Source organism: Clostridium sp. CM027 (assembly GCF_024730565.1).
Taxonomy (GTDB): domain Bacteria; phylum Bacillota; class Clostridia; order Clostridiales; family Clostridiaceae; genus Clostridium_AD; species Clostridium_AD estertheticum_B.
The window spans coordinates 461,374-576,716 of sequence record NZ_CP077725.1 but is presented as its reverse complement, the minus strand read 5'-3'; the positions used below and the strand labels follow the sequence as shown (position 1 = coordinate 576,716).

The 115,343-nt window shown below is 31.1% G+C and carries 118 protein-coding genes and 3 pseudogenes (2 of these 121 only partly in view); 27 read left to right on the top strand and 94 right to left on the bottom strand.

What is annotated here, in order from left to right:
• The 3 genes in view from nifU to KTC92_RS02820 are tightly spaced (at most 1 nt apart) and all read right to left on the bottom strand, a layout consistent with a single transcriptional unit that may run on beyond the window.
• On the bottom strand, window positions 1-266 hold the 5' portion of the coding sequence (gene nifU / locus KTC92_RS02830; protein ID WP_165412750.1) for a Fe-S cluster assembly scaffold protein NifU. 163 nt of this gene lie to the left of the window's left edge; only the first 266 of its 429 coding nucleotides appear in the window; its start codon is at window positions 264-266; the stop codon falls past the left edge of the window.
• Window position 267: 1 nt separating this feature from the next.
• Window positions 268-1,452: a cysteine desulfurase NifS gene (nifS, locus tag KTC92_RS02825; RefSeq protein WP_220286573.1), complete on the bottom strand. Its 1,185-nt coding sequence runs from the start codon at window positions 1,450-1,452 to the stop codon at window positions 268-270.
• Window positions 1,445-1,885, bottom strand: coding sequence for an Rrf2 family transcriptional regulator (locus KTC92_RS02820; RefSeq protein WP_165412752.1), 441 nt, complete (start codon window positions 1,883-1,885; stop codon window positions 1,445-1,447). Before KTC92_RS02820 ends, nifS begins: the two co-directional genes overlap by 8 nt.
• A gap of 340 nt (window positions 1,886-2,225) precedes the next feature.
• Between KTC92_RS02820 and hisS the strand changes: the two genes are divergently transcribed.
• Both hisS and KTC92_RS02810 read left to right on the top strand, forming a co-directional pair.
• Entirely contained in the window at window positions 2,226-3,542 is a 1,317-nt protein-coding gene (gene hisS / locus KTC92_RS02815) for a histidine--tRNA ligase (RefSeq protein WP_220286574.1), read from the top strand.
• Window positions 3,543-3,729: 187 nt separating this feature from the next.
• On the top strand, window positions 3,730-5,079 hold the full coding sequence (locus KTC92_RS02810) for an aminotransferase class V-fold PLP-dependent enzyme (RefSeq protein WP_165412754.1): 1,350 nt from the start codon (window positions 3,730-3,732) through the stop codon (window positions 5,077-5,079).
• A 118-nt stretch (window positions 5,080-5,197) separates the two neighbouring features.
• Here the strand turns inward: KTC92_RS02810 and KTC92_RS02805 are convergent, their stop codons facing one another.
• The 3 genes from KTC92_RS02805 to KTC92_RS02795 form a co-directional block, all read right to left on the bottom strand.
• On the bottom strand, window positions 5,198-6,106 hold the full coding sequence (locus tag KTC92_RS02805) for an AEC family transporter (RefSeq protein WP_216302801.1): 909 nt from the start codon (window positions 6,104-6,106) through the stop codon (window positions 5,198-5,200).
• 100 nt (window positions 6,107-6,206) lie between these two features.
• The gene (locus KTC92_RS02800; RefSeq protein ID WP_220286575.1) at window positions 6,207-6,971 is read right to left on the bottom strand and encodes a histidinol phosphate phosphatase; all 765 of its coding nucleotides are present in this window, start codon (window positions 6,969-6,971) and stop codon (window positions 6,207-6,209) included.
• A 199-nt stretch (window positions 6,972-7,170) separates the two neighbouring features.
• Window positions 7,171-7,572 carry a hypothetical protein gene (locus KTC92_RS02795; RefSeq protein WP_216302799.1) on the bottom strand — a complete coding sequence of 134 codons (402 nt, stop codon included), beginning with the start codon at window positions 7,570-7,572 and terminating at the stop codon, window positions 7,171-7,173.
• 135 nt (window positions 7,573-7,707) lie between these two features.
• Here KTC92_RS02795 and KTC92_RS02790 point away from each other — a divergent pair, with 135 nt between their 5' ends.
• On the top strand, window positions 7,708-9,003 hold the full coding sequence (locus KTC92_RS02790; RefSeq protein ID WP_220286576.1) for a TMEM198/TM7SF3 family protein: 1,296 nt from the start codon (window positions 7,708-7,710) through the stop codon (window positions 9,001-9,003).
• Window positions 9,004-9,141: 138 nt separating this feature from the next.
• Here the strand turns inward: KTC92_RS02790 and glyA are convergent, their stop codons facing one another.
• Entirely contained in the window at window positions 9,142-10,371 is a 1,230-nt protein-coding gene (gene glyA, locus KTC92_RS02785) for a serine hydroxymethyltransferase (RefSeq protein WP_220286577.1), read from the bottom strand.
• 418 nt (window positions 10,372-10,789) lie between these two features.
• Here glyA and KTC92_RS02780 point away from each other — a divergent pair, with 418 nt between their 5' ends.
• Both KTC92_RS02780 and KTC92_RS02775 read left to right on the top strand, forming a co-directional pair.
• Window positions 10,790-11,563, top strand: a complete 774-nt coding sequence (locus tag KTC92_RS02780) for a threonine/serine exporter family protein (protein ID WP_216302796.1) — start codon at window positions 10,790-10,792, stop codon at window positions 11,561-11,563.
• The gene (locus KTC92_RS02775; protein WP_216302795.1) at window positions 11,560-11,985 is read left to right on the top strand and encodes a threonine/serine exporter family protein; all 426 of its coding nucleotides are present in this window, start codon (window positions 11,560-11,562) and stop codon (window positions 11,983-11,985) included. The genes KTC92_RS02780 and KTC92_RS02775 overlap by 4 nt, the downstream gene beginning before the upstream one ends.
• A gap of 31 nt (window positions 11,986-12,016) precedes the next feature.
• On the opposite strand, the gene KTC92_RS02770 is transcribed toward KTC92_RS02775, so the two are convergent.
• From KTC92_RS02770 to KTC92_RS02680, 19 genes are all read right to left on the bottom strand, one after another.
• Window positions 12,017-12,304, bottom strand: coding sequence for a metal-sensitive transcriptional regulator (locus KTC92_RS02770; protein ID WP_216302794.1), 288 nt, complete (start codon window positions 12,302-12,304; stop codon window positions 12,017-12,019).
• Between the two features lie 73 nt (window positions 12,305-12,377).
• Window positions 12,378-14,159, bottom strand: a complete 1,782-nt coding sequence (aspS, locus tag KTC92_RS02765; protein WP_216302793.1) for an aspartate--tRNA ligase — start codon at window positions 14,157-14,159, stop codon at window positions 12,378-12,380.
• 57 nt (window positions 14,160-14,216) lie between these two features.
• Window positions 14,217-15,644, bottom strand: coding sequence for a coproporphyrinogen III oxidase (locus KTC92_RS02760; protein ID WP_216302792.1), 1,428 nt, complete (start codon window positions 15,642-15,644; stop codon window positions 14,217-14,219).
• Between the two features lie 56 nt (window positions 15,645-15,700).
• A complete protein-coding gene (locus KTC92_RS02755) occupies window positions 15,701-16,309 on the bottom strand; it encodes an MBL fold metallo-hydrolase (protein WP_220286578.1) in 609 nt (202 codons plus the stop codon).
• A gap of 10 nt (window positions 16,310-16,319) precedes the next feature.
• Entirely contained in the window at window positions 16,320-16,766 is a 447-nt protein-coding gene (dtd, locus tag KTC92_RS02750) for a D-aminoacyl-tRNA deacylase (protein WP_165412766.1), read from the bottom strand.
• Window positions 16,767-16,802: 36 nt separating this feature from the next.
• Entirely contained in the window at window positions 16,803-18,986 is a 2,184-nt protein-coding gene (locus KTC92_RS02745) for a bifunctional (p)ppGpp synthetase/guanosine-3',5'-bis(diphosphate) 3'-pyrophosphohydrolase (RefSeq protein ID WP_165412767.1), read from the bottom strand.
• 128 nt (window positions 18,987-19,114) lie between these two features.
• On the bottom strand, window positions 19,115-19,633 hold the full coding sequence (locus KTC92_RS02740; protein ID WP_165412768.1) for an adenine phosphoribosyltransferase: 519 nt from the start codon (window positions 19,631-19,633) through the stop codon (window positions 19,115-19,117).
• Window positions 19,634-19,709: 76 nt separating this feature from the next.
• A complete protein-coding gene (locus tag KTC92_RS02735) occupies window positions 19,710-20,588 on the bottom strand; it encodes a DHH family phosphoesterase (protein ID WP_216302789.1) in 879 nt (292 codons plus the stop codon).
• A 245-nt stretch (window positions 20,589-20,833) separates the two neighbouring features.
• Window positions 20,834-21,700: a protein translocase subunit SecF gene (secF, locus tag KTC92_RS02730; RefSeq protein WP_220286579.1), complete on the bottom strand. Its 867-nt coding sequence runs from the start codon at window positions 21,698-21,700 to the stop codon at window positions 20,834-20,836.
• Between the two features lie 4 nt (window positions 21,701-21,704).
• Window positions 21,705-22,943 carry a protein translocase subunit SecD gene (secD, locus tag KTC92_RS02725; RefSeq protein WP_216302787.1) on the bottom strand — a complete coding sequence of 413 codons (1,239 nt, stop codon included), beginning with the start codon at window positions 22,941-22,943 and terminating at the stop codon, window positions 21,705-21,707.
• 80 nt (window positions 22,944-23,023) lie between these two features.
• Window positions 23,024-24,388, bottom strand: a complete 1,365-nt coding sequence (gene scfB / locus KTC92_RS02720; protein ID WP_220286580.1) for a thioether cross-link-forming SCIFF peptide maturase — start codon at window positions 24,386-24,388, stop codon at window positions 23,024-23,026.
• A gap of 56 nt (window positions 24,389-24,444) precedes the next feature.
• Window positions 24,445-24,585, bottom strand: a complete 141-nt coding sequence (gene scfA / locus KTC92_RS02715) for a six-cysteine ranthipeptide SCIFF (protein ID WP_165412773.1) — start codon at window positions 24,583-24,585, stop codon at window positions 24,445-24,447.
• Window positions 24,586-24,653: 68 nt separating this feature from the next.
• Window positions 24,654-25,022, bottom strand: coding sequence for a TIGR04086 family membrane protein (locus KTC92_RS02710; protein ID WP_165412774.1), 369 nt, complete (start codon window positions 25,020-25,022; stop codon window positions 24,654-24,656).
• Between the two features lie 92 nt (window positions 25,023-25,114).
• The gene (gene yajC, locus KTC92_RS02705) at window positions 25,115-25,405 is read right to left on the bottom strand and encodes a preprotein translocase subunit YajC (RefSeq protein WP_165412775.1); all 291 of its coding nucleotides are present in this window, start codon (window positions 25,403-25,405) and stop codon (window positions 25,115-25,117) included.
• A gap of 133 nt (window positions 25,406-25,538) precedes the next feature.
• Window positions 25,539-26,663, bottom strand: a complete 1,125-nt coding sequence (gene tgt, locus KTC92_RS02700; protein ID WP_216302785.1) for a tRNA guanosine(34) transglycosylase Tgt — start codon at window positions 26,661-26,663, stop codon at window positions 25,539-25,541.
• 25 nt (window positions 26,664-26,688) lie between these two features.
• Window positions 26,689-27,714 (bottom strand): tRNA preQ1(34) S-adenosylmethionine ribosyltransferase-isomerase QueA, encoded by a 1,026-nt coding sequence (gene queA, locus KTC92_RS02695; RefSeq protein WP_220286581.1) that lies wholly within the window; start codon window positions 27,712-27,714, stop codon window positions 26,689-26,691.
• A gap of 83 nt (window positions 27,715-27,797) precedes the next feature.
• Window positions 27,798-28,796 (bottom strand): Holliday junction branch migration DNA helicase RuvB, encoded by a 999-nt coding sequence (gene ruvB, locus KTC92_RS02690; protein ID WP_216302839.1) that lies wholly within the window; start codon window positions 28,794-28,796, stop codon window positions 27,798-27,800.
• A gap of 23 nt (window positions 28,797-28,819) precedes the next feature.
• On the bottom strand, window positions 28,820-29,419 hold the full coding sequence (gene ruvA / locus KTC92_RS02685; protein WP_165412779.1) for a Holliday junction branch migration protein RuvA: 600 nt from the start codon (window positions 29,417-29,419) through the stop codon (window positions 28,820-28,822).
• Window positions 29,420-29,625: 206 nt separating this feature from the next.
• The gene (locus KTC92_RS02680) at window positions 29,626-30,402 is read right to left on the bottom strand and encodes a hypothetical protein (RefSeq protein ID WP_216302783.1); all 777 of its coding nucleotides are present in this window, start codon (window positions 30,400-30,402) and stop codon (window positions 29,626-29,628) included.
• Window positions 30,403-30,622: 220 nt separating this feature from the next.
• On the opposite strand from KTC92_RS02680, the gene aat reads away from it, so the two are divergent.
• A complete protein-coding gene (aat, locus tag KTC92_RS02675) occupies window positions 30,623-31,291 on the top strand; it encodes a leucyl/phenylalanyl-tRNA--protein transferase (protein ID WP_220286582.1) in 669 nt (222 codons plus the stop codon).
• A gap of 229 nt (window positions 31,292-31,520) precedes the next feature.
• Entirely contained in the window at window positions 31,521-32,927 is a 1,407-nt protein-coding gene (locus KTC92_RS02670) for an MATE family efflux transporter (protein WP_253198152.1), read from the top strand.
• A gap of 222 nt (window positions 32,928-33,149) precedes the next feature.
• Here KTC92_RS02670 and splB read toward each other — a convergent pair whose 3' ends face one another.
• The 5 genes from splB to KTC92_RS02645 form a co-directional block, all read right to left on the bottom strand.
• Entirely contained in the window at window positions 33,150-34,160 is a 1,011-nt protein-coding gene (gene splB / locus KTC92_RS02665; RefSeq protein WP_220286583.1) for a spore photoproduct lyase, read from the bottom strand.
• A gap of 249 nt (window positions 34,161-34,409) precedes the next feature.
• Complete coding sequence (locus KTC92_RS02660; protein ID WP_165414612.1) at window positions 34,410-34,643, bottom strand: hypothetical protein; 234 nt, start codon at window positions 34,641-34,643, stop codon at window positions 34,410-34,412.
• A 138-nt stretch (window positions 34,644-34,781) separates the two neighbouring features.
• A complete protein-coding gene (locus tag KTC92_RS02655) occupies window positions 34,782-35,261 on the bottom strand; it encodes an LURP-one-related/scramblase family protein (RefSeq protein ID WP_216302780.1) in 480 nt (159 codons plus the stop codon).
• A gap of 136 nt (window positions 35,262-35,397) precedes the next feature.
• The gene (locus KTC92_RS02650; RefSeq protein WP_216302779.1) at window positions 35,398-36,258 is read right to left on the bottom strand and encodes a methyltransferase domain-containing protein; all 861 of its coding nucleotides are present in this window, start codon (window positions 36,256-36,258) and stop codon (window positions 35,398-35,400) included.
• 17 nt (window positions 36,259-36,275) lie between these two features.
• Window positions 36,276-37,325, bottom strand: coding sequence for an AI-2E family transporter (locus KTC92_RS02645; protein WP_220286584.1), 1,050 nt, complete (start codon window positions 37,323-37,325; stop codon window positions 36,276-36,278).
• Between the two features lie 238 nt (window positions 37,326-37,563).
• Between KTC92_RS02645 and KTC92_RS02640 the strand changes: the two genes are divergently transcribed.
• Entirely contained in the window at window positions 37,564-37,824 is a 261-nt protein-coding gene (locus KTC92_RS02640) for a thioredoxin family protein (RefSeq protein ID WP_165414609.1), read from the top strand.
• 318 nt (window positions 37,825-38,142) lie between these two features.
• On the opposite strand, the gene KTC92_RS02635 is transcribed toward KTC92_RS02640, so the two are convergent.
• On the bottom strand, window positions 38,143-39,417 hold the full coding sequence (locus tag KTC92_RS02635; protein WP_220286585.1) for a DEAD/DEAH box helicase: 1,275 nt from the start codon (window positions 39,415-39,417) through the stop codon (window positions 38,143-38,145).
• A 407-nt stretch (window positions 39,418-39,824) separates the two neighbouring features.
• On the opposite strand from KTC92_RS02635, the gene KTC92_RS02630 reads away from it, so the two are divergent.
• From KTC92_RS02630 to KTC92_RS02610, 5 genes are all read left to right on the top strand, one after another.
• On the top strand, window positions 39,825-40,694 hold the full coding sequence (locus KTC92_RS02630) for an SDR family oxidoreductase (protein WP_216302776.1): 870 nt from the start codon (window positions 39,825-39,827) through the stop codon (window positions 40,692-40,694).
• 387 nt (window positions 40,695-41,081) lie between these two features.
• Window positions 41,082-41,960 (top strand): M15 family metallopeptidase, encoded by an 879-nt coding sequence (locus KTC92_RS02625; protein ID WP_220286586.1) that lies wholly within the window; start codon window positions 41,082-41,084, stop codon window positions 41,958-41,960.
• Window positions 41,961-41,975: 15 nt separating this feature from the next.
• The gene (locus KTC92_RS02620) at window positions 41,976-43,091 is read left to right on the top strand and encodes an amidase domain-containing protein (protein WP_220286587.1); all 1,116 of its coding nucleotides are present in this window, start codon (window positions 41,976-41,978) and stop codon (window positions 43,089-43,091) included.
• A 41-nt stretch (window positions 43,092-43,132) separates the two neighbouring features.
• Complete coding sequence (locus KTC92_RS02615; protein ID WP_165414604.1) at window positions 43,133-43,432, top strand: hypothetical protein; 300 nt, start codon at window positions 43,133-43,135, stop codon at window positions 43,430-43,432.
• A 135-nt stretch (window positions 43,433-43,567) separates the two neighbouring features.
• Complete coding sequence (locus KTC92_RS02610; protein WP_165414603.1) at window positions 43,568-44,014, top strand: Rrf2 family transcriptional regulator; 447 nt, start codon at window positions 43,568-43,570, stop codon at window positions 44,012-44,014.
• Between the two features lie 84 nt (window positions 44,015-44,098).
• Here the strand turns inward: KTC92_RS02610 and KTC92_RS02605 are convergent, their stop codons facing one another.
• The 21 genes and pseudogenes from KTC92_RS02605 to KTC92_RS02505 form a co-directional block, all read right to left on the bottom strand.
• A complete protein-coding gene (locus tag KTC92_RS02605; protein ID WP_220286588.1) occupies window positions 44,099-44,311 on the bottom strand; it encodes a DUF3006 domain-containing protein in 213 nt (70 codons plus the stop codon).
• Window positions 44,312-44,625: 314 nt separating this feature from the next.
• Window positions 44,626-45,687, bottom strand: a complete 1,062-nt coding sequence (locus KTC92_RS02600; protein ID WP_216302773.1) for a hypothetical protein — start codon at window positions 45,685-45,687, stop codon at window positions 44,626-44,628.
• Window positions 45,688-46,069: 382 nt separating this feature from the next.
• Window positions 46,070-46,420 (bottom strand): hypothetical protein, encoded by a 351-nt coding sequence (locus KTC92_RS02595; RefSeq protein WP_220286589.1) that lies wholly within the window; start codon window positions 46,418-46,420, stop codon window positions 46,070-46,072.
• Between the two features lie 264 nt (window positions 46,421-46,684).
• Window positions 46,685-46,831: pseudogene (locus KTC92_RS02590) on the bottom strand (YebC/PmpR family DNA-binding transcriptional regulator); the annotation flags it as partial.
• Window positions 46,832-47,094: 263 nt separating this feature from the next.
• Window positions 47,095-47,643 carry a ribosomal protein L7/L12 gene (locus KTC92_RS02585; RefSeq protein WP_220286591.1) on the bottom strand — a complete coding sequence of 183 codons (549 nt, stop codon included), beginning with the start codon at window positions 47,641-47,643 and terminating at the stop codon, window positions 47,095-47,097.
• A 413-nt stretch (window positions 47,644-48,056) separates the two neighbouring features.
• A complete protein-coding gene (locus tag KTC92_RS02580) occupies window positions 48,057-48,389 on the bottom strand; it encodes a hypothetical protein (protein ID WP_220286592.1) in 333 nt (110 codons plus the stop codon).
• A gap of 263 nt (window positions 48,390-48,652) precedes the next feature.
• The gene (locus tag KTC92_RS02575) at window positions 48,653-48,823 is read right to left on the bottom strand and encodes a hypothetical protein (protein ID WP_220286593.1); all 171 of its coding nucleotides are present in this window, start codon (window positions 48,821-48,823) and stop codon (window positions 48,653-48,655) included.
• A 314-nt stretch (window positions 48,824-49,137) separates the two neighbouring features.
• Window positions 49,138-49,626: a hypothetical protein gene (locus KTC92_RS02570; RefSeq protein ID WP_220286594.1), complete on the bottom strand. Its 489-nt coding sequence runs from the start codon at window positions 49,624-49,626 to the stop codon at window positions 49,138-49,140.
• 12 nt (window positions 49,627-49,638) lie between these two features.
• The gene (locus tag KTC92_RS02565) at window positions 49,639-50,763 is read right to left on the bottom strand and encodes a hypothetical protein (protein WP_220286595.1); all 1,125 of its coding nucleotides are present in this window, start codon (window positions 50,761-50,763) and stop codon (window positions 49,639-49,641) included.
• 140 nt (window positions 50,764-50,903) lie between these two features.
• On the bottom strand, window positions 50,904-51,278 hold the full coding sequence (locus tag KTC92_RS02560; protein WP_220287862.1) for a DUF6262 family protein: 375 nt from the start codon (window positions 51,276-51,278) through the stop codon (window positions 50,904-50,906).
• Window positions 51,278-53,248 carry a tyrosine-type recombinase/integrase gene (locus tag KTC92_RS02555; protein ID WP_220287860.1) on the bottom strand — a complete coding sequence of 657 codons (1,971 nt, stop codon included), beginning with the start codon at window positions 53,246-53,248 and terminating at the stop codon, window positions 51,278-51,280. Before KTC92_RS02555 ends, KTC92_RS02560 begins: the two co-directional genes overlap by 1 nt.
• 1 nt (window position 53,249) lies before the next feature.
• On the bottom strand, window positions 53,250-54,377 hold the full coding sequence (locus KTC92_RS02550; RefSeq protein ID WP_220287858.1) for a tyrosine-type recombinase/integrase: 1,128 nt from the start codon (window positions 54,375-54,377) through the stop codon (window positions 53,250-53,252).
• 152 nt (window positions 54,378-54,529) lie between these two features.
• Entirely contained in the window at window positions 54,530-54,820 is a 291-nt protein-coding gene (locus KTC92_RS02545) for a phage head-tail connector protein (protein WP_220287829.1), read from the bottom strand.
• The gene (locus KTC92_RS02540; protein WP_220287827.1) at window positions 54,821-55,060 is read right to left on the bottom strand and encodes a hypothetical protein; all 240 of its coding nucleotides are present in this window, start codon (window positions 55,058-55,060) and stop codon (window positions 54,821-54,823) included. It lies immediately after the preceding gene.
• A gap of 65 nt (window positions 55,061-55,125) precedes the next feature.
• Window positions 55,126-55,968, bottom strand: coding sequence for a hypothetical protein (locus tag KTC92_RS02535; RefSeq protein ID WP_220287825.1), 843 nt, complete (start codon window positions 55,966-55,968; stop codon window positions 55,126-55,128).
• Between the two features lie 89 nt (window positions 55,969-56,057).
• Window positions 56,058-56,471 (bottom strand): hypothetical protein, encoded by a 414-nt coding sequence (locus KTC92_RS02530; RefSeq protein ID WP_220287823.1) that lies wholly within the window; start codon window positions 56,469-56,471, stop codon window positions 56,058-56,060.
• 502 nt (window positions 56,472-56,973) lie between these two features.
• Window positions 56,974-57,624: a J domain-containing protein gene (locus KTC92_RS02525; RefSeq protein ID WP_220287821.1), complete on the bottom strand. Its 651-nt coding sequence runs from the start codon at window positions 57,622-57,624 to the stop codon at window positions 56,974-56,976.
• A gap of 32 nt (window positions 57,625-57,656) precedes the next feature.
• The gene (locus KTC92_RS02520) at window positions 57,657-58,178 is read right to left on the bottom strand and encodes a hypothetical protein (protein WP_220287819.1); all 522 of its coding nucleotides are present in this window, start codon (window positions 58,176-58,178) and stop codon (window positions 57,657-57,659) included.
• 621 nt (window positions 58,179-58,799) lie between these two features.
• Entirely contained in the window at window positions 58,800-59,213 is a 414-nt protein-coding gene (locus KTC92_RS02515; protein ID WP_220287817.1) for a helix-turn-helix domain-containing protein, read from the bottom strand.
• Window positions 59,214-59,215: 2 nt separating this feature from the next.
• The gene (locus KTC92_RS02510; protein ID WP_220287815.1) at window positions 59,216-60,133 is read right to left on the bottom strand and encodes a tyrosine-type recombinase/integrase; all 918 of its coding nucleotides are present in this window, start codon (window positions 60,131-60,133) and stop codon (window positions 59,216-59,218) included.
• A gap of 146 nt (window positions 60,134-60,279) precedes the next feature.
• Window positions 60,280-61,020 carry a YebC/PmpR family DNA-binding transcriptional regulator gene (locus KTC92_RS02505; protein ID WP_220287813.1) on the bottom strand — a complete coding sequence of 247 codons (741 nt, stop codon included), beginning with the start codon at window positions 61,018-61,020 and terminating at the stop codon, window positions 60,280-60,282.
• 300 nt (window positions 61,021-61,320) lie between these two features.
• On the opposite strand from KTC92_RS02505, the pseudogene KTC92_RS02500 reads away from it, so the two are divergent.
• The 3 genes and pseudogenes from KTC92_RS02500 to KTC92_RS02490 form a co-directional block, all read left to right on the top strand.
• Window positions 61,321-61,503: pseudogene (locus KTC92_RS02500) on the top strand (IS5/IS1182 family transposase); the annotation flags it as partial.
• 718 nt (window positions 61,504-62,221) lie between these two features.
• Window positions 62,222-63,988: a reverse transcriptase domain-containing protein gene (locus tag KTC92_RS02495; protein WP_220287873.1), complete on the top strand. Its 1,767-nt coding sequence runs from the start codon at window positions 62,222-62,224 to the stop codon at window positions 63,986-63,988.
• 232 nt (window positions 63,989-64,220) lie between these two features.
• Window positions 64,221-65,468: pseudogene (locus KTC92_RS02490) on the top strand (IS1182 family transposase); the annotation flags it as partial.
• Window positions 65,469-65,587: 119 nt separating this feature from the next.
• Here KTC92_RS02490 and KTC92_RS02485 read toward each other — a convergent pair.
• The 7 genes from KTC92_RS02485 to hflX all read right to left on the bottom strand — a co-directional run bounded on the left by KTC92_RS02485 (window position 65,588) and on the right by hflX (window position 72,184).
• A complete protein-coding gene (locus KTC92_RS02485; protein WP_165413409.1) occupies window positions 65,588-66,253 on the bottom strand; it encodes a YigZ family protein in 666 nt (221 codons plus the stop codon).
• Between the two features lie 59 nt (window positions 66,254-66,312).
• A complete protein-coding gene (locus KTC92_RS02480) occupies window positions 66,313-66,972 on the bottom strand; it encodes a HEAT repeat domain-containing protein (RefSeq protein ID WP_216302770.1) in 660 nt (219 codons plus the stop codon).
• A 33-nt stretch (window positions 66,973-67,005) separates the two neighbouring features.
• A complete protein-coding gene (locus KTC92_RS02475) occupies window positions 67,006-68,412 on the bottom strand; it encodes a PLP-dependent aminotransferase family protein (protein WP_165413407.1) in 1,407 nt (468 codons plus the stop codon).
• 26 nt (window positions 68,413-68,438) lie between these two features.
• Window positions 68,439-69,335, bottom strand: coding sequence for a nucleotidyltransferase domain-containing protein (locus tag KTC92_RS02470; protein ID WP_220285840.1), 897 nt, complete (start codon window positions 69,333-69,335; stop codon window positions 68,439-68,441).
• A 73-nt stretch (window positions 69,336-69,408) separates the two neighbouring features.
• Window positions 69,409-69,630 (bottom strand): hypothetical protein, encoded by a 222-nt coding sequence (locus KTC92_RS02465; protein ID WP_165413405.1) that lies wholly within the window; start codon window positions 69,628-69,630, stop codon window positions 69,409-69,411.
• 154 nt (window positions 69,631-69,784) lie between these two features.
• Window positions 69,785-70,285 carry a hypothetical protein gene (locus KTC92_RS02460; RefSeq protein WP_216302768.1) on the bottom strand — a complete coding sequence of 167 codons (501 nt, stop codon included), beginning with the start codon at window positions 70,283-70,285 and terminating at the stop codon, window positions 69,785-69,787.
• 111 nt (window positions 70,286-70,396) lie between these two features.
• Window positions 70,397-72,184: a GTPase HflX gene (hflX, locus tag KTC92_RS02455; protein WP_216302767.1), complete on the bottom strand. Its 1,788-nt coding sequence runs from the start codon at window positions 72,182-72,184 to the stop codon at window positions 70,397-70,399.
• 121 nt (window positions 72,185-72,305) lie between these two features.
• On the opposite strand from hflX, the gene hpt reads away from it, so the two are divergent.
• Window positions 72,306-72,830, top strand: coding sequence for a hypoxanthine phosphoribosyltransferase (gene hpt / locus KTC92_RS02450; RefSeq protein ID WP_165413402.1), 525 nt, complete (start codon window positions 72,306-72,308; stop codon window positions 72,828-72,830).
• A gap of 181 nt (window positions 72,831-73,011) precedes the next feature.
• Here the strand turns inward: hpt and yunB are convergent, their stop codons facing one another.
• A complete protein-coding gene (yunB, locus tag KTC92_RS02445; protein WP_220285842.1) occupies window positions 73,012-73,689 on the bottom strand; it encodes a sporulation protein YunB in 678 nt (225 codons plus the stop codon).
• Between the two features lie 218 nt (window positions 73,690-73,907).
• Between yunB and KTC92_RS02440 the strand changes: the two genes are divergently transcribed.
• Window positions 73,908-76,289: a transglycosylase domain-containing protein gene (locus KTC92_RS02440; RefSeq protein ID WP_216303693.1), complete on the top strand. Its 2,382-nt coding sequence runs from the start codon at window positions 73,908-73,910 to the stop codon at window positions 76,287-76,289.
• Window positions 76,290-76,335: 46 nt separating this feature from the next.
• Here the strand turns inward: KTC92_RS02440 and spoVAE are convergent, their stop codons facing one another.
• The 26 genes from spoVAE to KTC92_RS02305 all read right to left on the bottom strand — a co-directional run bounded on the left by spoVAE (window position 76,336) and on the right by KTC92_RS02305 (window position 102,793).
• Window positions 76,336-76,695, bottom strand: coding sequence for a stage V sporulation protein AE (spoVAE, locus tag KTC92_RS02435; RefSeq protein WP_165413399.1), 360 nt, complete (start codon window positions 76,693-76,695; stop codon window positions 76,336-76,338).
• On the bottom strand, window positions 76,696-77,712 hold the full coding sequence (gene spoVAD / locus KTC92_RS02430; protein ID WP_216303694.1) for a stage V sporulation protein AD: 1,017 nt from the start codon (window positions 77,710-77,712) through the stop codon (window positions 76,696-76,698).
• Window positions 77,713-77,718: 6 nt separating this feature from the next.
• A complete protein-coding gene (spoVAC, locus tag KTC92_RS02425; RefSeq protein ID WP_165413397.1) occupies window positions 77,719-78,171 on the bottom strand; it encodes a stage V sporulation protein AC in 453 nt (150 codons plus the stop codon).
• Window positions 78,172-78,377: 206 nt separating this feature from the next.
• Window positions 78,378-79,130 (bottom strand): RNA polymerase sporulation sigma factor SigF, encoded by a 753-nt coding sequence (gene sigF / locus KTC92_RS02420; protein ID WP_165413396.1) that lies wholly within the window; start codon window positions 79,128-79,130, stop codon window positions 78,378-78,380.
• A gap of 10 nt (window positions 79,131-79,140) precedes the next feature.
• A complete protein-coding gene (gene spoIIAB / locus KTC92_RS02415) occupies window positions 79,141-79,569 on the bottom strand; it encodes an anti-sigma F factor (protein WP_165413395.1) in 429 nt (142 codons plus the stop codon).
• A gap of 13 nt (window positions 79,570-79,582) precedes the next feature.
• Complete coding sequence (gene spoIIAA / locus KTC92_RS02410; RefSeq protein ID WP_165413394.1) at window positions 79,583-79,918, bottom strand: anti-sigma F factor antagonist; 336 nt, start codon at window positions 79,916-79,918, stop codon at window positions 79,583-79,585.
• Between the two features lie 249 nt (window positions 79,919-80,167).
• On the bottom strand, window positions 80,168-81,469 hold the full coding sequence (locus KTC92_RS02405) for an acetyl-CoA hydrolase/transferase family protein (RefSeq protein ID WP_258280666.1): 1,302 nt from the start codon (window positions 81,467-81,469) through the stop codon (window positions 80,168-80,170).
• Between the two features lie 563 nt (window positions 81,470-82,032).
• On the bottom strand, window positions 82,033-83,406 hold the full coding sequence (locus KTC92_RS02400) for a hypothetical protein (RefSeq protein WP_216303696.1): 1,374 nt from the start codon (window positions 83,404-83,406) through the stop codon (window positions 82,033-82,035).
• A 470-nt stretch (window positions 83,407-83,876) separates the two neighbouring features.
• A complete protein-coding gene (locus KTC92_RS02395) occupies window positions 83,877-84,515 on the bottom strand; it encodes a nitroreductase family protein (protein ID WP_220285843.1) in 639 nt (212 codons plus the stop codon).
• Window positions 84,516-84,587: 72 nt separating this feature from the next.
• Window positions 84,588-85,706: a 4-hydroxybutyrate dehydrogenase gene (locus tag KTC92_RS02390; protein WP_216303698.1), complete on the bottom strand. Its 1,119-nt coding sequence runs from the start codon at window positions 85,704-85,706 to the stop codon at window positions 84,588-84,590.
• A gap of 76 nt (window positions 85,707-85,782) precedes the next feature.
• Window positions 85,783-87,153 (bottom strand): aldehyde dehydrogenase family protein, encoded by a 1,371-nt coding sequence (locus tag KTC92_RS02385; RefSeq protein ID WP_216303699.1) that lies wholly within the window; start codon window positions 87,151-87,153, stop codon window positions 85,783-85,785.
• A 100-nt stretch (window positions 87,154-87,253) separates the two neighbouring features.
• On the bottom strand, window positions 87,254-88,732 hold the full coding sequence (locus KTC92_RS02380) for an acetyl-CoA hydrolase/transferase family protein (RefSeq protein ID WP_220286015.1): 1,479 nt from the start codon (window positions 88,730-88,732) through the stop codon (window positions 87,254-87,256).
• An 80-nt stretch (window positions 88,733-88,812) separates the two neighbouring features.
• Window positions 88,813-89,730, bottom strand: coding sequence for a DMT family transporter (locus KTC92_RS02375; RefSeq protein ID WP_165413388.1), 918 nt, complete (start codon window positions 89,728-89,730; stop codon window positions 88,813-88,815).
• Between the two features lie 23 nt (window positions 89,731-89,753).
• Entirely contained in the window at window positions 89,754-91,061 is a 1,308-nt protein-coding gene (locus KTC92_RS02370) for an acetyl-CoA hydrolase/transferase family protein (RefSeq protein ID WP_220285844.1), read from the bottom strand.
• An 18-nt stretch (window positions 91,062-91,079) separates the two neighbouring features.
• Window positions 91,080-91,352 (bottom strand): hypothetical protein, encoded by a 273-nt coding sequence (locus KTC92_RS02365; RefSeq protein WP_216303701.1) that lies wholly within the window; start codon window positions 91,350-91,352, stop codon window positions 91,080-91,082.
• A complete protein-coding gene (locus KTC92_RS02360) occupies window positions 91,352-91,639 on the bottom strand; it encodes a NifU family protein (RefSeq protein WP_220285845.1) in 288 nt (95 codons plus the stop codon). Before KTC92_RS02360 ends, KTC92_RS02365 begins: the two co-directional genes overlap by 1 nt.
• A 93-nt stretch (window positions 91,640-91,732) precedes the next feature.
• The gene (locus tag KTC92_RS02355) at window positions 91,733-93,187 is read right to left on the bottom strand and encodes a 4-hydroxyphenylacetate 3-hydroxylase family protein (protein ID WP_216303703.1); all 1,455 of its coding nucleotides are present in this window, start codon (window positions 93,185-93,187) and stop codon (window positions 91,733-91,735) included.
• A 330-nt stretch (window positions 93,188-93,517) separates the two neighbouring features.
• Complete coding sequence (locus KTC92_RS02350) at window positions 93,518-95,323, bottom strand: sigma 54-interacting transcriptional regulator (RefSeq protein ID WP_216303704.1); 1,806 nt, start codon at window positions 95,321-95,323, stop codon at window positions 93,518-93,520.
• Between the two features lie 157 nt (window positions 95,324-95,480).
• Complete coding sequence (locus KTC92_RS02340) at window positions 95,481-95,891, bottom strand: MaoC family dehydratase (protein ID WP_220285846.1); 411 nt, start codon at window positions 95,889-95,891, stop codon at window positions 95,481-95,483.
• Window positions 95,892-95,919: 28 nt separating this feature from the next.
• Complete coding sequence (locus tag KTC92_RS02335; RefSeq protein ID WP_220285847.1) at window positions 95,920-97,224, bottom strand: acyl-CoA reductase; 1,305 nt, start codon at window positions 97,222-97,224, stop codon at window positions 95,920-95,922.
• Window positions 97,221-98,333, bottom strand: a complete 1,113-nt coding sequence (locus tag KTC92_RS02330) for an acyl-protein synthetase (RefSeq protein WP_216303706.1) — start codon at window positions 98,331-98,333, stop codon at window positions 97,221-97,223. The genes KTC92_RS02335 and KTC92_RS02330 overlap by 4 nt, the downstream gene beginning before the upstream one ends.
• Before the next feature lie 25 nt (window positions 98,334-98,358).
• Window positions 98,359-99,678 (bottom strand): AMP-binding protein, encoded by a 1,320-nt coding sequence (locus KTC92_RS02325; protein ID WP_253198231.1) that lies wholly within the window; start codon window positions 99,676-99,678, stop codon window positions 98,359-98,361.
• 35 nt (window positions 99,679-99,713) lie between these two features.
• Window positions 99,714-99,836: a hypothetical protein gene (locus tag KTC92_RS02320; RefSeq protein ID WP_258280665.1), complete on the bottom strand. Its 123-nt coding sequence runs from the start codon at window positions 99,834-99,836 to the stop codon at window positions 99,714-99,716.
• Window positions 99,833-100,075 carry an acyl carrier protein gene (locus KTC92_RS02315; protein WP_220285848.1) on the bottom strand — a complete coding sequence of 81 codons (243 nt, stop codon included), beginning with the start codon at window positions 100,073-100,075 and terminating at the stop codon, window positions 99,833-99,835. Before KTC92_RS02315 ends, KTC92_RS02320 begins: the two co-directional genes overlap by 4 nt.
• A gap of 75 nt (window positions 100,076-100,150) precedes the next feature.
• The gene (locus tag KTC92_RS02310; RefSeq protein WP_220285849.1) at window positions 100,151-101,905 is read right to left on the bottom strand and encodes an Eco57I restriction-modification methylase domain-containing protein; all 1,755 of its coding nucleotides are present in this window, start codon (window positions 101,903-101,905) and stop codon (window positions 100,151-100,153) included.
• Window positions 101,906-101,932: 27 nt separating this feature from the next.
• Window positions 101,933-102,793, bottom strand: coding sequence for a DMT family transporter (locus KTC92_RS02305; protein WP_165413377.1), 861 nt, complete (start codon window positions 102,791-102,793; stop codon window positions 101,933-101,935).
• Between the two features lie 432 nt (window positions 102,794-103,225).
• On the opposite strand from KTC92_RS02305, the gene KTC92_RS02300 reads away from it, so the two are divergent.
• From KTC92_RS02300 to KTC92_RS02290, 3 genes are all read left to right on the top strand, one after another.
• Window positions 103,226-104,038, top strand: a complete 813-nt coding sequence (locus KTC92_RS02300; RefSeq protein WP_216303710.1) for a Ku protein — start codon at window positions 103,226-103,228, stop codon at window positions 104,036-104,038.
• Window positions 104,038-104,973, top strand: a complete 936-nt coding sequence (locus KTC92_RS02295; protein ID WP_216303711.1) for an RNA ligase family protein — start codon at window positions 104,038-104,040, stop codon at window positions 104,971-104,973. Before KTC92_RS02300 ends, KTC92_RS02295 begins: the two co-directional genes overlap by 1 nt.
• Before the next feature lie 450 nt (window positions 104,974-105,423).
• Window positions 105,424-105,714 (top strand): integrase core domain-containing protein, encoded by a 291-nt coding sequence (locus KTC92_RS02290; RefSeq protein WP_220285850.1) that lies wholly within the window; start codon window positions 105,424-105,426, stop codon window positions 105,712-105,714.
• Window positions 105,715-106,077: 363 nt separating this feature from the next.
• Here KTC92_RS02290 and KTC92_RS02285 read toward each other — a convergent pair whose 3' ends face one another.
• Entirely contained in the window at window positions 106,078-106,374 is a 297-nt protein-coding gene (locus KTC92_RS02285) for a CD3324 family protein (RefSeq protein WP_220285851.1), read from the bottom strand.
• A 727-nt stretch (window positions 106,375-107,101) separates the two neighbouring features.
• Between KTC92_RS02285 and KTC92_RS02280 the strand changes: the two genes are divergently transcribed.
• A complete protein-coding gene (locus tag KTC92_RS02280; protein ID WP_220285852.1) occupies window positions 107,102-107,755 on the top strand; it encodes a FusB/FusC family EF-G-binding protein in 654 nt (217 codons plus the stop codon).
• 144 nt (window positions 107,756-107,899) lie between these two features.
• Here KTC92_RS02280 and KTC92_RS02275 read toward each other — a convergent pair whose 3' ends face one another.
• The 5 genes from KTC92_RS02275 to KTC92_RS02255 all read right to left on the bottom strand — a co-directional run bounded on the left by KTC92_RS02275 (window position 107,900) and on the right by KTC92_RS02255 (window position 111,239).
• Window positions 107,900-108,232, bottom strand: a complete 333-nt coding sequence (locus KTC92_RS02275) for an integrase core domain-containing protein (RefSeq protein WP_220285853.1) — start codon at window positions 108,230-108,232, stop codon at window positions 107,900-107,902.
• 703 nt (window positions 108,233-108,935) lie between these two features.
• Entirely contained in the window at window positions 108,936-109,469 is a 534-nt protein-coding gene (locus KTC92_RS02270) for a MaoC family dehydratase (protein ID WP_220285854.1), read from the bottom strand.
• Between the two features lie 135 nt (window positions 109,470-109,604).
• On the bottom strand, window positions 109,605-110,138 hold the full coding sequence (locus KTC92_RS02265; protein WP_220285855.1) for a phosphoglycerate mutase family protein: 534 nt from the start codon (window positions 110,136-110,138) through the stop codon (window positions 109,605-109,607).
• A gap of 152 nt (window positions 110,139-110,290) precedes the next feature.
• Window positions 110,291-110,533 carry a hypothetical protein gene (locus tag KTC92_RS02260; RefSeq protein WP_375294749.1) on the bottom strand — a complete coding sequence of 81 codons (243 nt, stop codon included), beginning with the start codon at window positions 110,531-110,533 and terminating at the stop codon, window positions 110,291-110,293.
• Window positions 110,534-110,747: 214 nt separating this feature from the next.
• Window positions 110,748-111,239, bottom strand: a complete 492-nt coding sequence (locus tag KTC92_RS02255; protein WP_258280664.1) for a GNAT family N-acetyltransferase — start codon at window positions 111,237-111,239, stop codon at window positions 110,748-110,750.
• A 588-nt stretch (window positions 111,240-111,827) separates the two neighbouring features.
• Between KTC92_RS02255 and KTC92_RS02250 the strand changes: the two genes are divergently transcribed.
• The 5 genes from KTC92_RS02250 (at window position 111,828) to KTC92_RS02230 (ending at window position 114,716) form a co-directional block, all read left to right on the top strand.
• The gene (locus KTC92_RS02250; RefSeq protein WP_220285857.1) at window positions 111,828-112,871 is read left to right on the top strand and encodes a helix-turn-helix domain-containing protein; all 1,044 of its coding nucleotides are present in this window, start codon (window positions 111,828-111,830) and stop codon (window positions 112,869-112,871) included.
• A gap of 31 nt (window positions 112,872-112,902) precedes the next feature.
• Window positions 112,903-113,334: an alpha/beta fold hydrolase gene (locus tag KTC92_RS02245; RefSeq protein ID WP_258280663.1), complete on the top strand. Its 432-nt coding sequence runs from the start codon at window positions 112,903-112,905 to the stop codon at window positions 113,332-113,334.
• A 29-nt stretch (window positions 113,335-113,363) separates the two neighbouring features.
• Window positions 113,364-113,936: a hypothetical protein gene (locus tag KTC92_RS02240; RefSeq protein ID WP_258280662.1), complete on the top strand. Its 573-nt coding sequence runs from the start codon at window positions 113,364-113,366 to the stop codon at window positions 113,934-113,936.
• A 194-nt stretch (window positions 113,937-114,130) separates the two neighbouring features.
• Window positions 114,131-114,421, top strand: a complete 291-nt coding sequence (locus KTC92_RS02235) for a hypothetical protein (RefSeq protein WP_258280661.1) — start codon at window positions 114,131-114,133, stop codon at window positions 114,419-114,421.
• Window positions 114,369-114,716 (top strand): CPBP family intramembrane glutamic endopeptidase, encoded by a 348-nt coding sequence (locus KTC92_RS02230; protein ID WP_220286017.1) that lies wholly within the window; start codon window positions 114,369-114,371, stop codon window positions 114,714-114,716. The genes KTC92_RS02235 and KTC92_RS02230 overlap by 53 nt, the downstream gene beginning before the upstream one ends.
• Before the next feature lie 54 nt (window positions 114,717-114,770).
• Here KTC92_RS02230 and KTC92_RS02225 read toward each other — a convergent pair whose 3' ends face one another.
• A protein-coding gene (locus KTC92_RS02225; RefSeq protein WP_220285859.1) for a chloramphenicol acetyltransferase crosses the window boundary here: on the bottom strand, window positions 114,771-115,343 show its 3' portion. It continues 63 nt past the right edge of the window; 573 of the gene's 636 nt are visible here — the last part of the coding sequence; the start codon falls outside the window, past its right edge; it ends in the stop codon at window positions 114,771-114,773.

Sequence of the window (115,343 nt, the reverse complement as noted above, 5' to 3'; positions counted from 1 at the left end):
ACAGCTAAATTTGTAAGTGTCCATGCATCATCTACAGATTTACCTTTAATAAGCTCTGTTGCCATACTTGAAGATGCTATAGCTGATCCACAACCAAAAGTTTTAAACTTTGCATCTACTACTATATTTTCTTCTACTTTTAAATAAACTTTCATAATATCTCCACATCTAGCGTTACCAACCTCACCAATTCCACTAGCATTTTGAATTTCTCCTACATTTCTTGGGTTAGTAAAATGGTCCATAACTTTTTCACTGTACATCATATTAATTTTCCCCTTTCTTTAAGTAGTCATCCCATAGCGGGGACATATCTCTTAATCTTTGGATTATTTTTGGTATTGTTTCTAATGCTAAATCTACTTCTTCCTCTGTGGTAGCATCACCTAATGTTAATCTTAAGGATCCATGTGCTATCTCATGCTTAAGGCCTATTGCAAGTAACACGTGAGATGGGTCTAAGGAACCCGATGTACATGCGCTTCCACTTGACGCTGCAATGCCTTTTGCATCTAACATCAATAATATAGATTCACCTTCTATAAATCTAAAACATATATTCGAATTACCTGGGAGCCTTTTTGCTCCTATTGGTCCATTTAATCTTGTGTAAGGTACTTCTAATAATCCATTCATAAGCTTATCTCTTAAATACACTAGCTTTTTATTATTTTCTACCATGTTTTCTACAGCTAGTTCAAGAGCTTTACCAATTCCCACTATGCTAGCTACATTTTCAGTACCTGCTCTTCTATTTCTTTCTTGTCCACCACCATGTATTAAATTATCTATTTTAATTCCTTTTCTTACATATAAAGCTCCTATGCCCTTAGGTCCATAAAATTTATGACCAGCAAGGGATAATAAATCTATATTCATTTCTTTTACATCAACTGGAATATGGCCTACTGCTTGAACTGCATCCGTATGAAAAAGTATTTTTTTACTTCTACATAATGCGCCTATTTCTTTTATTGGTTCTATTGTTCCAATTTCATTGTTAGCGAACATTACAGATACTAGAATAGTTTTATCTGTAATAGCATTTTCTAAATCTTTAATGCTAATAAATCCGTATTCGTCAACTGGTAAATATGTAATTTCAAATCCATTCTTAGCTAAATATTCGCAAGTATGTAATACTGCATGATGTTCAATTGTTGTTGTTATTATATGATTTCCCTTTTGCTTATAAGCAGAAGCTATCCCCTTTATTGCCCAGTTATCTGCTTCAGAACCTCCACCAGTAAAGTAAATTTCATTTTCGCTGGCGTTTAGCGCTTTTGCCACCTTGTCTCTTGCGACATCAATAGCTTTTTTAGTTTCTCTTGACAAAGAGTAAATTGATGAAGGATTTCCAAAGTATTTTGTAAAATAAGGAATCATCGCGTCCAAAACTTCTGGTTTAGTATAAGTGGTTGCAGCGTGGTCCATGTAAATTGATTTATTCATTATCTTTCACTCCTTTAATTAATGTAATTTCATTGTAATCATCTACAATATCTTTTAAAGTTATTGATGACGTTACACTATCTATACTATTTTTTAATTTCTTCCATAATAATCTAGTAGCACAACAATCAATATTATTGCATGCTCCGTCTTCTAAACAATTTGACACCTCAATTGGACCTTCAAGTACATCAAGGACGTCTTGTATAGTTATTTCCTCTGGTTTTCTATTTAGTATGTATCCACCCTGAGCTCCCCTTATACTTTTAATAAGTTTAGCGCGCCTTAGTGATGAAAATAATTGTTCTAAATAATATTCAGAAATATTTTGTCTTTCTGATATGCTTTTTATAGATACAGGTTGTTCTCCATAATTTATTGATAAATCCACCATGGCTTTAACCCCATATCTTCCCTTAGTAGATAATTTCATTTAATCACTCCTTCAAAGTAGAGTGTTTTGCTATACTTTCTAAAATAATGATATCAAATCCTAGTAATGTTGTCAACTATAAATAACTCAATTTTTCATTATTATTCCTATTTATAAGCTAAATCATTGAATTATTCATTAATAATCCATATATATATCCATAATGCTCAAATTTATATATTATGAGACGTATTTAATCTTATAACTAAAAAAGTTCATATTCATCCTTGAAGTATTTAATTATATATAGTATAATTTAAAAAAAGCTTTGGAAGAATATCACCCACGTAGGTACATCACTTGCGTGGGGTTTTTTATATTTTTATAGGAGGTATTAAAAATGAAAAATGAAATTGTAAAACCATCAATTTTACCTGGCTTCATGGAGTTACTGCCAGCAGATCAAATTCAATTCAACAAATTAGCAGATACAATAAGGGAAACATATGAGAGCTTTGGGTTTATGCCCATAGACACACCAGTAATAGAGAAATCAGAAATACTCCTAGCAAAGGGAGGCGGAGAAACCGAAAAACAAATTTATAGATTTTTAAAGGGTAGTAATGATTTATCCCTTAGATTTGATTTAACAGTGCCACTCGCGAGATATGTGGCTCAAAATTTTAGTTCTTTAACTTTCCCATTTAGAAGATACCAAATCGGTAAGGTATATAGAGGAGAGAGAAATCAAAAAGGACGTTTCCGTGAATTTTACCAATGCGATATTGATATTGTTGGAAGCAACAGTTTAAGTATTTTGAATGATGCTGAAATACCTAGCATTATTTATTCAATATTCAACAATCTTGGATTTAAGAATTTCACAATAAAAATAAACAATAGAAAGTTATTAAATGGTTTTTTTGAATCTTTAGAAATCCAAGATAAATCTGAGGTTTTAAAGACTATTGATAAAATAGATAAAATTGGAGTAACAACCGCAACCGAGGAACTCTTAAATAGTGGTTTAAGTAAAGAAGTCGTAGAAAAAATTCTTGAATTCATTAATATCAGTGGAAGCAACGATGATATTTTATTATTATTAAAGAATTTAAACATTTCTAATTCAAACTTTAAAGACGGTGTATGTGAACTTTCAACAGTTACTAAATACATTAAATTATTTGGAGTTCCTGATGATAATTTTAAAATAGATTTAAAAATATCCAGAGGCCTCGATTATTACACAGGCACTGTTTATGAAACATTTTTAAACGAATACCCTTCTATAGGATCTGTATGCTCAGGTGGACGCTATGATGATTTAGCAGGGTATTATACAAAACAAAAACTACCAGGAGTAGGGATATCAATTGGTCTTACTAGATTATTTTATCAATTAAATGAAGTTGGATTCTTTAAAAATAGCACTATCTCTTCAATAACAAAAGCACTAGTAATACCATTAGATAATAATATCGATTATGGAATTTCTCTTGCAAATGCGTTAAGAGATAAGGGCGTAATCACAGAAATATACCTTGAGGATACTAAACTTGTAAAGAAGCTTGGTTATGCAAATAAACTAAACATCCCTTTTGTACTTTTAATCGGTGAAACGGAAGCTCAAAATAAAACTGTTACTATAAAGAATATGCTCACTGGTGAGCAAATAACTTCTGATTTTGATGGTGCTCATAAAATAGTTAATATATAAATCATTAACTCACAAAAAGTAATATATTTTCGCAAAATATATTACTTTTTTTATGAAACGATCGTAGACTTTAAATCATTACCTACAAAGCTGCAATAGCTCCTCCTGAAGTTTTCTCTTTTTTTAGTCACCTTTTCTTCGTAAGACTAATACTATATACTGTAAATAATTTTACGAGGAGGATTATATGTCTAGTAAAGATAATAGTCCAAGCTACAGGGGTTTGATACTTGGCATAAACAAAAAGGTACCCCTTATATCCGGAAAAAATGTTACTGCAATTAATTTTGATAATGCAGCAACTACACCTCCCTTTAAATCTGTCATGGAAGATATTATTGATTTTGCTCCGTGGTATTCCTCCATTCACCGTGGTGAAGGGTATAAGTCTCAACTAACTACTAGATTATATGACGATTCTAGAAATATCGTCAGCAAATTTGTTAATGCTGATTTTAATAATACAGTCATTTATGTTAAAAATTCCACAGAAGCCTTTAACAAGCTTTCCACCCTATTATACGATCCATATGAAAAAAATGTTATTCTAACAACGGATATGGAGCATCACTCAAACGACCTACCTTGGAGAGATAAATTTATTATCGATTATATATCCGTAGATGCGGATGGTCGCTTGTCCTTAGATGATTTAGAATCTAAGTTAAATAAATATAATAATCATATAAAATTAGTTACAATTACAGGTGCTTCAAATGTAACTGGATATAAAAACCCTATTTATGCTATCGCTAAATTAGTTCATAAATTTGGTTCAAAACTACTTGTGGACGGTGCACAATTAATACCCCACGCTCCTTTTATTATGAGTAATAAGAATTCAGAATATAATATAGATTTTTTAATATTCTCTGCTCATAAAATGTATGCCCCTTTTGGCACCGGTGTATTAATCGGTCCTAAAAATTTCTTAGATAAATGTGAGCCCGATTTAGTAGGCGGTGGCACAGTAGATATTGTTACTCATGATTTTATAAAATGGGATGACTCTCCTCAAAGGCATGAGGCTGGTTCCCCCAATGTTATAGGATCTATAGCTCTAGCATCTGCCATTAAAACATTGAATAAAATTGGTATGGACAACGTGGAATGTATTGAAAAAAAATTGACCGCATACGCTATTTTGAAAATGAAAAATATTCCAAACTTAAAAATCTATTGTGATACTTCTAAAGGAGTTGACCGGGTTAGCATAATCCCCTTTAATATTTGCGGAATTCACCACGCCTTAGTTGCAAAAATACTTTCCTATGAATGGGGCATTTCAGTGAGAAGTGGGTGTTTTTGTGCTCAGCCATACCTTGCTAAGCTATTGAATATTTCTAATGAGTTTACACTTAATCTCATAACAAATCCTGATTTATGCCGTCCTGGAATGGTTAGAATCAGTTTTGGACTGTATAACACTTACTCAGAAATTGATACCCTAGCTTATGCTCTAAAGAAAATTTCATTAAACAAAAATTTTTATGTTACCAAATATGAAAATATGAAAAAAACCCTTTTTGATGTATAACTTCTAAACTCATTTACCGGTAAATAAAAATAATATACTTTAGTTTTTATCTGAAATTACAAAAAGACAAGTCTCATTATGCGGAGCTTGTCTCTTCTTAATTTTGTTTTTATTTACCCTATAAAAATAATATTACTATAGGTATAGTTATCCCAGAAATTATTGTAGTTATAAATACGCACTGTGATGCTAGCAACCCATCTCCACCGTATTTTTCAGCCATTATTCCAGTTATTACCGCTGCCGGCATTGCTTGCAGTATAACACATATGTTAAGTAACAATTCATCTACCTTTGAAAATTTTAACACTACGTAAACGATCATTGGAACTATTAAAAGTCTAACTACTGTAGCATAGTATATAGAAAAATCAGAAAAGATATTCTTAAATTGCATTTCCGCAAGCATTGAGCCAATAATTATCATAGATATTGGTGTTGTGGTAACTCCAACTAGTTTTAGCGAAGCTTCAATAGGTACAGGTAATCTTATTGAAAAAGCGAATAAAATTATGCCAATAATTACTGCTATAAGAGCTGGATTTACCACTTCTTTCCTCATTGATTTAAAATCTTTTTCGCCAGTGTATAGCGTTATCCCTACTGTCCACACTAAAATGTTAAATGCAATATTGAAAATTGCTGCATAAAAAATGCCCTTTCCTCCATAAATGCTTTCAAGCACTGGATAACCCATAAACCCCGTATTAGAAAAAATTGTTATGAACCTAAATACTTGCTGTTTGTTTTTAGGAAGCTTAACGAAAAATATCTTACTAATAAATATTAAACTTATGTGTATTAAAAAAGAATATATTAAAATCTTTTGGGCATTATTAACCATCTCTGCTTCATATTTAATATTAAATGATGTAACTATCATAAATGGCAAAGTTATATTCAATAATAATTCCGATAGACCTTTATCAACTGCCTTATTAAGAAACTTCTTTTTCTTAGCATAAAAACCTACCGCCATAACAAAGAACAATGCGATAACTTGATTAATTAATTGGCTATTTTTCATTTTTGTCCTCCTTAGTTCAAAACATATCAGTAATTTACTATTAACCAAATAAAGGGGGACACTTATCAACTATTTATTAAAATAAAATACTTTTTCGCATTTAAATGTATTCCATTTTTCTTTTTTTAAAATACACCGGCTTGAGGTTACATATCTCGCATATCCTAGTAGCTTCTAAGAATCTTTTCCCAATATCCTCTGCATGATGAGCATCTGATCCTATGGTTACATATTTTCCTCCTATTTGGTTGTATGCTTTATAAATATTAAGCAAATTAATATATGCTTCCTTATTTCCTAATCTTCTAGTATTGATTTCCATTATTTTTCCATTATTTACTATAGCTTTTAAAACGTCATTTATATATTGATTAAATTCATGATAATGTATTTCCTTATCATTGAAAGTGGCATATCTAGATATATAGTCAATATGTCCTAAACTATCAATAAAGTCGTACTGTTTTATGCAATCAATCATACTTGAAAAATATTGCTCAAAAGCTTCTTTTTTAGTTTTACCTTCATAAAATTTCGGATTGAAAACATCTTCTCCTTTGGCTACATGTATAGATCCAATTATATAGTCAAAAGGATATTTACGAGCTATTTCTCTATTTTCCTCTAGGCAGATTAGTTGCATACCTATTTCAATCCCAAGCATAAACTTGCTACTTCTATACTTTTCATAATCATTAAGATATTTATTTATATCAAAAACAAAACCTGTTCCTGTTGGAAATTTCAAATCTAGATGCTCTGTAATAGTCATTCCTATTCCATTTTTCCTCGAATGCTCTAGAGCATCCTGAATCTTCATTTGGGAGTCTGAAGAAAATTCTGTATGTATATGTGAGTCAATCATAAGCCATCCTCCTAGTATTCCTATATATAATGTAAAAGCTATTATTTACTTTTATCTATTTAATTATATCATAGTTTATAAATATATAATTTTCAGTTAAATCATCTCCTGAGATTATGCACTAAAAAAAGGGATTATAAAATGTAATCCCTTCGTCTTCTTATGACTATTTAAATTTTAATAATCTACAATAAAAACTTTACCCTTTAACTCTATGATTCGTTTTTAATGTATCTCCTCCACCAGAGATTGTGGCATCATATGTTCCAGCCATAGTTCCCATGCTAACAACCCAATCAAATGTAGTAACCCCTGTACCATCAGTAGTACGCCATTGAATGACAGAGACTGTTTTATTTGCTAATTTATAAGAAGTCTTTATGTTGTATAATGTATTCGGTGTTCCTTGTATTGTTATAACACCTGTTTCTCCACGCTTAACAACTGATACCTCACTTATAATTTTTAATTGACTTTGAGATATTACAGATTGTTTTTGTGACATATTTAAATCTTCTACCATTGTTGCTACCTCAGTAGTACGATTGCACCCTATCATACACATACCTATTAATAAAACACATGCTATCTTAATTTTCATAACTCCACCTCTTCTTATATATTAAGATGCCCATATTCTTAATTATATATTTCAGTAAAATATTTTATAATTTGTAAATATATGTTATAATTTCATTTGCAGGAACAATAAAATTATAATGGGAGGATCATGTAAATGATTGAAATTTTAGATCAATTTAGCTCTACGTCTGGCCAATCTATTAAACTTATTGCTATCACATTATTTATTTTTGGAATTTTACAATGTTTCCTAGGGTATAAGATATTAAAATTTTGGATTGCTGTTTTTGGATTTTTAATATTTGGTATGCTAGGGGGATTAGTCAGCGTATTTATTATAGGAAGCTTAGGAGCGGGGATATTTTTCGGATTGCTATTCGCTATAGGAGGAGCTTTTATATCATTAAAGATATATAATGTAGGAGTTTTTACTCTTTGTGGTCTTATGGGATTTTTATTAGCTTATATGCTGACACAAAGTATTGCATTATCAATATTTACATCATTAGTGGTAGGTATTTTAAGTATATTTTTTGTAAAAACTGTAATTATTCTCTCCACCAGTGTTTCAGGTGGCTTCGCGGCTGGCATGAGTTTACTTATAATACTTAAAGCAGATAGTGATTTAGCTAATATACTTCTTAGTGTAGCCATTTCTATAGTTGGAGTATTGGTACAATTAACTTTACACAAAAACGCGACTAATTCAAATTCATGCTTCTCAAAAATTAACTCATCGCAGCCTAAAAGTCTTCCACTAGGAAATACTTTCTCTTCGAATATAAAAAACATAATAGAAATGGATAATTCCCTTGTGGCAAAAGAAGCAACTGGGGTAACTTTTGATGAAGTTTGTCAAAATCTTCTTGAAGTGCTTTATTCCTTTAAAGTCTTAAAAACTATTATGCCATTTATAGATTTCATTTTATATTTTGTAAGTTTTATATCCATTGCAATATCCATTTTCACTGACTTTATATGGATTAACAGTAGCGTAACAATATTATTGCTTGTAGGTGCCTTGTGCTTTATAAATAAACAGTACATTGCTCTTTCTCTATCATTTGTAGTTATTACTATCTCGAAATTAATCATGTTAGCTAGCTCTTTGCCAAAAATACAGCATTCCAAATATAGTACTCCTTATGAATTAATAGACACGGCAATTATAGGATATATTGCATTTGAATCAATAAAGCACCTTTTAAAATCAGACGAGGGGATTTTATTAAAGAATAAACTACAAAATTTATTTCAAAAGCGAAATCACACTAACCATAATACTAACACATCACCTCAATCTGCAAACGGAATTAAAATCATGATAAGATGCCCAAATTGCACCGCACTTAATAGTGAGACTTCTGAAATCTGTAATAGTTGTGAATCAGTATTAATAGTTAACGATACTGCTGTGAACGACGCTGAAACCCAAGATATAAATGTGTAAAACACAGAAACTAAAATATAAAAGTAATCAATAGTAATGTATAATGGAGTTAATATTTCTACTGCCATATTTTAATAAAGGGCACCTGCCAATAAGCAGATGCCCTTCTCTACACACAAATATTATGTTTCTATTCCCCTAGTATAACGGGAATTTGCTACATAATTGTACTACTTTTTCTCTAATTGGTTCTAAGTTTCCTTCTCTATTTTCTAGAGTTTCATTTATAAGTTCAGCTATTTTTTTCATTTCTTCTTCTTTAAATCCTCTTGTAGTTACAGCAGGCGTACCAATTCTTATGCCGCTTGTAACAAATGGACTTAAAGTTTCATTTGGTACAGTATTTTTATTTACAGTAATACCTACAATATCTAATAACTTTTCAGCTGCTTTTCCAGTAATATCTTTGTTTGTTAATTCAATAAGTAAAAGATGGTTATCTGTACCTCCAGATACTAATTTAAATCCATATTTTAAAAGTTCTTCTCCCAATACCTTTGCATTTTTAACTACTTGGTCAATGTAAACTTTGAATTCTGGTTTAAGAGCTTCTCCAAAGCAAACAGCTTTAGCTGCAATAGTATGCATTAATGGTCCACCTTGCATTCCTGGGAAAATAGACTTGTCTACTTGTTTTTCATATTTTTCTTTACATAAAATTGCTCCACCTCTAGGTCCTCTTAGTGTTTTATGTGTTGTAGTAGTAACAAAATCAGCATATGGCACTGGAGACTCATGTGCTCCTGTTGCAACAAGTCCTGCTATATGAGCCATATCAACAAACATATATGCGTTTACTTCATCGCAAATTTCTCTAAATGCTGCAAAATCTATAGCTCTTGGGTAAGCAGACGCCCCAATAACTATCATTTTAGGGTTATGCTCTTTAGCTAAAGCTCTCACTTTTTCATAATCTATAGTTTCTGTTTCTAAATTAACACCGTAAGGAACGAAGTTATATAAAATCCCTGAAAAATTTACTAAACTACCATGAGTTAAGTGTCCACCATGACTCAAATTCATACCTAATACTGTATCTCCTGGCTTAAGCACTGAAAAATATACAGCCATGTTAGCTTGAGAACCTGAATGAGGTTGCACGTTAGCATGTTCTGCTCCAAAAAGTTCCTTCATTCTATCACGAGCTAAATTTTCTATTTTATCAACTACTTCACAACCACCATAATATCTTTTAGCAGGATATCCCTCTGCATATTTATTAGTTAATATAGAACCATTTGCTTCAAGTACAGCTCTGCTAACAACATTTTCAGAAGCTATTAGTTCAATATGATCCTCTTGCCTCGCATTTTCCTCTTTAATAATATCGTAAACCTTCAAATCATTGTTTTTTAAATATTCCGTCATGTCATATCCTTCCTCTCATCTTTTAGATTAAACAATTCACTAAACCGGTTTCATTAATAATTTAAAATAAATAAGAATAATACTCTAAAATTATATAAATATGTATTATACTTATATTATAAAAGTTAATGGCATATTTATCAACAAGAATATGAAAATCTTCTAATTTTTTTAATAACTATAATTATTATAGGATTTTCACACTTCTAATTCCATGGTCATATTATACACGTTTATGTATACGTATCAATTTCCCTACTACAACTGCTAATAAATAATAATAATTTTTCAACTAATAATTATTTAATAGATTTATGGTATATAATAGTGTAGAAATTTTATTATATGCAATACAAAATTAAATATTTAAGCCTTATAATAGTCTACAAAAACTAATTTTATATTGAAAGGAGATAACATGCATATTGATGATATCATTCATGTAGCTACTGAAGCTGGTAAAATCATATTAGAAAATGGTGGAGAAACCTACAGGGTCGAGCAAACAATCACTATGATATGTAAATCCTATGGCATACCAATCACTGAAAGTTTTGTTACCCCTACTGGTATTATGGTTTCCATAACCAATAGTGAAAATAAAACTATATCATTAATTAGAAGAATAAATGTTAGAACAGTTAACCTTGGTAAGGTTGCCATGATTAACAATCTATCTAGAGAATTAGTTTCTAATCCATTATCTATGAGTGATATAAGAAAAAAAATTGATTATATAAATAATTTACCACCTTATTCTCCGAAGACCACCACATTTTTTTCTGCTATCTGCGCAGGATTTTTTACTTTACTTTTTGGTGGAAATTATAAGGACTTTTTTGTAGCCCTTATAATTGGGGCACTTATAAATTGTTTAAGTTTATTTTTAGAAAAATTAGATGTAAATAGCTTTCTAAAATACATGCTTGGTGGTTCTTTGGCTGCATTCATAGCCCTCTTAGCCAAGTCTTTATGTCTAGTAGGTAATATGGATACTATAATAATAGGATCTATAATGATACTAGCACCTGGCATTGCCATAACAAATGCAATAAGGGATACTATTGCTGGTGATTTAGTTTCTGGTATCTCTAGGACAATAGAAGCTTTATTTATAGCCATTGCTATAGCTGCAGGCACAAGTATAGTTTTCAAAACATGGTTCTTATTATTTGGAGGTACTCTTATATGATTGTTAATTCTTTTTATGCTTTTTTAAGTTCTCTTAGTTTTGGAATACTATTTAATATTAGAGGTAAAAACTTAGTAATCGCCGCCCTTGGTGGAGGCATAAGCTGGTTCACCTATCTTCTTGCCTCAAGACTACAAGCTTCCATAGTTTTCTCATTATTCTTTGCCTCCATGGTTGGAAGTATTTACTCAGAAATAATGGCAAGAATATATAAAAATCCTGTGACTATATTTGTAATCTGCGCAATTATACCACTTGTACCCGGTGGTGGAATGTATTATTCTACTCTTGAGGCCGTAAAGGGTAATTTTAATGCTGCTCTATCCAAAGGTGCTGAAACTTTATTTAGCGCAATTTCAATTGCAATTGGAATTGTATTCGTATCCTCCATAAGTTCAATTTTCAAAAAAATAAAGAAGTAAAATTTAGTATCAAATTTTACTTCTTTATTTTTTACTTTAAAAACATAAGGAAAGTTGAAACTAACTCTTCGATTTTTTTTTCCTCTATTGCATCCTCTTCATGTATAAGACAGTTTTTTGTATATCTCTCTAAAACAAGAGCACCAACTTTATTCATAGCAGCTCTAGCTGCAGCAACTTGCACCAATATGTTTTTGCAGCAAGCTTCGCTGGAAACCATCTTTTCAATACCTTTAACCTGACCTTCAATTTTTCTTAGTCTCACTTGGATATCTTTTACTAATTCATCATTCATTGTTTTTTCTTTTTCATTTATCATTTTACCACTCCCCTATACAATATAGTGGACAATTGACAGTTAGTCACAAACAAATAAAAAATAAGCCAGTATCCTATTTCTCCGTGGCTTTTTTGATACCAAGTTCTTTAAGCTGTTTATCATCAACCATATTTGGAGCTTCACTCATTGGACAGTAGGCATTTTGATTCTTAGGAAATGCTATTACATCTTTAATGTTTTCAGTTCCTGCTAAGAACATTATCATTCTATCTAGTCCAAAAGCAAGGCCGCCGTGTGGTGGTGGACCGTATTTGAATGATTCTAGTAAGAATCCGAATCTTTCCCATGCTTTTTCCTGCGTAAATCCCAAAACTTTAAGCATAGTTTCTTGCAGTTTAGAATTATGTATTCTAATACTTCCTCCACCTAATTCTTCTCCGTTTAAGACTATATCATAAGCTTTAGCACGAACTCTGCCTGGCTCACTTTCTAGATACTGTAAATCTTCATCCATTGGCATCGTGAAGGGATGGTGTGCAGCAACATATCTATTTTCTTCTTCGCTATAATCAAATAATGGGAACTCTGTAACCCATACAAAGTTAAATTCTTTATTATCTTTTAAAATTTCAAGATCTTTAGCTACCTGTAATCTTAATGCCCCTAAAGACTGCAATGCAACGCTATCTTTGTCTGCAACAATAAGTACTAAATCTCCAGTTTTGGCGTCTACCTTATTTATAACAGATTGCATTTCTTCATCACTTAAAAATTTAGATATTGGCGATTTAATTCCATCTTCTTTATATGCAATCCAAGCAAGTCCTTTTGCTCTATAAGTCTTAACAAATTCACCTAATTTGTCTAACTTCTTTCTTCCCATATCTGCAGCATTACTAACCTTTATAGCTCGTACGCTGCCGCCATTATCTATGGCACCTTTAAATACTACGAATTCACATTCTTTTACCTCTTGGGTAATATCTTTTATTTCCATTCCAAATCTTAAATCTGGTTTATCTGATCCATATTTATCCATAGCTTCTTTATATGTAATTCTTTTTATAGGAAGTTTAACATCCTCATTTACAACTTCTTTAAATACTTTTTTAATTAAAGCCTCATTAACAGCTATAACATCTTCTTCTTCAACAAATGACATTTCTATATCTATTTGTGTAAACTCTGGTTGTCTATTTGATCTTAAATCTTCATCTCTAAAACATCTTGCTATTTGGAAGTACTTATCATATCCAGACACCATTAATAATTGTTTAAACAATTGTGGTGATTGTGGAAGTGCATAGAACATTCCTTTATAATTTCTGCTTGGGACTAAATAGTCGCGAGCACCCTCTGGAGTACTTTTTGTGAGCATAGGTGTTTCTATTTCTAAAAAACCATTCTCATCTAAAAAATCGCGAACAACCTTAGTTGTTTTATGGCGTATCATAAATATTTTTTGCATATCTGGTCTTCTTAAATCAAGATATCTGTATTTTAGACGTACGTTTTCTGAGGCATCTAAACCTTCTTTTATATATATAGGCGGAGTTTCTGATTCAGATAATATCTTTATGTTTTCACCTTTAACCTCTACAAGTCCTGTAGGCATATTTTCATTTGGAGACTGTCTTCTAATAAGTTCCCCAGTTACAGCAATACAGTATTCTGGTTTCACTAAATCTGCCTTTTGAAAAGCCTCTTTATTTATTTCTTCTCCAAATACTAATTGTAATAAACCTGTTCTATCTCTTAAGTCTATAAAAACAAGTCCTCCTAGATTTCTTTTTCTTTGAACCCAACCCATTACTGTTATTTTATTTGATATATGCGATTCCCTAAGATCACCACACATATTGGTTCTCTTTAAACCATCTAATGCTTCTGCCATTTTACTTCCTTCCTCTCTAAATACTATTTTTATTACTTATTTGTCAACTCTCAATTATCAATTATATAAAGTATTGAGCAGTTCAATTTTTTTATCAATCATCTCATCTACTCTTTTTACGTACTCTCTAACATCTTTGATATTGGCAAACCTTTCATGTCTGTTTTCCTCTAAAAAAACAACTTTACAAACTGCATCTGCACCAAGTGCAATAACTGTCTGTTTCTCCTCAATCATTTGAATATTGTATATTCCTTCTTTTCCAGGCGTTGTATATCCAATATTTTCCATATTGCCCACCATATTTTTCTGCCTATACATATAATACGGTTTCATATGAAGTTTTTTAGATAATTCAACAGTGTGCTCATACATTTGGTTTAATTCTTCTTGAGCTGGAACTTGAAACCTATAATTATTAAGCATATTTTCATGGAGTTTTGAAGCTCTTTTTATGGACATTCCATGAATTGTAATACTATCAGGTTTCATTTGGGATATTTTATCGCAAGTTCTTATTATATGTGAAATCTTCTCTCCCGGTAGCCCTACTATTAAATCCATATTTATATTATCAAAGCCTAGTTCCCTTGCCATAGCAAATTTTTCGTTAACACTATTTACAGAATGAGTTCTCCCAATCAATTCCAAAGTATCGTCGTTCATAGTTTGAGGATTTATGCTTATCCTATGTACTCCATACTTTTTCATTGTAGTTAACTTTTCAAAGGTAATACTATCTGGTCTTCCGCATTCTACTGTAAATTCACTCACATTATCATTTTGAATAAAAGCTTCATAAATACACTTCATTATAAATTCAAATTGCTCATCATTTACGGAAGTTGGAGTACCACCTCCAAAATATACACATTCAATGTTAAGCTTCTTACCTTTAACGTAATCACTTATCTCTTTAATTTCATGCGACAATGCCTCAAGGTAAGGTTCTACTATGTTTTTGCAACTGCTTATAGGATTAGATGCAAATGAACAGTATAAACAACGTGTAGGGCAAAAAGGCATACCAATATAAACACTTATATTGTCTTTCTCTTTGTTTACAATATTTTTTTCAAACTTTGCAACATCAATACAAAGTCGCGCCTTATCTTCCCTTGTAATATGTTTTTCTTTAAATTCAGCTATGATATCCTTCTCAGAAATATCCTTTTGGAGTAGCTCAAGAGCTCTTTTAGAAGGTCTAATTCCTATTAAAGTTCCCCACGGTAGCTCACGAGTTGTATCCTTTGAAAAATATAAGAAAACAGCTTTTTTAACCTCTTCTTTAAGTTTGTATAATTTATTAATTGTGTACTCAAAACTTTCAAAACCCTTTTGTATAACTACCATATCTTCTTTTACTTCAATATTAAAATCATAATTTTCTTCAACAAATTTAATATCTGGAAATAAAAAAAATAAATTTATGATTTGATATACATCATAATTAAATTCTGCGTTATTTAATTTTACCTTAATCATCCTAACTCCTTAATGAAACATAGCTTATAAAATTCCTTGTGCTATTATCCCTTATATTAATTCTGTAAAAATGGATTGTTTAATTTTTCATTATTTATCGTGCTACATGGTCCGTGACCAGGATACACTATAGTGTTCTCTGGCAGACATAAAAGCTTTGATTTAATACTAGTAATTATAGTATTAAAATCTCCTCCTGCAAAATCTGTTCTTCCGATTGAACCTGCAAAAAGAGTATCTCCGGTGAAAGCACAGTTTTTTATTAAAAAGCTCATACCACCAGGTGTATGTCCAGGTGTATCTATACATGTAATTTCCAAATTAGAAATTCTTATTATATCCCCATTATTTAGTAACTTATCTGCTCCACCTTCAATAAGCGGCCCAAACAAATTTACGCCTTTAGTTATTAAATCATCGTCTTTTTTACTCATACACACTACTGCATTTGTGATGGTTTTAAGCTGCGCGACTCCTGATGTATGATCTAGATGTCCATGTGTCAATAGTATATACTTAACTTTTGCACCTATAGTATCTATGGCCTTAACAATATCATCCACATCTCCACCTGGGTCTAACACTATCGCTTCATTGGTGTTTTTATCCATTACAATATAACAATTTGATCCATATATTCCTGTAACAACTTTTCTAATTTCCATTTTAATCCTCCTAGAAGTCTTTTTTACTCTCTAAAAGTAAGGTTACTGGTCCATCATTCTGTATATAAACCTGCATATCTTCTCCAAAATCTCCAGTTTTAACTTTACCTAACACTTCACTACACTGCTTAACAAATTCTAAATATAATATTTCAGCTTGCTCTCCACCAAGAGCTCTCATAAAATTTGGTCTTCTACCTTTTCTGCAATCTCCATATAACGTAAATTGAGAAACTACAAGAAGTTCCCCCCCTACGTCTATTAATGACTTACTCATTTTCCCATCTTCTTCAAAAATCCTCAGGTTTAATATCTTATCCTTTAGGAATTTTATATCATCCTCCGTGTCGCCTTCGCAGATTCCAAGTAAAACATTTAATCCAAAACCTATTTCACTAACTAATTTACCACTAACTTCAACTTTTGATGATTTAACTCTTTGCACTACTGCTCTCATAAATATTCCTCTCCTAAATTAAGCAAAACAATTCTCTTAATTTTTTATTCTATAAACTTCCATTACACCCGTTAACTTAGTGATTTTCTTTTGTAGTTCTTTCAAATTCTCAATATCAGCAACTCGTAGCTTTATATTTATTAAAGCCACATTATTTTTTAAAGTTTTTGCATTGATTGAGTATAATTGTGTTTTTGTAAGCGTTATTATCTCCATAATATGAGACAATAGTCCATACGTATCATCAGCTTTAATTTGAATCTCGGTAATATAGCCTTTTCCTTCGGGCGCTCCCCAGCTTACCTCAACCACTTTATTTATTTCACTATTTATTAAAGCTTCAACATTTTTGCAATCGCGTCTATGAACAGAAACTCCTCGTCCCTTAGTGATGTACCCTACTATTTCATCACCTGGAACTGGATTACAGCACTTAGCAAACCTCACAAGTAAATTGCCCTCACCCTTAACTATTAGACCTTGGTAATCCATTATTTTTTTATCATCTTTACATTCACTCTTGGTTATCTTTTGCTCAATGTCCTCAATGGTCATATTCTCTTGCTTGTTTTTATTTTCAAAACTCTCTCTCAACCTATTAATTACAGTTGGAGGCATAATATCTCCCACTCCAACATAAGCAAATAAATCGTCTACAGTTCTAAAATTATATTTCTTATATATTTTTTCTATTGCTTCGCCCTTAGCAATTTCTCCAAAATTATATCCTTGTCTCTTAGATTCCCTTTCTAATAATTCTTTACCTTTTTCAATACTCTCATCTCTTTTAGCCTTTTTAAACCAAGCTTTTATTTTACTCTTAGCTTGATTGCTCTTTGTAATATTCAGCCAATCAATACTAGGTCCCTTAGGCGTAGATGAAGTTACAATTTCAACTATTTCTCCAGTTTTCAAGTGGTATTCTAAAGGTACCATTCTTCCATTTACTTTCGCACCCATGCACTTATGCCCTATATCTGTATGAATTCTATAAGCAAAATCAATTGGCGTTGCGTCAAGTGGTAAATTAATAACCTCACCCTTTGGCGAAAATACAAAAACTTCATCTGAAAACAAATCAGTTTTAAACCCTTCCATAAACTCTTCTGCGTCAAAAGTTTCCCCTTGCCACTCAAGAATATCCTTAAGCCATGAAAATTTAGGGTCAGAATTTTGCTCTCCACTGCCCTCTATCCCCTCTTTATACTTCCAATGAGCTGCAATGCCATATTCTGCTGTTTTATGCATCTCGTATGTTCTAATTTGTATTTCAAAAGGTTTCCCGTGCGGTCCTATCACCGTTGAATGTAATGATTGATACATGTTGGGTTTTGGCATTGCAATATAGTCTTTAAACCTTCCAGGAATTGGTTTATACACAGTATGCACTATACCTAGAGCTGCATAACAATTTCCAATATCATTTACTAAAATTCTAACTGCCGTTAAATCAAAAACTTGATCTAAAGTCTTATTTTTAGTAACCATCTTTCTATAAATGCTGTAAAAATGTTTTGGTCTTCCATCCATTTCAGCTTCTATTCCAACAATATTTAAGTTGAACTTTAATTCCATCACTATGTTATCTATATTTTCTTCTCTCTCAGCTCTTTTTTCTGCAATTTTTCTTACTAAATTATAATATTCGTTCGGATTTAAATACCTGAGTGATAAGTCCTCGAGTTCCCATTTAATCTTAGACATTCCAAGTCTGTGAGCGAGAGGTGCATAAATATCCAAAGTTTCTTTTGCCTTTTGTTTTTGCTTTGCAACAGGCATATATTTAAGCGTTCGCATATTATGAAGTCTATCTGCAAGCTTAATAAGGATAACCCTAATATCCTTTGCCATGGCTAAGAGCATTTTGCGAACATTATCAGCTTGTTCCTCTTCCTTAGTCTTATATTTTATTAGTCCAAGCTTAGTTACACCCTCCACTAAATTTGCTACTTCTATGTTAAACTCCCTGCTTACATCATCAAAAGAATATACGGTGTCTTCAATTACATCATGAAGCAAACCTGCAACAATTGTGCTAGTATCAAGTCCCATCTCTGCTAAAATGCAGGCTACTTCTAATGGGTGCACAATATAAGGCTCACCCGACTCTCTCTTTTGCTCTTTATGTGCAGCGTAAGAAAAATTAAAGGCTTTAATAATAAGATCTTTGTCTACAGCATTACAATTAGTTTCAATCTTATGTAACAATTTTTCTAACATGCTTATACACTCCTAAAATCAAAGGCTGGTTAAATAACCAGCCAATACTTTTTACTAATATTATATAATATCTTGTAGGATTTTGCAATTTTAATTTAGTAATTCACTACACTAAATTTAAATAAGAACTAAATATCATATTTTACAAGAGACTTTATATCATAACCCTGCAATTTGTCTTTTCCATTAAGCTCTGTTAATTCAATTACAAAGTTTAAGGAAACAACTTCTCCACCCATTTGCTCTATAAGTTTTGTTACTGCTACAACTGTCCCACCCGTCGCAAGTAAATCGTCGACTATCGCTACTTTTTGTCCAGGCTTTATTGCATCTTTATGAATTTCAAGTTTATCCGTGCCATATTCAAGGGCATACTCAATTTCTATTGAGTCATAAGGTAACTTACCAGGTTTTCTAACTGGTACAAATCCTGCGCCAAGAGCATAAGCCACTGGTACACCGAATAAAAACCCTCTTGCTTCTGGTCCCACTATAACATCTATTTGCTTATCTTTTAAATATGCTACCATACCATCTATAGTGTACTTAAGTGCATTACCATCTTGTAGTAACGTAGTTATGTCTTTAAAACTGATACCTTTTTTCGGAAAATTTTCTATTATTCTTATACTATTTTTTAAATCCACAGTTATTCCCCCTAAAGTAAAATCAAGGTATATACTTCCACTTATATAAGTGGGAGACTTTCCTTCTAAATTGTCGTTAAAATACGAGACTATTTTTTAGTTCATTATCTAAGTACTTTGATATCTGTAGTGCTCTATTTTTATCTGTGGTAATAAATAACTCAACAACAATTTTAGCATTATCCATTCTTCCAACAGGATTAATTGTAGGCATTACCTTTAATGCCAATTTCAATACTGTATCTTCATTAATAATCTTAATATTATGAGTTTTTAGAAGTGCACAAATTCCATAATTATTGGTGCACTTTAATTGCTTTATACCTTCCTCTGCGATTATTTTATTTTCACTTTCAAGCTTTGTTTTACTATAACTAGTACCTATCATTACCAAATCCATATATTTATTTATGGACTTCATCTTGTAGTAAGACGAAATTGCTTGCGCTAGTTTAAATGTAAGCCCTGAAGCACATAATCCCTTGAATGGATAATTGCAACCCCTCTGTTGTGGATCCACAACAATAGTGTCAGGAACGTTTTTAATAGGTTCGTGAAAATCTGTGACTATAACATCAATTCCTATGTATTTACATGATTCTATTTCACTGATAGAATTGATTCCACAGCCTAATGTTATTATAAGTCCTGGTCCTAAATATTTTATATGATTATTAATATCTTTTTCATTTAAATCACGGTTTTCACTTAGTTCACTTGGTATAAAATACTCAACATCAGCATTTACAAACTTCAGTACTAGCATCAATAAAGAAATTGCCGTAATACTATCCACATCATAAAAACCATAAAGGACAATTTTTTCTCTCTCATTTATAGCTTTGACAACTCTATATAATGCAGCTTCCATTCCTTTTAATAAAAATGGATTATACATATTGTAATCTATATAGCTATTTTTATTCATTTGCATGTTTTTAAGATAATCCAGCATAAAAGCTCCCCAAAGTTAATAAAAAACACATTGGTATAATTTAAATTAGTTTTTTTAATAAATACAAAAGTATTATATTCCAATGATTCCCTACTCAATAATTGATTTTAAATTTTCTAATTTCCTTTTATAAAAATAAAAAGCAAAGAAGTAATTAATACATCATACTTCTCTGCTTTAATTTTTAACCATTTGAAACAATCCTTAGCTTAGTTATCTGTTACATATTAGTAATCTTAAGCAGCTTAGACTGTTGCTTTCTTACTTCTTTTTTTAAGCAACACCCAAACAGGACTTGCTATAAAAATTGAAGAATAACATCCAACTAATATACCGATTATTAATGGTAAACTAAGCTCTCTTATAGATGGTACAAATATATATACCGCAATTATAGTAAATAAAGTTGTAGCAACTGTATTTATTGATCTTGCCATGGTTTGTGTAATACTGGCATTAGTAATATCTTCTATAGACGCTTTCCTCATATTCTTTTGATTTTCTCTTATTCTATCAAATACAACAATAGTATCATTAATAGAGTAACCAACTATAGTCAGAATAGCCGCTATAAACGTTGCGTTTACCGGTATTTGGACTACTGCATACACTCCAACCATAATTAGAATATCATGTAGTAATGCAACTATGGCTGCAACTCCGAATTTAAATTCAAATCTTAATCCTATATACGCTAGCATACAAATCATAGCAATAATTAAGCCCCTCATAGCTTTTGTCTGTAATTCACTACCAACAGACGCGCCTATCGTATCTTGTGCAGTTAATTCACTAGCTTTAAACTCTTTCTTAATTTCTTTTAGCATGGTTGCTGTTTCATCAGCAGAAAGAGCATCACTTTTTATGGTTATTTCCAAATCCTTACCATCATCTAATGTTTTTGATAAGTATTCACCCTTTGCGTGCTTATCAATTATTTTATCTACATCGGCTTTTTTAAATTCCTGCTTCATATTTATAGTAAGTGCTGTACCACCTTTAAAATCTATACCTAAGTTTAGCCCCTTTGTTACCATGAACCCCATTCCTATTACAATTATGAATAGAGACATAGCAAACCATAGTTTTGTTTTTTCAACTATTTTTAGCATATGCTTACCCCCTTTTCACGCCAAAATGAGATGTCTTACTTAGTAGTCCCATTTCGACAGCTAATTTTAATAAGAATTTAGTGCTAGTAAGTGCTGTAAATACACTTATACCTATACCAATCATCAATGTAAGTGCAAACCCTTTAACTGTGCCTGTTCCAACTGTATATAGAACTAAGGCGGCAATTATAGTTGTGATGTTTGAATCTAATATTGATGACAATGCTCTATGAAAACCAGCATCTACAGAGGCTTTTATTGATTTTCCGGTTTTAAGTTCCTCTCTTATTCTTTCAAATATTAACACATTAGCATCTACTGCCATACCAACTGTAAGTAAGAATCCCGCTATCCCTGCAAGTGTCAAAGTGGCATTAATGGCTGAGAATGCTCCAAGAACTAAAACCACATATAAAATTAAAGATATACCTGAAATCATACCTGGTACTCTATAATATAAAAGCATAAATATTAATATAACTAATATTCCTATAGCTCCAGCCTTCATACTTAATGGCAATGCATTTTTACCTAAAGTAGCTCCAACTGTTTTAACGGAAACAGCTTTTAAAGTTACAGGCAATGCTCCTGATTTAATAATTTGAGATTTTGTTGTAGCTTCTTCTAATGTCTTGGTTCCTGAGATCATAGCCTTACCGTCTGTTATAACTGAGTCTACTGTAGGATCTGTTAGCACCTCATCATCCATATAAATAGTAATTGACTGTCCTAAAAACTTCTTTGTAGCTACTGCAAATTTATTCTTCCCTGATTCCTTAAGTTCAAGCCCTATAGTAGGTTTATTATCTTGACCTATGTATGCAGTAGCATCTTTTACATCTTTACCAGTAAGAATTGTCACTTTATCAGGACCAACAAATTTAAGCTCTCCTGATTTTGCAACAGTATCAAGAATTTCTTTAGAATCGAATTTTCCTGGTATATCAATTCTAATTCTATTATCACCTTCTTTGGCAACTAGTGTCTCACTAACTCCCATTTTGTTGACTCTCATAGATATAAGTTCAATTGTTGTGTCCAATGTTTTTGAATCAACCTTCCCACCTTGAACTTCTTCTAAGACAGAAATTCCACCCTGTAGATCTAACCCTTTATTTATTGTTTCAGTAAATGGTTTAAACCTATAATTTCCTATTTCAAGTCCATAGAAACCTGCAAATGCCAATACCCCCACAACTAAAACACTAGTCAGAAAAAGCATCATACTTTTTTTCTTTTTCATCTTTATCACCCCTTCGCTGCATATTCATAAGTGAATTATATTATAATTAACTAATTTAGTCAATATTTGTCAAAATAATTCTACTTATTCATAGTTTTTGATTTTAAAGCTATAGCACATTCTATCCTTTTCTTTTGCATCTTGCATCCAAGTTCATAAGGAATATGCATATCTCCGTTAAAGTTAAAGTTATTTGCTTGGCATCCCCCACTACAATAAAATTTGGCCCAGCACTGCATACATGTAGGTTTGTTGTAAATATGTGCTTCTTTAAACTCTTGCACAATTTTTTTATTAGTAATTCCATTATATATATCGCCCAGTATATAATCTTTATTACCAACAAATTGATGGCAAGGATATATTTCTCCTTTAGGGGTAACTGCTATATATTCATGACCCGCTCCGCATCCAGAAATTCTCTTATAGACGCATGGTCCACCTTTTAAATCTATATTAAAATGGTAAAATTTAAATTCATTTCCATCCTTATGTCTCTGAAGCATATCCGTATATAATTTATCATATTGCTCAAAAATGACTGGTAAATCTTCTTCTCTAATTGAAAGTTCATGTTCCTTTGGTAACACTACTGGTTCTATAGATATTTCTTTAAACCCTAAATTTGCCATATGTTTTACATCTTCAAAAAAGTCAGTATTTCCTCTGGTAAAGGTTCCCCTCGCATAATAAGCTTTTGACTTATCTCTCATATCAACCATTTTTTTGATGTTAGGAAGTACTCTATCATAGGAACCGCTTCCATCAACTCTTACTCTAACCTTATCATTAACAGATTTTCTACCATCTATGCTAAGTACTATATTGCCCATATTTTCATCCATATATTTCATGATTTCATCATTAAGTAATGTAGCATTAGTTGTCATTGTAAATCTTATACTTTTTTTATATTTTTTCTCTTGCACTTTAGCATATTCCACTACTTCTTTTATCATATCAAAAGCCATGAGTGGTTCTCCACCAAATAAATCTATCTCAATGTTTTTTCTCGTTCCAGATTTTTCCAGAACAAAATCTATTGCTTTCTTTCCAACTTCCGCTGACATTACTTCTCTAGCGCCATGATACTCACCCTCATCAGCAAAACAGTATTTACATCTTAAATTACAATCGTGTATTACATTAAGACATAAAGCTTTTATGTACGACTCCGCTTGTCCACTTTCTTTTGCAATTGATTCATATAAATCTTTTGTGTATAGCATTTCTTCCTGTATTAAACTTTGAATTTCACTATACGCTTCCTCAATATCTTCTACATTATATTTATCTTTTAAACTTTCTATTAACTCTTCTTTTTCCCCAAGGGAAACCTCATCTAAAAGATCATAAACTATTTCATCGACTACATGTAGCGCTCCAGAATTTACATCTATTACGTAGTATTCTCCATTTTGGATATATTTATGAATTAATGACAATTTTATTCCTCCTAACAAATTTAAAGCAGTAACCTTAAGTTACTGCCACATTAATATTATTCGTTTTCACAAGCTAAGTTTGCTACTGTGCAAGAAGTTTTACATGCTGATTGGCATGAATTAGCACATTCTTTGCATCCTGGTTTTTTCAAACTTTCTTTAATGCTTGATTTGTTTATAGTTCTTATATGTTTCATTATTATTCCTCCATATCGTAAAGTTTCTGCATAATTATATCATAATATCTTAGCTAAATAAAGTATTCTTATAGATTTATTCCAAGCATTCCTGAAAAAGCACCTGTGCCTAGAGCTAAAGCTGTTCTTACTACTTCCCTCATACCTATAGCAGTGCTTCCACCACCAACTACTTTAACTAGGTATAAAACTAACATGTAAGTAGCTGCCACCATGATACCCATTAGCCAACCTTTTTCTCCAGCTTTTTTTGCAGCAAATACAGATCCATAAAGCACACTGACTAATGTTATTACAATGTAAAAAACGGATGTTACCTTCATGCTAGCTGGTAAAAAGGTTGTTATTATAGAATAAATCACTAATATAATTAAGGTTAAAATTGCAGCCCTAAATACTCCTTCTGCAGCATAAGAATATTTTTTTTTGTTTTCCATGTATATCCCCCCTTACTATAGATTTCAATATTGTTTTCATTGAAATCTATAGTATTAATTATGATTAAAAAGGGGGGTTTATTACTAATTTTCTACTTTTTCTCTACTACTTCATCACTGTTTAAATTTATAACTGTGCCTATTCCACTTTTTGATAATTTAATTCTAGCTCTGTCTGGACCACTTTCCAATATAATGTAGTCATCTTGAATGTTGATTATTTTTCCCATTATACCGCCCTTAGTCATTACTTCATCATTTAATTTTAAATTATTTAAAAGTGTAGCATATTTTTTCTTTCTTTTGTTTTCTGGTATAAATACTACTAGATAAAATACCGCAAGCATTAACACTATAGATATTAAAGAACCGAATTGTCCCATTTATGTTCCCCTCCTTTCAATAAATTTTTTTTAAACTTATAATAAAATAATTTCCCATAAACTTAATCCCTAAAGAACCACAACATCCCTTAGTACATTTATAGGTTAATCATATTATAGTAAATAATTATATTTACTCATTCCACTGAGCAAGTTTCTCAGCCTTAAACTCTTCAAAACAATCATTATCAATGGCATCCCTAATGTCTTCCATAAGTTTATTATAAAAATATAGATTATGAAGCACGCAAAGCCTCATGGCGAGCATCTCTTTTGCCTTAAATAAGTGTCTTATATAGGCTCTTGTATAGTGCCTGCAAGCAGGACATTGACATCCTTCATCAATCGGAGCGCTATCCAGCTCAAATTTAGCATTCATTATATTTATTTTACCATCACTCGTAAAAACATTTCCGTGCCTACCATTTCTTGCTGGCAATACACAATCAAAAAAGTCTACTCCCCTAGATACTGCTTCTAAAATATTACTTGGATATCCCACTCCCATAAGATATATTGGTTTATCCTGTGGTAAGTGTGGAACAACTGCATCAATGATTCTGTACATCTCTTCATGAGTCTCCCCTACTGCAAGTCCTCCTATAGCATAACCATCTAGGTTCATTTTACTAATTGTTTTAGCATGTTCTGTTCTGATATCCTCACAAATACCACCTTGATTTATTCCAAACAACATCTGTTTGTTATTTATGGTGCCCTCAAGAGAATTTAATCTATCCATTTCAGTCTTACATCTAATTAGCCATCTTGTAGTTCTTGCTACTGAGTCTTCTACATATTCTCTAGTAGATGGGTTTGATATACATTCATCAAAAGCCATGGCAATAGTAGATCCTAAATTGCTTTGTATCTGCATACTTTCTTCTGGCCCCATGAATATTTTTTTCCCGTCAATATGTGAATTAAAGTAAACTCCTTCTTCTTTAATTTTCCTCATTTTAGATAGAGAAAACACCTGAAACCCACCGGAATCTGTAAGAATAGGTCTATCCCAATTCATAAATTTATGAAGTCCTCCCATTTGCTTTATAACCTTATCTGTTGGCCTTAAGTGCAAATGATAGGTATTAGATAATTCTACTTGGCAGTTGATTTCTTTTAAATCCATAGTGGAAACAGCGCCCTTAATAACTGCCTGAGTTCCCACATTCATAAATACAGGTGTTTGAATAGTTCCATGAGGTGTTGTAAACTCACCACGTCTTACTTTACCACTTTTCTTAAGTAATTTATACATATTTACCCTACTTTCTATACAATAATTAATATAAAAACATTGCATCTCCAAAACTAAAGAATCTATATCTTTCTTTTACTGCCATATCATATGCACCCATAATTAAATCTTGGCCCGCAAAAGCGCTAACTAACATTATTAACGTGGATTCTGGCAAATGAAAATTTGTTATTATTGCATCAACAATTTTGAATTTATATCCTGGATAAATAAATATATCTGTCCATCCGGATTTTTCCTCTACTCTGCCATTATCATCTGCTATACTTTCGAGTGTTCTATTAGATGTAGTACCTACTGCAATTACTCTGCCACCCGTCTCTTTTACTTCATTAATTATCGCTGCTGCTTCACTACTAAGCATATAGTACTCTGAATGCATTTCATGTTCTTCCACTGTTGCGGCTTTTACAGGTCTAAAAGTACCCAGACCTATATGAAGTGTTACAAATACAATTTTAACACCCTTAGCTTTAATTTGACTTAGCAACTCATCTGTAAAATGGAGTCCTGCAGTAGGGGCTGCTGCAGATCCTGCAGCTCTTGAAAATACAGTCTGATATCTTTCTTTATCTTCTAATCTTTCAGTTATGTATGGTGGTAGCGGCATCTCTCCGAGTTTATCTAAAACCTCTTCAAAAATTCCTTCGAATTCAAATTCCACTATTCTACTTCCACCCTCAGAAACACTCATGACTGTTGCCTTTAGTTCTCCATTTCCAAAAACAAACCTAGCTCCAATCTTTGCTTTTTTACCCGGTTTAACTAAGGTTTCCCAGTGATTAACATCTATTCTCTTTAGGAGCAGGAATTCCATTTTACCTCCTGTTTCCTCTTTCATTCCTAAAAGCCTTGCTGGTAAAACTCTGGTGTCATTTAGCACTAAGCAATCTCCTGGGTTTAAATACTCTATTATATTTTTAAACTGTTTGTGCTGTATTTCCTTATTTGTTTTATTGACTACCATAAGCCTTGACTCATCCCTTTTTTTAACTGGATGTTGAGCAATAAGCTCCTTTGGTAAGTCAAAATAAAAATCCTTTACTTTCAAAAAAACTACATCCTTTCTTTAGCAAAAATCATTCAAACTTCATCATTAAATACTGTGAATTGTTTTAGATTTTTATGCTTATTCTATTTTTTAAAAGGCCTATTCAAATGTTGATAAGCCTTATTAGAAGCCATCCTCCCCCTTGGGGTTCTTATTATGAATCCTTTTTGAATTAAATAAGGTTCATAGACATCTTCTAAAGTTCCTAATTCTTCTCCTATAAAATAAGATAAGGTCTCTATGCCTACTGGTCCCCCATTAAAATTATCTATAATAGCTTCAAGCATTTTATTATCAATTCTATCAAATCCTTCGTCGTCTATTTCAAGAAGTTCACAAGCAGACTTTGCTAAATTCAAATCAATAATTCCATTCCCCTTAACATCACAATAATCGCGAACCCTCTTAAGCAAACGATTAGCAATTCTCGGAGTGCCTCTTGAACGTCTTGCAACTTCAATTGCAGCATCTTCCGTAATATCTACTTTTAAAATAGATGCAGAACGAATTACTATCTCTTTTAACTCACCTTGCGTATAATATTCCATGGCGCTTAGCACACCAAATCTATCACGAAGAGGTGCTGTTAATAGTCCAATCCTGGTAGTTGCACCAATAAGTGTGAACTTAGGCAAATCTAGTCTTATAGATTTTGCTGAAGCTCCTTTTCCAATTACAATATCTAAAACATAATCCTCCATAGCAGGGTATAATATTTCTTCTACAGCTCTATTAAGTCTATGTATTTCATCAATAAAAATAACATCATAATCGCTCAAACTAGTTAAAATAGCTGCCAAATCCCCTGCTCTTTCAATCGCGGGCCCGGAGGTTACTTTTAAGTTACCCTTCATTTCCTTTGCAATAATGTTGGCAAGTGTTGTCTTACCAAGCCCAGGAGGACCATATAAAAGCACATGATCAAGAGCTTCTTCCCTATTTTGAGCTGCTTTAATGAATATATTTAATTTTTCTTTAATCTTTGGTTGACCAATATACTCTCTAAGTTTTTGGGGTCTTAGCGAATACTCTGCTTCCATATCTTCTTCAATGACCGATGAAGTAATAATTCTTTCCTCAATATCATCCATAGTGTACTCCCACCTTAGTTCATCAAATATTTCAAACAATCTTTAATCATATTTTCAAGTGATTGTTCTTTACTTATAGCTTTTAATGCTTTTTCTGCTTCCTTTTCAGAATATCCAAGGGAAATAAGCGCTCCTAAAACCTCTATAAGTTTTCTATCATCTTCTAAATTACTACCTGAAATTTGTGATAAAGTGTTAGCTGCTGACTGTTCAATATGAATTTTTTCTCTGAGCTCTAGAATTATTCTTTGAGCAATTTTCTTGCCTATTCCAGGTGCCCGTATTAAAGTTTTTTCATCTCCCGACACAATCGCATATTTTAAATTTGTAACACTGCAAATAGAAAGTAATGATAAGCCAGCTTTTGACCCAACTCCATTTATACTAATTACAAGGCTAAACATCTCTATCTCTTCTTTTGTTAGAAATCCGTATAGTCCAATAAAATCTTCTCTAACAATTTGTTTTATATATAATAATACATGCTCGTTAGTTTTGGGCATCTTTGCCATAGTACTTCCAGAGGTATATATTTTGTAACCCATGCCGTTATTATCTACTACAATATAGTCCTTATTAATGCCTACAAAAATTCCATTTATATATTCGTACATATATTTCCTCCTTGATGCTTTCTTCGTGAATATAAATTATTAATTGCTATCATCACATTTTTATAAAGGCTACATAACACTTTACCACCTAAACGGTATTAATTCAATAATTAAGATGCATGAAAATAAATAATAAGTCAAAAAACCTTAAGAAATACATTTTTCTTAAGGTTTTAGTACATATTTTTTTATTTCACATTAGGATGTTAAGACTTTAATAAACCCCTAGCATAATCAAAAGCCTTTTCGGGTGTTTTAAATTCTCCTTTTTCATATTCGGCGCTTTCTTCCGCATCCTTACTACCATCACTGTCTTTACTATATTTTCTACCGCGAATTAGGTCATCCACCAAGCCATCTTTCTCTTTCAAATCACCTATCTTGACATATTGTAATTCCCCTTTGTCTCGAGCTTCAAAGTCATATTTCTGCTGTTTACCATTTGCTATATAAACATTTGAATTAAATAGTTTATGAGCTGTTATGTCTCCATTTTCATCTGTTTTATAAATTGTTACAAGGTCCTCATATACTCCCAAAAAATACCTGTTAGCATTGTAACTGTACCTATTACTATTATTAACAAAAACTATTTCATCATTACTCATACTAAAAACTGTGTAACCTTGGTTTTTAAAAAATTCATTAAGTTCTAACTGTGTTTTTTTGTTTAGCACATCCGAACCATTAAATTGTTTTTCGAGCACCATATTTCTAACTTCATTGTCTTTATATCTAATCTTAAACATAAATTTTGTATCCTGAGATACCCTAACCAATTTAGTATTCACGGACGTTTGCATTAAATTATTTTTGTCATTATCATTAATACTTTTCGCAGTGAATTTTAAATATGGCAATTTGCCACAAGCTTCAAGCTTTAAATCATTTTTATTCATATAGTGATTAAGAGAATAGTTAGCACCAACGAAAGTTATTAAAATTATTGTAAATATTGAATATAAAATTTTTCTGTTTTTCATATTACCACTCCTTATTTGAAATTATGTCCATATAAGGGGGTATTCATTCAATAAATTGAAAAATATAACTTAAATATCAATTTCCTATAATCATAAAGGTGAAATGTATGTATCAATGAGACAGATAGTATATAATAAATTTTACAGACCCTTAGTTTATGTAATTAAATCATCTCCTTCGGAGCTGCAATATTAATATATACCTTGAAAGGAGTTTATTATGACGATTTATAGATTATCAAATGATTTAGTATTCCCAGATCCATCTCTAAGCGACGCGGATGGACTTTTAGCCATTGAAGGCGACCTATCTCCCGAGAGATTACTACTTGCGTATTCTAATGGAATATTTCCATGGTTTTCAGAAGACGAGCCTATACTTTGGTGGTCACCTGATCCAAGATTTATTGTTTATCCAAAAGATATTAGAATTTCACATTCTATGAAAAAACTACTTAAAAAGAGTACATATAGGGTTTCCTTTGATACTTGTTTCAGAGATGTTATATGTAATTGTTCTAATACAAGAAAAGAAACAGGTACATGGATTACAAATGAAATGATTGAAGCTTACTGCAAGCTTCACGAACTCGGCTATGCCCATTGCGTGGAAACCTGGTACAAAGATAAGTTAGTTGGTGGATTATACGGCATAAGTATAGGAAAATGTTTTTTTGGTGAATCAATGTTTTCAACTATGGATAATGCCTCTAAGGTAGCCTTTACTACTCTAGGCAAATCATTGGAAGAAAAAGGATTTTCTATGATTGACTGTCAGGTTCATACAACTCATTTGGAAAGTTTAGGAGCAGTTTATATTCCAAGAGAAAAATTCTTGGAACTTATGAAAAAAGAAATTTCAATAAACCCTTTAAAATTGTGCTTTTAAGTTGCACAATTCCTTAATTATTCAAGCTCTAAAACTTCTTACAAACAGAAACACTGAAGCATGGAAACGCATTGACAAACTCCAAGTATTATAATATGATTAAATAAATATTGCTTAGGTACTTTTGTCACCGGATAAATGTACTGAAATCATAAGCGTTAGGAATTCATGCCGTTAGGTCTTAGGGTATGAATCGCCTAATGCTTTTTTTTGTTAGGAGGATTATAGTATGAAAACTAAAATTAATACAAGCATTAAACATAAAATAATTAATAAAAAGGGGATATGTAAAAGTATGAAAACAAAAACTAATACAAGCATTAATAAATTATTTTTTAAATATGTGTTGTTAAATGTAATCAGCATGATAGGGTTGTCTTTCTACATATTGGCAGATACGATATTTGTATCAAGAAATATGGGTAATAACGGTTTAACTGCATTGAATTTAGTATTGCCTATTTATAGTCTTGTGAATGGTATCGGTTTAATGCTCGGCATGGGAGGTGCCATAAGGTATTCCATCCTCTGCGGAGAGGGAAATTTCAAAAATGCAAGCAAGACCTTTACGCAAACCATCTATATGGCTCTTGCCTTTGGGTTCCTATTTACGGCAGTCGGAGCATTCTTCTCTGGTGATATTGCGAGACTGCTAGGTGCTGATGCAGAGGTAATGCCAATGGCAAGTTCATACCTAAGAACAATACTGCTATTTTCCTGTGCTTTTATGGTAAACACTGTGATTGTTTGTTTTGTACGGAATGATAACAATCCGAAGCTCTCGATGATTGCCATGCTTGCAGGAAGCTTTGGCAATGTCATTCTTGATTATATTTTTATATTTCACATGAATCTTGGTATGTTCGGCGCCGCATTTGCGACAGGTCTTGCCCCTATCATAAGTATTGGCATACTGTCTATCCATCTTATACAGAAGAAAAACCGTTTTAAATTAGTAAAAACATCCTTACAAAAGAAGTATGTAAAAAAAATATTTTCGCTCGGATTACCGTCTTTGTTCACCGAGGTATCTTCAGGACTCATTATACTTTTATTCAATATTGAAATTTTAAATCTCATCGGAAACATCGGCGTTGCAGCATATGGAATTATCGCTAACCTTGCTTTAATTGTTGTCGCTGTTTTTACTGGTATTGCACAGGGTATACAACCCATTTTGAGTATAAATTTCGGTACAGGAAATAAAGACAATATAAAGAAAGTATTCAGATACGCTGTGATACTTGCATTTTGTATTGGCTTCGCTTTCTATATTGCAGGGGCGGTTTACCCGAATGTTATTATCCAACTGTTTAACAAGGAGTATAATGCTGCGCTTGCTGATATGGCGACACAAGGTATAAGGCTGTATTTTATTTCCTTCTTCTTCATGGGTTTTAATATTCTAACGTCTTCATTTTTTGCTTCTATTAATCAACCTGCAAAAGCATTTACCGTTTCTCTTGCAAGAGGTTTTATTACTGTTATCCCTTTGATTTTCATTCTTCCGCATTTTCTGCAAATGACAGGAGTTTGGTTAACTATTCCGTGTGCAGAAGTGATTACCTTATTGTTGAGCTTATTCCTTATAAAGAATTATCTCAAAGATGATATTTCTATGCATCCGCCAATTTGACATACTATCACGCTCCATTCGATAGCTTTTATTTTATTACAAAAACAAAAGCTATCGAATATTATACAATATACACTATAGAGTCAGAATCTAAAAAAAGTGAACGGCACCCTGCACGTTGTGCAGGGTGCCGTTCATAATATAATAGTGCAGTCTTTTATTATGTTAGAAATCAACACTACTCTTAATAGTATGCTACCATCTTATCTTTGGTAAAGAATACTAAGTAAAATATTCAATTATTGCCTGCTTAAAATTATTATTTATAAGTTCTGAGATATAATTTTTAATATCCTCGCTGTCTGGTTTTTTATAGACATATTTGAATTTTCCATACGGCCCCCATTTCAATTGCCTTTTTGCTTCATTCAGATCAAGCTTAGTATTTTTAAATCGTTGAACTATCAACTCCTTTGCCGCTTTAGTAAATCTATGTTGAATAAGTTCAAAGCTTACTTCCCCAGTATAATCACCTAGTGCTATTTTTAGTGTTTCAAATAACTCCTTATATTCCTCACGCCAATTATCATATATCATGATAGGTGCAATTATGAATCCTATTGGATATCCAGCAGCAGCAATTTTTTTAACTGCGTCTATTCTCTCCTTAAAACTAGAAGTATTGTGTTCGAAATTATCTATTACATAACGCGAATTTAAAGTAAATCTGAATTTTGTGTGCTTGTTATGTTTTAGCTTTAAAAATGGATCAACATCATTAAATTTCGTTACAAGCCTCAATCTACCATTGGAACTTTCTCCAAAGAACTCTATGCATCTTTTTAAGTTCCCACTTAAGTGTTCAAGCGCAATGGGATCTGTTATACTTGCACATTCAAAGGTCGTAATATTCGGCTTGTTATCCTCTATATAAGTTTGTATATTCTCTAAAATTTCTTCAATATTCATAAAAATCTTCATGAAAGGTTTTTCACCTTGAGTAGTCTGAAGATAGCAATATTCACAATTTGCAGGGCATGAACTTGATAGTGAAAATTGATAATCAGCAGATGGTTTGCAACTCGATAATTTTTTTTGACCGTTTATCGTAAAAAGAACAACCTTTTTAGACATTGCATAATTTTTTTCAGGTGATCCACAATCTATTATTACTCTTTTAGAATTAACTATGGGTACCTTTAAGCTTTCTAAGTGCTCTATAACTTTTTTTGCTGCATCATATTTCAGAACTTTAGGATCTATATATGCAATGTCTGGTATAAATAACTCCATTATCCTCACCTCATAAGTATTATTTTATTAAACAAAGTTATTTATACATCTCAGCTCCTTTATAGTCTTCCTTATTTCTTATTTCTTACTTATTATCACTTAAAAGCACACAATAATTATTGCACCTACTGATTCCATAATAAAACCGCGGTTTTATATTTACCATAGTAACCAAAATATAGGGAGAACGGTATAATAAATATATACCGTTCTCCCTATGTTTCAGTGATTTTACAAACTTAATATTTTTTATCTAGTGTTGTATTTATTGATCACCTTATTTTTTAATTTTTTCCCAAGGGTTTCTCCTATAAATCTATCAATCATTTCTTCCTTAGTAGCTTTACCTTCTACAAATATGTTAAATTTCTTGCAAAGCTTGCCTAGGTCCCCTTTACTTATATCACAAGTCTTAATAAAGCTTTTTGCAGTTTTAACACTAGTCATAGCTATTATACGTTTATACATTTCATCATTAGTCATGGATGCACCTCAAATTTCTTATTTATCAAATACATTATATCATCTTAAATAACATCAATAAATCATTTCTAATTAAATTAATAAGTTTTTTTTAAAAGTCTTCTAGAAATCGAATATTTATGATATTTACCCATTATTTTATTTTTTATTATCATGCAATACTTGATCAATTACAATTACCATTGCTAAGGTAAACGCATAATTTTCTTCTTCATTGATGGCAATTTCATAAGTATCTCCCCACGAAAGCCATTTTTTGTTTATTTGCGCAACTATACTACCATTTTTCACTATTGAAAAATCATGAGCAAAGAAGTCTCCTTCAATCTCGTAATTACCCATATCGCTTTCTATATGGAATTTATTACTAAATAAGGTGAATTCTTTTTTCACTTTGGCAGCATAGTTTCCGCTTAAATATATATTATATTCCGGCAGTAACTTAAATAACTTCTGCTCAATGTATATAATTTCATTATTATTCATATCATAAATTCTAAGTTTATTTCCAAATGAGAAAATCTTTCCTTCTACATTGAATACATCATTACCTGAAACATCTTTAATACTAAAACTGTCACCTATTGAGAATATCTTTTCTCGGATATAAAACTTCACACAAACTCCCCCAATAACATTTATTCCTATATATTTTATTATACATTATAAATATAGTTCCATTAGTTCTAATTTGATTTTACCAAAACCTACATGCATTATCAATAAAACTAAGAAGTTCAAATGGAGGATACGGTTAATTTTTTTCATATATACTTATATTAAAATGGAGCAAAGTTGATAGCTTTGAGGTATCATTAGCTTTTTCTCTCATTGCATTATCAATAGTCCAATAGTAAGGAGTCATTGCAATAAGACTCTTTATATCTTCAGCATTTCCGACATCGATGCTGTACTTAACTTCCACGCTCTGAGTTAACTTAAATCCATCAAATGTTGTTACTTTTTCCTCATGTTTTCTAGCATTTACATATAATATTTCTTTTAAACCATATAAATGTTGAACTCCAGGAGTTATAACAACTAGCTTACCGTTATCCTTTAGAACCCTATTAAGCTCAGTCTCATCTGAGGGTGCAAAATTTCTTATAATGATATCTATAGTGCCTGGCATTATGGGTAGGTTAAAATTACTACCTACTATAAATTTTATTTTTTTATCTCTCTTAGTTGCATAAGTAACTGCAGCTTTCGAAATATCTACGCCAAAAAAATCAATTTCTTTATTTCGGGTGTAGCTAGCTTCTTTTCTATGTATGGCTTCCTTTAATCTGCATAAAAAATATCCTTCTCCACACCCAGCATCAAGTATATTTATATTATTTCCATTTATATTTGATATTATTACATCATTTAGTTTATCAGAAAAAGTGTGATAATACCCTTTATTTAAAAAGTCTCTACGCCCTTCCATCATTTCTTTGCAGTCACCAGGGTCTTTTGTTTTCTTTTGATTAGCAAGCAAAAGATTAATATGTCCTTTACTTGCTATATCATAACTATGATTATTTAAACATACATATTGTTTTTCATACTTTTTTAAACTTAAGTTGCATACGGGACATTTTAATATAGATTCTTTATTTTCTATTGTCACAAAATCACTGCCTTTCTTTAATTTTCTTTAATTTTCTTTAATTTTAGAATGGTTTTTTCGCTAAACTCTACTCCAATTGAATCTAATATAAATATAAATATTGGGATTCCAAGGAGCAGACCCCAAATTCCCATAAAATGCTCTGACACTATTAATGTTACAAAAGTAAAAAATATTGGAAGATTGGTGGTATCAGACATAAACTTTGGGTTTAAAATATAACTTTCAATAGCATGAATTATAAAAATCATAATAAGCACAAATATTACTTTAACTAACCCGCCCATTTTAAAAGCAATTAAACATAGGGGAATTAGCGAAATAAATAACCCCGCCACTGGTATAAGACTTAAAATAAATATCATAAATGCAAGAGCGAATAATTTCGGAAATCCCATTATAGTTAATCCTATCACTGATAATACTGTATTTGCAATGGCTATCATTATTTGAGCCTGTATTACTTTACCAAAGGAATTTAAAAAATTATTACCAAAATAGCTCAAATAATTATATGCCACAGATACTTTACTATATTTAAACTTATGTACAAATTTTAACACGCTGTCCTTCTCTAATATAAATACTAAGCTTAGTAAAAGTGCCATAAAAAAATTAAAACTCCATTTTCCAAAATTAGTTACAAAAATCATAATACTTTGAATACCCGATTTAGCATAATTTGCAATATTAATTTGATTAAACATCGGTGCTAAATACTTCGTAAATCCTTTTGTATTTTCAGAAAAATTAATATATTCCATCTTGCCTAAAATAGATATACTTTCAGAAATAGCAATTGGTATATATTTTACTGCTAGAAGGACTATTGTTACTGTCATAAACATATATATAATTATAGTAATAATAGTTGGATTTACTTTTACTACTCTGTTAATTTGCTTAACTAATAAACTTTGTAGACTATTCACTAAATAAGTAATCATAAATGTTAATAGAATCAAATTAAAAATGGATCTTATTAAATATGCAAATAATATTATTGCTAAAAGCAATAGCATTTTCTCTACGGTTTTTCTATTAAATAACTGTGTTATTGTTTGCATTTAAGGCGCTCCTTCATCTTTTTTATTGTTTTTTGTTAAAATTTATTGAGATTTATTTAAACATTATTTTAATTTTTTCGCTATAATAAATTATTTTTCGGCTATTTCATTATATCAAATTGTTTAACTTATTTCTATTAATTACTATGTACTAAATTTAAAATTTTATAATACACGAAGAATAAGAAAAATGGTGTATAATATATATACTAATAAGAAAGTTTGGTGATGATAATAAATGAAACCTGTAATTATGTTTGTAACTGAATGGTGTCCATATTGTAAAAAAGCACTTACTTGGATGGACGCTATAAAAAAACAAAATCCAGAATACGCTGGTATTGATATTAAAATAATTGATGAAGAGCTTCAACCGGATATAGCAAAACAATATACATACTATTATGTCCCTACGTACTATGTTGACGGAGTTAAAGTTCATGAAGGCGTTGCCTCTAAAAATATTATTAATGGTATATTTGAAAAGGCCTTAAAATAATTTTAATAAACTAAAAATGTAAGAAGATAATTTTAAATTATCTTCTTACATTTTTTTAATTTCATGTATATCTTTTTAATCGCGGGATATACTATTATTGTAGTCGACAAACAAACATTAAACTTATAAAAGGGAGATGTTAGTTATGTTAATAAGTAAACCACTTGTAATTTTAAGCGTAGGCAATATTGCTGGGGCTAAAAATGGGGACTACTAAGTAATTCCGTATGAAAATTAAAATACGGAGTTATAAATCCATATTTTATATGGATTAGTAAAGCCAATGATTATTTTATATAATCATTGGCTTTATGTTTTTTATCTTGTTGATCTAAAATTTTTAGGCTGCTGACTCCCGCCATGATTTCTTCCATTTCTTCTAGCATTGCCTGATTGTTGAGGCTTTCTTGTTGAAGGTTTATTTGCCTTATCATTACTTGCTATTACAGGTTCATTACTTGCAGGATAAGGATGATCTTCAATTACTGGTATTGATTTTGATATAACCTTTTGAATATCCTTAAGAAAAGGTTTTTCTTCTTCATCGCAAAACGAAAGTGCAACTCCACCAAGTCCTGCCCTACCAGTCCTTCCTATTCTATGAACATAAGTCTCTGGTATATTTGGCAAATCAAAATTGATTACATGAGATAATTCATCAACATCAATACCTCTCGCTGCTATATCTGTTGCGACTAATACTCTTGTTATACCCGACTTAAAATTATTTAAAGCAAGTTGCCTAGCACTTTGAGATTTATTACCATGAATAGCTTGTGCTTCTATTCCTACATTGTTAAGGTCCTTCGTGATTTTATTTGCACCATGCTTTGTTCTTGAAAATACTAAGGCAGAAACTATGGACTTATCTTTTAGCAAATGAATAAGTAGCGGTTTCTTATCTTTTTTATCCACAAAATATACTGATTGTTCAATAAGCTCAATGGTAGATGAAACAGGTGTCACTGCTACTTTTACTGGATCCACAAGAATAGAATCAACTAGCTTTGAGATTTCTGTTGGCATAGTCGCTGAAAATAACATAGTTTGTCTAATTTTAGGTAGTTGCGCTATAATTTTTTTTACGTCACGCAAAAATCCCATATCAAGCATACGGTCTGCCTCGTCAAGTACAAACATTTCCACATGGTGTATGTTAATGTATTTCTGTTGCATTAAATCGAGTAATCTACCAGTAGTGGCAATTAAAATATCTACTCCATCTTTTAAAGCATCAGTTTGTTTTTTTTGTGATACGCCTCCGAAAATAACTGCACTAGTAAGATTCATGTGTTTACTATAGGCTGTAAAACTTTCTCCAATTTGAATTGCTAGTTCCCTAGTAGGTGCGAGTATTAAGGCCTTTATATTTTTAGGTCCCTTTATAACTTTTTGCCTCCCACAAAGAATTTGCAGTATAGGAATAGCAAAAGCCGCTGTCTTTCCAGTGCCTGTCTGAGCACAGCCTAGAAAGTCTTTTCCTTCCAATATAGTAGGAATTGCAGCTTCTTGTATAGGCGTAGGTTGCACATAACCTTCAGTTTTTAAAGCCTTGTTTATTGGTGTAATAAGATTTAAGTCTTCGAATAACATTTTTTTCTCCTTTGGAAGTGGCTGTCTTTGACTTTAAATGTCACAAATCACTGATATCCTGTTATGAATTTTCCCGAAAATTGGAAACAACAACTTTCTTACATGATTATATTGCATCTAAGAAACCACCCTTTTATTAGTGATATGAGCATATTTAGGCTGATTTTTCTTCATTTAGCTCCGACTTTGTAGGTCTATGATGTATAAATAAATATGTTTCTTTTATATCAACTTCAATCTTATAACTGTTTTAATTCAACTATTCGTTGCACTCATATTTTTTTATTATAACATATTTCGACTCTTGTTGCTATTCTTCTATTTTCCATAAATAATGTTGAATATAGCTGTTAATTTACCACAAACTATATCTACAAAATATTTTTTTTACAAAAGGAGACATTTATATGAATGAAAACTTTAATTACCCTATGAACGTACCTGAGCAAAAACAAGATAAACAACCAGGATTAGAAACGCTTATGAATCCAAGACCTATTTTTGAAAATTTAAATTGCATAGGTTCTGGAAAATTAATGAATAAAGTTGCCTTAATTACAGGTGGCGATAGTGGCATTGGAAAAGCAATTGCTCTTGCATACGCCAGAGAAGGAGCTGACATAGCCATAGTATATCTTGATGAGCATGAAGATGCAGAAGAGACAAAAAAACTTATTGAGGCAAAGGGTAGAAAGTGTATTTTAATTGCCGGAGATATAGGAGACGATACCTTTTGCAATGATTCTGTAAATAAAATAATAAAAGAATTTAGTAAATTAGATATTCTTGTGAACAATGCCGGTGAGCAACATCCCCAAAATAGTATTGAAGATATTACAAAGCAGCAACTAGAGAAAACTTTTAAAACAAATATTTTTGCCATGTTTTATATGGTTAAAGCTGCATTACCCCATTTAATAGAGGGTGCTACTATTATAAATACTTCATCGGTTACAGCCTACAAAGGCCACGAAACATTAATTGATTACTCCTCAACTAAGGGAGCAATAGTTACCTTCACCCGTTCTTTAGCTCTTTCATTAGCAAGTAGAAAAATACGAGTTAACTCAGTGGCTCCAGGCCCCATATGGACACCTCTTATACCGTCTTCCTTTAGCGCAAATGAGGTTGGTAAATTTGGGAGCAACACTCCTATGGGAAGGCCAGGTCAACCTGTAGAACTCGCTGAAACTTATGTGTTTTTAGCTTCCGAAGGTTCTTCATTTATAAGCGGTGAAACTATTCATGTAAATGGCGGCAATATTATAAATGGTTAATACCTGGTATCATCCAGCTTACAAGTGGCATGTTTCTTATCATAACTAAATAGGAAAATACAAAATAGGCGTCAATTTTTTGAGGCCTATTTTGTTCGCTTTGTGGTACCTTTATTTCTACCTCTCTCCTTTTGCAATTTTTTAAAAATTTATAATTATTTTATTTCTATTGGAAATAGCTTCACTTAATTTGTTAATATATCCACACATATAATAATAGTACATTGGCAAATATATATACCAATAGTATTATTAATAAGTAATTTGATCCTTGTATATTTTTTAAAAATTTCTTAAAATAATTTATTTTTTAAGGAGGAAGATATTATCAAAATCAAAATTTTTACTTTCACGCTTTTTGTTAGTTTACTTCTTAATATTTGCAATATGACAATAGCCTCGGCTACAAATTTTACTTTTACAGATCAAAACGCTAATAAGTATAACATAATAATGAAGCAAGACCTACTCTGCCTAATGATAGCTTATTCTGAATATATTACAAGTATTGAAGAAAATAATGGACACGTATATTTAATAATGAAGTCTGGAAAAAAATTATGCTATGATGACAAGAAAGAGAAAAATTCACAAGAAAAACTATCAAACCCAGATCTTCAAGACACGTTAGATCAAATTTATCCCCTTTCTGCTGTTAAAAGCATTATGGAGTCTAATTTTGATCCTGGTCGCTTTCGGTCCTACGACTTATTATCAGAAGTTTATGGCACTTCAAAAAAAGCTGTAGAATCCAAACTTACAAAAGTCAAAGTAGGTTATAGTAATTTTCAATTCAATAATAGTAGTAGTGCATCCGATTCACTGCAATCTGTTATGAGTGAGCTAATTCCTCTTTCAGAAAGAAACCAAAATGTAAGAAGATGTCTTCTTCCCTGTAGTGGAACTTTTAATTATCGCGTAATTGCAGGTACAAATCGATTAAGTCCTCATTCTTTTGGTATTGCTATTGATCTTGCTAGTGATAAAAGTGATTATTGGAAATGGGCATCAAAAGAAGCAGGTGAAAACAGATTATCCTCATATCCGAACGAGCTTGTAAAAGTTTTTGAAAATAATGGCTTTGTTTGGGGTGGTAAATGGTCACACTTTGATATCTTACATTTCGAGTATAGACCTGAAATCATTTTAAAAGCTCGCTATTTTACAGGCAATGTAGGTTCAAAAAATGCTTGGTATGAAGGTGCACCATGGCAACAAGTGCCTATAAAGAATGCAATTGATAGAATCAATGCATTAATAAAATAATAGGAGTATAATATTATGAATTTTTGTAAAATTAAAAAGTTACAATTATCTAAAAGTAGATTACTTATATTTATCATACTTCTTTTATTAATACAGTTATATAGCAATAGTTACACATATGCTATTACGGATGATTCAAAAAAAGAAGTTACTAGTTATATAGATCAAATTTTTCAAATAAGAAACAAAGCCCTACTTAGCGGTGATTTAAAATTAATACAGTCACTTTATAATATGGACACAAAATATGGAACTTGGGCATATGAATATGAAAAAAGAAAGATGGAGTATATTAATAATTGGGCAGAAAAACAAGGAGTTAAGTTTACACATATTATACCAACTGTAATTGTAAAAAATATTAAAGGTAGCAATAATAATCTTTCAGTTTATTTATTATGCTCCACAGAATATAAATATGAATATGAAAATCAGCCCGGACTAGAAAATACGTCTAGAATTGGAACCTATCACAACTTACAACTTATGAGTAAAGATGGTTCTTGGGTAATTTCTAAAGAATGGTATAAAGACCCTTTTGCAAACTCTTTAAACTTAGATAATATTAAGGCAGATTCTATAAAAAAATTTATACTATCCCAAAGCGCACGAGATCTATCTGCCATAGATAAAGGAAGAGTAAGTGCTATAGAATATGCTGATAAATATTGCGGGGCTGCAAGCACTGCAGAATACGAATACAAGTATAATAAAAAGTACAGAAATTATAATCCCGAAGGTGGTGATTGTGCAAACTTTGCATCACAAATTCTTTTAGAAGGAAGTAAATTCAGAAAAAATCCTGCTTGGAACTACGACAAAAATGGAGCAACAAGATCTTGGCTAAATGCGGATGGTTTTAAAAACTATATGCTATATAGTGGTAGAGCATCAATAATTTCCTATGGCAGCTATGACAAAGTATATAAAGCTAGTTATAATCTACTGCCAGGAGATTTTGTTGCCTATGAAAAGAAAAATGACATAACTCATATTTCTGTTGTTACAGGATCTGATTCAAGAGGATATTCCTTGGTCAGCTGTCATAATTCTGATAGAAATAAAGTTCCTTGGGATCTTGGATGGAGCGATAAAAACATTAAATTTTGGTTAGTTAGAGTTCATTATTAACAAAAATATTAAAACAATAAACTATAAGGAGGTAAATAATCATGAAAACTGAAGAACAAATTAAATCAGAAGTTACTAGGCAGGTTATTGATAGTATGAAAACAACTTTAAATGAAGAATTAACTGAGGTAGAGAAGGAATTTGAGGAAACTTATAAAAGCAAGCTTGAGCAAGAAATTCAATATACATTAGAACTTTCAGAAACAGGTCTTAAACACAATTCAACCAAAAACATAAAAGTAGAAAATAAAAAACTAATACAGCAATTAGATAATATAAGAAGTGAAAAGGCTAAAGTTGAGAGCAAATTAAAGACATTAAATGAATTCGAAAATTTATAGTTCCCCAGAAAGTGTCGTTGTGGCATGGTTAAGTTGACTTATTCTTTTCAATATAGTAGTATATAGTTTGATGAATAAATATTATATTATGCATAATATGTATATTTTAGTGTAGATAAGGAGAATTAACTTACCATGAATATTTCTACTAAAGGAAGATACGGTTTAAGGGCAATGGTTGATATAGCTGTGCATTCATTTGGAGACTATATACCCTTAAAGGTTATCGCTGAAAGGCAGTCAATCTCAGAAAATTATCTAGAACAAGTGTTCTCAGTACTTAGAAAGGCTAATCTTGTAAAAAGTGCAAGAGGATCCCAGGGTGGTTATACCCTATCAAAAGAAGCATCAAAAATCACAGTAGGTGAAGTTTTAAGAACCCTTGAAGGTGATTTAGATATTACTGGAGATGATGGTGGTGCCTTAGGTGTTGATAAAACCATAAAAGTTTGTATAAACACTCTAGTTTGGCAAGAGGTTAATGAACAAATTAATAAAGTTATGGATTCAGTAACGCTACAAGATCTTGTAGAAAAATATAAAAGTCTAAATGATGAGTATATCTTAGACTTTATAATATAAATGAAGAATAACAGCACTTTGGAAATCCCGGTGCTGTTATTCTTCATTTATTTTCATTAACATAAAAGAACACCTTGATTAATTCTATTCCCATAAATCTTCAGTTAATTTTTCAATTTCTCTGATTCTTTTTTTAGTTTCCATTGTATCAATAGTAATCAAACCATTATCAATACTAAGTACGTCTCCTTCTTTAGCGCTATGAGGTAATTTAATCCTTTTAATATCAATCATACTTCTATCTTCTTTTTCACATACTGCATAACAGCCAACAAATCTATCTATTATTATTTTCATACAATCAACTCCTTAACGAGGTGCCCCCCAAACGCTACATGGTTCATATCCCGCTTTTGCATTATTCAAATTCATATGCATTTTACTTTTCTTTGAGTATCTACAACCATCACTGTGATACTTTTCACCTGTTACAGTATATACTGTAACGCTCTTATTTTGAGTTATTTTGACTTTTTCTCAAGGGATGAATTAACCACAGGGTGTTTAATATTAAACCTACCTTAGTGTATTAATAATTAATCAATACACTAAGGTGTTATACCATCATTGAACAAATTTTATTCGAATATATATTGTACTAATTTATTATCCTATAATATATTTGTGATTTTTTTCATATATTTTGTTTCTTCTTCATCTTCAATTAGTTTTTTCGCCATATCATTTTTCTTGTTATTATCAATTTTATCTTTTATACTTTTATCTAGATCAAATAAGTATGACCAGTCTTCTTCATTTATATTTTTCGGTCTATCCATCTGTAATTTATTGCATTTTAAAATTCCATTAATCAATTGTAGTTTTTCTTTGTATTCTTCTCTCTTTTCGTCAATCTCAATTTTACCCTTTAAATCTAATACTATTATTTTAAAATCAATATCTTTAATCCAAGCAGGTTTTTCCTTTTTAATTAATTCTTTCGGATTTTTAGTATAACAAAGTATTTTAAAGGCAAGTAGTTCTAATCTATATGCCTCATGCTTTAACTCATAAATTTTTTTGTCTTCCAAATATTCTAGTGGATGATTATTTATAAATTCAATTGGAGACTTTATAGAATATAATTTACTTAATAAATTTTGTAAATACAACTCTTTTAAGAAATTATAATAATCCAGCCACTTATCTTCTAACATTCCATTTTGTTTTTTTTCTTTTAATAAATCCAGTATTTTATCTGTATTAAAATAATATTGACTAGCATTGTATTTTTTTAATAATATAAATACATCAAAAATTTTATTCTGTATTATATTCCATATATCTTGCTTAATATTTTGAGGTTTATTCAAACCTAAAAGCACTGAAAAATCATTGTAATAGTTTATTTCCATAACTATTTTTTTGATTTGTTCCTCTAATACCTCTGTAGATTTTTTCAATATATAATCCCATTCATTGTTATTAATATAAGAAGGCTTATTATTATTTAAAAATTTATAGCATGTACTAAATTCAAGTTCTCTAATATTTCTAGGATTTTTGTTTTCTCCTACAAATTCATCTATAGCGACTTTACGGATATTTAACCATTTTTGTCTTGATACATAAATAGGCTTTCTTTTTTCTAATATTTTCTTACTTTCATAATATGCCTTACGTTCTAAATCATTAATTAACATATTTTTTAAGAAATTATTAAAACACTTCATCTTATCCACCTCGTATATAATTATTTTTTATCCGTTCTTACATATCCATATTATATCATAATTTACATAATATTTTATAATTATGAAAAATTTGGTTAATTGATTTATCAACTTTCTTAGTAAACCTAATATTTTTGCAAACTAAAGAACGAAAGTAGTATTTCTCCTACTCTAATTGTGTAAGTCATCTCCTGCGAATCTGCAATATTAATGACTTCAGAAGGAGATTTATACTCCCACTAAGTTTTACTCTAATGTGATATAAATATTACATTAGAGCACTCTTTCATAGGGTCTCGTATATTACCATCCTTTTTGCACGACAAAAAAAGAAGCTCATCTCTAAGCTCCCCTATTATTCTACGGGTAATCTTACCCTTAGCTACTTACCCTCAATACCTTTCATACCTTTCTCAATTTCTTGGTTTATTTTATCAGCTTGTATTTGAGTAATTACACGATTTTCTACTAATGTACCTAATCTATTAATACTACCTTTAACTTGCGACACATTTTTTGTTGCATCTTCCATTACTTTATCTGACTGGGTTTGTGTTATTGTCTTAGCCGTAACTAGTCCTTTAAGAGTGTCAGAGTAAATTGTTTTTGTTGCTGTTGGAAGGATAGCTTTTTTAGTAGTATTAGTCGGCGACTTCATGGAATTACAAGCAGTAAATAGCAAAATAGATATACTAATTATAATAAATGTTGAAGCAATTTTTACATTCTTCATTTTTACACACCATCCTAAGATTATTTGTTCTTTATATTATTAGGATAATTGAATTAAAATATACTATTTTTGATACTATACAAATTCCTCTTATATTTACCACCATATTTTCTGTAAAATAAAAAAACACCTCCAATAACAGATACATTGTGTATCTATTATTGAAAGTGGTTAAATTCAGTATATCATTGTCTTAAATTTTCTACGGTAACATGTATATCATTATACAAACATCTAAATTTCTGATGATTGCCTGCAAACCATCTATCCCTCAAATTCCTCAGGGTACTCTGCATTGTGATAAACGTCCTGTACGTCATCATCATCTTCAAGCGCATCTATAAGTCTTTGCACTTTACCGGCGCCTTCCAGGCTAATAGGTATCATGTTATCTGGTATCATTGTAACCTCTTATTATATTGATAGACCATCATGGAATTCATTCGTAAACCATCATGTAATCATAGTATACCATTATAAAATGACTAAAATCAAGTGTTTCACGATGGTATACATTGCTTTATTTAAATTTCAAAAATCTCTTCATTAATGTATACATCAATTTTAAGCATGATAGTTTTATTTATTGCTACTATTATATATACATTACTCCAAATAAAAAAACGAAAAAAAGGAGTATACACGAACTTAATCTCATATACTCCTTTTAGCTCTTACCATTTATATCCACAACTTTTACATTCCCATGTTTTATTTAATTTTCCCAAACTAAAAATACCCCATACACCTACACTGGCCGCTTTACTTATGGAACCAATCTTATTGCATTTGACACTTTTACAATTTGGACATTTAATTAAATTATCTTTAGCCACATAAGTTGATTTAACCTGTGTTTTAATTGGTTCATTAGGTTTATTACTAACCGTATTTCCCACTAAACTTACAACTGCTCCAACATCTTTAAATCCACTTTTAATACTTTCGGCCTTATTAATATCTAAATCAAACATAAAGACAGAAGGCATTTTGTCGACTACATCTTTAGACTCTTTCAATCCCCAATTTGTCAATACTCTTATTAATTTAATTGTTTTGATCACACTTGTAGTGCTTTCTAAAACTAAATTATAAGAAGTAGGTTGTTCAATTGCTTCTATCTTTTGTTCTTGTATTTTCATTGGTTCACCACAATGAGGACAACTTACTGCATTGGGGCTTATATCTTTATCACACATTGGACATTTAATTAAATTACCCATACAAATTCTCCTTTTTGAATTGTTTCACTGTAATGTAAAATTTCCCTATTTCAACAATATCTTATTATCCGTATTTTGTCAATTAACTATGGAATATCTGTGTATTTGTTTAAAACTTGTAGCTGCTCGTACATATAAATTCTTTACCATATTTACCGTAAAAAATTACGACAACATAATACGAACACACGTACTCTCATTCTCATTCACTCTCAATTGCGAACCGTAATCGGTATATACAAGAATGGTGCTGGCATAAACCAGTACATGCTTTCTACAATAATTATAAAATTAATTCAAACGTAAAAATACCGCCCCTTATAGTTTAGCGAAAAAAAAGGGACTAAAACGAAATTAATCGCTCAGTCCCTTTAAAATCACCTAACAATCTGTAAGTGACCCGCATCTTAGTTTTAGCTTGTCTTTTCTTCTTTTAATTCTAAGATACTCTTTGCATCTGGTTTTGGATATGTTAATGTTGTTACGAATTGTAAAAGTTCTGTTTTTTCGTCATATCCAATTAATTGAAAGTTATTATTTTCATAAAAATCAGTTAAATTTTTATTACTTACGCATTCAACTAAAACTACTCTCATTCCCATTATCTCATAACACTTCTGTATTATATTTAAAGCACTATCTAAAATTTCTTTTCCATCAATTAAATCCTTATATGTATCATTCTTCGCCAACTGACCTATTAGATAACATTTTAATTCTTCGGCATTTTTATTTAATCCATCCAAAAGTCTTGTTTTCGTTTTACTTAAAGTATTAGGTATTTTTATAGATTTAGTTGAAGTTGAAAAATATCCTAATATCTTTAAATCACCATTTTTCTCATGTGGATTATCTTTTGGTACAATTAAATAAGTCCTACACTTATCTGCTTCATCAAATCTAATAGCAGTATTCTTTAAAAAGCTTTCAACATCTTTATTCCTATGGCAAGAAAAAGTTTTAAGTTGTGATGCTATTCCCTCTTTTGAAACTTCATTTAAAGCTTCTTTTAACGAGAGAATAATTGTTTCAATAACTTTTTACCTTCTTCTAATTTTTTTTCAATATTAATATCTTTTATTATAGCCATATTCATTCTGTCATATTGTATTTTTTTTATCAGTGCTTCAGCAGAAGTATCATTTAAAACTATTGCTCTGTCAAATGATATTGTTGCCATATCCATTCCCCCTATGTGTATCTTGTATACTTTCTTGTTGCTTGTCCACATCTTTACACTCATTCTATCACCTCATACTCCATATTTCAATATATTTTTTCATAATTCTTAGTCACATTCTCATAATTTTACATAAATTCTTCAAAACATACATTATTTAAATTAACATATCCCATACAAATATTTTACCATATATTGTAATGGATTCATTAAAATTAATAACAAAAAATAAGACAGTAAATACCATAAGTTTTCCTTGTTCTTACTCTTATACTTTACAAAAAGAAAAATAGGGCATAAAGGAAATCAATCCCCTATGTCCTATTAAATGTACTATAAATTAAACTATATCCATTATAATTCTTACTTGCCCATGTATGCTGAGCTCCTTCATCTCTAAGCCTTTTCATCTTATCGGGACTACTGCTATTATGTATCGCATTAAACATATCATCCAGTTCACTCATTATCCCTACAACTCTTAAATCACCTTCATCTAACACGTATAAGGAGGAATGTACTAATATTGTAAACACTATTTTATAACCTCTTATATAAGGATTCTTACCATCGTTTTCAATGTTTGTCATAACAATACTCAATATACTTATAGCTTCATCATCACCAGGTACGGAGTTACAGAATAATATATTCTTGTTAATTAATAATGCTGCATCTTCTATATCCGGCATATCTAATGCATCTGGTGTATTATAGTATAATAATTTGCATATCGTTTGATTTTCACATATCATCTTTGAAATATCTTTGATAAATTTATTCATCTCTTTATATTTACTCATCCAATTACCCCTTTATTTATCCATCATTCCTTTTATTCTTAATAATTTCTTTATGATTATATCCCCACAAGTTGCAACAAAATAAAAATATCCTTTAACCTTTGTATTAGTTACTAATCGACAACTTGTACTGGTTATATTATCTATCAAAGTTATTAATACATTAGGATCTATATTATTCTTCTCAATAGCCTTTTCTAATGTGAATGTAAATACTTTTACAGGTTCTAAATTAGTGTTATTGTCTATAACTTTAAAAGTACGTTTTGCCTCAAGTGTTATTGTATCAACTAATGGAGTAATAGAATAAGGTATTAAAACCACTGGAGGACTTTCTGGATCTTCTGGAATATCTGTATTGCAAGTATCATTAAAGGCTATTTCTAAAGCCTTATCATCATCTGTAATGAATTGTCCTTTCTTACAATATAACTGTATTAATCCATGTGTTTCTCTTGTGTACCCCTCAATTTCCCATGGAATACCCATGAGGATTAAACGATTATTATAAGTAATCTTCCTATGGGGTGCAATGTCCCTTATGGATAATTCTATTTTCCCATCTATTGTGGATATAATTTTACCTTCATTAATAGATTGAGTTGAAATTTCTACTATTGTAGGAGCCTCAAATACTCTCTCACCTTTTACATAGAACTTAAGAGTGTGTTGTGCTTTCCTCATTGTAGCTTTATATATAGTATCAGTTTTAGATACTTCACCAATGATTAACCAGTCATCATCCTGATATTGAATTAGATCCCCGGTATTAATAACAAAGTCTGATATGATAGTTTTATAATCAATTACTTTATCTGCATCCTCTTGAATCAATGCCTTTTTATCTATATCATTAACCTTTATATCTTTTAAATCCATAAAATATAAATACACTTCCATATGATCTGAGCATGTATCCACCTTAATTATTTTATAAATTACATTATCAATATTAAGATAAAAATTCTCATACATAAGTGGTTCGATATAATCTACAAACAATAATTTTGTGCATTTATAGTCGTAGCCTTCTTTATTTATAGTGCTTGTATGATCTTGAAAATCACACAAGGTAGATTTAATAAGTGTATTTGTATATGAACTACCTAGTATTTTTACAATTGTATCATCAAACATTTTTGCACCCTCCTTAAAACATAACTATTGATGGTTTAGGTAACATTGCTTTTATTTCTCCTGGAAATATCTCGTGTACAAGATAGTAAGCCTCTTGTCATAGCTATGTTTGCACATAAACTACATATAAACAATGTAGTTTATAATTTTTCATATAACTTACCTCTAAGAATCTCTAATTGCTCTTTTAACTTCCTATTCTCTTCTTCAAGTTCTTTAATCTTTTTATCCTTAGCCATTATGATAATGTCTTTAGATTTAGCTGTTTTATCATATTTAGCTCTTTGATTCATAGTCCTACTCGTTTGATTATCCCTAAGTTCCTCAATTCTTTTCTTAGTCTCTTCATTATTATAAAGAAAAGTTTTAGAAATCCCACCTAATTGAGAAACACTATTGAAGTTGATTTTCTGTTCAGTCAAAGAAAGTTCCCTAATGGCTTTATCCACCTTTTCCAAAGTAATCTTACTTTTATTTTTTGCATATTCTTTTAATCCTTTAGTATGGTCTGCCATTATGAATCCTCCCTTGATTTACCGTTCTTATGAACCAACTTTTGTTCTTTAACTTTTCCTAATGTTTTCTCTAATATATTTAGATACTGCTTATTCTTTTCTGACCATAATTCTCTGCCAAATTTATCACTAACTTCAATCTGTGTTTTAACTTTTAGTATTTCTTCCTCGTATTCGGGGACATTTTCGGTAGTAGTACAGAAACTTGCACAAGTTAAACAATGGTTCATTTGTTGCTTACAAGGGATTTTAGAAGCTTTAAAACATACTCCAAATGGTACTCTTACAGCGTCTAAATTCTTTTTAACATATTCATATCTAATAAGATTTTCTCCTGCGTCAGTTGATGTATCTACCTCTATAAGTTCATTAGTTTCAGTATTTACTTTAAAGAGTTCTAAATCCTCGGTATTCTTCCATTTCTCGTAAAGCATATTCTCACTAACAGTAGCATAATGAACTGTCATTTGAATGCTCTGATGTCCTAAAATCTGTTGTATAATACTTATTCCCATGCCTTGTTCTACATATTCCTTAGCCCTTGTATGTCTTAGTGAATGTAGTCTAAAGTGATATAACTCACCATTAATATTTCTAATTTCTTTTTGTTCAATTAGCCTTTTAATAGTTATTAATAATGATGCCTTGTTTAACGGTCTTCCTTTTAACTTTCCTTCATAAGTATTAAATAAATACTTCTTTGGATTATTTTCTTCTGTACTTAACTCCTTAGCTTTATCAATAGATTTTTGAACCATTTCAGCAACTTTATCTCTTATAGGTATTTTAAGTAGTGCTATATCTGTTTTGGTTATTTCACCACATAAGTAGTAGTTATAGCTTTGCTCTTTGTTATTCCAAATTTGTTCTAAGCAATTATGATATCTAAGATTTAATATATCAGTACCACGCCATCCTGTTTCTCTAAGGAGAATATAAATAGATATATACTGCGGTCTATCTAAATCCATAATGTTATTATCTAATTGTTTTAATATAGGCTCTGGGATAAATTTAGCTTTCTTAACTTCATCTTTATTTAATTCTCTTTTAGGAATATCATCTTGGAATATTAAAAATGATATCTCTTTTTTAGGAGCTTTATCATATTGAGCCATTTGAATATATTCTAAGAATGTTCTAATATAAGATATAAATTTACATCTGTATGTTGGGTTTTTGTCTTTATAATCATTGCCCAACCAATATAAATAGTTTTCTATATCTTGTCTTGATAAATTTTCCATAAATCCATTTTTATATCCATTGGAATAAAACTTATTAAAGAAATAATTTAAATTATTTGTAATCTGAACACAATGATTCCAACTCTTTTTAGTTATAATAGTTTTAAAATATCGTTTGACCATATCTCCATAATAAACAGGAATATTATTAAAATTAAGTTGATTATTTATTGCATTATTAGCACCACTTGCAGGTATTTTAGCACCTCTAATATTCTTTGAATACCATATATCTTTTTCGGTTTCTTCTCTATCATCATAAAAATCTTTAATAAAATCGTATAGAGAGCTTAATATGGAATTGCAAATATTTAAGCTATTATCAGTATTTATATTTGATATTAATAAATGGCTTTTCCATTTTATTAACAATGCGTTTTTATCTTCAATCATATTAAAACTATTTATATCTTTATATGATTTTTCAATAAAGATTGCCATAGGATTTAACCTATAACTTATATTTAACAACTGTGATTTTTTAAGATGATATTCCTTAAAATTAAATAACACATAATATTTAATTTCATTCTTTATCAGCTCATTTTTAAAAGAAAGAAAGTCAATATATCTTGAAGTATAAACTTTTTTTCTTACAAAAAATTCTTCTGTTAAATCCCATTTATCATTCTCTAGCCAATATCCATTATCTTGCTTCAAATACTCAATTATTTCATCATACTTACTTTGTTGATTACCTTTTATCCGTTGTAAATTTTTCATCTTATTCATCCCCTTCATTGTAAATATCTAATCTCAAATTCGGTTGAGTTTTATTAAACTCTTCCGTTATTTCTTTGTCAGAAGGGTGAATATAAGTATTCATAGTAGTATAAATATTTTTATGTCCTGCTCTTATTCTAAGTAATTCTGGTTGCCAACCCGCCATTCTAAGAGTAGTTATTGATGTATGCCTAAACATATGGGGTGTAACATATATATCAGTTTTCTTTTTTAATGTTCTAAATAAATTATCAACATCAACATAATGCATAGCTTTATACTTGTTTTCACCACTTAGTTTTATGAATATATGGTTAGTTTCAACTTCTTCGGTATGATATTCAGCTATATATTCCATAAACGTATCGGCTAAATTCTGTGATATATCAATCCTTCTTGGACTTGACACTGTTTTAATCTCTGCGTTATTTTCAAGTTCGCCTCTATCTTGTAGGTCTATAATCATGTCACTTATATCAAAATCTTCAATCCATAACGATAAGGCTTCGCCTATTCTCATTCCAGTTTCATATAGCAATATTAATAGAAACTTATCTCTAAGGTTATTACAAGCTCTAACGAGCGTTCCTATTTCGTCCTTAGATATGGTTTTAGGTTTAGACTTAGGGACTTTTAATCTTAATATATTACTTGAAACTTTCTTTTGTTCATGAGCTATTCCATATAAGAAACCTTTAAAGTTTCTACTTGGAGTAGATACAAACTTTTTAAGTCTATCTGAAATGTTATTGCTATATTCCTCGTGTCTTAAAATATAGTCGTAAAACGATAAAACTGCATTTACTATAATATTTACTGTTCTTGGACTTCTTGCTTCATCAACTTGATGCGTTGGAATTACCTTTAAACTCTTATAAGGATTCTGTAACCAGTTCACGAATAAAGCTAAGTCATCAATAGTTACCTTTTGAAAATCTAATTCTCTTTGTTGTAGATATTCAAAGTACAACTTTAAATGCTGACAATACATTCTTAAAGTATTTCTCGCAAAATTGGTGTTATCCTTAAACCTAATAAATTTTAATATTGGTTCTATAGGCAATCCATTATCATCTGCAACAAAATATCTTTCCTTACCATCTTCTGTTTTTACTTTTACTACTTCCATACTTTTATATACACTCCTATAATTCGATTATATTCTACATATAGTTTACTATAGCTACTATAATATTTCAAACTATATATTTAATACTTATCGTTTTATATCTATATAAGAATGTATCATAGAATACTATAAACACGGTCTAATTAACTACACTATATTCCTGGAATTGAATCAATAGCATCTCTATAGGTTACACTTCTTTTAGACTCTGTATATTGCTTTATGCCTGTAGCTTTTTGATTTTTATAATCATATTTTGCTAGTTCAACTATTACATTCAAATAATTTGTTTCAAAAATCACATCACCTTTAGTATATAAAACTCTTAAATATCTGCTTATTTTAATTTTACTATTTTCTAACATATAATTTAGAATTTCATCTTTTGAAATATCTATTAATTCTATATTCAATAAAGTTTTTAGCATTGCTAATATATCCATTTACTCACCTTCCTTTAAGGATTTCAGTAAATCGTCTTTCCTAATTCCAGTATGTTTCAAGCCTTTTTCTTTAGCAATTGCTTGAAGTTCTTTATATTCTAAAGTATCTAAGTCTAAAGTTATATGCTCTTCTGGGATAGCTTCAACAACTTCATAATCCGAATCATTTTTAAGTCTGTTTTGATGTTCCTCATTATTAATTTCCCATTTTAAACCTGTGTTCTTATTTAAAAATAACAAATCTTTTCAACTCCTTATTAAAAAAAATAAGGCACTTGATTAACAAGCACCCTTGATGATATATCCTATTTATAAGCTATTTCAAATAATACAGCATACTTAGCCATAACAAGTTTAGCACCTGATATTACTTGACCCATTGCAATGTCCTTAAAGCCTGTTGTTATTACACTGCCATCTACTACTTTGTCTTCACAGAATCCATTAACATGAGAAAAAGTTTTACCAGCAACAAAAGCTAAACATTCAAAAGAGTCTTTAACTTCTGCCACCATTTTCACTGCTACATAGTTAGATTTTACAATTGTTAAGTTACCAACTTTTGTAACATAACCTAAAGGCATGTCTTGTTCTTTAGCTGTTCTTATAATTTCATCCTTAGCTAAAAGTCCTGCAATTCTTGGAGGTAATACTACTATTCTACCCATTTGAGGTATTTCAAGTTCGTCCATTTTAACATCAAGATCTATTAAATAATCGTATATATTAGTTTTATCAACTGTAGTTTTTGGAATTATGTTAGCTGCTAATACTTCTGTGTATTTAGATAATACCAATTTATCAGCATCAAGAGCAATTTGCATACCCATATCTGTAAGTGTTTCTGCAAACATTCCTGTTGGCATACCCTCAGCTATATCTTTGTGTTCAATTTCAAATTTATAGTTCTTGTCTTGTTCTAGTTTTACCATTACAAAACTTGTATCCATACCATCTGCATCTCTTGATACTGGATTAGTTGCTGTATCTTTTAGAGTAGCAGGAGTCATGATATTAACCTTTACTGAAGTACCTTTACCTAATATATCTCCCTCATATTGTGTTGCACAGAACTGTCTTATTACACTCGCATCTCTTTGGGCTACTAAAATCTCTCTTGAAACTGTTTCTTGTATAAAGTTATTCATAAACATATACTCCTTCTTTGACGGAGGGTTCCACATGATTGAAGGTTTACACATAAAATAGAACGGATTATAAAATCCGTTCTACACGATTATTTATATAAATCTAAAAGACTCTGCATATTTGTTTTCAATTTTGCTTTTGTTTCTTTCTTGTCGCTGCCTAAATAATAAGACACCATTTCACTATTAACATCTGTAATTTTCTTTCCTATTAACATTTCTGACTCTGATAATTCTGAGCCGCTTTTACTTTCTAGTAATGTGGCCGTTAAGTTCTGCATCCTTTTTATATCTTCTTCTGTTGTATTATCAATATTTTTATATAATTTAATTGCGTATGAAGTACATTCATTAAAGCTTTTAATATATTCTTCACTTACATCTTTTTTATATTCATCCTTTAACTCTAAAGTATCAGGTGTTTTTATATCATTATTACTACATCCAAACATCACAATTGACAATAACATAATCCCGATTATTAATATTATTTTCTTTCTCATGTATTGTTTCCTCCTAGTAAATAAATTTTCTAAAAATCTGTTATTGACGCTCCAGTCATAATCACCTATAGGATATTACAAGATATATGAGTAAAGTAGCACCTATATAACATATTTATAGAGTGGTTAGAGAGCCTATGACGATTATTTTTAAGGATTAGGTAGAATAGTATTTCCTTTAATAAATCAATTCTCATATTCTTTATACTATTTTCTGTTGATTGATATACTCTAAATCTTTTGTCGGATAATTTTCTAACAAAATGTCATATACCGTATAATCTACACCAACAGTATGTATTTCATTATTGTGGTTTAAGCTAATAAATGTTACTTTATTTTCACCACATGTTAAATTATATGAATTTACATCTCTAATATCAATTTTAAATAAACCAATACTATTAATGAAATCAACATCTAATAAATATACAATATTATTATCTACCCATAGATAAAATGGTTTATTGAAATAATTGCCGTTTGCATCAATTAAAGGATTTCATTTATAATATAAAACCATAGAATAATTAGTTTTTACATCCTCTTTTATTAAACCCCATTTTTTTAGATACTCTGTTTTTGCATCTGATATTTTAGATAAATCAATTTTTGAGGCTTTTATCTTTTCATATGCTTCTTGAATCTCAATAAATTTTTGAGTTGATAATTGAACAAGTTCTTCGGGTAAATCTTTAGACATTATCTTATCGGGATGAAACTTCATACTCATTTCTTTATACTTTTTACTTATTTCATCTTCGCTAGCATTATAGCTGCATCCAAGTACGTCATAATATTTGTTATAATCAGTATTTTGAATTGATTCTGTATGAATTGTATCGCTTTTTTGCTCCCCATAAGTAAATCCAATAAAACATTTAGGACATGTATACCTTCCTTCACTAGGAACAAATACACTTTTTCTGCAATGCGGACAGATAACTGATATTCCACTATGTTGTCCATATGAAAAGTCATTATTACACTTCGGACAATTATACTCACCATCACCTGGAATGTGGACTGTACTTTTGCATGTCGGACAGATAACATCCTTCCCTGATATTTTCCCTCCATTTTCTATAATATAAATACTACATATAACAAGTACTATTACACATAAAACAAGTATAGTAATGCCAACTTCCAAAATAACTCCCCCTCTTTCCATGAATATATTTATTAATTAGTGATCCATTCCATACTTGAAACTTCTGCCATATTGCCTTGATTAGGTTTAAATACATTTGAGGATATATAACAGGTAGCTGTTATATACACATTATTTCCTTCTTTTAATAAATCAAATACTTCTGTAAAAGAGGTTCTACTACAATATAAATACCATGAATTTGATGGAGTATCATCTGTATTTACTTTAATACAAAAATAATTCGTTTCATCTGTATATCCATAGTTATAATAATCATCTATTGTAGCTAATCCTTCTATTGCAAATTTTTTATTTAAATTATTATTCATATCAAATTGGACATCTTTTGCTTTTAATGTGACATTATTTGTTTTCATGTATTCATTAATTGAAGCATCCGTAGAGTCAGTTTCTATTTCAGCAGTAGTTTCTACTGGAGTAGTAGTCTCTGTTGGAGTTTCAGCTAATGATTGATTAGATTTATTGCTGCATCCAAACATCATAATTGATAACAACATAACGCTGAATATTAATATTGTTTTCTTTTTCACACATTGCCCCCCCTAAATTGTTATTATTTTACTAATTCTACAAAATATTTATATATCCTTCTTTTTATGTTAATTATTTGTTCATATGTTATATACTAGCCTAATTTAATAAATATAACTTAATTCAATTTCAAGTATCTTTTCCCTTTGATTTAAAAGGCTTAAATGTTAGATAATCATATCCCTAATAGGTATTAATTAAATTAGTTATTAGCTTGTAGTTCTTTGGCTGTAATACTTGTCTTATCTCTATTACAATAATAGCCCTATTAAATATATACTAAATGTCCTATCGTGTTGTATAACTATTTATTTTACATATTTTAGTTAACGTGTTCATCATAATTACCTTTAATTAGTATTCATTATTTACAAAATCACTATTTTATCTGAGTGAATATTAATTAAATCTAATTATTTGCACAACAAAAAGACCTACATATCTGTATGTCTAAAATTTTACATAACAAATAAACCTAATTATCTTTTATTTTTTGAAAATAAGGGTTATAATATTGTTAGTTGTGTATTTAGTTTTGAGTCTAAATTAATCTATATTAGCGTACAGATTAATTACTTCTTTCGTGGGTGTCCTTTATTTTAAGGAAGCCCTTTTTTATTTTAATCCCACCCTAGCAGTTTCTTCTCTAATTCATCAAAATCATAAGTTCTTTGGTCGTAATCACAGATAGTGCTAGGTTTTTTAGTAAATTTAGGCTTAACAAACTTACTTTTGATTTTATTAACTAACTTTTCAGCTTTTACTTGCATAGTTTTTTTAACTAAGGTATATAAATTTGATATACTCCCTCGCCGCCGGGATATAATTAGCCCTCTATCTTTAAGTATTTTTAGATTTCTACCTATAGTTTTAACACTTTTATTAAGCTTCTCAGCAAGGTAAGCAATAGATGGGTAAATAGTGTCTTTTTCTCCATAACACATTGATAACATTAGATTATATAGCCTATAAGCACTGTCGGGAAGGTCTGCATCTGTTATTAAATTATTATCTACAATTGTATAATTAGTCATAATTACTTACCTCCCCTTAGTGATGTCAATGGTGAAGTTTTTATAGACATAGCAACTATTTCTTCATCCTTTATTGATTGTAAATATATCTTTGTAATCATGACATTCTCATGTCCAAGAATACGAGATAAACTGTAAATATCTAACTTATTGCGTAATTGTTTCTGAGCAAAATAGTGTCTTATTGTATGAGGAGAACATCTTATTTCTTCCCTTACTCCTGCTATTTTTCCTGCCATTTTTACAACTCTTTCAATAGTTTCAATGGTAAGTTTTTTGCCTGTATTTGATAGAAAATAGTTATCACAATTGATGTTTTTGTCTTTAAAATAAAACTCTTTAATCCTATTATATTTCATCATAATTTTTTTTAATTGTGGGCTTAGACCAACTTGCCTTTGCTTATTACCTTTTCCTTGAATTAAAACATAATTGTCTTTTATGTTAATTTTTAATATACTACAAGTCTCAGCATTTCTTGCTCCTGTGTCAACTAAAAAAGCTATGATAGTTTTATTTCTTGCATTTAAATAATTTAAATAGTCAAAAGCATTTACCATATTTATTATTTCCAAATCAGTAAATGTATTTATTAACGTCTTTGGTTCTCTTTGCCATGACACTTTCAAACATGGATTTTTAGTAACATACTCCTCATTAATACAGTATACAAAAAACGCTCTCATACATTTCAAAATCCCATTTGCATAAGTTTCTGTAAGTCCTTTATCTATTAAAAAGCGAAAATATTTCTTAATATGCAAATGAGAAAATTCCTCTAGTTCAGTAATATTAAATTCCTTTTCTATGTAATTAAAAAACCTCTGATTATTATTTCTATAACTCTTCAAAGTTCTTGGACTAATTTTTCTTATCTCACAATCAAATATAAATTCTTTTAATACTTCATTTATTAACACAAAAAAACACCCTCTCATATTGAAATTATCAATATAATAAGGTGTTCAAATGGTACGTCTATAACTTAGATACATCAGCTTATTCGTATGCCATCATAGAACGATTTATTTAAACGTATACCATAATGCGATTGCCTGCAAACCATCTATCCCTCAAATTCCTCAGGGTACTCTGCATTGTGATAAACGTCCTGTACGTCATCATCATCTTCAAGCGCATCTATAAGTCTTTGCACTTTACCGGCGCCTTCCAGGCTAATAGGTATCATGTTATCTGGTATCATTGTAACCTCTGCAGAAGCAAATTCAAAACCCGCTGTTTCTAACACTTCTCTTACAGCTCCAAAAGTTTCTGCAGCTGTAATTATTTCAAACATTTCCTCTTCTGCATTAAAATCTTCTGCACCCGCTTCTAATGCTACCATCATTATCTCATCTTCATCCATAGTTTCATTTCGTTCTATGATGATTTGTCCTTTTTTAGCAAACATCCAGCTTACACATCCAGCCGCTCCCATGTTTCCACCATGTCTATCAAAAGCATGCCTTACAGTTGCCACACTTCTATTTTTCTTGTCCGTTAGCGTCTTAACTACTATAGCAACGCCTTCTGCTCCATAGCCTTCATAAACTATTTCTTCATAGTTTACGCCTTCAAGCTCTCCGGCACCTTTTTTTATTGCTCTAGTTATTGTCTCTTGAGACATATTATTAGATTTAGCTTTTGCAACTACATCTCTAAGATGAGCATTAATATCTAAATTAGACCCACCATTTTTAGCTGCCATTATTATTTCTTTACCTAATTTTGTGAATACCTTACCTCTTATAACATCAATCTTACCTTTTTTCTGTTGTATGTTATGCCATTTTGAATGTCCTGACATTTGATATCCCCCCCAACTAACTATTTTTCATATGAAATATTCTAACCTTCTCTAATAAATACCAATATTTCTATCAATTGGTTTTAAATACATTACATTCCCATTATATCATAGAAATAAAGCGTTTTTCAAATAAAAAAAGAAAAGTATATATACTTTTCTTCAGACCGTTGACAAACATAAAATGTAAAACACTCTAATTTAAAATTGGAGTGTTTTTTTTCATATTCAAAAAGGATTTTAGGACATCAATGTCGAATATATATAGTATACAAACTTTATAATTCGGAGGGCATTATTATGATTAATGAAAAGAACTTCACACAACAAAAACTAGAAATGGTGTATTTAGAAGATTTAGTTCCTAAAGACCATATTCTGAGAAATATAGATAAATACATGGATTTCTCTTTTATAAGAGAACTGACTAAAAAATATTACTGCTTAGATAATGGAAGACCTGGCGTAGGTGCGACCTTAATTACAGCATAATATCCTCGTAGTAGAGTGAACACTGCTGTAGACCTACAATTATTATTGTAGGTAACTAATATTTTCGAGACCAGCATGAGAGCCTAATATCTTATGGATACTGAGTCTGACTAATACTCCTGCCAGCCTTGCAGTAATGTAACGTTGCGAAGCATAGGTGAAGACGGAGACACTGGCAGTAATGCTACACTTCGGGTCCAGTCATATATGGTTATAATTTCCTTGTATTTAAATTTCGTAACAGATAATCCCTATCCCTAGTTCAGATGGGAGGGTGTAAAAATTTTTTTACCTCAATGTATGTCTACGCGTGCAGAAGGGGGACGACCTTATGGTGGTTGGAGAATGCGTGTGAGACGTATCCAGGTAAGAACTGAAAAGAACGGAATATAGAGGAGACCTAAGTATGATATATAAAGCGAAAATATTGGGAAAGGTGATTGACCTAATTACACTCCGTGTAATAATAATTGGGGACTGATTGCACCGAAAGGGTAAATCAATAAAGATTATGAATGGGTTAACAGCGAGGCTGTAGTACCGTTAGTATCCTATATTAAGAAATATAGGAGAGGAAAGAGCCTTAGACGTGTGATGTATATAAAATAATTTGTAAATTTCTAATTCGCCAAATTAGATGAAAGAGACTATTCGTACAGAAATGAGGAGAGTCAGACTAACGAGTATAAATAATATTTACTTCATAGATATGAAACAGAGATTTGAAGATTTTAAAAATGGAAATATAGATTTGCGTAATTTAAGTCCTTTAGTTTATTCCGAAGAGAATGTTATGCTAGCAGTACGTCAACTTAGCAAGGGTAAAGGAAGAATGACAAAAGGACCAGATGGTTCTAATTATGATACCATAGCAAAAACGAATTTTATTGAGTTAGGTATGATAGTAAAAGACCGTTTACTTAATAAAAAGATGGATTATGTTAAACGTATTTATATTCCTAAAGGTGATGGTAAGAAACGACCTATTGGCATATGCACAATCTGGGATAAGCTTGTTGAGAAGTGTATTCAGCTAGTATTAGACCCGTACTGTGAAACTAAGTTTGTTCCTAGTTCCTTTGGATTTAGGGAGCAAGTATCAACACATAATGCAATAGCAAAAGTTAAAAACCAAACTAATGTTATGCCATATGTCTTATCTGTAGACATGAAGGATTATTTTGGAACTATAGACCCTAATATTATGTATAGGGAACTATGGCATATGGGAATACATGACCAAGTAATATTAAACTATATTTATCGTTTTATTAAGAAAGGTTACCTAGAAGCAGGGTGCAAAATCTATGACCCGAAGGGTTCTGCACAAGGTAGTATTATAGGACCATTATTATCAAATGTGTACCTTCATCGTTTTGATGTATGGTTGCGAGATCAGGGTGATGATTGGCATGATAAAAGTGTTAATAAGTTTCATAATATAGACAATAGACGTTCAAATATGAGAAGAACTAATTTGAAAATTGGTATCCATGTAAGGTACGCTGATGACATTTTAGTTTTATGTAAGAGTAAGAGTGATGCTGAAAAGTTTAAATATAGTGTAACGAAATATCTTACAAAAAATATGAAACTTATTATTAATGAAGATAAAACTAAAATTTATGATTTAAAGAAAGAAAAGATGAAATATCTGGGCTATAATTTTAAGCTTTATCAAAAACGTAGTAGAATAAGAAATGGTAAGGAGCTAATGGTAATTAACAGCTTACCAAAGGATAAGGGGAATTTAATAGTAGAAGAATGTTGTAAAAGACTTAATGATATTAAAAAAATACCTAGTTATGAGAACATCATGGCTTGGAATGTATATATTATAGGATTACATAATTACTATAAAGGTATGAATGAGTTTAATAAATGTTTTGGAAAGTTAGGATGGCGAATTTACAAAAGGTTTTATAATACAATGGAAGGTCGAATTAAGTTTATAACAGAACAAAAAATCAAGAATAATTTTAGAAAGGGTACATATAAAAGTTGGGGTAAAACAGGATACTACATGTTGTATGATATACCAATTGTTCATATAGAATGGGCTAATTGGGAATATAAATTAGTGAGTGCAATAAAAGGTAAAATATGTAGAATCAATCCGTACGATTATGGTGAAAAGAAAAACCATAAGCCTGGTGTATCTCTTAATGATATTAAGTACCTTGTAGAGAGTGCTAAATTATCTCGTCAGGCAAGTAGATTTAGTCAATTTAGAATTAGTAAATATAGTTCGTTACATGGATTGAGTCATATCTCTGGGGAAGTAGTTCCAGTAGAAGATTATCATTGCCATCATATAGTGCCTTGTAATAAGGGTGGTAAAGACGATTATAATAATCTATGCATACTAAGTAAGGAGCAACATATCATACTACATAGTAATAATAGAGCAAAATTATATGATGTGGTTGGAAAGAAGTATCATAAAAGGGTCGAAGAATTGATAAGTTTGCTATAAAAAAAAAAAAAAAAAAAAAAAAAAAAAAAAAAAAAAAAAAAAAAAAAAAAAAAAAAAAAAAAAAAAAAAAAAAAAAAAAAAAAAAAACTTGATTTCAAAAGTGGTTATAAATATATTTGAGTTTTCAGTTTGTCAGACGTTGGAACGCTGTATGCGATGAAAGTCGCCCGTACAGTGTGGGAAGGGGGAAAAGACCGAGGTAGTAATATCAGAGTCTTACCTATCTTCATATCCTATTATACTTTTTAAAATGCTGTTTATTGGGTACTTATTTGGAATAAAATCTGAACGACAACTTGTAAAGGACATTGAAGTAAATGTGGCTTATAGATGGTTTCTAGGACTAAGTCTTACTGATCCTATTCCAGATCATTCAACAATTAGCCAAAATAGACGTAGACGGTTTAAAGGTACAGATGTGTTTCAAAAAATATTTGACGAAGTAGTATTTAAGGCTATAAATCTTAAGATGGTAACCGGTAAAATACTTTACACAGATTCTACACACCTAAAAGCAAATGCTAATAAGCGAAAGCTTGTGAAAATTGAAGTTGAAAAAACGCCGAAAGAATATGTAGCTGAACTTAATAAAGCAGTGGAAGAAGATAGAATAAACCATGGTAAAAAACCTTTAAAGGAAAAAGAACCTGTTACCAAAATAAAAGAAACTAAAGTTAGCACAACCGACCCCGACAGTGGATATATGATGAGAGATGGCAAGCCGGAAGGCTTCTCATATTTAGATCACAGAACTGTCGATAGCAGACATAATATAATTACTGATGTGTATGTTACTCCTGGAAACATAAATGATGTTGATCCTTATATCGATAGATTAGATGTGCAAATAAAAAAGTTTAATTTTAATACAAAATATGTTGGTGCAGATGCTGGTTATGCTACAAATCTTATATGTAAAGAACTATATGAGAGGGAATTAAAATCTGTAATGGGATACCGTAGGTCTCCACATACAAAAGGAATGTACACAAAAAATAAATTCCAATATGTTAAAGAACAGGACATTTACGTATGCCCTGACTTAAGGGCTTTACATTATAAAACGACAACAAGAGAAGGATATAAAGAATATGTTGGTAATGCAAAATATTGCGAGATATGTCCAAATAGAGCTCAATGCTTTTCTGCAAAAAGCAAGTTTAAAACTATTAGAAGACATGTTTGGGAAACGTATAAAGAAGATGTTGTAAAGTTCACCAGAACAGATAAAGGCAGAAATATATATAGAAGAAGAAAAGAAACTATAGAGCGAAGCTTCGCAGATTCAAAACAACTGCATGGGCTTCGCTATTGCCATATGCGTGGATTAGAAAATGTGCAAGAGCAGTGTCTGCTTACAGCAGCAGTGCAGAATATGAAAAAGATAGCTAGCCTGCTATCTTTACTGTTTTTTGATTTTCTAACTAAGAAGATAGTTGTTATTTTAAATTTATCCATAACTCAAAGCGCTATCGCATAATTGCATGTAAAAAGCCCAGTATAATAAAAAAATTATACTGGGTTTGTAAACAACCTGAAGAAAAGTATATATACTTTTCTTACATGTGTTAAATCATCTCCTGCGGAGCTGAAATATTGTTAAAGGATAGAGTTTATAATTTCACTATCATATAATCTATGTTCTAATTTGAAGTACATTTTTGGATCTTCTTCATAAAACAGAGCTTTTCCTGAAGTAACCTGGGTTATTTCTGCCCTTAATTTTTCTAGATTACTAAACTGACAAAGTATTTTAATCCTCACTTTGTCAGTATATTCTACGTTCTCTATATAAAAATTTTCTTTAGCACAGACATGTTGTAGCTTCCCTAGTAAATCGTATTCAATTAGTATATCTATTGAAATACCTTCAACCTTTTCCACTACCCCTGCCTCTTTAATAGCTAGTGATGCACCTTTCGAATATGCTCTTGCAAGGCCTCCAGTGCCTAGAAGAATTCCTCCAAAATATCTGGTAACTACCACCGCTACATCTGTAATATCACTTTTTTTCAAAACTTCTAGCATAGGAATTCCTCCCGTACCTTGAGGCTCTCCATCGTCACTATACCTTTGTATCCCTCTGTTTTCGCCAATTATATAGGCATAAACATTGTGTCTTGCTTGTTTGTGTTTATTTTTAACCGCTTGGATAAATTCCTTAGCCTCATCTTCGCTTTCAACCCTTTTTCCATGTCCAATAAAAATGGACTTTTTCTCTTTAAATTCAGCGATTGATTCATCTTTTATTGTAAAGTAACCCATTTCAATTCTCCCAACTATTACTGAATATTCCAAATAAAAATTTAATATCCCACTCTAATTTATATTTGCTCCATTAGTAATAAAAACCTCTCAGCAGCATCAATTATGTATTTTTTTTCTGTGTTGTCATATATGTATTTTATTTTTGTAATAGCTTTTTCACTTTTTATTTTACCTAGAGATTTTATTGCATAGCTTATTACTTGTGGATTCTCATCCTCTAAGGCTCTAAGTAATGCTCCTTCAGCTCTCGCATCTCCCATTTTACCCATAGCTGAAACTGCCATTCTCCGTACATTTAAGAATTTATGCACGGAAGCTTTGATTAAAATGTTTAAACAAGATTTTTCCTTTAATTCTCCTAATATCCAAACTGCGACTTCTTTATCTTTAGGGTGCATCTCCACATAACTCGTTTTTATTAGCTGCGTTAATTTATTTTTATTATCCTCTTCCATTGAATTCAAGAAATAAATTTTATCCTCTTTTCCTGCTTTAGCAATACTCTTAAAAAGCTCATCAGTATCATTGCTATGCACTAAAAATCTATATTTTATTTTACCATCTATAATGTGTTTTTGCACAATGGCATTATCCAAGTTTCTAATTTTACATATGGCTTCCATAGTTTTCCCTTCCAAAAACAAGAAATAAGATATCTCTTCGTTAGAATATTTACTAATGCACAACCAATCAACGTCCACTAATCCCTTTTTCAAAAGCTCCTCTCCTTACCTTGTAGCCATTTTTTTCTACTTTCCACTTAGTATCTCTGAAATAATATTAATTCCTTCTTCTATTTCTGGTTTTCTTATTTCTGAAAAACTTAATCTAAAGTAATCATTACCTTCTTTAGCATTTTTATAAAATAAAACCCCTGGTGTTATTAAAACTTTTCTATGCTTACACAAATAAAACAATTCCATGGAATTAATCTTCAAACCAGTAGCTATCTTAAAATAAAAATGAATTCCCCCTCCAGGGGTATAACAACTAGCCTTTGCACCCATGTTTTTTTCTATACAAGTTATCATAAAGTTATATTTGTCCTTATAAGCCATATTTAGACGACTTATATGTTCTTTCCAAAGATCCTTATTTATATATAAATCTAAAGCACGTTGCATAAGACTTGAAGTTGATATATCTGTGTTAATTTTGGAATTTTGAATATGCTCCTTGCATTTCTCTGGTGATATCATGTATCCGAGCCTTATTCCTGGTAGAAATATCTTTGAAAAACTCTTTATATAGATAACTCTATCAAATATGTCTAAGCTCTTAAAACTCTTATATTGCTTTTGGTCATATATTAGTTCAGATAAATAATCGTCTTCAACGATATAAAAATCATATAACTCTGCGAGTTCTAATATTCTTAGCTTTTTCTCCAAACTATAGGTGGCCCCTGTAGGATTTTGAAAATAACTCATGGCATAAAAACATTTTATCCTATTCTTTTTCAGTATCTCTTCAAATTGAAGTAAATTCACACCATCCTCTAACATATCAACTTCAAATATATTTGCCCTTCTCCATTTAAAGACCGTTAGTGCCCCACCATAGGTCGGCTTTTCTACAACAACGTTATCATGAACATTTATTATAGATTTTGAAACTATATCAATACCCTGTTGCGCACCTGAGAGAATCAATATATCTTCAGTGTTTACCTTATTGTCCCAAAAAAAACTACTTATACTATTTCTAAGTCCCTCATACCCCAAAGATTCCTTATAGGCAAATGCTTCCGTGCCATCTCTATCTAATACCTCATTTAATACGTCTTTAAAGACTGTTACAGGGAAATATTCACTACTTGTAATTTCTCCTGTAAAATCTATATATTTTTTTAGGTCTTGACCAGAAATTTTTTTTAAGGTATTAGAATATTCCTTTTTAAACTTACTGTTTGTATCCCTTCGTTTAGCGTAAGTTCCGCTCCCCATCTTTTGATACGCATAGCCCTCAGCTTCAAGTTTTTTATAAGCACTAACTACGGTAACATCATTAACCACCAACAGTTTTGATAATTTCCTTATTGAGGGTAATTTTTCACCGTCGTCAACCATATTTTCATCAATCATTTTTTTTATATGCTTTGATATCTCTATATACTTAGGAATTTCGGAGATAAATTTAATTTCATACTTATGCATATCTCCACCTATCTATCCCGAAAATGTTAAACAAAGTAAACATTTTGATTAAATAAGATTTTATCCTTGTTTATCTTAAAATCCCTAATTTCCTTTTTAATAATATTTCTTTCCCATAGTTTATTAAGCAACTCTTCCATTTCTATATCAAAATCCTTAAACAAATCCTCCGTCATAATTTCCTCAGCACTTAAAAACTTATCTTTTTCTCTCATATAGTTTAAAAGCAGGCTACAATTACTCTTAATACTTGAGTTTATGCTTTGTTCTAAAAATGTCATAGTTTCTTGAATTGTCTCCACTGTATTTGATTTTTCAAAAATCAATTTATCAACGCAAAGTTTAAAGTCTTCATTTAAATTAAGCGCCATAGTCATTACATCCTTACTAATCATATATCCCGACGAGTTGACAAATAATCTTGAATACTTCTCTATACATCTTATCGCAGTACTATAGGCCGTATATACACCATCACTTGATAAATATTTTTTACATACGCCAATATCTTTTAAGAGTTTTCCTAGGAAACACATTCCCCATCGCTCTCTATCTACATCCGGGAAAAATCTACCACCGTCGTACCTTACTGTTATATCCATATCTTTTGAGAATATAAGTCTTGAGGATGAGAAAATTCTATGTATATATCCGCCCTTTAGATTATCAGAATAAAGTTGTATGAATTTTTCCTTACCCATGAGTTTAATATGAATAGGAACACCCTTCTCTTGTGCATATATGTCCCTAATCTCACTGAATTTCTCCCTGACAATTACGAAAATATCAATATCTGATTCTTCCCACAAATCGCCTGTTACCATACTTCCAAAAACCATTACTGATAAAACAGATTCGTCGATTTTTATTCTATCTACTACACTATTAAAAGCTTTCTGATATTGCAAAATAGTTTTCATCATTTCCTTGCCTCCCCCAAGTTTTTATGTGCCTTATAATTTTAAAATATGTTTAGGTGTCTTAAAAATCAAATTCCTAAATGAATATTTTATTAACTTTAATTCTCTCATAAAAATCACAATTACTGCACTGATATATATGAACACAAAACTGATCTTTGTCATCAATCTCCATATTAGCAGTATAATCATCATAAAATTCTTGTATTATTCCTTTATCGTTCATTATAGCACTACATTTTTCACAATTACAAATATTCCTTTCTAAATTATTGCAAACAGGACATATTTTTTTCATGATATTACCTCCAAATTCATTATCATATCTATTTTTACCAGTTTTTATTATAATAATCTTAATAAAAAAAAGAAAAGCATATAATTTTCTAATAAAAAAATAAAGAGAATCAAGTTTAATATTAATAACCCTGTTCTCCTTATCATTATGAAAATTATTTACAATCATGCTTTGATAATTTCAGCATGTTATCAACTTTACATCTTAACACTTTAATTAAATCTTCAGAAATTTCATTAACGTCTTCAGCTAAACCTAGAGCATTTTTTATTTCTGAACTGCGTCCAAAATTTGTATTCGACATATTACTTGCAGCGGTTGAAAAATTAATAGATGCAAGGCCTAATGTATATAGAGTGTCTATTAACGGTCTTATGTCATTTTCAAAATACGCACTTGCTTTAAAATCTAGTTGCAATCTATCTAATTCGAATCTTAAAACATTTATATTTACAACCTTATCTGCTAATGATTTAACGTCAAAATTATTGGATATGTCACATATGTCACAGGTATCAAATTGACCATCATTGGGTACCTTATCTTGTTCATTAATATCATTTATAATTTTTTTAATTAGTTTATTGACGTTATACTGATTTATTTTTTTGTTTTTTCTCTTTTCATTATCTGGATTTGATTTTTCTTCTCCCATATCTACTCCTAAGTTCTTTGATAAATGCTTCGGACCTAATATTAAATTATATAAGATGCCCATTGACTTTATTACACTTATGAAGATTTTTTTATAAAAAAGAAATTTCAACTACACTAAAATATATTTTTCACACTTATTATAAACTTCGTCGTCCCCTTGTACTGACATAAGCGTTCCTTCTTCAATATACTCTTCTGTATCAACCTTTGATCCTCTATGCAAATATGCCACTATTGCCTGATCAGTATATGGAATAAGCACCTTAAATTTTTTAAGAGTATATGGAAGGTCTTTACAAGTTTCTTTTAGAAGTTCCTCCAAATTTGTACCATCTTTAGCCGATATTTCAATTGATTTCAAATTCTTATATTTTTCTTTGATTTTCAAAATATTTTCTTGTGAGGCTTTGTCAATTTTATTCAACACCAATATTGTTGGCTTATCAATTGCGTTTAATTCTCTTAGAACCCCATCTACAGCCTCTATTTGTAGTACTGCGTTTTCAGATGATGCATCTACCACGTGCAGCAACAAATCTGAATATACCACTTCTTCAAGGGTTGATTTAAAGGCCTCTACTAAATCATGGGGAAGTTTCCTTATAAACCCCACTGTGTCAGTTACTGCTGCCACTCTATTATCAGGCAATAGTAGTGCTCTTGTTGTTACATCTAGAGTTGCAAAAAGCATATCTGCTTCAAACACTTTTTCTTTTTGCACAATACTTTTTAATGCTGCTACATCGCATAATGCATTTCTAAGTGTTGATTTTCCAGAATTAGTGTATCCAACTAAAGATACTTTTGAAATGCTATCGCGACTTCTCTTTTCTCTTTGCACATTTCTAGTATTTCTTATTTTTTCGAGTTCTTTATTTAATTCATAGATACCTTCCCTTATTCGCCTTTTATCTATTTCTAATTTTTTCTCTCCAGGTCCTCTTGTTCCAATTCCCGCACCTGTTCTTGAAAGTATAGTCCCAAGTCCTGTTAAACGTGGTAATCTATATTTTAATTGTGCAAGTTCAACTTGAATTTTCGCTTCCCTAGTTCTTGCTCTTCGTGCAAATATTTCTAGTATTAGTGTAGTTCTGTCTATAACTTTACATCCAAGTACTTCCTCCAAATTTCTAACTTGAGAGCCTGATAATTCATCATCAAAGATAACTATATTCGCCCTTATTGCTTGCCTAAGACCAGCTACCTCTTCTGCTTTACCTCTACCTATATATAAAGCCGAATCTATTTTATGTCTATTCTGAAGTACTGTATCTATAGTTTCTACATTACACGCTTTTGCAAGTTCTGCAAGTTCTACTAAATCATCCTCACTTTCTATTCCTACTAAAATAGCTCGTTCTGCATCATCCTCAACAATTTCACTTGTTTTCATTAATTTTTCAATATATCTAATTTTGTCTAAAATATCATATTCCATTACTTCATTTATAGTTATTGGTCCTATTTCTTCTTCTATTAAAATGCTCTTTTCTATTCCACAAAAACCTATGTTATACTTTAAATTCTCTTTTTCTCCTATACCAATAGCTACTATACAATCTAACTTTAATTTTGTTAAAGCTGACATATCCAGCGCAGATAACCTAGAATTACCATTTGGGTGAGTGTGTACTACTTTAACCCCCGATAATCGACCTTCTCTTATATCGATTATAGGCAATTCCACTGTACTACTATCACCAATTGCCATACTAATTATTTTACCTTTTCTATCAATTGCAGCGCTAATTTCTCTATCCAAATCTTTTGTTACCTCGACTAGTATGTCTACCAATTCTTCAGACAAAATGCAATCTTTGGAAACCGTTATATCGCAAGCATTTTCCAATTTATTTAAAATTGAATTTTTAACTCCACCAATATTTCCATATATCAACGTAAATCACTCCATTCTAATAATATTTAACAAGTATCCTTATACTTATACTTGACAACTTTCATATAATTTTATACCATTAAAGCATTAATGTAAATATATATAGAGGGTGGGATTAACATTGGATAATAAAAAAAGAAATATTCTTATAACTAAAGACCAAATTGATGAAAGAATAGAGCAACTTGGTGCTGAGATTTCGAAAGATTATTGCGAAAAAAAATTATATATTCTTTCATTATTAAGAGGTAGCTTTATATATACCGCAGACCTTGTGCGTCAAATTACTGTGCCTACAAAAATAGGATTTATGACAACTTCAAGCTATGGTGATGGTGAAGAGTCTTGTGGATCAATTAATGTTATAAATGATATTCCTGACAATATTGAAGGTTTTGATGTATTAATAGTAGATGATATTGTTGATACTGGAATAACTATGGATTTCGTTGTGGCTCACGTTAAGTCTTTAGGTGCCACCAGCGTTAAATCTTGCGTTCTTTTAGATAAACCACTTAGAAGAAAAATTGAGATAACACCTGATTATTGTTGTTTTGAAATTCCAGATCTTTTTGTAGTTGGGTATGGATTGAATTACGGAGATTACTATAGGAATATACCATACGTATTTAATTGGGAAGACTAATAACCTTCTATATCAGAGAAGTCCATATTAATGACATTTCAGAGGGAAAGTCGTTAATATTGCAGCTCCGCAGGAGATTATTTAATAACTCACTTTTTCAATACTTCTTAAATACATATTGTTAGTTTATAAAAATAAAGTACGTTATTATTAATAGCGTACTTTATTTTTTATATTTTTGTTAATCACTACCACTATTGCCCAGTTTAAAATCTGTACCATTTAAATCTAATTGAACTGCAGTATTAGGTGTTTTTCCCACTATAATAGTTTCAGCAATTGGTACTTCATTAGCTACTTCGATATCATTACTTTTTAAAGGCGCAATTACTTTAACGGTAGTTTTTACTTTAACATAAATTTTATGCCTTGTTTGATTTATACCTGCACTTTCAAACTCAGAAGAATATTTAGTTTCTACATGGCCTATCGGCTGCATTTTTATGGTTACTTTAGGGCCATAATAAGATAAAATACTATTTCTTGTTATATAACCTATTGGGATTTTCATACCAACCTCCCCCAATTTCATAAGTTCCTTTTGGGATTCTAAAGCAACATCACATGCTATTTTATTCATTTTTAGAGTATCCGCTTTTAGCATTACAATATTCCCCTGTGAATCTTTATCCACTCTTATAACCTGGTCGTAGTTAAATTGCTTGGAATATTCACTAATAATTGATCTATTTACAATCTCTGTAGCCTTTGCTCTCATTTCCGCATCCGCTACCGCCATTACCGTTGGCATTACGGTTTTACCAAAAATGTATATGAATATTGTAAAATTTATCATAATTATGGCTATAATTATTAATATCCTAACTTTAATTTTATTTTTGATATTTATTACCTCCATCTAAGGTTATATGCTATTATATGTAACTTTTTTACGGTAAAGAATTTAAATATCCAACTCAAACTCAATATTCTATATTAAGCCACATTCAAATAAATACCATGATTATATGGTATAATATTAAAAGCTAATTATAGTTAAACAAGATGAATTTTTAGAAGGCGGAAAGCTACTTAATAAGTGTTTTCAGCTCCTGAGAAATGCAAGGAGGATACTTAATGGAAAAAGAAGAACCTAATAAAAAAAAGAAAAAAGAAACTGAGAAACATGTTTTTAGAACCCTTGTTTTTACTTTTCTAATTATAGCTTTAGTAAGCAGTGTAGTTATTGGAGGAGCAGTTCTAGCTATGATTAAGACAGCTCCTATCTTAGATATTAATGAATTTTTAAAATTGGATGAGATTACAATGTTATTAGACGATTCTGGAAAGACTATGGATGAATATGTTATTTCACAAAGAAGAATTAATGTACCTATTAATAAAGTTCCGGTCATCCTTCAGGATTCATTTATAAGTATTGAAGATGTTAGATTTCAAACACACCCAGGTGTTGACTTAAAAAGACTTGGTGGTGCTATTTTTAATGATATAAAGATAAAAATAGCTGGTAGCGGTCAAAGTCTCCAGGGCGCTTCAACTATAACTCAACAATTAGTTAAGTATAGAGTGTTTTTAGAAGATTCTATGGAAAACAGAACTTCTATAAAGAGAAAAATTCAAGAAATGTCTTTATCCTTACAAATTGAAAAAGTTTTGACCAAGTCTCAAATTTTAGAGACTTATATGAACACTATTTTTCTAGGAGGAAATGCTCATGGTGTAGAAGCAGCCTCTCATCAATATTTTAACAAATCTGTTGAAGATTTGACCTTAAAACAATGCGCTTTTCTTGCTAGCGCTGCACAAAATCCTAGTGTTTCATATAATTTGGCATCTAAATCAAATAAAAATAAAGAAGCTTTTGATTCAAATAGAACAAAAGCCGTTCTTGATAACATGTACAATAGTGGCAAAATCAGCAAAGAACAATTTGATTCAGCTATGGCTGAAGATTTAAATTTTAGTTTTTCACAAAAAGATGCAAACAAAATGAACTATGAGTACTTCTCAAGACCTGTACTCCTACAGGTTGCTGAGGATTTAATGAAACAAAATAATATTAGTAAAAAGGAAGCATATTCAATGCTTATGTACGATGGTGTAAAAATTTATACAACCATGAATAGAGATATGCAAAATGCATCACAGAAACTAATTGATGATCCTATGAAATCAACGCAAGCAGGCCTCCAGGCAGCCTGTGTTATCACAGATTATCATACAGGTGAAGTTAAAACTATTATAGGTGGACGTGGTGACCAAGTTCCTATGTCTTATAACAGAGGTGCGTCGAATGACTACTTAAAGGCTCCTGGATCAAGCATTAAGCCACTAACCGTATATGGTCCAGCTATCGATTCAAAAACAGCTACAGCTTCTACTATTATTGAAGATTCACCTATACCTGAAGACATTGGCAAGAAATATTCTGCTCCAGGTACACCTCCTTATAATCCTAGAAATTCCCCGCTTGGATATAAGGGATATTTACCTCTTAGAGATTGCTTAAAATATTCTGTTAATGTTGCAGCTGTTAAAATTGAGGATATGATTGGTCTTAAGACTGGCGTTTCTTATGGCGAAAAGTTTGGGTTGCAGTTAGATGACCAAGATAAGAATAGTATATCTGCTATGGCCCTTGGACAATTAGATGGTGGTACTTATAAAGGCACTAATCCTCTCACTATGTCAGCGGCATATGGTGTTTTTGGTAACAATGGGCTACGTACAACTCCCAGATTATACACTAAAGTAGTCGATAGATCTGGTAAAGTATTGCTTGAAACAAAACTTGAAACAAAACCTGTTTTATCTCCTCAAAGTGCATACATTATATATGATTTATTAAAAGGACCTGTAAGTCCTGGTGGTACTGGAACAAATGCTGTTTTTGGCGACATGCCAGTCAGAGGTAAAACTGGTACTTCTTCCGATTCTAAGAATCTGTGGTTTGTTGGTTTAACTCCATATTACTCTACAGCTGTTTGGATTGGAACCGATAAGGGAGATGAACTTAAAAATATTGGAAGTAATGATGCCGCTTCACTATGGGGAAATATTATGAAAAAAGCCCATACGTCTCTTCCAGTGAAAAACTTAGAAATGCCTTCTGGTATATCTCCCTATTCCGTATCAAAAGATTCAGGTGATATACCTACTGATTTAACTTATGCAGACCCAAGAGGCAATAGAGTTTACTCAGAACTATTTATTGATGGAACTCAACCTACATCCCTTGATAACATACATGTTTTGGCTAAGGTTATCAAAGACCCAAGTGGTAAATATGTTCTTGCATCAGAATTTACGCCACCTGGAAAAATTGAAACAAAAGTTTTTATAAAGAGAAATTATACACCTAATGTATTTCTAGAGGACTCTGCTTATGTATTACCAACAGCAGTTGACACCTTTTCAAATAATAGTATATTCCCCCCAGTTGCCACTCCTAAAGCTAGCATTCCTAAAACTAAAGGTAACTATTTTACTAAGCCTTAACACATAAATAAAAAACTACTATCAAATATTTGATAGTAGTTTTTTATTACCCTTTAGTTTTAGGATTGAATAACAACGCCATAATATATCCAAAGAAAATTGCAGCAGTAATACCGCCCGCAGTACCCTTTATACCTCCTGTAAATGCTCCTATAATACCAACTTCATCTACTTCCTTCATTACACTTTTAGCTAAACTATACCCAAACCCAGGAAGAGGTATACTTCCACCTGCTTTTCCATATTTTATCACCACATCATATATATTTAATGCACCTAATATTACACCAGCAGTTACAAATAAAACTAGTATTCTAGCTGGAGTTAATTTAGTAGTGTCCATAAGTATTTGACCTATTATGCAAATTATCCCTCCAACTATAAAAGACATAATATAATTATTCATTTATTCACCCCCAAACTCTATTGAAACGGCATGAGCAATTCCTGGTATTGTTTCTCCTTGAAGCGGTGAAGTTGAACTTAAAAGTGCACCTGTGGAAACTAGTAGTATTCTTTTAAATTTTCCCTTTAGCATATTTTTTAGTAAGTACCCTGTTGCAACCACTGCAGAACATCCACACCCACTACCACCCGCATTAGTTCCTTGGGTCTGCGCATCGAAAATTTCCTCACCACAGTCAATGTAATGACCCTTCATATCGTACTTATATTCTAGTAATAGTTTTTCTGTAAATTCTCTTCCTATAATGCCCAAATCTCCAGTAGCTATAATATCATAATCCGAAGGCTTTCGACCCGTGTCCATAAAATGTTGTTTAATAGTGTCTACAGCCGCTGGCGCCATTGCAACTCCCATATTATTCACATCAATTATTCCATAATCTTTGACCTTTCCAGTTGTAACATGGGTAACATATGGAAATTTACCTTTTTTCCCCAAAATCATTGCTCCTGCACCTGTAACGGTCCATTGCGCTGTTGGAGCTCTCTGACTTCCCATTTCCAGTGGCAATCTAAATTGCCTTTCAGCTGATGAGAAATGTGATGAAGTAGCTGCTATAACATAATTAGCCAGCCCACCCTCCATTATCATTGAAGCAACGCTTAAAGACTCTGCCATAGTTGAGCAAGCTCCATAAAGTCCTAGGAATGGTATATTCAAATCTCTAGCTGCAAAACATGAAGAAGATAACTGATTTAATAAATCACCTGCTAGTAGATAATTTATATCAACTTCTTTTAGTTTTGCTTTTTTTATGCCCTCTGATACAGCAGTATATAATAAACTAGTTTCAGCTTTTTCAAAGCTTTCAGTTCCATTAAGATCATCTTCTAAAATCCGGTCAAAATACTCTTTTAATGGTCCCTGCCCTTCCTTAGGCCCAACTATATTATATGTACTGATAATTCTAGGTTTACTTTCGATTTCTACTGTTTGAAGACCAATTCTTCTACCCATTTTAAATCACCACCTTAAAAAATAATATAAAATTCCTACAATTACAGATGACCCTATTCCATATACTAAAACGGGCCCTGCAATAGTAAACATTTTAGCTGCAACACCAAAAACAAAACCCTCTTTTTTAAATTCCATTGCTGGTGAAACGATTGAATTTGCAAACCCTGTAATTGGCACAACAGAACCTGCTCCTGCAAAATCACCTAGCTTATCATATACCCCTATGCCAGTAAGCACAGCTCCCAGAAAAACCATAACTATAGATACATATGTGCCTACCTCATCTTTAGGAATACCAATTCCAGAAAAAATGTCACTGATAAATTGTCCTATTACACATATTAAGCCTCCAACCCAAAAAGCATTAAAACAATGCAATCCTAAATTAGGTTTAGGGATGTTATTAGAATTAAGTTTATCAAATTTTTTTCTTATAGTTTTTTCTTCCACTTTCATGAAATGTCCTCCTTGTCGCTTTTAATAGTCACTACTAATCATTTATTATATTGTATTATGCAAATATAATATGCTAATTCTTTATGTTAGTATTTGCATTAATATTATTTTTAGTCAAAAAAAATAAGACGAATTTATATATAAGGAACTTCAAAATTTAAAATTGAAGTTCCTTATTTATATCTCATCTTATACACTCACTTTTATTAGATCAACTTTTCCCTCATTATTTTCAAAACTTTTTTTTCTATTCTCGATACTTGTACCTGGCTAATCCCCATCATTTTTGCAACTTGAATTTGTGTATTATCTTTAAAATATCTGAGCATAATTATTTGCCTTGATTTTGCATCAAGTTTTCTAAGTGCTTCTTTAAGGGAAATTTTATCTAAAACCTGATTATCTTCTTCGTATTTTTCACTTAATTTATCTATTAATAGTACTGGGGCACCATCATCTTGGTGTATTGTATCAAATAAATACAGCATATTGCTAGCAGACTCTAATGCATATACTATATCCTCTTTTTCAATTTTTGAAAAAACCGACAGTTCATCAATAGTAGGCTCCCTCCCCAATTCTTTGGTTAGAGTATCTTTATCATAATGTAATTGTCTTGCAGTAATTTTAACGCTTCTACTTACTTTTATAATTCCATCATCTCTAAGAAATCTTTTAATCTCTCCCATTATCATAGGTACGGCATATGTAGAAAATTTCACATTATACTTAGTATCAAAATTATTAATTGCCTTTACTAAGCCAATACATCCAATTTGAAATATATCATCATACTCATATCCCCTATTAAGAAATTTTTTACTTATTGATGAAACTAATGGTAAATTCATTTCCACCAACGTATCTAATGCACCCGGTTCTTTATTTCTAGCCAATTGAATAAGTTGCATATTATCTTCATAAGTATAGTTTTCTTTTCTTACTATTTTTTGATCCATAATATTCCACCTAACTTAAAGGATTAAATATTTTTTTCATTATTATACTTGTTCCCCTACCTTTATCAGACTTTACTTCTAAACTGTCCATAAAAGTCTCCATTACAGTAAAACCCATACCTGACCTCTCTAAATCTGGGCGGGAAGTATATAATGGTTGCCTAGCGAGTTCTAAATTGTCAATTCCTTTTCCTACATCTTCTATTATCACTGTTAGTTCAGTTCCATTAATAATAGCTTCTATATTAATCATTTCCTCTTCATTATCATATCCATGAATAATTGCATTAGTAACTGCTTCTGATACTGCTGTTTTAACGTCGGTAATTTCTTCAATTGTAGGATCTAATTGTGAAGCGAATGCTGCTACTGCTACTCTTGCAAAACTTTCATTCTGCGATTTACTTAAAAATTCAATTTTAATTCTATTGTAACACATACTAATCCCCCCACTAAATGTTGTTTACAGCTTGTTCAACGTCATCATATGACATAATAATCTTAAACATTCCTGACAATTCAAATACTCTTTTTACTGAAGATTTAATGTTAGTTACGCATACTTTCCCATTTTTCATATGTAACTTTTTGTATCTTCCAATGACCACACCAATACCGGAGCTGTCCATGAACGTCACATCTTTGAAATCCATAATTAATTTATTGTAGCTATCTCGTTCTAAACGATCATCTATAATGTTCCTTACTTCTTCAGCACTATGATGGTCTAGTTCTCCAAACATGTAAACTATCAATTTGTCCTCGCTATTTTCAAAATTTAAATGCATTTTCTTCCCCCCAAATCATTTTAAATTAAAATATTTTTTCAGTATTGCTTAAATAATGTACCTTTATTCTATATTCTATAACTTACATGATTTTCCTTCTTTTTTTATGTAATATTTTTTCATTTTTTTATGTTATACCCATTTTTATTAGATACTACAGTAAAATATGAAAATAAAAAGAAGCAGGATGACTAAATACAAAGTCACTGCTTCTTTTTACTATATCTTTAGTGTTTATTATATATTTTACTAAAACTTACAGTTAAATCTTTTTTCCCATTCCTCAATAAGTGAAGGTCTAAAGTCTGGATGAGCAATATTTATGAGCGACCTTGCTCTATCTCTTAATGTTTTACCTTTTAGCTCCGCAATACCATATTCAGTAATTACGTATTGTATTTCGTTTCTCAAAGTTGTAACCGCTGCTCCTTCATCAAGCAAAGGCGTAATTCTTGAAATCTTTCCTTTGCTTGCTGTAGAAGGCATTGCAATGATAGATTTACCGTCCTTTGCCATACTTGCACCTCTAATAAAGTCAACCTGTCCACCTGTCCCACTAAACTGAGTTAATCCAATAGTTTCTGCATTTACCTGTCCCATAAAATCTACTTGAATAGCAGAATTTATACAGACCATTTTACTGTTTTTTGCAATTATAGCCGGATCATTTACATAATCTACAGAATACATTTCAACCATTGGATTATTATCAACAAAGTCATAAAGTCTTTTAGTTCCCATGAGGAAAGTTACTACTATTTTCCCTGGATGAAGTGTCTTAGCTTTATTTGTTATAACTCCTGTTTCAACAAGTTCAACTACTCCGTCTGAAATCATTTCCGAATGTATACCTAAGTCCTTTTTATCCTTTAAAAACAAAAGTACTGCATCTGGAATAGCTCCTATTCCAAGTTGAAGTGTGGAACCATCCTCAACTAAAGAAGCACAATACTCTCCAATAGCTTTCTCAACATCTCCAATTTTAGGAGGATTAAGCTCTATTATTTGATGACTTACTTCTACAATATAATCAATATCAGAAATATGTATAAAAGAGTCTCCCATAGTTCTTGGCATTTTATTATTTACTTCTGCAATTACCATTTTTGCACATTCCGTTGCTGTCTTTGTATAATCAACAGATACACCGAAACTACAATAACCGTGTTCATCTGGTGCTGAAACTTGAACAATTGCCACATCTATTGGCAGATAGCCCTTCTTAAATAGCTCAGGTATCTTAGAAAAAAAACAAGGTGTAAAATCTGCTCTTCCATCTCTAATGGCTTCTCTTGTAGGAGCACCTGCAAATAAAGCATTGTGCTTAAAATGTTTTTCCATTCCAGTATTAGTATACTCAGCTTTTCCCATAGGAACCATGTGTGCAATTTCAACATTTTCATAAGCCTTACAATTAGCTACCATTGCAGCTATAATCTCTGTTGGCTCTCCACAAGCATGTCCTGTAACTACCCTATTTCCGGACTTTATTTTCCCTGCCGCTTGCTGCGCCGTAATCACCTTTGATTTATAGATTTCTTCTAAGTTCATACCAATCACTCTCCTAAATTATAAATTTTTGTTTTGACTATATATTAAATATTTTAATATCATAGTTTCAGTTTTTAAGGAAACGTTGTTATAAATAAGGTTATAATATTTCTTAAAATTTGTATTAGCACATTTTTGTTAGTATTTCAATGGATTATTGTGATTTATTTCACAAATATTAGAAAGCGAATTTACAGAAATTTATAAACTCCTGCATAATATATATACTAATATTTATTGTTCTTCCTGCATTTTTTAAACTTGTTCATTTTCACACCAATTCTAATTGGCTTATCTTTCCACTTATTATTCTTTTAGTATACACTAATTCTCTTAACTTGTATACCTAAATAAGGTTCTTTAATTATATCTATAACCATATTTCCCATGTATTTATTAAAATACATCAGTTTGAAACTTCATAACTCTTATTAGCCTTTTTTATTTTGTACAAAACTTAACAAAATAAAAAAGGCACTAAAACATAAAATAAATAGAAGCAGTATAATAAAATGTAAAATCACCTCGCTTCTATTCCTTTTATTCAAAAGTCTTTCTCTTGCTTATGCCTCCAATTCTTCATTTTCAAACAGCATAACATCAAATTTTGGTTTATTTCCTGATTGAATGATTATACAAAGTACAATGCCTGCTGCTAATCCCCAAGCTGCCCCTCTTGTTGCAACTACAGCAGCCATAACACCTGCAATACCTAGATCATTTGCTGTACGCGCCTTCAAAACTCCTACCCTTATAGAAACATACCCCTGTATTAGCATTGTAGATGCTAGTGCAATTCCTAAGATAGGTTTGCATAGGGAAACTATTGGTAAGAGTAAATATCCAGTAAGCGTACCGAATCTGAAGGAACCCGCTCCACCAAATATCGACTCCATAGACTCCTTGCCATGTTTATATCTTTCACAAATAACAACTTGCATTGCTGCCCATAGTGGTCCACACATTGTAAGATCTGGTCCTATTACAGACATTAGCATGTTACGAAGACCAAATATTATGTGAGATCTGTTCGGATTGTAATCTATAAGTTCATCTGGTCGCTCCTTCTTACAGTCTCCTATTAACGCTTGAGATTGTATCATATCACCAAATAAAACTATATATGCAGAAATAACCATCGGTAGAGCATTTATAAACATTTTGACTGGAGGAAACCCTATATCTTTAGAAAAAAGGGTCCATTGTGTCCATAAAACTCCAAAAGCTGGTTTTGTTATACCCCATTCTACCTTAGGCCAAGCTGTTTCCCCAACTAAAGGCGCAAATATTATCGCAAGTGCTATAATTGGTAGTATGCCTAAATTAGATATTGCTTTTAAAATTTTATTTTTATTGCTAATACTTTTAAAATGATTTGAAAATAAAAGGTAGAAACCTAACCCTACACAAACAACAATAGAAATTGGAAATTGATCAAAACGAGCACCTTTTACAAATATAATATTTACAGCTGCAATACCAGCTCCAATTATAATGCCGGACTGCATAGCATTAGGAACAATGTGAACTATCTTCTTACCAAGTCCTGTAGCACCTAATAATAATGCTAAAGCTCCTAGACTCATTTCAAATGCAATTAATGCTTGTATTCTTTCAGGTCCTATGGCATAATCACTTACATAAAGAATGAGAAGTGGAATGGCTGGTGTAACCCACCCAGGCACAACTGGATCCCCTAAAAATACATGTGCACAATAAAATATACCATTTAACACAACAACTGCCATTGCTACTTCAAAAGGCATTCCTAAAAATTCCTGGAGCATTGGAATAGCTCCAAGACAAACCGCACACATCAGTAATCCTTGAATATAATCTGCCATTTGAAACTTATAGTGAATTCCAGGTATTCTTATCTTAAAAGGACCTGCAGGTATATATGGTTGTTCTTTCACAAACTCTTTTTTAATAGACATAAATTAACCTCCGATTTTATTTCCTACCACTTGTTCTGCCGTAATGACCTTTGATTTGTAAATATCTTCTAAGTTCATACCTATTACTATCCTAAATTATATTTTTTTTGTTTTGACTATATATTATCTAATTTAATATAGCTTTCACTTAGTGAGAAATCGTTACCAAAACCACTGTCATTTTAATATGTCTGAATGCATTTTTCTTAGTATTTCAATGAATTATTGTGATTATTTTCACAAATATTAGCAAAAAAATTTATAAATCGCTGTATAATACATATATCTTATTATTTAGTATATACTAAGTATCTTAACTTGTATACCTAAAAGAAATTCAGCATTTCATCTAAAAAAGCGCGACCCAAGAACATGAAAATAAATAGAATCAAGATAATTAAATACAAAATCACCCTGCTTCTATTCATTAATTTTTAGTAAAAATCTTTGGTATCATCAATAAGAATTTTTTAGAGTATAACTGTAATAACTTCATCCACAGGCTTTCTACGAGGGCTTTTATTTTCCTCTTCTAATGGTAATCCAATAGGGGTTAATGCCATTAATGAATATTCTTCTTTTTTAAAATTAAGCACATCTCCAATTTCTTTTGCAGCATAATTTGGACCTGTCATCCAGCATGTGCCATAGCCAAGACTCGCTGCTGCAAGTAATAAGTTTTCCATTGCGGCCGATGCTCCCTGTATTCCTGGTGCAGTATTAAAAAGTTCTTGTATATCATCTGCGCTTTCATTAATGGCCTTAAATTCTTCAAATCCTGTTGGTTTATAATTTCCAGCATATACTAGAATTAAGCAAGGAGCATTCCTAAATGCAATATGGTATTTTAAAGATTTAGTGAAAATTGCCTTAATATTTTCATCTACAATTTTAGATGCTATTTCTGAATTTTTATCTTCCACGACTTTTACAATTTCATTTATCTTTTCTTTATTTCTAATTATTACAAAGTGCCAATTCTGAACATTTTTACCCGATGGAGCGTGAATAGCCGCTTTAATAATCTCCTCTAAATCAATCATAGGAATAACTTCGTCCTTAAATTTTCGTATACTGTGTCTTTTATAAATAAAATCTAAATTCGACATGGAATACCTCCTAATTTTATATTGTATATCATATACTATAAAGAGAGAGGTTTAACCCTCTCTCCTTATATTTTAATACAAATTCTTATAAACGTCTCTAATTTCATCTCTGCTTAAAGGCACATAATTATTAGCTAAAAGTCTTGCCTGACCTACAATAACGCTATCCGCAAAGCCTTCAATATCTTCTACCTTCATACCGTAGTCTTTCAAAGGTTTTCTAGTTAATAATTTATCAAGTATGCTGGCAAGTGCTGCAAATACATCATCTTCACCATTTACATTTAAAATATCTGCAAGTATTTTTTTAATATCTTTAATTTTACCATTTGGATTTTTCTTATTATAAGTTCTAAATACTTCAACAAACATCTGGTAGTTTGCTTCTCCATGAGGAACGTGGTAAGTTCCACCAAGTGGATAAGAAAGTGCATGAACAGCACCAACTCCTGTGTTTCCAAAAGCAATACCAGCATAGTTACTACCTATTACAAAATCTTCAATTATTTCTTTTCTGTATTCTTCACCTTTTTCAATTATTTGAACGTATCCTTTTAAAATCAATTCCATTGCTTTAACACTAAATAATTCTGTGTATGGATTAGATTTTGGAGATACATAGGACTCAATAGCATGAATCAACGCATCAATTGAACTAGCAACAAAAAATCTGTATGGTAGTCCTTTAACTAGTTCTGGAATAAGTACTGCATGATCAGCTAATAATTCATCTGTAGCAAGGCCCATTTTTGTATGTTTAGCTTTAATTTCAGCTATAGATAAATTTGTAACTTCTGAACCCGTTCCAGCAGTTGTAGGAACTATTATAAGCTCTTTATCCTTTATAAGTGGAACTTTTTTCTCAAATAAATCTAATGCTGTATTATCACCTTTTATTACAAGAAGCTTTGCTATGTCAATAACACTACCGCCACCAACAGCAAAAATCCTTTTAAAAGTTTTCCCCTTAATAGTAGCGAGAACTGCATCAATTATTTCATCTGAAGGTTCTCCAACTCCATATTTTTCTAGGAAAACTACTTCAGCGTTAAGATTTAGGCTTCCGAAAAAAGGATTATATATAAATTCATTTGATAATACAAAATCTCCTTCACCGATATTAAAGGTTTCAGCAAAATCCTTTGCTGTATCAAACTTATGAATTTGTGACTTAATTGAAAATAATTTCATTATTTTACCTCCTATTTAATTTAATTTAATTTAGGAAATTAGGTTTCAACATAAATTGAAACCTAATAACTCTATATTATTTTGACCAAATTTCCTCTATAGTTGGAACCTTAGCATCCTTATTGAAATATCCTATTCTTGATATATTTATTAAGTGGTAATACGTAAAGTTTTCAGATATTGAATTATTTCCCCAAGATCCACAGCCAAGAGTTGTAGATGGATTGAATCCATTATTGAAACTTCCACCCGCTCCTGTTGATGATGTTTGATTAACAACTAATCTACTTATAGGTAATTCTTTTCCTGCATATTCAATATGATCATTATCATTTGAATGAACCGCTGTAGTATGACCTGCGCCTTCATATAAAAGGTTAGTTTTAGCTAGTTCTACTGCTTCTTCAAAAGTATTGTAAGTCATTGTGATCATAAATGGGAACATTTTTTCCTTGTTAAGTACATCTAGTGATCCTATTCCTTTAGTTTTTAGTATAACTACTTTAGTATCTTCAGGAACCATAACTCCTGCCATATCAGCAATAAATTGAACTGATTGACCAACAAGTTTGCCATTTATACTTCCACCTGGGAACATAACCTTTCTAAACTTATCAATTGTTGCTTCATCTTCAATGTAGTATGCACCATTATCAACAAATGCCTTCATTATTTCAGAATGTTTTTCAACTGGAGCAATAATTGATTGTTCTCCAGAACAGATGATACCATTATCAAACTTTCTTCCTGCTATAATATCTTTAGCGGCTTTATCAAAATCATAATCTCTATCAATAATAACTTGAACATTTCCTGCTCCTACTCCGAATGCTGGTTTTCCGCTTGCGTAAGCAGCCCTTACCATTCCCATTCCGCCAGTAGCTACAACTGTATCAGCAGCTGCCATTAATTCTCCAGTTAATTCAACAGATGGTTCTGATATTATTTGAATTAAATTTTCTGGTGCTCCTAGTTTCCTTAATTCATCATTCATTAGTTTAACAGCATGTGCTGAGCAATCCTTAGATCTTGGGTGTGGAGCAACAATAATTGCATTTCTTCCTTTTAATGCAAACATGGCATTACACATAGGTGTAACTATTGGATTTGTAGTTGGTGTAATAGAAGCTATAACTCCCTTTGGCTTAGCAACTAGTACTATTCCTTCTTTTCCTTCTTCTGCTCCAATGATATCTACAGATTTTTTACCTTTTAAACTGTTCCATATAGTCTTTGACTTACCCATGTTCTTAGCTACCTTATCTTCATAAACTCCCATTCTTGTTTCAGTTACCGCTTCTTTTGCAAGTATTTCAGCATTATCAAATATAACCTTACCAATAACTCTAACTAAATCATCCACCTGTTCTTGATTATAATTTGCAATACCTGCTTGAGCTGTCTTTGCCTTAATCATCATTTCATTTATATATGCCTTGTTATCCATTTTATCTTCCTCCTATTTGTTTTATATTGTTTTATATATTTATATTTTTTTTTATATTAACTTACTATTAGATTATCATATTATTTAACGAAAATACATTTTATAATTCTTTATTCATCTTCATTGTACCTGTTTCCATAAACCTTACATGCCAGGATAGCGCATCGCATAACACATGAGGGGTATGCTTTCCAGCACAACATTCTGCTTTCTCCAAGTATTCCAAAAGTTGTGGCCTATAGTCCGGATGAGCACAATTATTAATAATCGCAACTGCCCTTTCCTTTGGGCTCTTACCTCTTAAATCTGCGGTGCCTTGTTCAGTAACAATTACCATAACATTGTGTTCTGTATGATCTACATGCGAAACTATTGGAACTATTGAAGATATATCTCCACCCTTGGCTATAGATTCTGTTGTAAATATGGTTAAAGAAGCATTTCCTGCAAAATCTCCAGAGCCACCTATTCCATTCATCATCTTTGTACCCATAACATGAGTTGAATTAACATTACCATATATATCAACCTCTAAAGCTGTATTCATAGCAATAACTCCAAGCCTTCGAATAACTTCTGGATTATTACTTATTTCCTGAGGCCTCAATACAATTTTATCTTTTAAACTGCCAACGTCACGTCTAAAAGCTTCCATTCCAGTTGGTGAAGGGCTTAATGCTGTAGCTGAAACCATTTCTGCTTTGCCACATCTTATAAGATCAAGCATAGAATCCTGTATTACCTCTGTATAGCAGGTAAGCTTTTTCAAATTAGTTTCACAAAGTCCTGCAAGCACTGCATTCGCTACATTCCCAACTCCTGATTGCAAAGGTAATAAATTTTCTGGGAGCCTTCCTTCTTTAACTTCATTTTCAAGAAAATTTATTAAGTTTTTTGAAATTGCTTTAGAAGTTTCATCAATAGGTTTTAACGCTCTTGTTTTATCAGATGTATTTGTCATCACAACTGCAGCAATTTTTTCAAGTTTACAAGGTATATAAGTTGTTCCAATCCTATCTCCCGGATGTGTTATTGGAATTGGCTTCCTGAAGGGAGGATTTTCTAACGTATAAATATCTGCAATACCTTCTAATGACAATGGCTGATTTTCATTAACTTCAATAATAACCATATCTGCATTTTCCACATAAGTAGCTGCATTCCCCACTGCTGTTGTAGGGATTATGTTGCCTTCTTCCGTAATTGCCAAAGCTTCTATAATTGCAACATTAACTTTAGGTAAAAATCCATAATTTACAAATTGAGGCATACAGCTTAAATTCATATCAATATACTCTGTAAGCCCTTTATTAATGCAGTTTCTTAAATTGCTGTTAGTTTGATAGGGCATTCTTTTTGAAATTATACCCGCCTCAGCCCAAGCTCCATCTATTTCTGCACCAACAGACGCACCTGTATACAATGTGAGTTTCATTTTTTCGCCAGTACTTTTAACTCTTTGCGCAAGAGCTAAAGGAACATCCTTAGGATAACCTGATGGAGTAAACCCACTTACTCCAACTACCATTCCATCTTTTATTAGACCCGCTGCTTCCTGCGCAGAAACTACTTTTTTCATAACTTCTTGACTTCTTATTCTTGCATTTTCCAAAATTACACCTCCAGTTTATATTAAATGTAAAAGATTATCTTAAGTATTTAGTTAGTAACTACTTGAGAAATCTCTGAAGCTCGCTTAGATTTAAATGCAATATACGAGCTCACAATAATAAATCCAATTCCTATAACTATATTTAATTCAAGCTTCTCTCCAAGTATCATTACAGCAAGCATAGTAGCTAAAGCAGGCTTTATTAAAAATACTAAGGATGCTGTAACTGCTGATGTTAACCTTATTGCTCCAAGGTAGAATACATATCCAAGTGCCTTTATAAATAGGCCCATGTACACGAGTACTAAACCTGCATTACCATCAATTCCTTTGAATATAGGTCTTCCTGTAGCTAAAAGTATTATTAATACAAAGAATGCTCCAATATAGAATGCTATACAGTTAAATACATAACCACCGTATTGATTTATTCTAATTTTGCTAATTACTGTAAATAGCGACCAGGCTATAGCTGCACCTAATGCAAGTGTTATTCCTAACAAATTAGAAGATTCACCATTCATTCCTGCTACCATTTTTGATGGATTGAAAATTATAATAACACCTAAAATACCTACCAAAAGAGATATTAATGTTGCTTTATTAATCTTTTCTTTTAAAATTAAATAAGCAAAGGGTACTGTAAATATCGCATTTGAACTAAATATAACCGCTGAAGTTGAAGCTAGAGTATATTTACCTGCAAATGATAACAGCGCCATTGAGATGGGTATACATAGTGCACCATTTAATGCAAAGTAGCCAACATCATTTATACCAAGCTTTAACTTCTTAGCTTTAATATCTTTTATTGCAAATGGAGTTAATAGTATTGCGCCGATTGTGAATATTAGAAATGTAATTTGAAATGAATCCATTCCATTTTTTACTAGCATTTTATTTGCAATTTCCTGAGTGCTGTATAGTAGAGCAGTTAGAATAATATACACATAACCTTTCCTCATTTGTTTCCCCCTATAATTTGCATTTAATTTTGGAATTTGGCTTTAAATCTCTTTTCCCATTCTTGCATAAGTGAAGGTCTAAAGTCTGGATGAGAAATATTTATGAGAGACCTTGCTCTATCTCTTAATGTTTTACCTTTTAGCTCTGCAATACCATACTCAGTAACTACGTATTGCACTTCGTTTCTCAAAGTTGTAACCGCTGCTCCTTCATCAAGCATTGGTTTAATTCTGGAAATCTTTCCTTTGCTTGCTGTAGACGGCATGGCAATAATAGATTTTCCATCCTTTGCCATAGCTGCACCTCTAATAAAATCAACTTGTCCACCAGTTCCACTAAACTGAGTTAAACCTATAGTTTCTGCATTGACCTGTCCCATAAGATCTACTTGAATAGCAGAATTTATACAAACCATTTTATTATTTTTCGAAATTATAACCGGATCATTTACATAATCTACAGAATACATTTCAACCATTGGATTATTATCAACAAAGTCATAAAGTCTTTTGGTTCCCATAAGGAAAGTTACTACTATTTTCCCTGGATGAATTGTCTTAGCCTGATTTGTTACAACTCCTGTTTCAACAAGTTCAACTACTCCGTCTGAAATCATTTCCGAATGTATGCCTAAGTCTTTTTTGTCCTTTAAAAATAAAAGTACTGCATCTGGAATAGCTCCTATTCCAAGTTGAAGTGTGGAACCATCCTCAACTAAAGAAGCACAATACTCTCCAATAGCTTTCTCAACATCTCCAATTTTAGGAGGATTAAGCTCTATTATTTGATGACTTACTTCTACAATATAATCAATATCAGAAATATGTATAAAAGAGTCTCCCATAGTTCTTGGCATTTTATTATTTACTTCTGCAATTACCATTTTTGCACATTCCGTTGCAGTCTTTGTATAATCAATAGATACACCGAAACTACAACAACCGTGCTCATCTGGTGCTGAAACTTGAACAATTGCCACATCTATTGGTAGATAACCATTTTTAAATAGATCAGGTACCTTAGAAAAAAAACATGGTGTAAAATCTGCTCTTCCTGAGCTTACTGACTCCCTTGTAGTTCCCCCTACAAATAATGAGTTATGTCTAAAGTGTTTTTCCATGCCTGGCTTTGCATATTCACTTTTACTCATTGCCACCATATGTACGATTTCAACATTTTCATAAGCCTTACTATTAGCTACCATTGCAGATATAACATCTGTTGGCTCTCCGCAAGCATGTCCTGTAACTACCCTATTTCCTGACTTTATTTTCCCTGCTGCTTGCTCCGCCGTAATAACCTTTGATTTATAAATTTCTTCTAAGTTCATAATTATCACTCTCCCCAATTACAAAACTTTGATTTTGTCTATAATATTAAGCAATTTTCTGTTATCGTTTTCACAAGTTATATATACTTTTTCATATTTAGCTTCAAGATTTTGGTGACTCGCACAAGCACTGGTACATCCACATAAAATAACAACCACATCATAAATAATCCCGTGTTTTGCCGTTTCAATACTGTGCGCTTTGCCAATATATTTCTTTAATTTTGACACTACCCCTGGCCTATCATAAGTTGGATTACATCCTCCACAATATTTAATACCAATTTTCATTAATTCCCTCTATTACCCTTACTTAAAAATTTTCTAGCTTGTTCTAATAACTCTTCGCTTACTTCATTTTTAAGTATTACCTTTTTAATGCTAGGAATTGCTTCTTTAAGTGCAACTTCAACCACATCTTCAATGGTAAATTTTGCAGATAAACATCCCTTACATTGCCCCAAAAGCTTAACCTCAACTATTCCATCGTCGTAGCTAACAAGTTCAATATTTCCATAGTGATCTTTTAGCTTTGGTCTGACATTCATCTCAAGGATTTTTTCAATTTCAGCAAACATTACGTCACTCCATTCTTTTAAATATATGCGGGGTGGGTTACCCCTTATATATTTAAGGTTTTCATATTATGAAAAATGTATTTTATAAATAATTTATTCTTTTATTCTAGCTATCACTTTTGCTAAGGCCTTTTTATGGGCTAAATTGCTTTGCCTTGCTATCATTATTCTTTGAGCCTGTGGTGAACCTGCACCATGCATTGATTCTGTTCTGTAACCAACTGCCGCGGTTCCAAGTGCTAAGTTTTCTATTAATCTTAATATTCTCATTCTATTTTCAGTTGAAACAGATGCAACACCTTTTAAATATTTTTCAAGATAAGGTCCGGTTATTGGATCTTTAAAATCTTTATCTGCAGGCATAGTTACCATTAATCCTCCAGCGATATCTTCAGCAAGTCTTACTATTTCATATGGGAATCTTGTAACATTTTGCTTACATACATTAGCAAGTAACAAATCTATTATATAATTACCTGATTCAGTTTTATGACCTTCTGCAGAACATGCAATTCCACAAGCGTATAGTGTTTCATTTAGGTGAGTCATTTCTATTAATTTATCTTTAATATGTGATACTCTATTAGTTCCATTATAATCTGCTGCAAGTGCCGTAGCGCCAATAAGCACATCACCTACGCCAACTTTACATCCGCCATAACTTTGTCTATGGTATCCTGCAAATCTTTCAACAAGCATACCTGCAAATTCTGTTTCTCCATTTAAGAATATTCGTTCATTTGGTACGAATACATCATCAAAGATAGTTAAAGCTTCTACTCCACCATAATTATAATTTCCAACATCGATATCTGCGCCTTCTTCACTTTTTCTTGTATCGCAGGATTGACGTCCAAGAATCATAATAATGCCTTCTGTGTTTGTTGGCACTGAAAATGATACTGCATAGTCCTTATCCTCTGGTCTCATAGCAATAGTTGGCATAACTAAAACTTCGTGAGAATTACATATACCAGTTTGATGAGCCTTTGCCCCTCTGACTACAATACCATCAGGTCTTCTTTCAACTACCCTAAGATACATATCTGGATCTTCTTGTTTTGATATTGATAGACCTCTATCTCCTTTTGGATCTGTCATTGCTCCATCTACTATTAAATCATTTTCGTGAATATATTTTAAAAACTTTTTAAATCTTTCATGATACTCCGTTCCACAAGCTTTATCTATTTCATAAGTAGTACTATATTCAGAGTTAAATGCATCCATGCCAACACATCTTTGGAAGCATGAAGCGGTTTTTTGTCCACATAATCTTTGCATTTTAACTTTTTTAACTAGATCCTCTGTGCTTTGATGTATATTAGCAAATCTGTTAATTTTTTCACCTGTAATTATTGAAGTAGATGTCAATAAATCTTCATATTCAGGCATTTGTGCCAAATCATAAGTCATTTTAACTGAATTCATTGAAGGCCTAATTATAGGGTTATCTACTACATTTTCTACTTTTTCTCCAAACATATAAACTTTTAAATTCAATTCTCTAAGACTTTCTACGTATTGTTCGCCAGTCATTAATCCCATTAAAACCATTCCCCTCACATGTGTATTTTATGTAACTTTACATTTACATATGTAGCAATACCTGTGCCAAAGTTACAAATATGTGATATGTTTTCTTAAATACTATTATATTAATGTATTTTAATGAATTATTGTGATTGTTTTAACAGATATATTTATAAAAAAAATAATATATCTGTGAAAACAATCACAAATATATTATTTTTTATTAATATCTGTTGCATAAAGGCAACAGATATTAGAAACTCAACCGACAGAATTCTATAAACTCGTGCATACTATATGAGATTTAGAAGGTAATTACTTGTTTTTGCATTTTTGCAACACGTTTCATTTTTGCAACGCTTCTTTTCCAAAATATTTTTTACGCTTTCTAACAAAAGTAGATGCATCAATTCCAAGTATTTTTGCAGCACCCCTGACATTACCAGCATTATCAAACGCTTGGCTAATAAGTTTAGCTTCAACTTTTCCAACTGCCTCTTTTAAATTACATGCATCCCCGCATTCAATATTTCTCTCCATAACATTCGAAGAGGTTTTAATCGACAAATCACTTTGGAATATTTTATCACTACTACTCATCACTATAACCCTTTCTACAATATTTTTAAGTTCACGGACATTACCCGGCCAACTGTAATTATAAAGTGTATTCATCGCCTCAATCGTGAAAGTTTTCTCAAAGTTATATTTTTTATTTAATTGAGATAAGAAATGTTGGACTAAAGGAACAATATCCTCTTTCCTATCCCTTAGTGGTGGGATAGTAAGAGGGACCACATTTAAACGATAATATAAATCTGATCTAAATGATTTCTCTTTAGTCATATCTTCTAAGTTCCTATTAGTAGCTGCTAATACTCTTACATCAATTTTAATTGATTTAACCGACCCCACTCTTTCCACTTCGCCCTCTTGAAGTACATTAAGTAGCTTAACTTGTATATTCAAAGGAAGTTCTCCAATTTCATCCAAAAAAACTGTACCTCCATCTGCTACTTCAAAAAGTCCCATTTTGCCTTCCTTATTAGCCCCTGTGAACGCCCCTTTTACATATCCAAAGAGCTCAGATTCTATAAGATTTTGAGGGATTGCTCCACAATTAATTTTTATAAAATTTTTATTCTGTCTCGTACTATTTTTATGTAAAAACTTAGCGATTTCTTCCTTTCCAACTCCAGTTTCTCCTAATATTAAAACAGTAGTATCCACACTAGCTACTCTTTTAGCAACCTCCAATAAATCTATCATCGCTTTATCCTTAGCAACCATATCTGACAAATTTAAATATTGAATTCTCATAGTTTCTATCTCTGAATAATACTTTTCTGTAAGCTTCCTATTTTTAGTTAGCTGTTCTTCTAATTCGTATAATTCCGTTATATCTCGTACATTTGTAACCACCATGCTTATATTACCCTTATCATCAAATATAGGATTACTAGAAACCAATACTTTTTTACCAGTACTAAATTCCTGCTCAATGGTATTAGATTTTCTATTTTTTAATACCATAAGAGTAGCTGATTTAGATATGTATCCCTCTTTTTCAAGTTCATACATATTCCTATTAATCATACCTTTTCTTTGTATACCTGTTATGGTTTCATAAGATTTATTAATCTTTAACGTATTAGCTTTACCATCGGTTATGTAAATACCATCAAATGACGATTCAATAATTGCATCTAATTCTGTGCAATTAAGGATTGCATTGCCACATTCTTCCGTACAATTTAATCTTTGCTTTAGCTCACTTATTTTTTCTGATTGATTATCAAAACCTCGCTTTAACATATTATTCACACTAAAACAGCCAACAAATTTACCAACTGAATTTTCAACTCCCAAATAACTTTCCTTCGCATCAACATAATCCTGTATTTTATCATCCTCATTGATAATATTTTCTTTACCACGTGAAAGATATTTAATACATATATTAGGGCTTGTACCCTCAATAAAATTCTTAATTATGTCATTTTTCGTTATAACACCAACCAAAATTTCTTTTTCATCTAATATAGGTATAACTTCAACTTCATTATTACTAAATAACTGCGACGCCTCATAAAAAGTATTATTTTCTTTAAGTATGAAATCACATTTTATCATAACATCCCTTACTTTCATAAAAACACCTCTCAATCTATAAAAAATTAAGCTATTCATTATTTATAGATTACATAGCTTAATTTTATTATATCAGAAAAAGCATAATTTAATGTGACTATTCAACTACTGTTTTAAGTAAAACGTATATATGTTATGCCATTCTCTCAATTATAGATTATCTTAATACTAAAACCTCAGCTTTTCCCTTTATAACTATTTCGTCTTGTTCATTTAGACAAAATGTGTCAAGTAATAGTATTTTCTTTTTTTCATTTATTTTAGTTATAATAGCCTTCGCTTTGATTGTATCCCCAATTCTTACTGGTTTTAAAAACTCGAAGCTCTGCCTTAAATATATATTACCGCCTCCAGGTAATTTTGTTCCAAGCAAAGCTGAAATCATTCCTCCAACTAATTGTCCATGAACGATTCTACCCTTAAAAAATGATTTTTTAGCTTTTTCCTCATCCATATGCACATAATTATAATCTCCAGTAATTCTTGCATAAGATTCTACTTCAGCCTCTGTAAATCTCTTTATATACTCCTCGCTTTGACCTACATAAAAACTTTTAAAATCTGCCATTTTCTCCCCCCCCATTGCAAAATAGGATTTAAATCATTCCCTTTGTATTAAGGGAGCACCACCTAACTAATTCGCTTATTATTAAACTTCCATCCCATGGAGAATCATAGAAATTCATGTATCCAATTTTCACAACTCTATCTACTCCAAAAGTCGTCACTCTATCTGCAAACTCTAAAGTCTTATTACTATTCTTTGAGGCTATCCCAATGGTTTGTATGTTTTTAGTAATTAAAGGGCATACATCCAATATATCATCCACCTCTTTTATAAATATAGTTCGTCCTGTAATTGCTTCTTCAAGCTTTACTTCACTATCAATTAGTATTGTATATTGAAGTCCCTTACTCATATAAGTAAGCTTATTGATACTTAGTAGATATTCACCTCTTTTATTAATTATTTTAGCAGCTATAGCCTCCTCTAAATCTAAATTAGTATATCTTTTAGTAATCTTCTCAAATTTCCGACTTAATATTTTCGCTATTTCTTCTACAGTTAGTTTACTTTTCTCTAAAAACAATACCTGAGGTGAAGAACATGATTTTTGATTAAATGCAATTATATCTGTAACCAGATTTTCTAAGTATTCTTCAAAGTCATCACTTTCAATAGCTGATCTATCAAAAACTGCAAAAGAATACTTAGGCCCAAAAATTAAATCCTTACAAGTAGTTTTTTTAGGTAAAAGAGAAATAGCATCTACTGCTGTTTTATTACCCCAAACTATTCGTGCATCGGCTTTTAAAGACATTTGAGAATTAAGATACTTATCGCCACTATTAAAATAAACAAGGGCAATATTTTTCAATATAATCTTAGAAGAATAAGCTTCCCCGCCATACTCAACCTCAATATTGTCCAAAAGTTTTAATAGTTCATATACTGTACTGACACTTTCTTTAGATACTCTTAGGATATTACTATTTTTGCATATTATACTCTGAATCACTGAATAGATACCTAGGGTAGGTACATTCCCAGCCATCCAATGACACACTAAACCCTTTGGCTGTGCTTTGATGTATTTTTCATTCTCTACCTGCACAAAATTATTTAGATATTCAATATTTGATAAGTTAAGTTTTAACTGTTTTTCCATATTTATTTTCTTTAAATAAAAACATAAGAACGGAACCCCTTCCATTCTTAATATTTCTCTGTTTATTGCAATTCTCTTGCTATATTCATTTATAATAAGTATTATAACTTGCACTGGGAATTCATGAAGTTTATTGAAATTCTTATTTAAGCAAGTTTCTAATTCATGAAAGTCCTCAAATTTTAGTCCCTTTTCATAAAACTCTCCATTTAGCTCGTAACAATTTATCATTTACCTACCTCCCTTTCTGCAAATGTATCTCCACAGCCTCTAATTTCAGCCTTGTCTACTCGTGACTTAAATCTAAAATACTTGCCTCGTCTACCACAAGGGCAATCATCCACGCCTATAAATTTCCCAATATCCTCAGTAAGAATAGCCTGCGATGGATAGCTAGAGCCCAAAACACTCATAACCTCTATAAGCCCTTCTTCACCAAAATTCACTTCTTCTAAAGTCTGTATATCCCTTATAATAACCTCTGCAAAATTTGGTACATGCTTATGCCCACACTGGCAATCAATAAAAACTACTCCTAACTGTTCCACCATTCCATAAAAGTCTATAATATTATCTTTACTTGTGTTAAATATCTGCGCAGCAGTCTCTGAAAACACTTCCTTTTCCACCTTTTCAGAAATAAGTTTTTTCCAACCTCCGCTATGTAACAGCTTTAACTTTGGCATGTCTAATTTTATTCCTTCCTGCTTTAATACTTTTAAAAATTTCGACCACACTATATAAGTAAATCCATAAACTAAAACTTCCTCATCTTTATATTTTCTTTCAAAGTCGCGAAGCCTATCTATATTTAATTTAAGTTCCCCTTCTTCTTTATCCATAATATAAAACATCTTGCTCGCAAAAGTGCTTACCCCTCTAATAGCAGCACCACGTGCAGTCATTCCATTCCCTCTTTTATTACTGTCTGCGTTATCTATAATAAGCATCGGTCTTCGCATTCTTCCTAAAAAACTTGTTAACGTACTTATTAAAGCTTGCGTTTGTCTTATTGAAGTCTTTTTATCCAAATATATTTTACTAGGAACTCCTGTGGTGGTAGCACTAGATTGTAACACCCTAACTACTTGCTCCTCCTTACATATTCTGAGATGGAAAGATTTAAACATATTTACAGGGATATATGGTACCTGTTCTAACGTTTTAATTTTATTAATGTCTACATTTAATTTATTATACATAGCTTTTATACTTAAATTTTCCTTATTGTGTTCTAATTGAGGTAACATAATATTTAAAAGCAACTTTTCCTTTTTTTTCAGCTCTATATTAAACTGCGCTCCAAGCACTAGTTCATCTATTAATTCTAAATCCTCCACTTACTTCACCCTCTTACTATTTCTTTTACTTAAGCTCCTTGAGCTTTTTTATTAAAATTTTGCCAGAAGAATTTTTGGGAAGTTCTTTTAAAAATTCTATATACCTTGGAGTTTTATATGATGGTAACTGATTTTTACAAAAGTCTAATATATATTTAAAATCCATATAGTGGTTATCTTCTGTTAATACTACAAAGGCTTTTATTGATTCTCCTAAAATATCATCTTCCACTCCAATAACTGCACATTCCACTACCTCTGTAATTTGTAATATTATGGCTTCTATTTCCTTAGGGCTTATTCTAATCCCACCACTTTTAATAATATTTTTTTCTCTTGAAACTATATATATATACCCGTCATCATCAACTTTTGCTATATCCCCCGTGTATAAGTATCCTTTCTTTAGAACTTTATCCGTTTCTTCCTTATCATTAAAATATCCCTTCATTATGTTTCCACCCTTGGCAACAACCTCACCCGTTTCTCCAGATTTCACTCGCTTTCCTTCACTATTTAAAACCAAAAGCTCCGTTCCTTTAATTCCACGTCCTATGGAATTCATCTTTTCATTAATTAAATATGACGGTAAATATGATAACCTTGCCGTAGCCTCAGTCTGACCATACATTATAAAAATTTCTACTCCTTTTAGAATACCTATAAGCTGTTTAATAAAATTCTCTGAGAGCTTTCCCCCAGCTTGAGTTATGTACCTTAAGGTTGGAAGTTTAGTATTCTTTATATCAGTCATTCTAAGCAGTATTTGATAAGTGCTAGGGACCCCTGAAAAACCTGTGCAACTATACTTATTTATATCCTCAACAACTGTTTGCGGAAACATAAATTTATTGTTAATTACAAGGCTTCCCCCTACCCTAAAGTGTGTATGCAAAATTGAAGTCCCATAGCAATAATAAAAAGGAAGTACTGTTTCCACTCTATCTCGCTCTGTAAGTTTCAGGTATTCTATTATAGAATTTGTATTATACATCAGATTATAATGAGTAAGCATTACCCCTTTAGGATTTCCTGTGGAACCGGAAGTAAAAAGTATTACAGCCACATCTTCTTGTATATCTATATCCTCACTATAATTGTTTTCATGTGCATAAGTAAAATTACATTCAATGATATCTGTATAAATTTCAACGTCTTCACGAACCAATTGCTTTATTTTTTCAATAAATTTATTTTGAGTGAAAATCAGCTTAATATCTAGAGAGTCTACAATATACTTTATCTCATTGCTACTTAAAGCTGGGTTAATAGGAACACAAATAGCTCCACTTTTAATTATTCCAAAATAATTTTCAATGAAAAAATCAGAATTTTCTGAAACCAGAAGTACAGCATCCTTTTTAAAAAATTTCTTGCTTTTTATAAAAGAAGCTTTTTTTTTACATTTTTAAAAATTTCCTCATAACTTATTTTATCTTTAAAAATTACAGAAGTTTTATCCAGTTTTGATGAAAACTCAAAAACATAATCTGTAAATGTCATATCTGAACACCATATTTTTCAACTATCTTCTTAATATCACCTATGGTATACATTCTGGAGATATCCACTACATCTAAAGCTATATCAAAAACTTCCTCTAAACTTGTTATAAGTTCTACATGGCCTAAAGAATCCCAAGATTCTATTTCATCTGGTCCAAAATCATCATTTATGTCCTCTACTTTTTTGAAATCAAATAAATCACATAACACCTTGTTTAGTTTTTCCAAATTGCTCACAATAATTCCTCCTAAATATTAATAATTTATTTTATATACAGCAAGATATATGCCAACTTTTCCATCAAAAAAAGATTATACTTCCCCAAGTATAATCTTTTTTTCTTCTTCACTAAAGTGAAAATAATCATATAAATAATTTTCATCTTTACCCTTAAAATCTATAATAATTGGGATGCATAATTTCATTAAATTATTTGGGTAATACTCATAAGCATCTTCACCTAGTTTTTTTGCAAAGGTCTTAAAATAGAATTCATAGATTTTACTATTTAATAGATATAATAAAAAATCATAGGTAAACGGAACATTTTCTTTTAATATCAATGCATATACATCCGCACTAAAATAACTTCCCTTGTCAAGAGCAAATCTATTACTGCTTGCCTTAAATGGAAAAACTATTTTTTCGCCTTCAAATATGTTTTGATCTCTACCCCATTGAAGTTCATACCATTTTCTAATACCCCTTTGGCATTCTCTTCTTTTTAGTAGCTTTTCCTTCTGCAATTCAATATAGGCTATAGCATTATTATAATCATGCGTGTTATGGATTAAATCTGAATATATTATGTAACTATCTTGTCTTGAAACTTCATTTTTTTCTATGTAACTACTCTTAATCCAAGGTTTTATTATATTTTTTTCAATATTTCTCCTTAGAGCAATATCATTGGTTACTACAAACGCTTTGTCACACCCAGTTATTACTCCCTGATAACTATTACAAATATTACTTAAGTGAGTAAAACTTCTTTGCTCTATTTTATTTATTATATTTCTATCCTTTTTATCTATTAGAATCCAACCCTTGTCATTTAATTGACTTTTATTAAGAAGAAAACTATTAAATTCATTCCCACTTTTTAAAAATACACTGTTATAAAATTCTTTTTTATGTTTGTTTTTTACATTAGAAGGTTTTATAATTTCAATTTTACTATCATCATTTTGACAATTCGTTATACACATTATTACAGGATCTATCCCTACGTTTTTAAATGGTCTTCTCCCGTAAAAATCTATAATTTTGTCTATCGTGCATAGTTTTTTTAAAACCTTCCTTAAATCCTCTCCACTAGGTGATTCTAAAAAGTACCTCGAAGTAATAAAAGTCAGCTTTCCCTTCTCGTTTAAGTCTTCTAATGCTTTTTTGAAAAAACAATAGGATAGATCTCCTTTATCTCTATACACTTCTTTATATCGAATTTTTAAATAAGCTGCGTATTCATTATCTATAGATTTTTTACCCACATAGGGTGGATTTCCTATGAACACGTCATATTTATGTTCACTTTCATATAATAAAAAATCCTTGTTAACAACATTACTGGCTATGCTCCCCTGACTTAAATCATATAAATCTATAATCAGGATTTTCACAGCTATATCATCAATATCAAAGCCATACAAATTATGTGTTATTATATGTTCATCAATGCATTGAACATTTAAATTCAACCCATTTTTCTCATTTATTAGGTTTAAATTATCCTTATATAAATTTCTAAGAAATTTAAAACAGCAAATTAATATATTGCCAGTTCCACAAGATGGATCCACAATTTTTATGTACGGATTCTTTATTATCTGTTCTGCTTTTATGGTGTTTTCTATCATATAAGAAGTTATAGGTTCTGGAGTGTATACTGTGCCTTTTTCTTTATTATTTTTAATAAACTCATAATAAACTTCACCAAAACTTTTTTGCTGTGTTCCTTCTATTTCCCTTTTATAATTTTTTAAAGCAGTTATTTTGAACATATCATCTATTGGGCTTAAAATAACATTATGTAATTCACATATTTTCTGTTTTAACAAGTCAAGCATTTATTATCTCCATTCTATATAATTAAATTATTCTTTTGTTAATATCACGACTGACATAATAATCAATATACTTCCAATTACAATTCTAACTGATATAGGTTCTCTTAAAATTAGTATTCCTAGTATTAACCCAACTATAGGCTCAATAGTACTAAGAATTGAAGCATTAGAAGGCCCTACTATTCTAACCCCTTCTAAGAATGCCATTAAAGCCACCACTGTAGATATGAATGCTAATAATAAAATTGCCACAAGTGCATAAAAGGAAATATGCATGTTAAAATTACCAGTAGTGATTGCTGCTATAAACATAATAACAGCAGCTGAACACGAGATATAAAAAGTTAAAACATAACTGTTGATAGCTTTAATTTCTTTAAGAGATACTCCTAGCACATATATTGAATATAGCAGCGAAGCCATAGCTGCCAATATTATTCCTTTTAAATTAAAGCTAACACTTCCCTTATCAATTAAAACATAAATACCTATTAAGGAAATAATTAAAGAAATGATTTTTCTAGCTTTTATCTTTTCTTTATAAAACATATATGACAATAAAGTAATAATAGCAGGGTGTGTATATAAAATCATACTCGCCAATCCAATACTTATATAATTGTAGGACATAAATAAACTACAAGATGTAAGTGAATATCCAAACATACCTGTGGTTAATACTAAAAATAATTGTTTTTTAGTTAATTTTAAAGATATACCTTTATATTTCAAATAATATAATAGCATAATTGACGCAAAAAAAAACCTAAGCGCTAATGTGGTATATGTATTTGCCCCTCCCCTATATGACAATTTTGCGAGTATTGGCATAAACCCAAAAGCAATTGCAGATAAAACAATATATAAAATTCCTTTTGTTTTTTCCATGTTAATCCCCCTTGGTATATTAAATCGTCTTCGCGAAGCTGTGGTCTTAAGTAAATAACAATTTAATAGCTACTAAAATTGTACCATCTTTATGTTAATTTTTCATCATTTAAATAAATTTTTTACAAATAATCGATATATCTATAAACGAGCGAGTTAGCTAACAGATTGCTCATTTAAAATTAATGTCAACTACCCTAAGCCATTTTTAAAATCTTGAAGTATATTATTTTTAATATAGGCACTTTTCCAATAATCTTTACAGCTATTCATAGCTATTTTAAGAACCCAGTTTTAAATCTTCCTTTGATATAGTAAACAAATTTGCATACTTATTTTGTAATATATATTTTAAATAGATTATTTGGTGGGAAAACAAATAGTAAATAAGTTAAGTTATGGTTATACTATTAAAAAAGTGAGGTGTTAAAAATGGCTATAGCCCATAAAACAGTTATTTCATTTGGCCTTGTTGCTATACCAATATCCATGTATACCGCAACACAAGATAACGACATACATTTTAATCAACTTCATAAAGATGACAATTCAAGAATAAAATACAAAAAATCATGTAGTCATTGCGGCAAGGAAATTACAACTAAAGATATTACCAAAGGATATGAATATGACAAAGATCATTATGTAGTCATAACCGATGATGATTTAGAAAAAATCAAAACCGAAAAAGAAAAATCAATACAGATAATGCACTTTGCACAACTTAATCAAATCTCCCCTATTTTTTACGACAAAACATATCAAGCCATTCCTGAGGCTGGCGGTGATAAAGCTTTTGAACTTTTGCGTGTAGCGCTTATGAGCGAGCAAAAAATTGCAATTGGCAAAACTGTAATGGGTACAAGAGAGACCTTACTCGCTATAATCCCACGTGAGGATGGAATACTAATCTCGAAAATGTACTATGAAGATGAGATTAAAGACCTTCCCAAATCTTATAATAAACCCGAAATAATAGATGCTGAGATTACTATGGCAAAGGCATTAATTAATTCAATGGCCACTCCTTTTAATCCGGCAGAATATAAGGATGAGTACCAGGTAAAGTTACGCGAGTTACTGGAAACTAAAATATCTGGTCAAGAGATCGTTGCTTCCAAACCCGAGACACCAAGTAATATTATTAATCTTATGGACGCATTAAAAGCAAGCATCGAGCAAAATAAAGTAAAAGAAACTCCAACAAATAAAGAAAAACGTAAAAGAACTCCAAAAGGTGCATAATGGATTTGTTTGATAATAAAAACATTAAGCCTATGTTAATCGGTGAAATACAAGAGGCATTTGACAGCCCTAATTATATTTATGAGTTAAAACTTGATGGTGAACGATGTATCGCTTATTTAGATAAGGACATGACAGAACTACGTAACAAACGAAATATAAAGATGCTTGTAAAGGTACCAGAATTGTCGAATATACACAAGCAGATAAATCACCGTTGCATTTTAGATGGTGAGTTAATCGTTATTAAAGATGGCAAACCAGACTTTTATGAAATTCAAAGGCGATCTCTGATGTCAAATACCTTCAAAATACAACTTGCATCATCTAAATTACCAGCCAGTTTCACAGCCTTTGATATTCTCTACTATGATGATCAACAGGTTACAGATTTGCCATTGATGGAGCGGAAAAAGCTACTTGAAAAAGCTATTAATGAAAATGAGCGCATTGCTATTTCTAGATATATTGAGAAGCGAGGGGTTGAATTTTATAAGATTGCTAAACAAAATGAATTGGAGGGCATAGTAGCTAAGAGTAAGGATAGTAAATATTATCTAGACAAACGCACTAAGGATTGGATTAAAATTAAAAATCTTCTGGATGATGATTTTATAGTGTGTGGTTTCATTTTTAAGCAAAACGGTGTAATCAGCATTGTACTTGGTCAATATTCAAGCAAAGGGTTGGTATACAAAGGCCATGTCACCCTGGGAATATCGACCGGAGACTTTCAATTAATAAAATCCATGCCCGGAATAATCACACACCCTTTTACTGATTTGCCTTCTGGAAACGATAATGCAGTGTGGATACAACCTAGGCTTGTATGCACCGTAAAATATATGATGAAAACAGCAAACGGTTCCTTGCGTCAACCCGTATTCAAATGTTTGAGGAACGATAAAGAGCCTGAAGATTGTATCGTAGAATAATTATTATAAAATTATTTTTGTTTAAACTAGTTTCTATTACTAATAATAAACCTAGTCTCAATACTCATTAGAAAAGATTTCAAGTACTATTCAACATCAACAACTATTATTTTGAATCACTTCCGATAAGTATGCTGATAAATAGAAAATGTAGCCTAACAGAACTGTTAGGCTACATTTTACATTTAAATTTCAAATCATTTCAACTCCATTTGCATACTATCTGTAGACCACTCTTTCAAGGCTTCCTGGCTATTTTCCTCATTTTGCATCTAGACTGCTACTTTCAGAAGTCAGTTGGTGCTACTTAGCATCGGTCATGGATCTTTATAGCGGGAAAATAATAAGTCATGCTATGTCTAAATTCATTGATACTACATTAGCTCTACAGACTGTTAAAATGCTATACCGCTACAAAAGCCAACCAAGACGCTAATACTTCATAGCGATTTGGAATGCCAATTTACAAGCTGCGCTTTTAAAGCATATATAAATAGCACTAAAATTATTAAACTCTCAATTAGTGCCAATGGTTGCCCATATGATAATGCTTGCATTGAATCATTTCATGCCTCATTGAAAAAAGAAGAGGTTTACCATGTTAAATATTTTGATTATGACGCTGCAAGATTAGGAACATTTGAACATATAAAAGCTTGGTACAATATAAAAAGGATACATAGTAGTATTGGGTATATTACGCCTCAACAGTGTGAAGATTTGGCTAAAAAGGCTTCATAAAAAGTTCAACTTTTTATGTCTAAGATATTGACATATATCCACTGTCCCCTTGTCCCTTTTATTAATGAGTATACTATTATTAAATCAGCTTTTTCTAATTTATAAAAGTATATTCTTTAATTTGGTAAATAGGTATACAAAAGAGAAGTTCACCGTAGCGATTATAACTTAGACTTTTAATAGTCTAAAAAAGAACTGCTTCAGAATAATTAAAAACCTATTTTGAAGTAGCCCTTTATACTTTAGCTATTAAATTCATCTAGTGATGTTTAAACATTAAAATAAAATTTCTCACTTCTGAACACACACTTATTTTTATCATATCATTATTATTTGATGATCAAAGGGCGATTTCGATCTCGTTTATAATTCTGCATTAATTTCGAGTGTAATCTTCTTTTGCTGAGTAATAATTCTTCTTATACTTTTATCCGAAAGATAGTATTCCTGAGCTAAATCTAAAATTTCAGAACCTTTTATATATTTTAAATAAATTTCCGCATTTCTTTTTTTCAAAGTATCTCTTGAGCCGCTTTGTTCTCCCCATTTCTTTTGTTCTTCTCCTTTTCTAGGTATATATAAATATTCCCCATCCACATATTCTTGAATAACTTTTACTATATCAATCGGTAAAACCTTGTATGCATTACTATATTTCATATCTTTACTCCTCCAAAAAATTATTTTTGTTGAAGCAAAGACCAAAAAAACTGTTACAAAACTACGTTTGCAACAGTTTCCATTCTTATACAAAGGAAGGAATGAATGTATGAAATTATCTGTTAAATCACCTAATGCTGAATAATTGCGCACAACTAAAGCCCTCTAATATAAATCAAAAAGAGCTTAGCAAGACCATATAATTCAACATCAACTATTTTAACAAATAATCTCCAAGCAAAGCATAGCCGATTTAGTTCTTATGGCCTTCGCAAGGAGTTGATTTTAATCCTAATTCATTTTTGTAAATCATACTGTTCACACCTTCCATAAATACTAACTTCTAATTATATTAAGAAATAATATTTATAGTATACTATCTTTTCTTAAAGTTTTCAATTAAAACCATAAAATCTGGGGAGTAAAACTTCTATGCTCATAATCATTACAGAATTATTTATTAGATTGAATGTTTCTTTTAAACTATGTTATGATTTCATTGTGCCAATCCAATAGAAGTTATCATTTCTAATTTAAGACAAGGTTCAAAAGAAAATCATTGTGAATATGAAGTACATTTTAAATCAGGATGATTATTGTTACTTTCATTTGGAGTAATAATAGTCATCTTTTTGTTAGCGGACTTATGGTAAAATGAACCTGGAAGTAATGTTATATTTACTTCCATAATAAAAATAAATTTTTTAGAAAAGAGGTGCTAGATTTTATGAAAGCTTTTATTAAAAAACATGAGTATAATTATATAAGAAAGCGCTTATATGATTTAAATAATGCTTTCAGAGTTTGTCTAGATATTAATATTATTGAAGTTACTAAAGCATATAAACACCTTCAAATATTAAATATTTTCACGAATTTATCCGAGGAAGAAAAAGAACTACTTGATATTAGTAAAATAACCACCCCCTTACACATCGATAAATATTTAGCTGAATTGAATGAATATGTATATGGAATGCCAAACATTACAAATGCACAAATTAGTAGATTATTTAAAAAGGAAAAGAAATTCAAATTACCTAACTTAAATGCACAGGATTCAAAGAATGTATATTTAGGTTGGATTGATAACTCCATCAGAAAATTATTTGTAACTTATAATATGGATGGTAAACTTATAGGTATGGCATGTAGCATTTCAAGTAATGGTTCCAATAACGCTCATAGATGTGTGCTTTGCAATCACTCGGCTGGCGAAAATGAAGTAAACTTTGTTTCACCTATCTGCAAAACAACTAGGGAAGGTGCATATAGGTCAATAGGCTTTGATCTATGTTTAGATAGCAAGAAGTGTAACGAACGAATTGTAGCAATCGAAAAGCTTGAGAAAATTTTAAAGGATGTTAACAATATAAAGTGATAGCGGAGTTCGTCAACATAGTTGTCGTAATTTTTATTTTTAACCTTTTTATGAAGATACCTTCTCTATTCAAACAAGCTCTTCTTCCTTTATTGGATTTAATACCACATATTTTGGCAAATCCCAATTTCTGATTTTCCTACTCTACCTTTCAGGATGATTCCTCTTTGCCATTTCATACACTTTTTTTCTATTCTCTATGATATTTTTATCTAAACTATAGTGGTGGCGCTGGTATGGGGTCAAATATTTGATGCCACTATGCATATGAACATGGTTGTACCAGTAAACAAACCTAGTCACCCATTCTCTTGCGTCAGCAATGCTTACAAAACCAGCATTAGGGAATGAAGGTACATATTTCATTGTTTTGAATAATGATTCCGAGTAAGGGTTGTCATTGCATCCTCTAGGCCTTGAAAAGGAACCCTGAACCCCTAGTTTCTCTAATGCAGCAAGGAAAGTTGCAGCTTTCATAGGACTTCCATTATCAGAGTGAAGTATAAGAGGCTTACCTGATATTTTCTGAGAAAGAATGGCGCGTTTAACAAGGAGTTGGGCATACTCTGCATTCTCTGTTTCCCAAACTTCATAACCATCTGAAGCAATGTAAATTCCCTGATCAGCAAGCTTTTGAACTATTTGTGCAGGTACTAAATCAGCATACTCGTGGCTATTTATAACTTGTAGAATCTCAGCTCTTTCTTCATCACTAACCTTGTTTTTAGGGGGATTCCTATGTACTATGGGACGTTTATCTTCCGTGGATTCTGGCGTTAGCGACCATCATTCATAGGTCCTAGTCGATATTCCAACTTCGTTGCAGCATGGGCTCACCCGAGCACCAGCTTGCACCGCTTCATTAATCAGTTTTAAAGCTTTAATGCGATCTGAGGCACTGATTAGTGTTCCTCTTGGTCCCCCAAAATCGCATGGACGTTTTTTCTTAGTACTAAAAGTGCCGCTGTTTCGGCTAAAGCTTTTTCTTTGAATCTAAGTTCTTTTTCAATTTTTCTGACTTTATCTTTTTCTTCTTCTCATTAAACCTACAAACCGATTACTCAGAGTGCAGTTTCGAGCGGGGATACGTTTAGTAACTAACGCAGTTTCTCACGAAACACTACTATTTAGCGACTTCTTGTCGCACCGAACTTTATGAAAACTACGAATTAAAAACATTTTAAAATAGGGTTGCTTGAAAGCATAATATACCATTACTAAAACCCTTGGTAAGATTTCCTTCATGTTTTAAATAAATTGGATTATCACCATAAACAGGATAAATATATTTTACTTCTATTTTATTTGTTTGAGTTTTGTTACAAAGTTCTTTCAAAATAAACAAGCCTTGCACAACAGGATTTTCAGAAAGATGAATAGAATTAGTATCTCCTGTTAGATGACTAAAATCTGCGATTTCTTCTTTTGAGAAATTACGCCATAAAGTCTCCCCGTCTTGAATAGTTTCTGTTTGAACAGATTCTTTAACAGTTACATTCATCATTAAATATACTGTTAATGTCTCTGCAATTTCATTTTCAATATATCCACTACAGTTGGCTATACAAAGCCTTTTATTACTTTTTACAACTTCATTTCTATAAGTTTCTTCATTTAATTTTAGCTTAAAACGTTGATATTTTGCTTTAGCAATAAATGCACCGTCATAAAAAAAATCTTCTGTTGTAGAAAATGCTCTAAATAAATCTATCATTTTTATTCTCCTTATATCTTCATAATTATTAACTCCACACAAAATTACAACCTAAAGTATATATTTAATAATATAATTATTACCACATACTTTTTGTATTTATTTCTTGGCGTAATTTAAAAAAATTCGAATTAATTATTTTTTATATAAATATAATTTACCATTTTTAGGTCTTTTTATATTTTGTCCATTAGCACCCCTACTTTTAAGTTCCTTTTGTAATGTGTTCATAAAGAAACCATGACAAACAATTAATATATTGTTATTTGATTCATCCTTAATACTATCCAAAAACTCATTCACTCGTTTTTGAGTATCTTTTTTATTTTCTATTTGAGATTTGCACTGAAAAAGCCAGGCAAATCTTCCACTTATACACCAAAATATATAAGGTATTTTTATATTGGTATTAAATATCGGGGCCATAGGCACTTCTCTTAATAATTGAGTTTTTATTATTTCACCTTTGAAAATAGATTGTGAAGTTTTAATGGCTCTTGATAAATCACTTGAAAAACATTTGTCCCATTTTATGTTTCCTATTTTAAATTTATTTTCTATAACATTACTATTATCATACTGTTTTACCCATTGCTTAAAATCATTTGATGTCATAAACATCTTTGTATAACAATTAACTTTAAAATGTCTAACCAATCCTATATTCATTTCTCCTCCAATAATACGCAATTTTATACACTTGTTCATTTATCGTAGAATGTCACGGTAAACGTACTAGTCACCCAGTACGCCCCGTACAGATCCCGGCGTGCGGAACTACCGCACCGGGCTCTTCAAATATATTTGCTTCCGTAATCAAATCAATCAAAACAGGTTTCGATTCTCATTTGTGTTTCTGCTCTTCCCAATACTCTAGGTTTAATTAGTCGATACCAATTCATCTTTTTATTAAACCCTTCCCAGTTGAAACTCTTTCTTTGACTTCTACGATTCATCCATTTATACAATATTTTTAGGGATGGTCCATAGAACTCACTAAGTCCCTTACTATTTCCTATTACTCCGTAATAGTTGAAATATCCTCTGTATTTAGAATTTAACATTGCCACTATCTTTTTAATTCTCTTATAACGATTTTGTTTACACCATAAATAAACGCCTTTATTGATTTTCTTAGTTTGCTCCTACTAGTTATTCTTTTTATTGTATCTTTTCCTTTAAGAGAAACTCCCCATCGAAATTCAAATCCAAGAAATTCAAAGCTTTTCCTCTCATATTTCCTGAAGCGTAATTTGAAGTATTTCTTACTATAGAAGTCTAAAGTCCAATTTTCATAAAGCTCACTGTGAAAGGTAAATGTTTATACTTTCTTGTACCTGTATGTATAAATCCTAACCCACTGTACCAATTCCTTAATTTCGTACTTTCTTCAATTACTCCAATAGTCATTTTATTACTTCCCATTTCTCTGACTTTATCCATTGCAAAAATAATCATTTCTCTGCCATAACCTTTATGGCGATATTCTACCAATACAGCAAGATTATTCAGTTCAAAACTCCCACCATCATTCTTGCCAAGCGAAAAATAACCTACAATGATACCATTATCAAGACACGCAAACATTGGTCGACCTTCATCATACTGCTTATATAATTTTTCAACTTTCATAAAACTTGCATTCCCTGGACAATTCTCTTTTGTAAGATTAAATTCTTGTGCTACCGTTCCAAAACTTTTTCTGATTACTTGTACACATACTTTAATCTCATCTCTTTCTATCTGCCTTATCATTTTTATCACTTCCATACTCACATTTTATTAATAATCTTTACTTTGTATTAAACTACGAGTTCGACATATCGCCGGTCTTTTACGAAGAGAAATGTCTGTAAAACATGACTTTTCAGCCGACTCCAATATTCCCTACCCTCATCAATTAACATATACCTTAATTATACTACAAATTTTATCATAATCTCTTTATTTTACCTTTAATATTTCTTTTACTTCTATCTACGATTTAAACTAAAACCGCTCCATCTAAATTACTAGCCTAACAAAAAAGATAGCAAAACCTTATAACAAAGTTTTTACTATCTTTTTCTAATTATCATACCTCTATTTTCTTACGGGTAGCGAACAGCACTCCACATGCCTTGATACTTTAAAAAGAACATATTTTAGCTTTATTAGTTATACTCCCTTTACACACAGTGTGTTGTACGTTGAAGATAAATACACATCTTCAATTGTATTCTTATAGAAAAGATGCCTGTAAATGCAGTGTTGTAGCCGACTGGCTTGATAGTCCAGTTGCTAAATCGGGCTGTTTCGTTGACATAGGGAAATGGTAAGTATAGTATTGGAAGTGAAAAAATACTAGGAGGAATTTCTATGGAAGATAAAAAGTCATTTGGTGAATTTATTACGCAAAAAAGGAAAGAAGCAGGATTGACTCAGAAGAGTTTCGCGGAGAAAATATTTGTAACAGAATCTGCAGTTTCAAAATGGGAAAGGGGAATCTCTTATCCTGACATCACCCTTATAAGTGATATCTGTGAGGTGCTTAAGATTAACGAACATGAACTGTTGACCGCCAGTGAAGACCTTCAAGCAAGAGCTACAGAAAAATTAGCCACAAAATATATAAAAATAGTAAACAGATATAAATATACGTTATTTTTTGTGTATGGAATATCTTTATTAGTATGTTTTATATGTAATCTGGCTGTTCAACATATGTTGTCGTGGTTTTTTATTGTGCTGGCTGCAGAATTGATTGCATTTACGTTAACACTGCTGCCTGTTTTGGTGACTGAGTATCGTGGAGAGATCACGCTAGGAGTTTTATTTACTTCGCTTGTTCTTCTTTTGATGACTTGCTGCATTTATACGGATGGAGACTGGTTCTTTGTGACATTTATACCGTTGCTGTTTGGTATGACGGTTGTTTTTCTACCAATTATACTAAATCGCATATGGCTTCCGGAGTCCTTGGCAAATAAAAAAGTATTGCTGTGTTTTATGGTAGATACCGTGTTACTATTATTACTGATTTTTGTATGCGATATGTATACAGGCGGAGGATGGTTTTTAACGAAGGGTCTTCCGATTACGTTATTATGTCTGATTGTTCTGTGGAGTATGATGCTTATTATTAGATATTCTAGAATCAATGGGTTACTGAAGACTTCAGGATGTTTCGCTGTAATTTCTGTATTTGAATTTTTTATACAAGGTCTGATAAATATGGTATTGGGGCTTGAACCTTCTGTATTTGGATTTAAATACAATTTTCATGATTGGAGTGACGAATATATGAATGGGAATATACATATGATTATATTCATTTTGTTATTTGGAATGACTGCGTCGTTTGCAATAGCAGGAATTATGAAATCGGTAAATAAAAGTTCTAAAAATTTGAACACTAATTAATAACTTTAGCAATTTTAAAGGAGTATCTTAGATGAAAAATGAAAAAAAATTGATGAAAATTTATATACATATCGGAGTAATTATTATAGTATTGCCAATAATGGCACTTCTCTTTCCTACATGGACTCCGCATATAAAAGGTAAAAACAGTATAAGTGTATTAGAACAAGTAAAGATAAATGGAAGTAATCATGAAATTATGATACGCGGTAATGATAGGACTAATCCAGTTATTATTTTTGTACATGGAGGACCTGGATGTCCGGAAATACCATATGCTGATAAATACCAAAATTTATTGGAAACCAAATTTACAGTTGTTAATTACGACCAAAGAGCTAGTGGAAAATCATATCATCTTTCTGAGGACTATTCGAACCTTTCACCAGACTTATTGGTTAAGGACTTATTGGATATGACGGATTATATCTCAGCACGTCTTGGCAAAAAAAAGGTATACTGATTGGTCATTCTTTTGGTACATATATTGCAATGCAAGCTGCCTATAAAGCTCCTGAAAAATATGAAGCATATATTGGCATTGGACAGATGAGCGATACAACAGAAAGTGAGATCGACAGTTTGAATTACTGTATTAATCAAGCTCAAAATGCTGCCAATACAGATGATGTTTTGTATCTACAAGGATTAACTAAAGAAATCAAAAATGGCAATATATATACCCCACGATCTTATGTTATTAAATATGGTGGGGCTTCAAGACTTATTGATGCCCCCGATAATAATAGTATAGGTTTTTTATTCAGTAGTGAGTATAACTTGCTAGATGTTATCCGTTATGACTATGGGATATCCTTATCTCAAAAGATTTTGGTAAAGGATTTATTAAAAAATCCTTTACCAACTATAGTAACAAAACTTAAATTACCATGCTATTTCATCATGGGTAAATATGACTATATGACTTCAGCTAGTGCAGCAAAAAAATATTTTGATATGATTAAAACGGATAAAAAAGAATTTATTGTCTTTGAACAATCAGCTCATTATCCGCAATTTGAAGAGAATGAAAAATTTAATATGGATGTTCGATACATTTATTAAATAAATATAATGCAAACTTGAATTAATTCGCCGTCCTTACTTATTACAACTTATGTTGGTCTTTAACTTTTTTATTATTAGAGATACCTATTATTGACAATATATATTTGAAAGATAAGTACGTAGCTGAAATTATGTTAAATATTATATTGTTAGTTTTTGTTAGCCTACTGGTATTTAGAGGTAACAATGCAATGAAAAACGATTTAGTTAGTTGCATTAAAGAAATAAGTTATAAAAAGATAGCTCGATTATACCTATTGAATATAGGTCTTTACATTGGAGTAGGTCTTATTTTATTAGTAGGTACACATGTAACTGCTACAGGTCTGACTTTAAGCTATTTAATATTTGGTGTAACAACAGCGCCAATAATTGAGGAGTTGTTTTTTAGAGAGGTATTGTTAAATAAATTAACGTTTAAATACGGGTATCAGACTTGCAATCTTAATATCTGCGACAATATTTGCAATAGTACACTTTGATTTAAACTTTATAGGTAGGTTTTTTATGGGTGTGTTAAGTGCATTATTATATATAGAAACCAAGAATATTGTAAACTGTATTATTTTTCATATGTTACACAACTTTAGCGTTTTTATATTTGTTGTTCTATCTCAATATGTTTATATACCTATGTTCAATTCAGATGGTACGGCACAACCTTTAGTCGTAGTTGTAGTTTTTGCATCTATAATCATATCTATTGTAATGAATATTAATTATATAAAGGATAATTTACCAAAAAAAAAGAAGTGTATCATTATAGACGAACTTTAAGAACATTGAAAACCAACTGCATAAATGTAAAATTATTTTTTCTAAAGGCAAATATTATAAATACTTTACAGGATTATCTAAAATTTCTTGAATTTTATTAAAGTAATGTCCAACATGTACGCCATCTACCAGTGAGTGATGTACTTGAACAGATAGTGGTAACTTTATCTTTCCATTTTCCTCAAAGTATTTACCCCATGCTATTATTGGGACACTAGCAACAGGGTTCATTTGAATTGGGTGAGTTATACTAGTAAATGAAACCCATGGAATACTTGTAGTATTTATAAGGTCATCACGACCTGGTTCATTTCCAATACTTACATTATTTTTTGTTCTTTCTATTTCATTTGATGTGTTAATCTTAAATTCTTTAAATCCATCTATAAATTCAGCTGTACAAAAACTAAATATTTCATTTGAAGTTATTACTGTAAAAGACGGACTGACCATTTCATGTTCAATTACTTTATCTTCTCTTATCCTATAACGAAATTCCTTTATGCTATTTGCTGTTTTTGTAACAACATACAACATTGATATAAAAAACGGATTATCTTTTTCCTTAATAAATCTATAAAATTCAGTAATATCAACATTCCCACAAATGTTAAAATGAGGATAATA

Coding starts and splice junctions, on each gene's coding strand:
- nifS (WP_220286573.1), bottom strand. CDS start 1,452: ATGAATAAATCAATTTACATGGACCACGCTGCAACCACTTATACTAAA.
- KTC92_RS02820 (WP_165412752.1), bottom strand. CDS start 1,885: ATGAAATTATCTACTAAGGGAAGATATGGGGTTAAAGCCATGGTGGAT.
- hisS (WP_220286574.1), top strand. CDS start 2,226: ATGAAAAATGAAATTGTAAAACCATCAATTTTACCTGGCTTCATGGAG.
- KTC92_RS02810 (WP_165412754.1), top strand. CDS start 3,730: ATGTCTAGTAAAGATAATAGTCCAAGCTACAGGGGTTTGATACTTGGC.
- KTC92_RS02805 (WP_216302801.1), bottom strand. CDS start 6,106: ATGAAAAATAGCCAATTAATTAATCAAGTTATCGCATTGTTCTTTGTT.
- KTC92_RS02800 (WP_220286575.1), bottom strand. CDS start 6,971: ATGATTGACTCACATATACATACAGAATTTTCTTCAGACTCCCAAATG.
- KTC92_RS02795 (WP_216302799.1), bottom strand. CDS start 7,572: ATGAAAATTAAGATAGCATGTGTTTTATTAATAGGTATGTGTATGATA.
- KTC92_RS02790 (WP_220286576.1), top strand. CDS start 7,708: ATGATTGAAATTTTAGATCAATTTAGCTCTACGTCTGGCCAATCTATT.
- glyA (WP_220286577.1), bottom strand. CDS start 10,371: ATGACGGAATATTTAAAAAACAATGATTTGAAGGTTTACGATATTATT.
- KTC92_RS02780 (WP_216302796.1), top strand. CDS start 10,790: ATGCATATTGATGATATCATTCATGTAGCTACTGAAGCTGGTAAAATC.
- KTC92_RS02775 (WP_216302795.1), top strand. CDS start 11,560: ATGATTGTTAATTCTTTTTATGCTTTTTTAAGTTCTCTTAGTTTTGGA.
- KTC92_RS02770 (WP_216302794.1), bottom strand. CDS start 12,304: ATGATAAATGAAAAAGAAAAAACAATGAATGATGAATTAGTAAAAGAT.
- aspS (WP_216302793.1), bottom strand. CDS start 14,159: ATGGCAGAAGCATTAGATGGTTTAAAGAGAACCAATATGTGTGGTGAT.
- KTC92_RS02760 (WP_216302792.1), bottom strand. CDS start 15,644: ATGATTAAGGTAAAATTAAATAACGCAGAATTTAATTATGATGTATAT.
- KTC92_RS02755 (WP_220286578.1), bottom strand. CDS start 16,309: ATGGAAATTAGAAAAGTTGTTACAGGAATATATGGATCAAATTGTTAT.
- dtd (WP_165412766.1), bottom strand. CDS start 16,766: ATGAGAGCAGTAGTGCAAAGAGTTAAATCATCAAAAGTTGAAGTTAGT.
- KTC92_RS02745 (WP_165412767.1), bottom strand. CDS start 18,986: ATGTTAGAAAAATTGTTACATAAGATTGAAACTAATTGTAATGCTGTA.
- KTC92_RS02735 (WP_216302789.1), bottom strand. CDS start 20,588: ATGCTGGATTATCTTAAAAACATGCAAATGAATAAAAATAGCTATATA.
- secF (WP_220286579.1), bottom strand. CDS start 21,700: ATGCTAAAAATAGTTGAAAAAACAAAACTATGGTTTGCTATGTCTCTA.
- secD (WP_216302787.1), bottom strand. CDS start 22,943: ATGAAAAAGAAAAAAAGTATGATGCTTTTTCTGACTAGTGTTTTAGTT.
- scfA (WP_165412773.1), bottom strand. CDS start 24,585: ATGAAACATATAAGAACTATAAACAAATCAAGCATTAAAGAAAGTTTG.
- KTC92_RS02710 (WP_165412774.1), bottom strand. CDS start 25,022: ATGGAAAACAAAAAAAAATATTCTTATGCTGCAGAAGGAGTATTTAGG.
- yajC (WP_165412775.1), bottom strand. CDS start 25,405: ATGGGACAATTCGGTTCTTTAATATCTATAGTGTTAATGCTTGCGGTA.
- tgt (WP_216302785.1), bottom strand. CDS start 26,663: ATGTATAAATTACTTAAGAAAAGTGGTAAAGTAAGACGTGGTGAGTTT.
- ruvA (WP_165412779.1), bottom strand. CDS start 29,419: ATGTACGAATATATAAATGGAATTTTTGTAGGCATTAATAAGGACTAT.
- KTC92_RS02680 (WP_216302783.1), bottom strand. CDS start 30,402: ATGAAAAACAGAAAAATTTTATATTCAATATTTACAATAATTTTAATA.
- aat (WP_220286582.1), top strand. CDS start 30,623: ATGACGATTTATAGATTATCAAATGATTTAGTATTCCCAGATCCATCT.
- KTC92_RS02670 (WP_253198152.1), top strand. CDS start 31,521: ATGAAAACTAAAATTAATACAAGCATTAAACATAAAATAATTAATAAA.
- splB (WP_220286583.1), bottom strand. CDS start 34,160: ATGGAGTTATTTATACCAGACATTGCATATATAGATCCTAAAGTTCTG.
- KTC92_RS02660 (WP_165414612.1), bottom strand. CDS start 34,643: ATGACTAATGATGAAATGTATAAACGTATAATAGCTATGACTAGTGTT.
- KTC92_RS02645 (WP_220286584.1), bottom strand. CDS start 37,325: ATGCAAACAATAACACAGTTATTTAATAGAAAAACCGTAGAGAAAATG.
- KTC92_RS02640 (WP_165414609.1), top strand. CDS start 37,564: ATGAAACCTGTAATTATGTTTGTAACTGAATGGTGTCCATATTGTAAA.
- KTC92_RS02635 (WP_220286585.1), bottom strand. CDS start 39,417: ATGTTATTCGAAGACTTAAATCTTATTACACCAATAAACAAGGCTTTA.
- KTC92_RS02630 (WP_216302776.1), top strand. CDS start 39,825: ATGAATGAAAACTTTAATTACCCTATGAACGTACCTGAGCAAAAACAA.
- KTC92_RS02625 (WP_220286586.1), top strand. CDS start 41,082: ATGACAATAGCCTCGGCTACAAATTTTACTTTTACAGATCAAAACGCT.
- KTC92_RS02620 (WP_220286587.1), top strand. CDS start 41,976: ATGAATTTTTGTAAAATTAAAAAGTTACAATTATCTAAAAGTAGATTA.
- KTC92_RS02615 (WP_165414604.1), top strand. CDS start 43,133: ATGAAAACTGAAGAACAAATTAAATCAGAAGTTACTAGGCAGGTTATT.
- KTC92_RS02610 (WP_165414603.1), top strand. CDS start 43,568: ATGAATATTTCTACTAAAGGAAGATACGGTTTAAGGGCAATGGTTGAT.
- KTC92_RS02605 (WP_220286588.1), bottom strand. CDS start 44,311: ATGAAAATAATAATAGATAGATTTGTTGGCTGTTATGCAGTATGTGAA.
- KTC92_RS02600 (WP_216302773.1), bottom strand. CDS start 45,687: ATGAAGTGTTTTAATAATTTCTTAAAAAATATGTTAATTAATGATTTA.
- KTC92_RS02595 (WP_220286589.1), bottom strand. CDS start 46,420: ATGAAGAATGTAAAAATTGCTTCAACATTTATTATAATTAGTATATCT.
- KTC92_RS02585 (WP_220286591.1), bottom strand. CDS start 47,643: ATGGGTAATTTAATTAAATGTCCAATGTGTGATAAAGATATAAGCCCC.
- KTC92_RS02575 (WP_220286593.1), bottom strand. CDS start 48,823: ATGGCAACAATATCATTTGACAGAGCAATAGTTTTAAATGATACTTCT.
- KTC92_RS02570 (WP_220286594.1), bottom strand. CDS start 49,626: ATGAGTAAATATAAAGAGATGAATAAATTTATCAAAGATATTTCAAAG.
- KTC92_RS02565 (WP_220286595.1), bottom strand. CDS start 50,763: ATGTTTGATGATACAATTGTAAAAATACTAGGTAGTTCATATACAAAT.
- KTC92_RS02560 (WP_220287862.1), bottom strand. CDS start 51,278: ATGGCAGACCATACTAAAGGATTAAAAGAATATGCAAAAAATAAAAGT.
- KTC92_RS02555 (WP_220287860.1), bottom strand. CDS start 53,248: ATGAAAAATTTACAACGGATAAAAGGTAATCAACAAAGTAAGTATGAT.
- KTC92_RS02550 (WP_220287858.1), bottom strand. CDS start 54,377: ATGGAAGTAGTAAAAGTAAAAACAGAAGATGGTAAGGAAAGATATTTT.
- KTC92_RS02545 (WP_220287829.1), bottom strand. CDS start 54,820: ATGGATATATTAGCAATGCTAAAAACTTTATTGAATATAGAATTAATA.
- KTC92_RS02535 (WP_220287825.1), bottom strand. CDS start 55,968: ATGAATAACTTTATACAAGAAACAGTTTCAAGAGAGATTTTAGTAGCC.
- KTC92_RS02530 (WP_220287823.1), bottom strand. CDS start 56,471: ATGAGAAAGAAAATAATATTAATAATCGGGATTATGTTATTGTCAATT.
- KTC92_RS02515 (WP_220287817.1), bottom strand. CDS start 59,213: ATGACTAATTATACAATTGTAGATAATAATTTAATAACAGATGCAGAC.
- KTC92_RS02505 (WP_220287813.1), bottom strand. CDS start 61,020: ATGTCAGGACATTCAAAATGGCATAACATACAACAGAAAAAAGGTAAG.
- KTC92_RS02495 (WP_220287873.1), top strand. CDS start 62,222: ATGAAACAGAGATTTGAAGATTTTAAAAATGGAAATATAGATTTGCGT.
- KTC92_RS02485 (WP_165413409.1), bottom strand. CDS start 66,253: ATGGGTTACTTTACAATAAAAGATGAATCAATCGCTGAATTTAAAGAG.
- KTC92_RS02475 (WP_165413407.1), bottom strand. CDS start 68,412: ATGCATAAGTATGAAATTAAATTTATCTCCGAAATTCCTAAGTATATA.
- KTC92_RS02470 (WP_220285840.1), bottom strand. CDS start 69,335: ATGATGAAAACTATTTTGCAATATCAGAAAGCTTTTAATAGTGTAGTA.
- KTC92_RS02465 (WP_165413405.1), bottom strand. CDS start 69,630: ATGAAAAAAATATGTCCTGTTTGCAATAATTTAGAAAGGAATATTTGT.
- KTC92_RS02460 (WP_216302768.1), bottom strand. CDS start 70,285: ATGGGAGAAGAAAAATCAAATCCAGATAATGAAAAGAGAAAAAACAAA.
- yunB (WP_220285842.1), bottom strand. CDS start 73,689: ATGGAGGTAATAAATATCAAAAATAAAATTAAAGTTAGGATATTAATA.
- KTC92_RS02440 (WP_216303693.1), top strand. CDS start 73,908: ATGGAAAAAGAAGAACCTAATAAAAAAAAGAAAAAAGAAACTGAGAAA.
- spoVAE (WP_165413399.1), bottom strand. CDS start 76,695: ATGAATAATTATATTATGTCTTTTATAGTTGGAGGGATAATTTGCATA.
- spoVAD (WP_216303694.1), bottom strand. CDS start 77,712: ATGGGTAGAAGAATTGGTCTTCAAACAGTAGAAATCGAAAGTAAACCT.
- spoVAC (WP_165413397.1), bottom strand. CDS start 78,171: ATGAAAGTGGAAGAAAAAACTATAAGAAAAAAATTTGATAAACTTAAT.
- sigF (WP_165413396.1), bottom strand. CDS start 79,130: ATGGATCAAAAAATAGTAAGAAAAGAAAACTATACTTATGAAGATAAT.
- spoIIAB (WP_165413395.1), bottom strand. CDS start 79,569: ATGTGTTACAATAGAATTAAAATTGAATTTTTAAGTAAATCGCAGAAT.
- spoIIAA (WP_165413394.1), bottom strand. CDS start 79,918: ATGCATTTAAATTTTGAAAATAGCGAGGACAAATTGATAGTTTACATG.
- KTC92_RS02405 (WP_258280666.1), bottom strand. CDS start 81,469: ATGAACTTAGAAGAAATCTATAAATCAAAGGTGATTACGGCGCAGCAA.
- KTC92_RS02400 (WP_216303696.1), bottom strand. CDS start 83,406: ATGTCTATTAAAAAAGAGTTTGTGAAAGAACAACCATATATACCTGCA.
- KTC92_RS02395 (WP_220285843.1), bottom strand. CDS start 84,515: ATGTCGAATTTAGATTTTATTTATAAAAGACACAGTATACGAAAATTT.
- KTC92_RS02390 (WP_216303698.1), bottom strand. CDS start 85,706: ATGAAATTATTTTCAATTAAGTCACAAATTCATAAGTTTGATACAGCA.
- KTC92_RS02385 (WP_216303699.1), bottom strand. CDS start 87,153: ATGGATAACAAGGCATATATAAATGAAATGATGATTAAGGCAAAGACA.
- KTC92_RS02380 (WP_220286015.1), bottom strand. CDS start 88,732: ATGAAAAAAGTAGTTTCTGCGCAGGAAGCAGCGGGTCTAATAAAAGAT.
- KTC92_RS02375 (WP_165413388.1), bottom strand. CDS start 89,730: ATGAGGAAAGGTTATGTGTATATTATTCTAACTGCTCTACTATACAGC.
- KTC92_RS02370 (WP_220285844.1), bottom strand. CDS start 91,061: ATGAACTTAGAAGAAATTTATAAATCAAAGGTTATTACGGCGGAGCAA.
- KTC92_RS02365 (WP_216303701.1), bottom strand. CDS start 91,352: ATGAAAATTGGTATTAAATATTGTGGAGGATGTAATCCAACTTATGAT.
- KTC92_RS02360 (WP_220285845.1), bottom strand. CDS start 91,639: ATGTTTGCTGAAATTGAAAAAATCCTTGAGATGAATGTCAGACCAAAG.
- KTC92_RS02355 (WP_216303703.1), bottom strand. CDS start 93,187: ATGGGATTAATGACTGGCGAACAATACGTAGAAAGTCTTAGAGAATTG.
- KTC92_RS02350 (WP_216303704.1), bottom strand. CDS start 95,323: ATGAAAGTAAGGGATGTTATGATAAAATGTGATTTCATACTTAAAGAA.
- KTC92_RS02340 (WP_220285846.1), bottom strand. CDS start 95,891: ATGGCAGATTTTAAAAGTTTTTATGTAGGTCAAAGCGAGGAGTATATA.
- KTC92_RS02335 (WP_220285847.1), bottom strand. CDS start 97,224: ATGATAAATTGTTACGAGCTAAATGGAGAGTTTTATGAAAAGGGACTA.
- KTC92_RS02320 (WP_258280665.1), bottom strand. CDS start 99,836: ATGACATTTACAGATTATGTTTTTGAGTTTTCATCAAAACTGGATAAA.
- KTC92_RS02310 (WP_220285849.1), bottom strand. CDS start 101,905: ATGCTTGACTTGTTAAAACAGAAAATATGTGAATTACATAATGTTATT.
- KTC92_RS02305 (WP_165413377.1), bottom strand. CDS start 102,793: ATGGAAAAAACAAAAGGAATTTTATATATTGTTTTATCTGCAATTGCT.
- KTC92_RS02300 (WP_216303710.1), top strand. CDS start 103,226: ATGGCTATAGCCCATAAAACAGTTATTTCATTTGGCCTTGTTGCTATA.
- KTC92_RS02295 (WP_216303711.1), top strand. CDS start 104,038: ATGGATTTGTTTGATAATAAAAACATTAAGCCTATGTTAATCGGTGAA.
- KTC92_RS02285 (WP_220285851.1), bottom strand. CDS start 106,374: ATGAAATATAGTAATGCATACAAGGTTTTACCGATTGATATAGTAAAA.
- KTC92_RS02280 (WP_220285852.1), top strand. CDS start 107,102: ATGAAAGCTTTTATTAAAAAACATGAGTATAATTATATAAGAAAGCGC.
- KTC92_RS02275 (WP_220285853.1), bottom strand. CDS start 108,232: ATGAAAGCTGCAACTTTCCTTGCTGCATTAGAGAAACTAGGGGTTCAG.
- KTC92_RS02270 (WP_220285854.1), bottom strand. CDS start 109,469: ATGATAGATTTATTTAGAGCATTTTCTACAACAGAAGATTTTTTTTAT.
- KTC92_RS02265 (WP_220285855.1), bottom strand. CDS start 110,138: ATGAATATAGGATTGGTTAGACATTTTAAAGTTAATTGTTATACAAAG.
- KTC92_RS02260 (WP_375294749.1), bottom strand. CDS start 110,533: ATGTTAAATTCTAAATACAGAGGATATTTCAACTATTACGGAGTAATA.
- KTC92_RS02255 (WP_258280664.1), bottom strand. CDS start 111,239: ATGGAAGTGATAAAAATGATAAGGCAGATAGAAAGAGATGAGATTAAA.
- KTC92_RS02250 (WP_220285857.1), top strand. CDS start 111,828: ATGGAAGATAAAAAGTCATTTGGTGAATTTATTACGCAAAAAAGGAAA.
- KTC92_RS02245 (WP_258280663.1), top strand. CDS start 112,903: ATGAAAAATGAAAAAAAATTGATGAAAATTTATATACATATCGGAGTA.
- KTC92_RS02240 (WP_258280662.1), top strand. CDS start 113,364: ATGCAAGCTGCCTATAAAGCTCCTGAAAAATATGAAGCATATATTGGC.
- KTC92_RS02235 (WP_258280661.1), top strand. CDS start 114,131: ATGAAAAACGATTTAGTTAGTTGCATTAAAGAAATAAGTTATAAAAAG.